Raw genomic sequence first — 109,889 nt, 5'->3', positions numbered from 1 at the left:
CCCGTCAAGAGTGATATAGAGTGAGCCTTCTGGGTAATCGAATTTCTGCTCGCCAGTGACAGTCTGATCAAGCTGCTGCGCTGGGTTATCACCAAATTTAAATTCGGTGATAGTGGCACCATCGGCACTGCGCGCTGGCATCACATCGAAGGTCGCGGTGGTTGGCGTCTCTCCGGAGTTCGGCTCCGTAATGGTCCAACTGCCGTTTTGCATCAGCTGGACATCGTCAGTGACCACAACGTTTAATGAGGTTGTTGATGTTCGGTCATTGTCGGAATCAATCGCGAAAATCGGCAATGAAAAAATCAGTTCATTGTTAATTTGCCCATCGGGATGATCCAGAGCTTCGCTCAACTCAAATGTATAAGAGCCTTTGGTATTGGTATTGGTATCGAAGATAAACGTGAAAACCGTAACTTCACTACCCGTTGAATCAGTATAGACACCCAAATAAGTCCCCGAATCTGCCGGCTCTTCTCTAAGTTCAATCGAATATCCCTGTGACGTTAAATTTGCCGAAGCATTAAACGCATCGATATCAACGACAAACTCAGTGATAGTGTCACTACCTTCGCTAAAGGTAACCTGCCCCTGCGATTCGACGGCACTGGTTGATGGTATCGACCCATCAGTCAAAGCTGACTCGCTTACTTGAGCCTGAGGAACAGATTCGATAGCAGGATTATCACCGTCAGCGATTGTGACTTGAGCGGATACGGGAAGCTGAATTGGGTTGCCCCCTGTATCACTACCAATAATTTCGAATGAGATGGATACCTGATCATCAGCTATAGACACCAAGCCCCCCGCAATACTCGGCACATGATCGATGGGTTGGTATATCGTAGTTGTCAGCTGAAGATTAACGTCTTTGCCAATGTTGGTCGCATCAATATCGATGTTCACGACCTCAAGGCCACCGAGCTCACCAATAATGGCGTTTGAAGCTGAATCATATCTGAAAGAGACGGCCTGACCTCCAGAGGTGATATCACTGTTGAGTTCTGCCAATAGCGCTGAAAGCGAGGTCGCCGTCGGCACAAAAGTGCTAGAGTCTAACGGCAAATCGCCGGCAAAAATCGTCGCGGAAGACGTTATAGACTGAGGGTAGGTACTAAGAGATATTGAACCTTCGACCAAGGTTTCTGAAAGATTATTTCCCCCGGCTGCAAATACCAGTGGCCTGGCTTGCTCCTCATCGACAACGTCCGCTTCTCCTGAAATCCCATTTGTTTCGAAAAACGTACTCGCGAGTACCTCAGCACCATTGTATTCGATCGTAACAAAACCAGCGTTAGCAGAACCTGCACCGCCACCTGCTGCCGTCGCTTCCAATATTTCAGTCGGATCGGCGCCAGCTAAAAAGGCTTCTTGTATGGCATCAATATCGAGACCAGAAATGGAAGCGTCTTCCAACTGCTCGACGTCAATTGAGACATCTCCATCAATATCCGCGGTTACCCAACCGCCAGAATTGTCAAAGCAAGCAACACAATTATCAGTCAAGTAGGCGGAATCTAGAATTATAGAGGCATTGTTGGCAGCTAATACGATGTCGTTAACTGAAATGGTATCGCCGACCTTTGCCTTTCTGGCATTCCCATCGGCGTTAACAATCACAACGTCACCGTTAACTTCTTTTACAACAGCAGCTTGGCGCAAAACCTCAATATCCATACTTTCTCCCCCGACCTTCTAGCCGATGCGACTCGATCGATGTTTATTGTTTGTTTTATAAACTTACTCACCAAAGTAACAAATTTCGACATTTTTGCGACTCATTTAACCTGATATGAGAACTATCAAACGGCTGATTTGAGTATAGCCAGTGACAAATTTCTTGTAACTTCTCTAACTTATTGAGTTATTGATAAAAATCATCCACTGAACCATGCGTATCAAAAATGAGAATTTAGACTACAAAAACAAGCAGAATCCAAGACAATGGCTGACAAAAGCCAAATAGTCGTACATCTAGAGAAAATTAAAACCTATAGTACTTACATCGAGTTAGCGATTGAGCGCGATATGAAAAAACGCAATTTTATGGTTGAAAATAGATTCAAAGAGATTTGGAGTCATTTCCCGGTGCTATTGCCGGTCACATCAATATTTGTGGGCGTTTTCTTACTTGCGGCCATCTTCAATCACCACCAATTACGCAAACATGCGCTGAACGATGGAAGCGATTCGATCAATAAACTAGAACGTTATATAGATACCATGGCGGATGATTTGCAGACACTCGCTATCAAAGTTGGGGATGATTGCAGCGAACAAGACAAATTGGCGCTAAGGGCAAAAGTTTTTAACTCGAGAATGTTGAAAGAAATCGGCCTTTATAAAGATGGCATCGTTTACTGCACGAGCAATGAAGGCCCATCACAAATTCGGCTCTTTAACTCAACCTTGCAACGTATTGACGCCTCCCCCAAACACATCACCATTTCTCTTACCGAATCGAAAAGCAAACTAAAAACCTTTTTTATTTACTCATCTTCAGATAAGAAACGAGGCATCAACGCACTTCTTCATCCTCAGCAGTTTTTGGAACTCATTTCACCAGTATTTGAAGAACGTAAGTATGGATACCAAATTCATGTACTCAACGAAGTGATCCAAAGCAATCAAACACAGCCCGGCTTAAAACTCTACAGTTTTTCGTCCTCGCTATACCCTTTGTCTATCAGCGTCTATCTCACCAGCGAGTCATACCAAAATCACTATTTGTCGCATATGGGTGAGACCGTCTCGATCGCCTTAGTCTTATCATTGCTCTACTTAATGATCCGATACCAAACATTAGTAAAAAGCTCCGTTGAATACTCACTCGTTAATGCAATCCACCAAGAACAAATCGAACTCTACCTGCAACCTATCGTTGATATTCACTCCAGAAAAGTGGCGGGAAGTGAAGCTCTGGTGCGTTGGAACCATCCGGTACAAGGGCAGATTTCTCCGGAGCAATTTATCCCTCTCGCAGAAAAGTTAGGGATCATTGATCGCGTAACAGAATACGCGTTTAGAGAGGTCACTCGTTTTCTTAAACGCAATCCAGACTATTGTGAACATAACTACATCAGCATCAACATTAGTCGTTACCAAATCGTCAAACCTGAGTTCGTCGAATATCTGACAAACTACGCCAAGCGCCATCCAAAACTGGTCACAAGAATACTATTGGAACTCACAGAGAACGTTGACCTTACCTCAGAGCAACTTGATTTAGCACTTACCCATTTAACACAAATCCAATCACTCGGTTTTGAAATTGCCATTGATGATTTTGGCACTGGTTACTCTGGATTAAACCTCATTAGGCAAATGAAATTTGATGTGGTCAAAATCGACCAAGTGTTTATCAAAAGTTTGCATTCAGATTCCAATATTAAGCCGGTTTTGAAATCGATGATTCAACTCGCGACAGACTTGGGGATGAGAGTGATTGCGGAAGGCGTGGAAACCGAATATCAAATCGAACAACTCGATCAACTTGGCGTTAAATACATCCAAGGTTTTTACTACGCCAGACCGATTAAGCCTGAAGACTTTGCAGTATTCTACCAAATGAGCGACACCGCACACATACAAGCTCAGCCTGTTCCTAGGTGGAATGCGGATGGCTAACCCGAACAGCCTTACCTAATTTAACTTCCCAATATGGCTTCCTGCTCTGTGATAGATGGGTGATCTATCGCCCATTTTGGGGCGTAGACGGGTAGAATGATGTCGCACTTATCGGTTCCTTTTATGATTAGCTAACTATCATAAAAATAAGGACTATTACGTGAAACATTGCCATACTCTCATCGCGGCGAGTATATTGCTCGCGACAAGCACTTCGGCCTTTGCTGGGCCTAGCTTATCGGTTAGCACTACCACCACGAGCAGAGACTTTCCTTTGACTGCTTCAGAACCCCTCGTTCTGCCACTCACCAAACAACTCTACCAGCTAAAAATTTCAGATGTTGAAGGGGAATGCGAGGCGCCTACCGAACAAAAAGTGAAGTTTCGCCGCCCTTTACAGTTGAACTGCGGTAAAGAAACGCTGCTTGACCTCAACGTTCGCTTCGCTGGTGATTACTCCTTTTCTTACGATGAAGAAAACAAGACAATCGCCATCGCGAGGGAAGCCAAAAAAAGTAAGCAAACCGTATTTAAACGCCCGATTCCCAATGTGCAGTGTGAACAATTGTCAACCGAGCCTGCAACGTTGGATCTCGCCGAAACTTATCCAGATGGCACGAAGTTAAAAGAGGCATTCAGCGGAAAAGTTGTCACGGTTGAAGATGGGAAGGTCACACTTAGCCCAGCACAAACAAGCGGGGGGCTGGTTCTCCTTGAACCGATAGAAAGCCAACCTAACGCCTTTCCATTTAGTTACAGCAACGCCAATATCTACTTTGTAATGGTGGATCGATTTAATAATGCTGACTCATCCAACGACCAAAGCTATGGCCGACAGAAAGATGGCAAACAAGAGGTGGGCACATTCCACGGTGGTGACCTTAAAGGCGTAACGGCAAAACTAGACTACATAAAAAGCTTAGGGACCGATGTGATCTGGCTGTCGCCGATTGTTGAGCAAGTTCATGGGTTCGTGGGGGGCGGAGAAAAAGGCAGCTTCCCATTTTATGCCTACCACGGTTACTGGACGCGAGACTTCACCAAGATCGATGAAAACTTTGGCAACGATAATGATTTAGAAATCTTGGTCAACGAAGCTCACAAGCGAGGCATAAAAGTTTTCCTCGATGCCGTGATCAACCACTCTGGATATTCCACATTAGCGGATCTCCAGTTCGACAACATTGATGTTGTTAACCCGCAATCACTGCCAAGCAAATGGGCACAATGGTCTCCAAATAGCAGTGAGAACTGGCATAGTTACCACCAAGCGATCAACTATCAAAGCGACAATTGGGTAAACTGGTGGGGGCCGGATTGGGTTCGAACTGGTCTGCCTGGCTACTCGAAACCGGGCTCAAGTGACATCACCATGACATTAGCAGGCCTACCCGACTTTCTCACCGAAGCCGACCAGCCCGTGACGCCACCTCAGTGGTTACTCGATAATCCAGGAACACGAGTCACCAAAAGAGATAATTTTACCGTCTCTGATTACTTAATCAGTTGGCAATCTGACTGGGTCAAACGCTTTGGTATTGACGGTTTTCGCGTAGACACCGTCAAGCATGTTGAAGGTGATGTGTGGCGCAGACTCAAAGCGTCCGCCTCCCAGAGCCTTGAACAGTGGCGCAGAGAAAACGGTAAACAAGGCGAGCCTTTCTGGATGATGGGAGAAGTGTGGGGCCATTCGGCGTATCGTTCGCCTTATGTGGATGACGGCTTTGATGCACTGATCAACTTTGATATGCAGAAAAAACTGGATAAAGGTGCCGCATGTTTTAGCCAAATGCAGGATACCTATCAAAATTATGCTGATTCAATGCAAGAAACACCTGATTTTACTCCGGTGAGCTACATGTCATCACATGACACAGAGCTATTTTTCGACCGTTTCAAGTCGTTTGAAATGCAGCGCAACGCAGCCAACGCGCTCATGTTAAGTCCAGGCGCCGTTCAAGTGTACTACGGAGATGAAATCGCTCGTGAGCTTGGCCCATACGCCGATGATTTCCACCAAGGCACTCGCTCAGACATGCTGTGGAAACTAGACGCAGAGCGCGAAGCCCTTTTAGAACATTGGCAAACTCTCGGCCAGTTTAGACAACGACACCCAGCCATTGGTGCCGGTCAACACAAGCTCATCCCGAATGAGTCCGCCTATGTATTTTCTCGTACCCTTGGCAACGATAAAGTCGTAGTGGGTTACTTGGGAAAATAATCTAAATAGAAAAACGAGCTCAAATGAGCTCGTTTTTTAAGGTTCGTCGTTTGGCAAAATCAAACGGGTTCGATATTCCTGATCCGCTTTTGCTTCCGCGACCATTTGAAGCACGAACAAACTCGTGTTTCTTACCCCACATTTGACATCACACGGCTGTCGGTATTCGATTGGCAGAGTCTCATCTTTTGCGAGTATTTCATCTGAATAACTCTTTTCAGGTTGATGAAGATCTTCTTCGGCCGGATTGTTCAGCGAGTAGAGAAATAGCGGCGACGTTTGACTGTTCGCCCAGCTCAGCGAAGAGACCGACAACAAGAGCAACAGGCTCACTCTAATCAACATAATTCATCCCTTCTATGATTAACTGGCGCAGTATAACCATACACCGATAAAAAGCAAAAAAGCTCCCGAAGGAGCTTTTGTTCACTAAAAGGTTGGCTTACTTATTGTCTCTGCGAGCTTGGACCGAATCCGCCAATTGGCGCAACACTTTCTCAGTGTCTTCCCAGCCAATACATGCGTCAGTGATCGATTGACCGTAGTTAGGCGCAACACCGTCCACTAGGTCTTGTCGCCCTTCAACCAAGTGAGATTCAATCATCACGCCAAAGATCGCCTCTTCACCACCGGCAATTTGACCTGCGACATCATCACTCACAACCATTTGGCGTTGATACTGCTTGGAGCTGTTTGCGTGGCTAAAGTCGATCATCACTTTTTGAGGAAGGCCAGAAGCTTCAAGCTCTGCCTTGATCGAACCAACATGATCCGCACTGTAGTTAGGCTCTTTACCGCCACGAAGGATAATGTGGCAATCCGGGTTACCTGCGGTTTCTACAATCGCAGAGTGACCATACTTGGTAACAGATAAGAAATGGTGAGATGCACTTGCACTGCGAATTGCATCCGAGGCAATCTTAATATTACCGTCAGTACCATTTTTGAAACCCACTGGGCATGAAATACCCGAAGCCAGTTCACGGTGCACTTGTGATTCCGTTGTACGAGCACCGATTGCACCCCAACTGATTAGGTCTGCCACATACTGTGGTGTGATCATGTCTAGAAATTCACTTGCTGTCGGCAGCCCCATATCCGTCAAATCGAGAAGCAGCTTACGGCCCATACGCAGACCATCGTTGATCTTAAATGTATCGTTTAGGTAAGGGTCATTGATCAGCCCTTTCCAGCCAACTGTCGTACGTGGTTTTTCGAAATACACACGCATGACAACTTCAAGTCGGTCGCCCAATTCATCGCGTAGCACCTTTAAACGCTTGCCGTATTCAATCGCGGCTTCTGGATCGTGGATAGAACACGGACCAACGATAACAAGCAGGCGGTCATCCTCACCTTTTAAAATATTTGAAATCGCTTGGCGGGAGCGAAACGTGGTTGAAGAGGCGGTTTCTGTTGCTGGAAACTTCTCTAAAACAGCAACTGGTGGTAATAATTCTTTTACTTTGCTGATTCGTACATCATCTGTCTGGAACATTGCTACTACTTCCTATTTCTCTTGGCGTGAGCGCCAGCATCCAACGGGTTGATGCATAATTGCTCAACGTGTTTTTCCTGTTCCTTGTAACTTATCTATCAAAAACCAAGGTTGCAACCACTATTTTTATCAAAAGGCAATATTTCCGCTAACTTTACACTTTACGATTGGTGTAAAAATAAAATTACACCCCGTAATTTGCGGTAAAAATCCACGATTTAGCGGCAGATATTCGCTATGTGTGATGCAATATCCGATTGATATTGCTATGGTAATACCACTATAAAAACAACGCAGTATCATCATGACCGCGATTAATTTTTCGAATGTCAGCAAATGGTATGGGCAATTCCAAGCCCTAAAAAACATCCAACTCTCGGTATCCAAGGGAGAGATTCTGGTCATCTGTGGCCCTTCTGGATCGGGTAAGTCCACCCTGATACGAACAGTCAATGGACTAGAAAGCGTATCGGAAGGCGAGATCTCTGTTCTTGGTTCATCCATTGATCAAGTCCCACCTGGAAAAGTGGGTATGGTGTTCCAACACTTTAATCTCTTTCCTCATTTAACTGTGTTAGAAAACTTAACACTGGCCCCTGTTCGAACCCTCAAGCTCTCTAAGCTCGAAGCCCAACAACGAGCAATGCACTACTTGGAGCGGGTCAACATCGCTGAGCAAGCATCGAAGTACCCAATCCAACTATCCGGGGGGCAACAACAGCGTGTCGCTATCGCTCGTTCTTTGTGCATGCAACCAGAAATTTTACTGTTCGATGAACCAACATCAGCCCTAGACCCTGAAACGATTCAGGAAGTCCTTGATGTAATGATCGACCTTGCCAGCGACGGCATCACAATGATGTGTGTGACCCACGAGATGGGTTTCGCGAGAAAAGTCGCCCATCGAGTGATCTTTATGGACAAAGGTGAAGTACTAGAAAGCGCTCCTCCTGAACAGTTGTTTACCGCGCCGTCTCATCCACGAACAAAGCAGTTTCTCACCCAAATACTCAGTCATTAATCATGGTTAACATACTTAAACCCGTTTTTTCCGCCATTTTTCAGATATTGTTGCTCGCTGCGGGACTATGGTGGCTGTTGGATTCAGGTGCCAAGACGATGGGCTACCAATGGCAATGGGACCGAGTACCCGACTACATTGCCTTTTATGAAGAGGGAGAATGGTGGCCTGCTGAGCTTATTGAAGGCCTGTTTGTCACGATAAAAATATCGTTAATCAGCCTACTCTTTACCTTAGTGATTGGGTTAACCACCGCTTTGCTAAAGCTGTCCAACTCGGTTGTCGGGCGTGCGCTAGCGACTGGCTACATTGAACTGATCCGCAACACTCCGTTGCTGGTGCAGATCTATCTGCTCTATTTTGTTTTTGGTCCTGTGATTGGCTTAGACCGCTTTGCAACAGCGGTACTCGCTTTGTCCCTCTTTCAAGGTGCTTACACGGCCGAGATTTTCCGCGGTGGCTTGAATAGTATATCGAAAGGCCAATTTGAAGCGGCCAAGTCTTTAGGACTCAATCCGTTTCATACCTACTATGATGTTATCTTGCCTCAGTTGCTGCAAAGGACGCTGCCGCCTTTGACCAACGAAGTGGTATCGTTGGTCAAAAATTCCTCCATTGTATCTGTGATGGCGATTTTTGACCTCACTACAGAGGGGAGAAACATCGTTGCTGAAACTGCGATGCCATTTGAAATTTGGTTCACCGTCGCAGCAATTTATCTGCTGCTCACCCTGTCATTGTCCGCTTTGTCTGCTCTCCTTGAGCACAAATTGGGCGCTAGTTGGCGAACACAATAAGGAACAACCATGAAAACGTTAGGAAAGTTCGTATCGAAAAAGAGTTTCAAGCGTGCTATTACCGCATTGCTTGGATTGGCGATTGCACTGCCTTCTATGGCGAGTGACACGCCCAACATCGATAAAATCAATGAGCGCGGTACATTGCGCGTTGGTATGTCAACATTTGTCCCTTGGGCTATGCGCAACACTCAAGGTGAGTTGATTGGCTTTGAAATCGATGTTGCCAAGCGCCTTGCCGCAGACTCTGGCTGGAAAGTCGAGTTCGTACCTACTGCGTGGGATGGCATTATTCCCGCTCTATTGGCGCAGAAATTCGATGTCATCATCGGCGGGATGAGCGTCACGCCAGAGCGTTCTAAAAGCGTGTTGTTTTCGACGCCTTACTCGCACTCAGGGGTTCAAGTGGCAGCGAACACAGAGCTCGCAGCCGGGTTTACAGAGTTCAGTGACTTCGACTCTCGCCGCGTAAAAATAGCCGCCAGACGCGGGGCATTTACCGTTCAAGTGGCTCGTGAGACGTTCCCGAAAGCAAAAATCCTTCAATTTGATGACGACGCACAAGCATTCCAAGAAGTCCTCAATGGCAACGCACACGCGGTGATCGCCTCGAGTCCGAAACCAGAGCATGAAGCGGTCAAACATGCCGACAAACTGTTTATTCCTTTCTCAGAGCGTTTATCTAAAGGCAATGAAGCCTTTGCGGTTCGTTTAGGGGAAGAGGATAAAAAAGCCTTTTTCGATGAGTGGATCAACGCCAGAACTCAAGATGGTTGGTTAAGCGAGCGCTATGAGTACTGGTTCTCCACACTAGATTGGCAAAACCAAGTCGCAAACGGTCAATAAACATAACGAAGTGGTAGTAAAGTGAGTAATGTACAATCCGCATCTGCACCCGTTGTTGCAGCAAGCAAATTCAAGTTCAATAAGCTAGACGTCACTCTATTGTTTGGCTTGGCGCTTCTTGTCGGCTGGCTCTACTACCGCTCTTCAATTGGCGTTAACTACCATTGGCGATGGCAACAAGCCTTTGACCTCATTTTTACCGCGCGGTCCGATGGCTCACTGCCCTACTTTTTTCAAGGTTTGGTGGCGACACTGCGCCTAAGTATTTGGGGAGGTGTACTCGCCTTCACCCTAGGCACATTACTTGGCATTGGTAGGCAATCGCGGTTTACCCTCATCCGTCAGCCTATTAATATTTTCATCCAGTTAGTTCGCAACATTCCGCCATTAGTGTTTGTGTTTATTTTCTATTTCTTTATCTCAAACCAATTAATCCCTTTATTAGGTCTAGGAGACATACTCAGAAACCATTCCGGTGACATTACCTCACTGCAATCTCTGTTGTTTGGCCCCGCCGCGCTGTGGGAAAACTTACTTTCTGGCGTGCTTTGCATCGGTATTCTGTCTTCAGCTTACGTCGCAGAGATCGTCCGCTCAGGTTTAGCCAGCGTTGAAAAAGGTCAATGGGAGGCCGCAGACTCACTGGGTTTATCCACTTGGGTGAAGTATCGCTATGTGATTGCGCCGCAAGTTCTCGTCACGATCACGCCAGCATTGGCAGGACAGGCGATTTCGCTGATTAAAGACACGTCGATTGTGTCTCTGATTTCGATTCAGGAAATGACGTTTGTCGGCACCGAGATGGCGAACTCGTCTGGGTTAATTTTTGAAATTTGGTTGATTGTCGGCTTAACGTATTTGACGATTTGCTTAGCCCTTTCCATGCTCTTTAAAAAGCTAGAAAGTCATATTCTGCGCCATCAGCGCAAGTAAGCAGGGTAACGAAAGCCCATGTAACAAAGATAAGTAAGGCTACCAATCAACACACCACTGATATTGATCGCCAAGTCACTGTAAGAAAACTGTCGAAGTGGGAAATACATCTGTGAAAACTCATCGATCGTGACCGCAATAAGCAGCAACCCGACCCAAGGTGAGATTGGAACGCTTGAGTATTGATAGAAGCTTTTTGGGGTTGCCCAAGATGCAAAAAAACCCAGCGTTGTGGCTACGATAAGGTGCATTGCCCAGTCACCACCAACAAGTGTTTCCATACCAGCAACAATGTGACCGTAGATATCAAACGATTTGGCCAAGGATGCAGAACCACCGATAACGACTAACGCTACCCACAATAGCAATCTTTTCCCGAACAAATCTGACAACGACAACATAGATTTCAACTCAACTCCTATAAGGGCTGCAAAGATTAACCTATGTTGTACCGTGTGAACAGTCAGCTAGGTTAAATAATGGTCAAATAACAGTAAGACAAACAGTGCCATTAAATGGTAGATCGAGAATTTGAAAGTTTCGATAGCTGAACCTTCATTCGGGTTAAATTTTAGTTTCCAAGCGTAACCAATAAACCCTAGGCTAAGAAATACCGATCCTATCCAGTAAATCGTGCCGCTCATTCCTACCAAGGCAGGCATCAAACAGACCAACGCCAGAAGAATGGTATACAGCAAGATAGACGTTTTCGTGTACTCCACACCATGGGTGACTGGCAGCATTGGAATGTCGGCTTTTGCATAGTCCTCTTTGCGGTGTACGGCGAGCGCCCAGAAGTGAGGAGGAGTCCATATGAAAATGATCATCACCAGTAACCAAGCGTGAGCATGCAACTCTCCGGTGACGGCAGTCCAGCCCAATAGCGGAGGCATCGCACCGGCAATACCTGCGATGACGATATTTTGCGGCGTCGCTCTCTTTAGGTACATGGTATAGATCACCGCATAGCCAACCAAACTGGCGAACGTCAGCCAAGCGGTCAGTGGATTGACCAACGCATAAAGAATCACGAAGCCAATCAAGCCAATACTGGTCGCAAACATCATCACATGACTGGCTTTGATGTCACCAGACGGCAGCGGGCGCTTATAGGTCCGTGCCATGATTGAGTCGATTCGTCGGTCGATGAGATGGTTATAGGCGGCGGCTGACCCTGCCATCATTGCAATTCCGATCAGTCCAAATGAGGCTTGTTGAAGAGGCAATGCATCCGGCACCGCGAGGCACATGCCAACCAATGCTGTCAGAAGCATGAGTGCAACCACTTTGGGTTTAGTTAGAGTAAGATACACATGCCAGTTGGCGCGAGACGACGCTCGTGTGTAGTGAATCGTTTTACTCATCGTACACCTTCCTTATCTAACAATTCAGAGTGGGTCACTCGACTGGTCGAACAGTCAAACAACACATAATTGGCTCTTAGCACTGCAACCAGCAGTAGTGCCGCCCCCAAGTTGTGCCCAACAGCCACGACCAACGGCAGGCTAAACACCACGTTGCTAATGCCAAGAAGCAGTTGCAGCGTAAGCAATGCCACCAGCCAAACTGCAGTTCTAACCAATACTTTGCTTTTTGCTGAGAGCAGTTGAAACGCCAAGGCAATCACCACAAGCGTCGTCAGTATTGCGCCAAATCGATGGGTCACATGAATCGTCATCCTGGCTCCGTAATCAAGGGTGCCAAACTCGTAGCTTTCGTGTTGGGGTTGAATCAGCTCAAATGCGGTAGAGAAATCAAGATAGCTTGTCCAATCCCCCTGACAAATCGGCAAGCTCGTACACATCAAGGCGGCATAATTTGACGATGTCCACCCTCCCAAAGCGATTTGCAACACCACAACGACTAAGGCGAGTGCAGCCAATCCCTTCGCGCCTTTTGGAACAGATAAAGCCGCTGCAGAGGGCGTAGATTTATCTTTGAGTCGCCAATAGAGTATCGCCAGCAAACAAAATAACGAAAACCCGCCAAGTAGGTGTCCCATCACAACAATGGGCATCAACTTCATAGTCACTGTCCACATACCGAGCAATGCCTGAAATACCACAACCAACGAGAGCGTCAGTGGCAAGCCAATCCCTAAACTCTTTTCTCGAATACACCGAAACGAAATAAGGAAAATGATCAACCCAAGCGTGCCTGCAAAATAGCGGTGAATCATCTCAAGCCAAGCCTTGTTGGCTTCAATGGTCAGTGAAGGGTACAAAGTTTTGGCCAATGCGATCTCATGGTGCTCATTCGGCACCGTCAGGTGACCATAGCAACCGGGCCAATCCGGACAACCCAATCCAGCATCTGCAAGTCTTGTATAGGCGCCAAGCATAATCACGACAAAGGTTAACGCTAAACTAAGCCGCACTAAATTTATCAATTTCATCAACGTGCTCCCTGTCTTAAATCGTGTGAACTCTTACCCTACTCGCGATAGTTTGAGTAGCTTGCGTAAATCGGCCAACACATCCTTGCTTTGTTGGACCAAGTCACTTTCTGCTTTCACTTTTGGATAACGCATGACTAACTGCCCTAGAGGGTCAACAATCACGACCTCGAATCCTGAGACCAAGTGGTTCAAATTGCCGCTTACATTAACGACGCTAAACTGCTCGGCGACCTTTGGCATCACCTCATTGTCCGAGCGAACCAGTAATACCGGAGAAACCCGATCTTGATACTTGCCAAGCGCGGTATGACTTTGCCCCAATAGATAGAGTTGCTGCTGGCAAAATGCCTCACAGCGACTCGGCATCACATAGGCCAACTGCCACTGACTTCCAGCATAGGGGTTGTCGATGCCGAGAGTTTGGTAACTGACACTTGGCTCTATCAACACGCCTCGATTGGTCACCCCAGACTGATACCAATGATTGGTTAACACTGTCTTGGCCAAAATTGCAGGCAATGCGAACATCAGCACTAATGTGAGAAATATGATTCTTCCTCGCCACACTGGATTACTCATGCGCCACTCCTTTGTTTATCGCTCTAACGAACACCCAACCACTTAACCCAAGCAGTGCCGCTGCCATCGCAAACCACTGCACTGCATAGCCAATGTGCTTTGATGATGTCATTGGTACGGGCTGCCATGGTTGAGGATACGTCCAATCTTCAACTTGGGGCTGAAATACATAAGGCTCTAACGGCTGCTGCCACTCTTCGGCCAATCGCTCCAAGTTGAGATTTTGAATCCTGACCACTGGTCCTGACTCAGCAAGTAGCTGGTCACTCAAAGGGTTGTTCGAACGTTGATACAAGCGTCCTACCACCTCGATGGGTTGATTTAACCACTCAACCCTAGGCAACACTGAGCGGCGATCCGCTGCTGGTACAAACCCTCGTTCGAGTAACACCCCTTTCCCCTGCTCATTTATCATCAACTGCATCGCCAGATAGCCAACTTGTCCCTGATAGATTTGGTTATCCAGCAGCAGATACTTCCCGCTCACTGGCGTAAGACGAGCCTTGACCTTAATGCCAGTCAAATACCCCTTCGTCTGGGATTCCAACTCACTCATCGATATCGGCTGAGAAAATTCTCGGCTGCTAAGGTATTGCTCCATCGCCAGTTTCTCGTCTGCGCGCCCTAACTGCCACAAACCCAAGTTGATCAATAGCGAAAAGACAACCAAAGTTAATATCAAAGCTAACCAAAAAGTTGGTCTCTTTACTAAAAAGCCTAAGGACAGCCTCATGGTATTTCTTTTCAAATTGCTGCTTGTGGTGTTATTGCTGTTCATTATTTTCAACCTAGCTCGCGCAATGATCGAGATGGTCAAAGGACCACAACAAGACGACGAAGATACTCAGCAACCCGACAAACCAATGAGCTTCTACCTTGGGCGTCGTGTGTTTCTTTCTGCATTGGCCGTCGTCCTTATGGTTGCCGCATTGCTTAGCGGTTTTATCGACCCAAACGTGCGCCCCTACTAGCGTTCTAGAGCACGTAAACAAAGACAAACAGGCATAACCAAACCACATCAACAAAGTGCCAGTACCAGCTGCCCGCTTGGAACGCAAAGTGATCTTTCGGCGTAAAGTGGTCTTTCGCAATCCGAGCAAGTAAAACAATAAGGAAGGTGGTACCAAGCAACACGTGCATGCCATGGAAACCCGTCAGCAAGAAAAAGGTATTACCGTAGATCCCAGATTGAAGCGTGAGACCAAGATCTTGATAGGCATGAGCATATTCGACGCCTTGGTAATACAAAAAGAAGCACGCCAACACTATGGTGATCTCAAGCCACACAATCAGCGCCATCCGTTTATTTTGCTCCAAGCTGGTATGCGCAAGGTGCAGGGTAATCGATGAAGTCAGCAGAATTAGCGTATTAATAAGAGGGATCCCTTGCCAGCCCATGGCCTGCGTTTCGGTGCCTCCTGGCGTTGTCGTTAATGGCCAAAGCGCTTCAAACGTAGGCCAAAGCACTTCATGGGTCATCGCATTGTTACTGGCGCCACCTAACCACGGGACGGCTATCACGCGGGCATACAACAAAGCACCAAAAAATGCGCCAAAGAACATGATCTCAGAGAAAATAAACCAGCTCATGCCTTGTCGAAATGAGCGCGAAATCTGCTCTGAGTATTGACCGCTCATCGATTCGGTAATCACGTTGCTAAACCAGCCCGCAAACATGTACAGCAAGAAAAGAAATCCCGCCAACAAGATAAGTTTGCCAAACACGCTGCCATCGCCACCCTCGGCCATGTTTTGCACCGTTAGCCCCGCCCCGACCGCGATCAGAAATAGGGCAACTGCGCCGACAATGGGCCAACTACTCTGAGCGGGAACATAGTAAGGTTGATGTTTTGAACTCATTTGGCTGCTCCTTGCTTTGGTCTTGAGGGTATGGAGGACGTAGCGGTTAATGTCGCCACTTCTACCGAGGCGTCAACAGACTGAGTAATGTCATACAAGGTATAAGAGAGAGTAAGGGTGTGTATCGAGTCGGGAATATCAGGCTCGATATAAAAGATCAGTGGCATTTCGGCGCTATCTTGGCTCGCCAGTGGTTGCTGATTGAAACAAAAACACTCGATCTTATTGAAATAGGTTGCGCCCAATCCTGGGGACACGGAAGGTACCGCTTGGCCAACAATCTCTTTCGCGGCGAGATTTTTTGCCACAAACGCCGTTTGTATGACTTCACCAGGGTGGACATCCATATAGGCTTGCTTTGGCCCAAACTGCCACGGGATCCCTTGATTTAAATGAGCCATAAACTCCACGCGAACCACGCGAGAGGTATCCGCAACCATCCCTTGAGGCTGAAGAACAGATTCTGTGTTGGTTTTGCCGTTGATGCCAAGCGCATCACACATCACATCATAAAGAGGCACCAGCGCAAAGCCAAAACCAAACATCGCCATGGTTGCCACAAGCAGTTTTAGCGTCAGTTTCTGATTCGACTTCGCTTGGCTCATAACGCCCCCCCTAGTCCACTTTTGGTGGCGTATCAAAGGTATGATGAGGCGCTGGGCTCGGCACGGTCCACTCAAGTCCTTCCGCCCTTTCCCACACTTTGGACGACGCTTTTTCTCCGCCGCGAATGCATTTAATCACCAACCAAAGGAAGATCAACTGCGATAGGCCAAAAGCAAAACCGCCGATGGAGACGATCTGATTTACGTCAGCAAACTGAATCGCATAGTCTGGAATTCGGCGTGGCATGCCTGCCAAACCCAAGAAGTGCATAGGAAAAAACAGCACATTGACCGAAATAACCGAACACCAGAAATGCCACAAACTCAACTTATGGTCATACATGTGTCCGGTCCATTTTGGCAACCAGTAGTAAGCGGCCGCCATAATCGAGAATACAGCCCCAGAGACCAACACATAATGGAAATGGGCCACCACAAAATAGGTATCGTGGTATTGGAAGTCCGCAGGCACAATCGCCAACATAAGCCCAGAGAATCCACCGATGGTAAATAAAATAATGAACGCAATGGCAAACAGCATCGGGGTCTCAAACGTCATCGCCCCTCGCCACATTGTGGCCACCCAGTTGAACACTTTCACGCCTGTCGGCACCGCAATCAACATGGTGCAATACATAAAGAACAGCTCTGCAAACACCGGCATGCCCGTGGTAAACATATGGTGCGCCCAGACTAAGAAAGAGAGCAGCGCGATGCTGCAAGTCGCGTAGACCATAGAATGGTAGCCAAACAGTTTTTTGCCACTAAATGCAGGAATAATCGCGGAGATAATGCCAAATGATGGCAAGATCATGATGTACACCTCAGGGTGGCCAAAGAACCAGAAAATGTGCTGGAACATCACAGGATCGCCCCCACCAGCCGCATCAAAAAACGAAGTGCCGAAGTATTTGTCAGTCAACACCATGGTCACCGCCCCAGCGAGCACGGGCATCACCGCAATAAGCAAAAACGCGGTGATCAACCAAGTCCAAACGAACATTGGCATTTTGAACCAAGTCATCCCAGGGGCGCGCATATTGACGATGGTAACAATCACATTGATCGCCCCCATGATCGAGCTAATCCCCATGATATGCACCGAGAACACAAACAGGGCGGTGCTGTCTGGGCCATAAGTGGTGGACAGTGGCGCATAGAAAGTCCAACCAAAATCAGGGCCGCCGCCTTCGGTAAACAGAGAGGCAATCAGAATCAAAAACGCAAAGGGAAGAATCCAAAAACTGAGGTTGTTCATGCGAGGCAAAGCCATATCTGGCGCCCCAATCATCATTGGAATCATCCAGTTTGCCAAACCAGTAAACGCAGGCATAACGGCACCAAATACCATGATTAGGCCGTGAACGGTCGTCATCTGATTGAAGAACTGAGGATCCACCAATTGCAAGCCCGGCTGGAACAATTCGGCACGAATGATCATCGCCATCGCGCCTCCGGTCAAAAACATGATGAAGCTAAACCACAGGTAAAGCGTCCCGATGTCTTTGTGGTTTGTGGAATAGAGCCAGCGCGTTATCCCTTTCGCTGGCCCATGATGATCATGCTCTTCAACGACAATCGCACTGTTCGCTCGGCTGATCTCGGCATCGGCGGCTGGAGCAGATTTGATCTGTTCTGATAACTCAGGTTTGGGCGTTTTCATTGTGCCTCCTCAGATGCGCCAGATTGCGCCGCTTTGAATACGTTCACGTCAGCAGCTTGAACCACATCACCTGTGTCGTTACCCAAACCGTTTCTTTGGTAAGTAACAACCGCTGCGATTTCTTTATCTGTCAACTGATTGGCAAACGCCTGCATCGCCGTACCTGCGCGGCCATTGACAATCACATCAATGTGCTCGCTGATGTCTCCAGTAGCGACTGCACTGCCGGTAATCGCAGGAAACGCGCCCGGAATGCCTGCACCATTTGCTTGGTGGCAAACAGCACAACGGTCAACATAGACTTGCGTGCCAATATCGATCAGTTCTTGCTTTGAGAGCGTCGAAGTCAATGACGCCGCAGCCTCTTGCTTCGCTTGTTCGATTTGCGCTTTCTTATCTGCAAGCCATTGGTCGTACTGCGTTTCTTCCATAGCGTGCACCACGATTGGCATAAAGCCATGCGCTCGACCACAAAGCTCTGCGCACTGGCCTCGATAAATGCCGGGCTCATCAATTCGCGTCCATGCTTCATTAATAAAACCGGGAATGGTGTCTTTTTTGACTGCGAAATCAGGCACCCACCAAGAGTGGATAACATCGTCCGAGGTCATCAAAAAACGGACTTTGCGATTGATAGGGAGGACTAGAGGGTTATCGACTTCCAGAAGGTAATGGGCTCCCTTCGCTTCGAGTCCGTCAATGGACTTTTGACTGGTTGCCAACAGGCTAAAAAATTCGACGTCTTCATTAAAGTAGCTGTAATGCCACTTCCATTGTGAGCCAGTAATCTTCACCGTTAGGTCCGATTGCGAGGTATCTTCCATCGCAACGAGAGTCTTCGTAGCGGGGATAGCCATCAGGACCAAAATAATGATCGGAATCACTGTCCAAATCACTTCCACCTTGGTACTTTCATGGAAATTAGCCGCCACCGCCCCTTTAGATTTACGATGGTGATACATGGAATAGAACATAATGCCAAACACAACGACGGCAATCGCAACGCAGATGTAAAAAATCAGCATATGCAAATCGTAAACTTGGCCGCTAATGTCCGTCACACCTTGCGTCATGTTGAAGGTGTTTTCTTCAGCCAGGGTCGTTGCCACGAAGCTCATGTATGTAGCAAGGCCAATACAGACCGATTTGAACAATCGCCACACTGTAACCTGTATTCCTTTCAAAAGACCTCTCCTCTGCCTTAACCACCCGTTAGATGGCTGCTTTGAGGCTCCGTAGCAAAAAAGTCCAACTGAGCCTGCGGGCTTTGAAAATTCCGTTTAAACAGCAAAATTGACGTAATTTGTTATATTTATGTTAATAAAAGCTAGTTGGCGTTTTTCGATTGTGCAAGAAAGTGCTAATCCCTTTTAATAGGACTTCTGTGCAGTTTAGCGATTGCGCTATCACAAATGATAATCGTTATCACTCATAATCTCTCAAATGTCATACACTTGGGATAACGATTAAGAAAGGTAAAGAAACTATGATGGAACAAGTCACGCATTGGTTAGAAAAAGATCCTGATCCTCGTACCCGAGAAGAGCTTCAACACCTGATTGATGAAAAGCAGTTTGATGAGCTTGATGATCGCTTCAGCCAACGTTTAGAGTTCGGAACGGCAGGTCTACGCGGCAAAGTCGGGTGTGGGCCTAATCGGATGAACCGCTTAGTCATTCAAGAAACTGCAACCGGACTTGGTCATTACTTAATTGAACAAGTTGAGAATGCAAAAGAGCGCGGCGTGGTGATCGGTTACGACGGTCGCCCTGACTCAAAACAGTTTTCTCATGATACCGCTGCCGTTTTGACCTCGCTAGGTATCAAGGTTTACTTGACTCACGATGTTGCTGCTACCCCTATCGTAGCTTTCGGCGTTCGTCACTTCAACGCGGCAGCGGCCGTGGTGGTAACGGCCAGTCATAACCCACCTGAATACAACGGCTTTAAGGTTTACTGGGAGAATGGCGCGCAGATTATTCCGCCTCACGATTCTGGTATCGCAAAAGAGATTGATATTGCCGCGACAAAACCCGTGCCGCTGATGAGTCTTGACGATGCACAAGCGCATCAACTGCTCGTTTGGCTCAAAGAAGATTACTACCAAACCTATCGCCAGACCATGAACAGCAATGCACTGCTGTCTAACCACAATGCCCCTGAAGCGGTCGGCATCGCTTATACTGCGATGCATGGCGTCGGTGCTGAGATGGCAGAAACACTGCTCGCTGATGCAGGCTTCACCAAGGTTTACAGTGTAAAAGAGCAACGTGAACCGGACGGTTCTTTCCCAACGGTCAACTTCCCGAACCCGGAAGAAGCCGGTGCAATGGACATGGTTGTCGCACTGGCAAAAGCCAACGATGCCGATATTGCCTGCGCAAACGACCCTGATGCGGACCGCTTTGCTGTCTCGGTGAAAAAGCCAAATGGCGAGTATCAAATGCTGACAGGCGATCAAGTCGGTTCACTGTTCGGCCACTACTTGCTGTCTAAAACAGAGGCAAGCGGGCAACTGGTGGGCAACACGATTGTTTCATCAACACTTTTGCAAAAGATCGCTCACTCTTTTGGCGCCGAATACTATCAAACGCTCACTGGCTTCAAATGGCTGACCAATATCGCGATGCAAAAGCAAACACAAGACAAGCAGTTCTTGTTCGCCTATGAGGAAGCATTGGGCTATACCGTGGGTAACAAGGTCTGGGATAAAGATGGTCTTTCTGCTTTAGTGACGTTTGCTCAACTGACGGCGGAACTAAAAGCGCAAGGCAAAACGATTTGGGATCAGCTAGAGTCGATTTATCGTCAACATGGTATGGTCATCAATGCCCAGCACAGTACCGCTTTGGATCCGAAAGCGCCGCCAGTGGGTGACAAACTGCGCGCCAATCAACCGACTCAAATTGCCGGTCGACAGGTCGAAGTATTAGAAGATCTTAAAACACTAACCCGTACTCACTCAGACGGTACGGTTGAGAGCATCGATTTACCCGCCAGTGACGTGCTTATCTACCATCTCTCTGGCGGTGCGCGAGTGATTGTTCGACCATCAGGAACCGAGCCAAAACTCAAGTGTTACTACGAAGTGGTGGAAGAGTTCTCGAGTCAAGAGTCCTTTGAGCAAGCCTACGAAAAAGCAGAACTTGCCATGGACATGCTTATCGCCGAGCACCAACACACGCTCTAAATAAACCAAGCCTCCCATCTCGGGAGGCTTCTACTATTGGTGAAACATGACTCTCGCCAACAAACCGGGCGGCGTCGTAATGCCTGTGGTCATTGATACCACTTGCCCATTTTTGACGATTGCGATGGTGGGCGTTACCGATATTCCCCAACTGCGGAAAATGTCACTTTTTGGATCATTAAGATTATCAAATTGATATTCTCTATGTGCCATGTAGCGTTGAACACGCCCATCAGCACCTGAAGCTCCAGACACGGCCACAACCGGATAGTGCTCACTGAGCCAATCAATCGTCGGTGTGACAAATCGACAAGCGCCACACCATGTCGCCCAAAAGTAGACCACAACAGGCTGCTGATGACTTTGAGCAACCACATCAAAGTATTTTCCACTGATCAGCTCTCCGGTAATGTTCGGGGCATTATCTCTTGGCAAATCTTTGGTGCGATACCAATCAACAGAAACGGCAATCACGATAGCCAGCGCTCCATAGATAGCGAGGTCTTTACTCCAACCTAATAGGCGTTTTTTCATTACCGTACTCCTTTGCTTGCCATGTTCATCGCATCCATGACCACTTGCTCGGTCAAGATAACAGGCAGTGGAATACCATCGGGAGCATAAGGGCCATAAACGATATTAAATGGCACTCCGTAGCGACCATTGGCGCGCAAATAGTCCGTCACTGCACTGTCTGGATGAGTCCAATCGCCTTGAATGGTGACCACATTGTCCGCCAACAGCGTTGAGTAGACAGGATCTTGCAAGATGACACCAATTTTGTTGGCTTGGCAGGTAATACACCAATCTGCGGTAACGTTGACAAACACGGTTTTGCCCTGTGCAACTGACTGCTCAATCAGGCGATTAGAAAGCGGCTTCCAGTTTGGGTCTTGGGGTAATGGTGTAGCCCAATGCTCCGTCGTCACACTGGCAACCAGCAGCGAGCCCGCAAGTGAAAACAGCAAAATACCTCCGGAGAGCGCCATGGCTTTGTCTCCGTAAACGCGTTTGATGCGTGCGAGCAACACCACGATGGCGGTCACTCCTAATAAGATAATCCAGAATATGGGTAAATGGTTGGCAAGTAAGTAGAGTAACCAACAACTCGTCGCCAGTAGCATAAGCCCAAACAACGCTCTGACTTTATTCATCCAGCGGCCCGGCTTTGGCAGCGCTCGAGCGAAGTTTGGCCAGATTGCGACTAAGAGCCAAGGCATCGCCATACCCGCCGCCAACGCGGTAAATATCACCAATAGTTCCACGTTGCTGGCTGCTAAGGCGAAAGCCACTGCTGTCCCCAAAAAGGGAGCAGAACAAGGGGTTGCCAGTAAGGTTGCAAACGCACCTTGGCTAAAATGCCCCCAGTAATGACCGCTTCCTCTAGTCGCAAGCCAAGTGTTGGTATTGGCGGAAAGACGAATCTCAAATAAGCCCAACATATTGCTACCAAACAGCAAAGTCACCAATGCCATTAAGCCGATAAACCACGGACTCTGAAATTGGATGCCCCACCCAACCACACTGCCTGTCAGTTTCAACCCCACTAACATCGCAGCCAGTAGCCAAAATGAAACCAAGATCCCTGCAGAAGAAGCTAAGAATTGGCGCCTAACCTCGCGACGCTGCAAACCTTGTGTGGACAATACGCTACTCAACTTCATGCCAAGCACTGGTAACACGCAAGGCATGATGTTGAGTATCAAACCGCCTAAAAACGCAAAACCGAGCATCGTAGTAATCGAGGCACTTTGTTCAACCCGCCCGCTCCTTGCGATGACCGACTGCTCGGCTAAAAAATGCTCGTCTTTAATGGAGATATGTAACTCGCGACCGTCAAGATGTACCTCCCCCAACCAGCTTTTTACCGCAAAGGTTGCAACGGCCGTATTCTCCTCGACAACCAAACCAAGAGGTTTAAATCCGTACTCTTGAGATGACTCAGTCGCCCCATCTACGACCATCTCAGGCAGATACCAACCCAGCGATTTTGCAACTCGAACTTCCAATCGCTGCTGATCTTGGTCCCAAATGGCTTGAGTGCTTTGAATCAATGGAGAGGCTTTAGGTACCCTACTGATGGCTTGCGCGTACTGATACACCGCGTCTTCGGACAAAGTGAGCTGATTAGGGCGAAAGGAAAGCTCGAATGGATAGTCGGTCAATACACAAATGGTGGTGCAAGAAGAGAGCCGTAGAGTCGCCTTAAGGTTTACAGGCTGCGACCAGTCCTCAATCGTCAAGGTCATCGGAATCACGGTGTCACCTTGGTAACCCAAGGTATGGATGCCAAGTAGATCAAATTGCTGAGGGTAAGGCCAATGCCAGTCAACGTTGCCTAAGTTCTCTGAATCATGCCAATCAATACTGGGTGCTACGCCTCCTTCACCAGGGCTGCGCCAGTAGGTTTTCCAGCCATCACTCAGCTCGACTTCAAGAAATCCTTCAACCTGTTGTTTTGTCTCATCGACCTGTCCTGTGATCACAAACCGAGTACGCACTGGGGGATGCTCTGGGCTGCTCATCCAGCCAGTTTCGACGCTTGCCTGAACTGCGAAACTCAGTAAAGCGCTTAACATCGTCAATGCAAACAGCATTGGGTGGGCAAAGGTTGATTGAATTCGGTCTCTCATTACTTTTCTCAAGTTATTGCATGTGCTCGACACCACCCATAGCAAGGTTATTGGATAGCTTGATTCAGGGCACTGGTCATTTGTTGGCCCCATTATCATAGAGTTACACCGATAAGCGCTAGTGATGTCCTCAAGATCCACGCGCTTCGTTTGTAAGATTCTATTAACATTTCTTAAACCAAAAAATGCATACCATCCTGTTTATAAAGGTAAATCCCTTGCCAACCCGCGAAACCAAAGGCGCTTTTCTCCATAAGCCGCCATGGTGCCTGTTTTTCATAAGCGATTGAGATTAAATAATAACAATTCTCATTTGCATCTTATCTAATTCAACGATTAAATCCCCGTCGAAGTTAAGCGGTGAAAAACGTGCTCATCGTAACATCACGTTCTTTGCCGTTCGTTAATCTATAAGGAGATAGGGTGTGGCCTTCATACGCAACCATGTAACTGCCATTTTGCAATCTAAGCCCCAAACCACAAAACTTGCCACTTGTCTTGCTGCAGCCATAGTCAGCCCTTGGCTAAGCGCGAACACCGGACAACATGATCAGGCTTCCGATTCAGTCACCACACTCGATACCATCGTGGTGATCGGGGAGAAAACGGAGCGCAGCATTTATGAGACCGCCTCCAGCGTAAAAGTATTCGACGAGTCGACCATCGAATCGACACCGGGGGCCACTGAAGTCGCTGACCTGATCAAGCTCGCGCCGAACGTTGTCGATTCTGGCGTCGGAAACAGCATGCCTTCCGTACGTGGTATTGATGGCTCTGGACCATCTGTGGGTGGTTTAGCGAGCTTTGCTGGCACATCAACTCGATTGAATCTATCCATTGATGGTCGCTCGCTCACCTACTCTGAAATCGCCTTTGGCCCGCCATCGCTTTGGGATGTAGACCAAGTCGAGGTTCACCTTGGCCCACAAAGCTATATTCAAGGCCAGAATGCTTCTGCGGGTGCGATTGTGATCAAAACCATGGATCCTAGCCACGATTTTGAGGTCAAAGCGCGCGCGGGATACGGTCAGCATGACTACACGCAAACCTCAGCAATGATCAATGCGCCAATAATCAGCGACCAACTGGCATTTCGCCTCAGCGTTGATCATCAAAGTCGCAATAGCCACTTGGATCTAGAAAGCTACAACCCTGCCGGAGACAGTCGCGAGTTTCGCACCACGACCGCGCGAGCAAAACTGTTGTTAGAGCCAAGTGCCATCGCTGATTTTAAAACCATGCTGACTTTTGATTCTAGCGACACCCATGCCCCACAATCTGAAAATGAAATCGGCGCTTCTTTCCCGGCAAAACGTCCGGTGTATGAAACGGGATCACGCAATGTCATTTGGGATATCGACTGGCAGTTCGCCGATGCTTGGACGTTTGAAAACAGCGTCGTCTACAGTCAATCAAAAGCGGAGCGCATCACTGATCCTGAGGGGTGGCGTGCTGACTTCATCACCGAAGGCACAGAAATGCACATCGAGCCTTTACTGCGTTACCACGGCGCAGACAATCGACTCACCGCGCTGCTTGGAGCCCGCTACTATCGCTCGAAGCAAGATGACCTGTTTACCAACACTCGCGGTGAAAGCCCAATGGACGGCAAGTCCGAGACCAAATCTGCCTTTGCGGAAGCAACCTATGCGATTATTCCCGAAGTCGAAGTGACGCTCGCTGGTCGATTTGAGCGCGAGAACAAACAACGCGAAGTTGAGATGTTCAAGTTGGATTATGATGAGACCGAAACCGTATTCTTGCCAAAGTTTGATATCGCCTTTAGACCGGATTCCCGCCAAACCTATGGTTTCAACGTTGCTAAAGGCTACAACAGCGGCGGTGCGGGGGTCAGTTTCCACGCTGCGCGTCAAGGACCAATGAAACCTTACGCCTTTGAAACGGAAAGTGTCTGGAACTATGAGTTCTACACCCGCCACGGCTTAAACGATGGAAAAATCGAGCTGACATCTAACGTATTCTACAACGACTACGAAGACATGCAGATTCAACAGAACCTTGCTGACGGTTATGTCGCGGTACAAAATCTAGATTCTGCCCACACGTATGGTGCAGAGCTGGGTGCACGCTGGTTACCAAGCTACCAATTGGAGCTGTTTACCAACCTAGGTCTATTGAAGACTCGCTACAAGCAGGCCAAAGCCGCAGGTGGTGATAGTAAAGAGCTGCCTCGCGCTCCTGCACTGACCGCAAACATGGGCGCCTTATATGCGATTACCGACAATCTCGAAATCTCGGGCAACGCGCAGTACACGGGCAAATACTACTCCGACCTGAAGAACAGTGACGACCAAGAGATCAAACCGTATTGGACAGCCAATATGCAGCTCTCCTACTTGTTTGAAAATGGTCGAGCCAGCCTCTATGCCACGAACCTGTTTGATTCTGATAAACACACATTGGTTAGCCACCATACGGCAGTTGACCAGCCAATCAGACAAGCTCCTCGTACGATTGGCGCAAATCTTGAACTCTTCTTCTAACTTCAATGCGAAGCCCCAGTGGCTTCGCTTTTTGACATGGTAGTCGCAATGAAATTTCTCACCACAATTCTTATTCTTACACTAAGCTGGGCGATGCCTGCACTGGCGACATCGGTGACGATCGCACACGCGCTTGGCGAAACCACCTTAGAGAAAAACCCGCAACGAGTGGTTGTTCTTGGTGTTGGCGCTCTCGATATGTTGACGGCCTTTGGCATTGACCCTATCGCCACTTCTCAAGACTATCTTCCTGAGTACCTCGAGAAGTACACTCAAGCGCCTTACGCCTCAGCAGGGACAATTTTCGAACCTGACTTTGAAGGCATTTATACACTCAAACCTGACGTCATCTTCATTGGACCTCGAGCTGAAAAAGGCTATAAAGATTTATCAAAGATCGCGCCGACCATCGTCATTTCTCCCTCAGAAACGGGCAGTTACTGGGAAAGCACTCAGCAGCAATGGCGTAACCTAGCGGCTATTTTCGAAATTTCAGACCGTGTAGAAACGACGATTCAGCGTTTGGATAAGGAGTTCAAAGCCATTCACCAGTTCACCCAAACTCACCCATCGAGCGCGCTCACAGTGATGAGTGCAGGCGGTGTGGTGACGGCATTTTCCGAGGATTCTCGCTTTGGCTCATCGATATACATGGATTTTGGTTTCACTCAAGCAGCACCGGGACTGAAAACAAAACGACATGGAGACGCCATTTCGTTCGAGTTCATCAATAAGGTAAACCCAGAACATCTCATCATCCTTGACGCGGATAAACTACGAAACCAATTTTCTAGCCGCACGAAAGAGGAGTTCAGCAACCCTCTGATTGAAGCCACCCTGTCATACAAAAACGACAACATCCTATACGTTGATATGAACGCTTGGTATCTGGCAATGGGCGGCGTAGTCGCAACAGAGCGTATGCTTGCAGAAATCAAACAGCTAATTGATTCGCCACGAAAGGGATAAATCATGAGTGACCGCAAACCTATTGTCATCGGCATGGCGCTCGCAATGAGTTGGTTGACCCGCTCTGCGTGGCGAAGAGAAGAGAGTGAGGTCGAGCACTTATTCGATTTAGAACACTATGTCACGCTCGCGCAGCAAGCGGAACAAGCCAAACTCGATTTACTTTTCGCGCCCGATACCTTGTTTCTGGCTAAGGAAGCCCTCGCCCATGAAGCAGGATTTACGGGTTTAGACCCAACAACGCTGATCGCGGCCATGGCATCACATACCCATCGTATCGGTCTGGTTTCTACCGTATCCACCACTTTTACTCCACCCTACATTGCCGCGCGTCAGTTGCAATCATTGAACTGGTTAACCAAAGGTCGTGCAGGTTGGAATATTGTGACCGCGTTAGGCGGGAATGAAAACTTCGGCTTAGAGACCATGCCTTCTTCGCAGCAGCGCTACGCCAAAGCGCACGAGTTTGTTGAAGTGGTAAACCGACTGTGGCAAAGCTACCCGCACACAGCAATCAAAGCGGATAGAGCCAATGGACAGTTCGCTAACGTAGACGACATTGAAGAGATTCACCACCACGGCGAGTTCTTTGATGTCCTTGGACCATTGAATATTCCCACCCACCCATCTGGGCGAATGCCATTCTTCCAAGCGGGCGCTTCCGATGCGGGAAGAAACTTTGCAGCGCACGTTGCCGATGTGATGTTTGCGGCCACGCCCGATATTGAATCTGGCATTGCGCTCAAACAAGATCTTGCTTCGCGTTGCCAGCAAATTGGGCGTTCACCCTCAGCGCTCAAGGTACTTCCGGGAGTGGCTCTCTATTTGGCGAAGTCAGAGCAAGAAGCGCACGACTTGTTTACTGAGACACACCAAGCGATTGAGCCTGCCAAGCATTTCGCGCATTTGCACAAAGCGCTGGGAATCGATTTTTCCAACCACAACCTTGATGACGTTGTAGACGTTGACTCACTTGCTAAAGAGTTTGTTCCATATAGCCAAACCCATACAGACTTACTCCTTACCTATATCCAGCGCGAATCGCCTACGCTGCGCCAACTACTGGCAAGGCCCGAAGTTATCGGCTCTTCTCACTGGTTAATTATTGGTACAGTACAGCAAGCGTATGACGACATCGTCCACCGCTTGGAACAAGGTGCAGCAGACGGATTTATCGCGGTTCCTGGTGGGTCTAAAGAATCGATGCGACTCTTCTTTGAGTCACTGATTCCAATGCTGCAACAAAATGGCTGGTTTAAGTCTGAATACATCGGTGACACACTCGCCACGCATCTAACTGAGCAAGCGCTATAAACTAAAAACCCGATAAACTGAGTTTATCGGGTTTTGCTCTTACGTGACTTTGGTTGCAGTGTAAGCGACTGTAATGGTATCGACTTGCTTCTATTCGCTCTCTACTATGCAACAGCAATCTGCTTTTGAAGGAAAATCTTGTCGACTCCTGCGGTCGGAAAACCGGTGTAACGCCCCACTTCTTTAAAACCTAACTTGGTATAAAAGCCTGGCGCCTGAAACGTATAGGTATCTAAATAAAGATGAGTCACACCGTGTGCTTTCGCTTGCTCTTCTAGAGTTTCCATTAATTTACGTCCCATTCCCACAGAGCGGTGCTGATCATCGAGCCATAAAAACTCGACAAACAGAGTATTGGTGAAAATCTCACCCGTCAGGCCACCGAGAAAACGCCCTTCTTCATCTTCAGCGATGCACGCCAGCGATTGAATGTCCTCATCCGGAAAGTGCTTTAGATTAAACGCTTTTAAGCCTTCATAAATGCGTTCTTTGATATTTTTCGGTGGGTTGAACATGAAATGAACGTGCATAAGATTCTTTCCTTTAGATAGCAAAAAGGCCGGCAACTGCCGACCTTTTGTTAGGGATAACTGATCGTTAGCTCGCAAATGAGCTTAACATCCAAATGGCGAGAAGAACAAAGACTGCGCCCATAAATTTGTGTTGATAGGTACGAAACTTTGCGTTTTCTAACAGAGGTTTACCTAGGGTTCCTACTAACGCGACCAACAACAAGTTAAATGCGAGTCCAAGCACGTTAAGCAGCAGCCCTAACGCAAGCATCTGCTCCCCAGATGTCGCTGAGATATTGCTCGAAACGAACTGTGGCAGGAACATAACAAAGAACACCAAAGCCTTCGGGTTGAGCAAATTACTCACCAAGGCGCGTTGATAAAACGTGGTCGCCATTGTGCGTTCGCCATTTAGCTCTGGTGCGTCTGCGGCGCTTGCACGCAAACAGTCCCACCCCATCTTAAGTAGATACGCACCACCTAAAAGGTGAAGCGCCTTAAGGGCAATAGGACTCATCGCAATTAATGCTGATACCCCCAACGCCGCTAACAAGGTCAGAATGATGCCCGAGGTCGCATTGCCCAAACTGGCAAACACGCCCACCTTGCGTCCATAGCTCATACTTGAGCTCGCAATCAACAGCATATCGGGACCAGGAAGCAGTAAAAGTGCAACAACAGCCGTGAGATATACCGGCAGCACAGAAATATCGATCATTTTTTAGTATTACATTGACAGCAAAGCGCGGAATTTTATACCAACATTAACTTCCCATCCATAGTAAACATATAACTTATTTACCCATTTTCAGCACAATGAAATTCACTTAGTTATATTAATCTTAGTGAACAAAAAGCAATTTTGTACAAAAGTTCCAAATATCGATAGGCTAAACTGGCCGCATCACAATCAATAGGGATGATGAATGACAGCGCAAAAGGGAAAAGAGTCGGCTCATTTTCAGCTCGCCAGTGAACTGGGGGGCCTTGAATTGTTAGACGCCAAGTACACAAACCAAAACTTTTCTCGCCACAGCCACGAAGGCTATACCATCGGTGTCATTGAAAAAGGGGCGCAGCGCTTCTATCGCACTGGCGGCAATCATATCGCGCCACAAGACAGCATCATTTTGGTCAACGCTGATGAAGTGCACAACGGTCAAACTGCCACCGAGGGAGGCTGGGAATACAAAGCCATGTATCCTCTGCCAGAGCAGTTTGCTCAAATGACCGACGGGCTCAATCCAGCGTCGTCTGTCCCCTACTTTCCTGAGCCTGTCGTCTACGATCCTGAACTTGCTCAGCAGTTAAGACTTGTGTTCGATACCTTGGCACAATCTGACAATCGCCTACTTCGCGAAACCTTGGTCTACGGCACTTTGGTGAAACTGGCCTCGAAACACAGTAAAACTCGCGCGATTTGGGAGCCCACGACGCGAAGCCAACGTCAATTACTGCTGGTCAAAGAGTTTCTCGATGACTTTCCGCAAGCCGATGTTAGCCTTGAAGATCTCTCTAAACTGGCGGGGCTCAGCCCTTACTATCTCGCGCGCAGCTTTCAAAAAGAGTTCGGCTTGCCACCGCACGCCTATCAGATTCAATCTCGGCTGCGGGTAGCGAAACGACTACTGCGCCAAGGGGTACGTATCTCTGATGTCGCGCAAGAGTGTGGTTTTCATGATCAAAGCCATCTCCACCGACACTTTAAGCGCGCTCTAGGCGTTACCCCGAAGCAATACGTGAGCGGCAAATAAGCGCAATTTTGTACAATTTTATCCTCGCTGCTTGTGACGTAATGATGACTCACTCCAACAAGCAGAAGCGATAACCAATAATGATGAGTAGTATAAGTTTGACTTCCATTGATAAAACCAGCAACGGCAAGCTGTTTATGCAAGGCACACTCGCAATGGTTCCTTTGAGCATTGCCGTCATCCCTTGGGGCCTATTGGCGGGTTCGTTTGCCATTGAAGCGGGACTAACCATGTGGGAAAGCCAAGCGCTTTCAGCCATTTTGTTCGCAGGCTCAGCGCAACTTGTTGCCACAGGCATGCTTAAGGCAGGGGCATCCCTCGCGACCATGCTGTTGGCGACCTTCTTTATCACCTCTCGCCATCTACTTTACAGCGTATCCATGCGCTCAAAAGTGAGCCCGCTGCCGTTAAAATGGCGACTGGCATTAGGTTTTTTGCTTACCGATGAATTGTTTGCAATTTGTGGCCAACAGTCTGATAAGCAATTTAATCGATGGTATGCGCTAGGGGCAGGATTGAGTTTCTATCTGTGTTGGAACCTTGCCACGTTGGTCGGCATTGTGGCGGGCAGTTATATCCCCGCGATGAACGAGTTAGGGTTAGAGTTCGCCGTTGCTGCGACCTTCATCGCCATCGTCATCCCCAACGTTAAAAATGCCCCTATTCTGATTGCCGTGCTGGTTTCTTTGACGCTGTCCGTCTTATGTAGCTACTTAAACATCGAATCAGGACTCATGATCGCCAGCATTGGTGGCATGCTCGCAGGGTATGTCGCGGAAACACTTAAAGGAGGCAAGTAATGGTAATGCTCTCAATTTTGGCCATGACGCTACTGGTTTTTGTTAGCCGCTACCTGTTTTTGGAGCCGAAACTGCCTCTCAGACTAAACCCACAAGCGCAGCGTCTACTGAGTTACTCGAGCCCCGCCGTGCTGACCGCAATTTGGGCACCCATCGTATTTATGCCGGAAAACGAACTGTGGCTTTCACATAGCAACCCATACTTAATCGGTGCCGTGATTGCCGCCATCATTGCTTGGAAAACCGGTAACGTTCTGCTGACGACCATTGTTAGCATGGTGATTTTCTTAGCGTTAAAACTGCTCTAGCCAAAAAGAGCAGCGACAAGCAGCAGAGCGATGGCAATGATTAACGTCACCTTAACCAGCACGCCCAATTGAGACGTTCCGCCGCGTGGAGATTGGTTACAGCAGCCCATAAAAAACCTCTGATTGTTGTCTACAATCAGAGGTTAAACCCTTACCCTGGGTGAATGTAAAGCCGTATGTCCGATTGATTACTGCGCGACCCACTCAATCTCAATTAAGGTGGATTCGCGCGACTTCAAGCGGGCAAGAAAGACGTCTCCACTATGGACTTCTCCTACTCCTTTGGGCGTCCCTGTCATCACGACATCGCCATCACACAGCGTCGTGTAGGATTTAAGCTCATTGAGAATCACTCTCGGAGAATAGATCATTTGCGATACATCGCCTTTTTGTACTCGAACGCAGTTGATAAACAGCTCTATCTCAAGCGAGTCCATCTCCAGCCCGGCAACAGGAATAAAACGACTGAACACCGCAGAACCATCGAACGCCTTCGCGCGTTCCCACGGTAAGCCCTTACCCTTAAGCTGTCCTTGCAGCGCACGTTTGGTGAGATCAAGACCAAGGCCAACCGCTTGATACTTGCCATCTTTGATCAAAAAGCAGATCTCTGCTTCGTAGTGCAAACGCTCTTGGTGATAGGAGTTCAACACAGATGTTATGGAAGTGGAGGGCTTATTAAACACCACCATTTCGTCGGGAATGGCGTTGTCTAACTCATGGATATGCTCTAAATAGTTGCGCCCAATACAGAGTACTTTTGATGGACGAATCAATTCATCGCCAAGCTTTACCGAATACATAATGTCTTCCCTGAACGTTTACATAAGCGCATGATTTTAATTCAATCTCGGTGCAATGAAACGACTGATAGAGCAAAAACAGGATCTAATGCTCATTATTTACTCATTCGTCACTTAGCTCAAATCCTCACCAAAACCGACATCAACGTGGCCTCGGCTCACGCATTTTTTACCGCTAGAATTATCCTCACGATTTTAGATCTACTCGGTCACACATTTTAGGCTGAGAGCCTCATCCTTTCGCGATCGAGCTCCTCCTTCGCTTCTCATCCACCGCTTAGTTCAACGTGACAAAGCACACTGTGTCATACAAAAATCCCCCTACACAACGTGATTTTCATTTAAACCATCAATTATTTATCGAGCAAAATTAACTTTAATTATTCAACTCACAGCGTGCTGACTTTTGCTAACTCTATGATTTTCTGCGTCCAATAACCTACGTATGGAAACAAAAAATAATGAACACTCTTAAATTATCTCCGCTTGCCAAAGCGCTGATACCTATCTTGTCGGCCAGTGTGCTAATGGCCTGCAATGACAACAGCTCTGATACCAAACCCGTGACCGAAATTCGCGACAACAAAGTCGTCATCTCGCCAAGCGATATGCCAACAGAACCTACCGTTGCGGCTGATGAAATCATGGTCAGTTACATTGAAGAAACTACGAGCAACAGTGCGCGCTCTCTGTCACTTGGCGTAAACTGGCTGCTTACCTGCGGCGACGATGAGTACAGCGCAAAAGGCAGCGACAAATTTGGCCCATACTGGGTGCTGCCGAAATCCAGCACTCTTGGCGCGTGCACAATTGCCAAAGGGGAAGAAACACTGGCGAGCGTTACTTTAGATGCCACCAGAGGCAGCAGCTTAGGAGTAACAACGAAAGGTGAAGTGATCCAAGGATCGCGCACCGACACTTACCTTACCTCTATTGGTTTCGATCAATCAGGCACAGATGTAAAACTGAAAAAAGTCGAGTCGCCAACTGAGCTAGCCAATCCACCAAGTGGCCACTTTGCCATTCAGTTTTATGACCCACTTGGCGATTACAAAGAAGAAGGCGCAGATAAGTTAGGCTACGGCAAATTCAACCTTCACCTTTGGAACAACGCCGATTGTAATGCGGGCGATCCAGACGGATTTAACGATGGCTGGGACGATGTCACCATCACCCCAAATGAGGCCGATGAGTTTGGCCCAGTCTGGTACATTCCTGTCACAGAGGATGCGACGCAGTGTTTCAACGTCATCATACGCAATAGCAACAAAGACAAGGTGATCAACGCTGACTTAAAAGTCGATATTTCAGGTAAGGCCGACAACCCTAGCGCAACCTATATGCCTGGAAAAACGCGTGCTTACGCCAGCCGACTTGAAGCCTACACCACTGATGGTCCATCTAGCGAGTTTACCATCGACACCATTGGCGCCATTTTGCTTGATGACGAAACCTTGGTTTGGAAAGCAGCAAACAATGCCGACTTGGTTCAGTTGATGTTCTCAGAAGATGGTCAATATCAGGTAGGACAAGATGGCGTTGTAAGTGGCTCGTCACTGAAACTCAAAGCAACCAAACTGAGTGACGCACAAAAGTCGACGTTCCCACATTTAGCTGACTACCCAGCATTTGAACTGCCTAACGTGGCGTTGAACGAGCTGCTTAAATCAAGCCTTATTGCCATTGCTTCAAATGATGTTCAAGGTGAGAGTTTTGGTGAGCTTCGCGCCTCAACCGCGGTGCAATACGCCGGCGCGTTGGATGCTATTTTCGCCGAAGAAGCGACAGAGCTTGAGTATGGTCCAATCTATGGCGACAACGGCGTTACGTTCCGTCTTTGGGCGCCGACCGCTCAAGAAGTCAAACTCGTGGTGTATAACGCAGACAAATCGGTCGCGGGCACCCATGAACTGCAAGAAGATAGCGAGTCGGGCAGTTGGAGCGTAGAACTCGATAAAGAGACGGTGGATGGCAAATTCTACCGTTATGCGATGAAAGTGTTCCAGCCAAGAGGACAAAAAGCCGCAGAATATGAAGTGACTGACCCATACTCAGTCAGCTTGTCGATGAACTCCGTTTACAGCCAAGCGATCGACCTTGATGACGACGCGCTAAAACCAGCCGGATGGGACGCCCTATCGGCGCCTCACTCTCAGCTTGAAAGTGACGGCAGCTTATCCGATATGGTGATTTACGAATCTCATGTTCGTGATTTTTCAGCTCTTGATAACAGTACCGAGCCGAATCACCGCGGTAAATATCTGGCCTTCACTGAAAATGGCACCACGCCTGTGAACCACCTCAAAGAGCTCAGTGAAGCGGGCATGACACACCTTCATTTGATGCCAGTGTTTGATATTGCCACCATCAATGAAGACCCAGATAAAGTCGCCAACATTGATCAACCATTTAGTAAGCTGTGTGACCTCAATACCGCAGTGAAAAGTGACGCAGAGTTCAGCCAATACTGCTCAGGTGACCAAACCATCGCAGAGGTGTTCGAGACCATCTTACCCGACGACAGACTGCAAAACCCAGTTGTACAAAGGCTGAACGACTATGTGCGCTCCGTCGACAGTTACAACTGGGGCTACGATCCGTTCCACTACACCGTTCCAGAAGGTTCATACGCGACCGACGCTGAAGGAAGCCAACGCATTCTCGAATTCCGTCAGATGGTTCAATCGGTTAAGCAAGACATTGGTATGAATGTCGTGGTTGACGTGGTGTACAACCATACAAACGCATCAGGACTAAACGATAAATCGGTGCTTGATAAAGTGGTTCCGCTGTATTACCACCGCCTAAGCCCAGATACAGGCAATGTTGAAACATCAACCTGTTGTGAGAACACAGCGCCAGAGCACGCGATGTTCGCCAAGTTGATCGATGACTCAGTTAAAACCTGGGTAGAGGCGTACAAAATTGATGCATTCCGCTGGGATTTGATGGGCCACCACCCACTGGCGCAAATTCAAGGCACCTTGAGTGCCGCGCGTGAAGCAAACCCAGAAGTGTACTTCTATGGTGAGGGCTGGAACTTTGGCGAAGTGCAAAACAACAAACGTTTTGTTCAAGCCACACAGCCAAACCTTGGCGGCACAGGCATTGGATCATTTTCCGATCGTCTGCGTGATGCAGTACGCGGCGGTAGCCCATTTGACAGCGGTGACGCACTGCGTAAAACGCAAGGTTTTGCCACTGGTGCAGGCGTTCAGCCTAACGAAATGAACAAGCAGTCTGATGGTTCAGTGAGTGAAGCGGAAATGACGCGCGCACTTGAGCAAATCGATCTGACTCGTCTTGGCATGGCTGGCAACCTCAAACAGTTCAAGATGATTGACCACACTGGCACAACCATCTTGGGCAAAGATGTTGATTACAACGGTCAAGCGGCTGGGTATGCAGAACAACCTTGGGAAATCCAAAACTACGTGTCAAAGCATGACAACCAGACGTTTTGGGACATCAACATGTACAAGGCTCCGCAAGAAGCCGCCTCAGCGGAGCGTACCAAAATGCAAACCGTGGGCATTGCAACGGTTCTGCTAGGTCAAGCGATGCCATTTAACCACATGGGCGGTGAACTGCTGCGTTCTAAGTCAATGCAGCGCGACTCCTATGACTATGGTGATTGGTACAACGTCGTGGACTTCACGCGCCAAGCGCAAAACTGGGACAAAGGGCTACCAACAAAAGACAAAGATCTGAGTAACTACGAGCAGATCGAGCGTGCAACCTCGCACGTTCACTCTCAAGCAACGCCGTCAAACATCGATACCATGTTTGAAAACTACAAGGCAATGCTCAAACTCAGAACATCAACACCATTGATGACGCTTCCGAGCGCACAAGAGATCCTTAATCGCGTTGATTTCCGAAACACGGGTAAAGATCAAACACCGGGATTGATCGTCATGACCATCGACAATGGCTCAACGCAATCGACCGATCTTGATGAAAAACTCGATGCCGTGGTTGTGGTGATCAATACCAGCCCTGACAATCAAACGATTGGTGACTTCTTCGATCATCAAAGCAAGAAGATTGATCTGGCTGGCTTCGAGCTTGCTCAAGATGCAATTGGGATTGCAAACGGCGCGACCTTTGCTGATGGCCAGTTCAAGGTGCCTTCTTGGTCAGTTGCGGTATTCATTCAATCTCGTGGTGACGCGCGTGGATTGGGTTTACCCGTCAGCGAAAAATCCGATGATTTGCCTCCGTTTAAAGCGGTGCATGTGGCGGGCGCATTCAACGGCTGGAGCCATATCACAAAAGCGAGCTACGCTAATCAAGGGCTGTATACAGCGCGAGTCGGTTTATCTGAATCGAGTGAATACAAATTTACAGCAGGCAACTGGGATACGACTTGGGGCTGTGGTGCATCAGGGGCAGACAACTGCGTTGCCACCTTCACTGAACTCGGTATGTATGAGCTCTCGCTCGATGCGTCCGACCCTGAGAAGCCATTCGTCTTGGATGCTAAATTGATCGAAAGTTACGAAGGTAGAACTTGGTACATTCCTGGCAGCATCTCAGGTGGTTGGGGCCATGATGGCGCTCAGATGATGGTGTCAGGTGACAACAATACCGTCACGTTTGAAACGGGTGAATTACCAAGCGGTGAAACCGTCGAGTTTAAGTTTACTTGTGGAGGTTGGGGAGAATGTGAACATGGCGCTGCCGATGTTATCCCTGCAACAAACTCCCTGCCAATTGGCGGTGACGGCAATATTAGCTTCACGCCAAAAGAGACGGGCTCCTATCGAGTGAGCTTTAACATCTTGAGCAAAGAAATCACGATAGCGAAGATGTCGTGATATAGAAAATCACGCTTAAGATAAACCACTATACAGGGAGGCGCTATGCCTCCCTATTTGCCAAACCATTTACTCATAAAGCACTCAGTCTTTGATTATTTATGTTATGTAATTAGCAAAAATCAGGGAGTGAAGTTACAGCTTAGAAATCCATATAAAACCATCTTCCGCTGCACGCCCTCCACCACCTCTCACTCTCCTGAGAAAACTGTTCAAAATGCATTCAGTTGAGTATCAGCCAAGCACATTTTTATTGACTTTAATTTCGCTCAAACTATATTCACGTCAGATATTTAAACTCATGCTTTTATTAAATATAGCTATATAAATAGAGAACAATTAAGTGACAGTATTGGTAGGTTTTTTTGGAGCTTACGTGGCTTATAAAGTTGGTTTTTACATTTTACATGTATTTTTCGCTTTGAAAGAGATAGATGAGGAAGACCTTGACGATGAATACTTTGATTGAGGCTAGAGTGTTAATACAGCTTTGTCCACACAGTGCATCAATCATACTCTCCCACTCTATGATATAGTTATTTTCTATACAAAGTCTCTGGAATACTATTTCTATTGCTCTTTTGCTTTACCTAAAATAGGGAGAGTAAATGGGGAATAAAAATGAATAATGCTAATACGACCTTTTATCTAAAAGGGACTTTCAACGGTTGGGGGTTAGACACACCTTTCACCCAACTGTCAGCTGAACAATATTCAGCGTGCGTGGTCTTCTCGGCAGACCAACATCGCTTCAAAATTACCGATATGGATGGCTCTGAGCAGTGGACATTCTCTGGCCATGAGATAGACCCTACCACCGTCGAGTTAAACCAAATGACACCGCTTCTCACGACTCACGGCATTGGTAATGACTTGCTGTTTACGCCAAGCGCCACAGGTCGATTTACCCTTCTGCTTGACCTATCCGATGGCGCGCCAAGTCTGACCATTCAAACGGGTGGAGACAACCAGCAGACCCTATCTAAACGCGATCGCCTTTGCGCTCGACTAAACAGTGTGAGCGCACCGGCATCCGATATCCTCTGTGCAGAGGGCGCCCTTGAACCCTCCACTCTTTTCGATGCGCTTGCGATTGAAAACGATGACAGTTTTCCGTTCGTCTTCGGCGACAACGTCGATGGATACTACGAAGGGCGAACTCACCAATTTGTCTCTGCGGGTCGCTATCGTCACCATCAAGGTTGGTACTTAGGCGGTTTCGCCTCTTGGGTCGATGGCGAGCTCAATATCAAACCTTCCGCGCTCAAAGCACGCCTGCTTCCTTATGGAATAGAGCACCAGTTCTACAACGCTAAAGACTTACTCAGCCTTCACCAAGCGAAGCGAATGGCGTCGCTCACTGTCAGCACAAACGAAGCAAAAACGTTGAGCGTACTTCCAGAGCTCAATGTTGGCGTGAATGACGTCAGCGTGGAAATAGAGGGCGATGTGATCGTGTTGGCCATCAACGCCGAACTGTGCCCAGAAGGTAGCCCAAGATACATCGCCATCAGTGCCAATCAACCTGTAACTATCGAGGAAGTGTCATCAAAGCAGTTCCCAGAGCTAGAACAGCACTTATTCCTGTCTGGTTCACACTGCCAGATCATGATCAGCAGCGTTCAACCAAGCGTTGAACTCACGGCGTATCTCTGTTTTGAACACAGTAAAGCTAAAGCGATTGAACATTGCCGCCAAGCGGCCCAGCACAATGCGCTTCAACAGCATAAAACGAAAATCTACCAATTTCTTACCCACAACTATCTTTGGACAGACGACCTTGAATACAACCGCGCCGTGATGTGGGCTCGTTTGTCGAGTCGTGTCTTCGTCAGCCATGAGTTTGGCACAGGCATATGGGCAGGCTTGCCTTGGTTTAAAGATTGTTGGGGAAGAGATACCTTCATCGCGCTCTCTGGCACAAGCTTAGTCAATGGCGAGTTTGAGGAAGCGAAATCCATCATCGAAAACTTTGCCTCAATGCAACAGTTGGACACTCAATCCGTCAACTATGGACGCATTCCAAACCGAGTTACCAGCAAAACCAATATCATCTACAACACCACTGACGGCACACCTTGGATGATGCGAGAGATCCTTGAGTACATCAACTACAGTGGCGACAGAGCGTTTGCCAAGCGGATTTACCCTGTCATTCAACGTTTCATTTCTGGCGTTGAGACGCATTATCTTGATGCTGATGGTTTGATGAAACATCGTCATCCGGATACGTGGATGGACGCCAAGATCAACGGCCAAATTCCGTGGTCGCCACGAGGGCCAAAAGCCAACGACATCCAAGCCCTGTGGTTTGAAAGCCTCAACGTCGCAAAACAAGTCGCACTTCTCAACAACGACCAAACATTTGCCGAGCATGTCGATACGCTCGCCAAACATGCCAAACAAAGCTTTATCGATAAGTTTTGGGATAAGGAACACCTGCAATTAGCCGATCGTCTAGAAGACGATGATCATCCTGACTTCAGTGTCAGACCGAATCAGTTGATGGCGATGACTATTCCACAACAAGAGAGTCTTATCGCCCCTAGCATTGGCCAGCATATGGTGAGAAACTGCGTCGACAACCTGCTGTTCCCTTGGGGGATTTGTTCTCTCAACCAGCAACATCCCGATTTTCACCCTTACCATGACAATTGCAGCGAGTATCACAAAGACGCCGCCTACCACAATGGCACCATTTGGGGGTGGAATGCAGGGTTTACCGTCTCAGCGTTAAACCGTTACCACCAACAAGACTTTGCTTATCAATTGAGTAAAAACCTCGCGAGACAGATTTTACAGCAGGGTCATCGTGGCACCATGAGTGAAAACTTAGATGCCTTTCAGACTCATCCTCAGCAACTGGTTGAAACGGGCACCTATGCCCAAGCGTGGTCAGTGTCCGAGTTCGCCCGCAACGCTCAGCAAGACTATCTGGGCTTTAAGCCAAAACTCATCGCCAATAGGATCGAACTTGCGCCCAAAATCCCGTCGCAATGGCAGAGCTTTAAAGCAAGGCTGCCATTTGGAGAAAACAACGCACTCCAATTTGAATATCAGCGAGACGCACATGGATACCGCTTCCAATTAACCCCTGTGGTATTGAAAACGGATATTCACCTTGATTTCAAATTCCTCGTTGGTAACTGCGTGATTGCGGTAACAAGCGACTTGTCTTCGCCGCTGACACTGCACTTAGATCTCTCGGGCGATTGCACCTACATCTCTTCACACGCTAACGTGAAGCAGGTAGAAAATGAGTACCGCTGGGAACTGGAAAAGCTCGCGTTTGCGTCTCCGGATAGCTCAACGTGTTTTGCTTCGTTGAATGAGCGCGATTATCTCTTCAACAAACGAAAAACTGAGGGGCTACAGCAAGATAGAGACGCTATCTAAATACTAACGCTAGATAGCAAAAGAGCTCCAAACAAGGAGCTCTTTTTTATTATCAGTGTTTAGATGCTTACTTTGCGTTCACCGCTTTGACGAACACTTCCTGGGCACCTTTGATATTGAGCGCTTTCGCTTCATCAAGCAGGCTTAATGCCTTGGGAATATCACCCGATGCTACCGCAGTCTCAATCGCATTGTAGTAGTAGGTTTGCGTGTCTGGTTGCGCTTGAATCACTGGTTTTGTGACCGCCTTTTCCGTGGTCACGACAGCGGCACTCGCCGCGGCTGCACGGAATGGACGCAGCTTCAGGGTTTCCACCTCTAGCTCAATGTCCCCTCCCAATTGGTAGGTGTAGACAGGGTCAGTCACCATCGGCATAACTTCGCCAAATTCTTGCGCACGAACCTTCGCTGGGTGGTCAATTTTGACACTTTTACCCAAGGTGTCGGCTGGCGTATAAATAACAAAATAAGGCGTTTTCTCGGCATTAGCTCGGAACTTAGCGACATAGCGAGTGCGAGTAAACGCATTTGACGCTAACACTTGGAAATCATCTAAGGTCAACGTTTTTACGACCTTGAAATTGCTGTCGAGAAGTTGGACTTGAGGCGAGAATACCGAGTCATCAATCATTAAACTCGATACCGTTACCTGCACTTGTCCAGAGCGCTCACTAAAACGGAACGCTTCAAAATAACTGTTGCCTTCAGAAAATTGTCCGACTGGGGAAGAAGGGTTAATTTCGAATGAAAGCGATTCTTTGTCGCCCAGTTGAGCGAATGGGAACTTAGAGTAGTCACTGCAACAAACTTCAGCGTTGGTTGGCGCAGCCACTTGTTTATCAATCGGGGTATTCGACGCACAACCCGCTAGCAAAGCACCTAGCACAACGGCTAAAAAAGAGTGTTTATTGTTCATCATTATCTCTCACTAAAGGTTGTTTTATTAAAATGACAAAAGGCAGCCAATTGGCTGCCTTGCAGTTTATCTGGCTTAGAACCAGATTTCTGTGTGGATACCGACAATAACTTCTTTGCCATCAGTGCCACCTAGACCGATACCACCTGCACTTTCTTCTTCAGTGTTGTAGTAAGTCACGTAAGGCTTGATTTGTGGACGACCGAAGTAGTCTGCGTTAACCGTTACAGGAAGCGCTGCTTCTAGCATGTAGTACATGTTGTCGTCTTGACGACCCCATGCTGCGCCATCAGCAATTGTTTCTTTAGAGACACTACCTGTCATTTCAAAACGTAGGTTGTCGTTGATCTTGTAAGAAGGACGCGCTGCTACAAGGATACGAGTCAAATCTTCTTGATCAAACATTTCGTTAGTGATGAAGGCGGTAACTTCCGTACCTAGCTGCCAAGAGTCAGACAGGTTCGCAACACCGTAAGACGTGAAGAAGATGCTGTTTGAATCGTCAGTGAAGGTGTTGTCACCACTCCACGCACCGAAGTTCACACCGCGGTTTGCTGCTGCGCCTTGACCGTAAGCAATACCTGTTTGGCTCCAACCATCAAAGCCGTAGTAGTCGCGGTTATAGGTAATTGCTGCGCCAACGCCGTTGTCTGCTGCTGGATCCGTTTTGTTCGCACGAGTGATGTATTTCACATCAAAGTTGAAGCTACCGCCAAGCGCTTGAACGCCGTGGTAGTATGCGTTGTACGCTACGTTTGTTTCGCGGTCGCTGTTAGTCGCGTTATTGATGTCATCATTGGTGTCTGCAGCAATCACTGCGAAACCTGCTGTGTTACCGCCAAGCTTAGTTTGGAAGCCCGCACCTAGACCAGAAGATTGGTTCCAGAATTCCCCAGAAAGCAGACCCGCTGAACGGTTGAAGTATCTGTGACCACTCCAGATAGACGAATCGTCACCCAAGAAAGAGATGCCACCTAGCTCAACGTACGCTTCTTTAATCTCAAATTGCGCTTTGTCGTTCGCTTTTTGGCTACCCTCTGAAGAGTAAGCGAATGAGTTACCGTTACCGAACTCTGAACGAACAACGAAATCAGACCAAACACCGTTGTTGTGCTCTGTGTGTTTCTTGATTGTGAACTCGACTTGGTTTGTGCTTTGACCTGAAGTACCTGCACTGTGGTAATCTGGCTTACCGAACTCAGAATCGATCGTCTCGCCATCTTTCATGCGGAAGTTTGCTGACATGTAACCATGCACTTCCCAGCCATCAGAAATCACTTCTGTTGGGTTTGCTACTTCCACTTCCATTGCTGAGTCGCCTGATGTTACGTCTAACGCAACGTCTGTTTCAGCCATGACAAATCCCGATGTTAAGGCAGTCGCCACTGCAGCCGCTAACACGCTTACTTTTTTCATTATATAACTCCGTTTAGGGTTTCTTATTCTTATGCCTCGTATTTCGATACATCCTGAAAGGCAGCAACAGGTCGCGAAAAATAGAGGTAAGACAGAACTCAGCTTCAAGTGAAACCTTGTCCTCATTTGTTTCAACTGTGGCCAGATTACAGGGGGAGTAGAGAGTCGACTTCATCCGAAATAAATTAATTTTGGGGGGATGAGAAAGGAGGAGAAAACTAACCGCATGATATATTAGTGCACTAAATCACACTATCTAGGAGGAGGATACCGCGTAGGAGAAACTATTCTTAGAACAAAATGCCAACTTGCTCACTAATTGAATTAAATTCGCCACAAATTTGAAATAAAATTACATTTACAAATTTTATCCAAGGCGCTTGACCAATGTCTTACAACACGATTTACTTAAGTTTCGCTATATAGAACACAATATTTGTAAGTAATGATCATGCAGTGCTCTCATCCATATCCGTTAGGCGCAACACCCCATGAACACGGGTGTAATTTTTCTATTTACGCGCCCGATGCAGACTCGATTCAATTAGCTATCTTCGACCAATCCGGTGACTTTAAAACGTTTCAACTCGATGGCGAATACGCGGGAATAAAATTCACCTTTGTACCTGGCATTCTGCCTGGCGCTCAGTATGGCTATATTGTCGAGCACAATGGCGAGCCGCATTTAATTTCAGACCCGTACGCAAAAGCACTCGCAAAACCTTTGCATTACACGCTGCCTTTTAATTCAGAGAAGAGCTTTGAGTTAGCGCGCTGTGTGGTTGTCTCCGACGAATTTGATTGGCAAGGGGTTGAGCGACCAAACCGCCCTCGTGATGAGATGGTGCTGTTTGAAACGCACGTCAAAGGGCTGACTAAGCTCCACCCAGACTTGCCAATTGAGTGTCAAGGACGCTATCTGGGACTGGTTAGTGACGCCATGCTTGAGTTTTATAAAGAGCAAAACATTAACACGCTCCAACTGCTGCCAGTGGCTGCCTGCATGCATGAGCCTCACCTGTTAAAGATGGAAAAGGTTAACTATTGGGGCTACAACCCCTACTTGTTTATGGTACCTGATCCAAGATACGCCGACAAAGATGCCGTCAACGAGCTAAAAACTGCTATTCGCGAACTGCACCGCAACGGCATTGAGGTGATATTAGATGTTGTTTACAACCATACGGCGGAAGGCGGCAGTGATGGCCCGGTATTCAACCTAAAAGCGCTCGACAAACGTTACTACCTGAAACACGGTGAGCACTACGCTAACTACACAGGGTGTGGCAACACCGTCGATCTTTCTTATCAGCCAAGCTTGAATCTGGTGATGGATACGCTCCGATACTGGGTCAATGAATATCAGATCGATGGTTTCCGTTTCGATCTCGCGGCCACACTGGGCCGTCATGGAGAGCACTTTAGCCCAGACGCAGGTTTCTTCAAGGCTGTGGCTCAAGACCCGGTATTACAGCAAATTAAACTGATTGCGGAACCTTGGGATATTGGCCCCAACGGTTATCAAGTCGGCAACTTCCCATTTGGTTGGAACGAGTGTAACGATCGACTGCGCGATATCACCCGTAGCTTCTGGCGCGGCGATCAAGGGTTTCTCAAAGAGTTTGCGACACGCCTTATGGGCTCACGTGACTTGTACAGTGCTGCGAACTGGCCTTATAAACTGACGGTCAACTACATCACCTACCATGACGGTTTCTGCATGCAAGATCTTGTCTCTTACAAGCACAAACACAATGAAGCCAATGGGGAGCACAACCGTGATGGTCACGGCGATAATCGCTCTGACAACTATGGCGTAGAAGGCCCAACGGAAAACCTCACCATCGTTGAAAAGCGTGAAAAGCAAAAACGCAACTTCATGGCCAGTTTGCTGTTTGCGTTCGGTATTCCACATATTCTTACCGCGGATGTGCTTTCTCATACGCAACGAGGTAACAACAACGCATATTGCCAAGACAATGAACTCAGTTGGTTAGACTGGCAGATGGATGAGCGTAAAACGTGTTTCAAACAGTGGCTCGCAGAGATGATCCAAGCTCGCCAGCATTATATGGTGCCTTTTATTCGTGCGTTTAGCGGCGAAAACCGCAACGACAACCGAATATTCTGGCGCAGGCTCGATGGTTCGTTTATGGAGCATGAAGACTGGAACCGCCTCAGCTCGATGGCTCTGCACTTGGGTATCGGCGAAGAGGGATCAGAGCTGTTTTACTGCATCAACCAAACCAACGCACCCGCCAGATTTACCTTGCCAGAAAGAAAAAGCGCTGAATGGACCATGATCTGTAATACCGACTCACACGATCTTCATCAATCGATAGATCACAAACAGGTATTGGTCGCCCCCGCGTCCATAGCGATCTTCCACTCAAAATAGAGACACAAAATGAGCGATATGGTGATATATCGCTCAATTTTATAAAGCCATGCAGTCATAGACTGGATTAATATGCATTGATGTGCTTGCTAATACCGTTTAGTATACCGGGCATAATTACTATATATTCCGTATCAATCAGTTGGCACACATGGCGTTACCAAAAATACTTATTCGAACGCTGAGACCGTATATCATTCTTCTCGTTTTGGGGATGATTTATGCGGCTTATCATCAGCTCAATCAATCCGAAAAGAGTGCCTACCAGCAATCTTTTGGCAACTTAAAAACCGCATTTCATCTTATTTCCTCTCAAGTCGAAGCGGCCACAAGCAAACTCTATCTCCTCAATGATACCGATTCACTCCAGGACTTTGATTCAACCGCAAAACGCATCTTGGAGCATTCACCTGCTTACCTAGATATCATCACCGTCGATCATCAAACTGGGCAATATCGTTCGGTGTTACTTAATCCAACTCTGGCCGAGCAAAACACCACTATAGTGTGGAGTCCGCTGAATAAAGTTGACCCGAGATTTACCGTTTCTTCTGTTTACGAAAAGCAGCCAGAGCAATGGGTGTTTGCCGTCAAATATCAACAAAACAACCTCAATGAAATCTGGATTGAGTTTGACCTCAAGTACACCACACAAAGCCTGCGCGGCCTAAGAACACTTTCCGATGGGTATGTTTTTGTCGTTGATAGCTCAACGGGCAGACTTGTCTTTCACCCAGATCCGCGACGAATCGGCACCCCTTCTGTCAGCTACCATGCGGGCATCAGTGAAATGATCACTAACGGCTTGCGTTTTGGTCGGCATGAGTATTACTACAAAGGTCAATTTAAACTCTCTGTATTCGACAGTGATAACCCATTCCAATGGGTATTTATCTCTGGGACGGATAGGTCTGATGTTTTGTCCTCTTCGTATCAGTTTTCGCTAACGGCGATAGTGATTGCGTCCCTGCTGCTACTTGCCGTCGCATTTAACTATCTGACCTATCAACTTAACCAATCCCTTGCTGACCTTAACAACAAGCACGATCTACCAGATTTTAAGCACCATCTGCGCGCTATCTTGGATCGCTTCTGCCATCATAAGGGGATCCAACTCTGTTTTTATGACTCTGATTACGGTTACTTCAGCACTATCGATTACCATGGAAACAGTCACATCATTCTGAAAGACAAAGAGCTCGCCAATCGGTTTTCACCCAGCTCACTACACTATACCGCCAAGCGCTACGCCGATCCTTTGGCCAAAAAACTAAAGATCAATGGCCGACATTACACCATCCCCTTGTTCGATAAAGGCAGCTTAATTGCGGTGATTTACATGACGGCAACCTTCCCCACTTACCGCAGTATTTTGCGTATGATTCGTGACTACTCAGAAGTGGCGCTGTCCAATCTATTGCTGCACAAAAAGCTGCGCAGTAAAGATGTGATGACTCACCTAGATAACAAGCTAACGATCCGTGAAAAAATTGATTCAAACTTGGATAAAGAAGGCATCTACCTAGCGATTCTCGATATCGATCACTTCAAGCGTATCAACGACGTGCACGGGCACCAATGTGGTGACCATGTCATCCTCCATACGGCTGAGTTGATGAAGAAATGCTTCCCTAAACCCGGGGCAATGAGTTTGGCTCGCTATGGCGGCGAAGAGTTTTGTGTCTTGTTTTACGCGAACGATGAAAACGATGCCTATGAACAGTGTGAGCTGTTTAGGCAAGTGGTAGAACAAACCGAGTTAAGCTATGAAGAGATTAATGTTCGCTTCACCGTTAGCATCGGTATTACCTCAGCGCAAGATAGCCAACACACGACGATTGGCCGCGCCGACAAAGCCCTCTATCAAGCGAAAGGACTTGGCCGGAATCAGGTAGTGCTCAATACGTTTCGTGCATAGTAGAAAGGGGAAGTGGCTAAGCACTTCCCTTTTCTTTCCCAATCAACCTATTGACGCTCATACATTTTCCTTGAACAATGATTCCATGTTCAAGGAGCGCACTATGTCAGATAAACTATCCACCACCGCCCTCGCCAAGTTGCGTCAACAAGATGCGAAGGAACTCTTTACCGAGTTAAAAAACGCTGGCTATATCAACCGAGGTGACGAAGGTTGGGTGCTCACCGAGATTGGGGCTAAGTTTGGCGGTGAGTACATCACGCACGCCAAATTCGGAAAGTTTATTGTTTGGCCACAAAACCTCCTCATCGATCATGCTGCGACCAGTGGTAACACACTCTCTGCTACTCAAATAGGCCAGCGCTTTTCTCTGCCAGCGAAGAAAATCAATCAACTCCTGCAAGAGCTGGGCTGGCTTAGTCGCACTGAACAAGGTTGGCTGGTAACTCAATCAGGTCTTACTGTTGGTGGCTATCAACGGGAAGATAAAGAGACCGGTGCGCAATTTGTGGTTTGGCACGATACCATCATTCGAAATAAGCGCTTGAAGCAGTCGGTCGTCGAATTTTCCGGACAAGACGCCGAAACACACGCGACAGACAAATCCTTGTCCAGCTTTAGGCAAAAGTTTGAAGCCAAACATCGCACCCTAGATGGCCACTATGTGCGCTCTAAAGGTGAACTCATCATCGACAATTGGCTCTATATGAACGGCATCGTTCATGCCTATGATCGCCAATTGCCTATCGAACAAGACGTATTGAGTGACTTTTACTTGCCTGCAGGAAAAGTGTATCTCCAATATTGGGGAAGTGATTCTGGTGAAATCGATGCAGAGCAACGAGATAAAATAAAAGCTTTATACCAAGAGCATGGTTTTGCCCTTATCGAAGTGACTCCTGATGACATTGAGCACCTTGATGAGCGATTGCCAAGTAAATTACGAGAGTTTGGGATTAAAGCTTACTAACGCCACGTTGCTCATAGAATTAACCAAGCGATCAAGAGCATTCGTGATAACGGCACGTACGACAAAATCGCTGCGAAGTACTTTTCATTTGATATCTATGGAGAAGAGATAAGCAAATAGCCTTCGAGCCGCAAACAAAAAGCCCTCAATAATCTAATATTGAGGGCTTTTTATGTTAATGCCTTATTTTGAGTAACGCGCCATTGCCACCTGCTCTTTGGGCACTACAGTTTTACCAATCGGCGCCAGTGAAATGTAGGCGAGCTTCAAATGCTGAAGTGCGAATGGAATACCGATAATGGTAATAAAACACGCCACTGCCGACATGATATGACCAATCGCCAACCAAATACCTGCTAACAAGAACCAAATCACGTTGCCAATAACGCCTAAAGGGCTGGTACCTATGTCCATCTCTTTAGTCAGCTCATCACGGCCAATCACCTCTTGTCCGAACGGGAAGAAAGAGAAATTCCCCATCACGAAACACGCTCGTCCCCACGGAATACCAATAATACTGATGAAACACACCAAGCCGACTAGCCACCAAGCAAGTCCCATGATGACGCCACCACACAAAAACCAAATAATATTACCGAGTACTCTTAACACTTGTTTCTCCTTTGTAGAAAACCTTAGCCGTAGACCTTTTCAAAGTGTTCTACGGTTGGGAAGGGATCATAAAAATGATGTAAAAGTGCCTTCCATTCCTGATATTGCGCGGACTGTCTAAATCCTTGCTCGTGGTCTTCTATTGTTTGCCAATTCACCAACAAAATATAGCGGCTTGGGTGTTCAACACACCGTTGCAGTTGGTGAGAAATATAGCCCTTCATGGACGCTATGATCGTCTGCGCTTTGGCAAAGTTTTGCTCGAACTCAGACTCCAAATTCGGCTTCACATCTAATATTGCGACTTCCAGTATCATGTTTTTTCCTTAACCTAAGATGAACAGCGCCCGTTTTATTGAATTAACCCCTGCCATACCGCCGTTGCACCACTTACTGTACACAGAGCGAGTGCGCCCAAGCGTATCTTCTCTTTGGGTAAAGAGTGCGTGGTTAACTGCGCCAGTTTATAACCGACCCAAGAAGCAGGAATCAATGGAATTGAAATCCAAAGATGATGCCAAGTGAGAAACCCAGCGGGCATTTGAATGATCAGCGAGATGATGGAACTAAAGACAAAAAACGCCGACAGATTTCCCCGCAGTTGATTCGCCTCTTGGTGCTGTAAGAGCAGTGCCATTGGCGGGCCACCGATGGCTGAACTGGTTCCAAAGAAACCAGAGAAGAATCCTGCAATACCCATCCTTGCTGGTGTGGGCTCGATTCGAAATGGCAGTAAGCTGACTGCAACCGCAAACAGCACCAGTAAACCAAGCCATAGCGCCAGCAAGTCGGTAGAGACTAGAACAAGCAGCACCCCTCCCGCAACAGAGCCGGGAACTCGCCCTATCAAGGCCATTTTTAAGCCACCGATTTCTACGCTAGCGCGGTGTTTTAAAGCATTGAGAATCGAGATGAACAGCGCCACCAAGCAAATCGGCGCGGGAACGTAATCTGGGGACACCAAAATCAGCAAAGGCGCTGCGACAATCGCCAGCCCGAATCCGATCGCTGTTTGCACAAACGATCCTAAGAAGATCAAAAACGCGGCAATCAGAGCCTCTGACGTTATCCATTCAGCGTACATATTCATCATTTACTACAAGTCAGTGAGAGACTTCATAATAATCTAACGCGATGAAAATGCGACCGTTTTAAATGATTAAAATCTCACTGTTTTTCCGCTACGTTTTGCCATCGGTCAGTAAACGATGAATCGGGGTCATAAAGCTCAGCTTGCTTGGCCAAATTAAAGCGCCTTGAAGGATTGGGATCAGCGCCAACACCCGCTAGATACTGCCAATTTCCCCAGTTTGACGTCACATCATAGTCAATGAGTTGACTTTCAAAATAAGCCGCTCCACGTCGCCAATCCAAACCTAACTCATGAATCAAACAACTCGCCACCAATTGACGCCCGCGGTTGGACATAAAACCGGTCTCTTTGAGCTGATTCATGCACGCATTGACGATAGCAAAATCTGTCTCACCCTTAACCCAGCGTTGAAACGCCTTATCATCAAAAGGCTTAGGGATTTGTTTCGATGTCAGTCCAGAAAAATAGAACACCCTTTGCTGATGCTTGCGCCCGTACCAATAGAAGTACTCGCGCCATAACAGCTCAAATATAATCCAGTAGGTCGACTGATTGGCACCATTGCGTTGCTCATATTGGCGTAACAAAGCGACAATTTGTGCAGGAGAAATGCACCCGAGAGCGAGCCAAGGGGAAAAGTGAGTCGAGCTCGATTCTCCCTCTAAATGGTTGCGAGTCTCTTTGTAGCTACTGGCAAAAAGTTGGGAAAAGTACCAAGTCGCGTGTTGGATCGCAGCGCGCTCGCCGCCAACAAACCCCGTGGGAGTAGCAATCTCACCGAGACGATACAAAGCGTCTTGAGAAGGATAAAGGTGCTCAAAAATGGGCTCTACTTGTTTGCGAAACTGAGTAAAGGTTGCGGGAAGCTCATCAAGTGGAAACGGCAACTGATCTAAGTGAAAAAGCGTGGTGTTGTCAGACTGAATCACCTCTAGCGTCGGAAATTTCTGCTTGATGGCATTGATCATGACGGTCTCATCAAATCCCGCAACCTCGCTGACGTAAAGGTGGCTAACGCCTCGTTGCTCGATTATCTCTGCCACGGCTTCTGTTGTGCCTTGCTCAGCGATATTGAGTTCGACGCCCAACGCCGTAAGGCTCTCTGAAAGGTCCTCAACGGACTGGTGTATAAACCGCTCTCTGTGGGTTCCGAGGTTGTGCTCGCCGGAGAAAGCCGCGAGATACTCGGTGACATGTGGTAGGCAATACACGGCGACTAACTCGTCAACCTCGTTTAATGCGCGGTCGAATAATGAATTGTTTAAGCGTCTTAAATCGTTGGTAAACCAGTATAAGCCAACCGTTGTTTGCACAATAATGCCTCCTCTACGTTGCACGATTATTCGATACGTAGAACAGAGGCATTTAGTTTACCCAGTTATGCGGTTGCTAATCGCTGTACTGGTCTATCGTTAATTGGCAAGTGGATTAGAGCTGCGGCAAACGCTAGAACCACAGTTGACCACCAAATTGGATCGTACGAGCCGTAATAATCGTAAATACGTCCGCCTGCCCAAGCGCCTAAAAAGCTGCCGACTTGGTGAGTGAAAAACACCAAACCATACAGAGTTGACAGGTACTTGGCGCCGAAGATCTGACGAACTAAGCCTGATGTCAATGGCACCGTACCGAGCCAACAGAAACCAATCGCACCGCCAAAAATCGCCGCCGTGTGTTCAGTGACAGGTAAGGTAACAAAAGCACCAATCACAGCCGTACGCACCAAATACAACGCCGACATCACGTGGCGCTTACTGTACTTATCGCCCATCACGCCCCAAAAATAAGAGCCAAAGATGTTGAAAATTCCGACATACGCGAGTGCCATTGCCGCAGTTTGTGCCGACAAGTTCTTATCCGCTAAGTAGCTTGGTAAATGGGTGGCAATAAACATGACGTGGAAGCCACAAACAAAGAAGCCTGCATGGATTAGCCAATATCCTTTATGGCTAAATGCCTCTTTTAATGCCTGCTTAAGTGTTTGTTGTTGCTCCGCAGCTTGCGCTACAGCATTATCTGACGGCTTAGGCGCACGCATAAATAATGCAAAGGCAATCATGGTAGAACAAAGAATCGCAAAGCCCTGCAACGCGCCTTGCCAGCCAAACTCAGATAACATAGTTTGCGCGCCCGGGATCATCGCGAACATACCAAATGACCCAGCAGCAGTCGTCAAACCGAACGCTTTTGCCGCGTGCTCTGCCGGAACCACTTTCGCCACCGCACCCAACACAATCACATAGCTCGTGGCACTTAAACCAAGACCAACTAATACGCCCAGTGACAGGTAAAGCATGCTTGGCTCTACAGCGATAGATGTTAGATATAAGCCTAACCCGTATGCGATAGCGCCCATGATGATAATACGCTTGGCACCAAATCGGTCTGCTGCCATACCAACGAAGGGCTGAAACACACCGAACAAAAGATTTTGCAGGGCAATCGCAAAGCTAAAGAACTCACGGCCAGTTTGGAAGTGGTCCGAAATCGGCATCATAAAAATGCCAAAAGATTGTCTGATACCCAGACAGGTAATTAAGATGGCGATCCCTAGCCAAACAATGATTGGAAATCGAAAAATGCTCATCGCATAACCTTAGTGATGATGGTGGTGAGAATGGTCATGGCTTTCACCTGTTGTCTGGTGACAGCCGCTATTAATCGCTTGCTGAGCCAATAACGCCAATAGTTTGGGAGAGTTATGTACTGCAACAAGAGAAAGCACTAGCAGTAGAGTCATTCTCATTAGCTGAGCAAAAAGTGATTGAGAAAACATAGTTCTAAATCTCAGCATAGGTTTCAAAAGAGCGCGAAGTGTAGAGATCCCCGCGCAATGACTCAAATGACATTTAAACAAGGAGACTATGCATTTTGTGCATACAGTGACTTCTCCAGCTCAAATCCTTCATCGAGCCAACCTGTCACGCCACCAATCATTTTCTTTACGGGTCGACCTAATTTGGCCAAGCGAATGGCTGCTTTCTCTGTCCCGTTACAATGGGGCCCTGCGCAGTAGACGACAAACAAGGTCTCCTGAGGGACGTCAGCTAATCGCTTTTCATTGAGCCGCGGGTGAGGAATATTAATTGCGCCGTGAATGTGCCCCTCTTCATACAGCGCTTCACCTCGTACATCAACCAGCACAAAATCTTGCAAACCATTGGTTAGCGCGTGGTGAACATCCCAACAATCAGTTTCAAACTTCATTAGTGCTTCAAAATGTGCCAATGCCTCTTCACTGCTTGCCGCTGCGACGCGCGATACTGCACTTGCCATGTTCTTTCTCCCTGTTTGTTTGAACGCTTACCATTATGCGAACAAAACCTAGCCACAAAAATTGGCTTATAAGACAAGCTTCGTTAATATTAAGCCAAACCATTTGTGCACCAAGGATTGGAAAATGAATCGTGTTGCCATACTTGCCCACTCGCATGTCACCTTATTTGAGATGTCATGCGCCATTGAGTTATTTGCTTTGCCACGACCTGAGTTCGACGCTTGGTACCAGACTGATGTAATTAATCTCGAAGGGACAAGCATCAATACCACGGGCGGCATAGCCTTAACCGCTCAGCACTCAGAAGATTTAACCCGCTACGACACCCTGATTATTCCTGGTTGGCCGACTTGGGATTTCACCATTCCCACGATTATTGAACAGCAAGTGAGCCTGTTTGCTCAGCAAGGCAAACGTATTTTGACCCTCTGCTCCGGCGCATTTTTATTGGCGAAACTTGGACTTCTCGACGGGAAAAAAGCGACAACACATTGGATGTATGAGCAAAAGTTTCGTACTCAGTTTCCAAACGTCGACTATCAGCCAGATGTTTTGTATGTGTTTGACGGCAATCTCGGCTGCTCGGCGGGCAGTGCGGCTGCGTTAGATTTAGGGCTGGCTGTGATTCGCCACGACTTTGGCTACACAGTCGCGAACCAAGTGGCGAAAAGGTTGGTGGTTGCAGGGCATCGCTCTGGCGGCCAAGCTCAGTTTGTCGAAACGCCTTTGCTTGAAGTTCCCAACCAGTTTTCCCAGACCTTGGACTGGGCGAAAAGTAATTTAGATAAAGTGATTCAAATCGACACCCTAGCCAGTAAAGCTAATATGTCGCGCAGAACCTTTGATCGCAAGTTTCGCAGCAGCTTCAATATGTCACCAAAAGAGTGGTTAACCCAGCAGCGAATTGAAAGGGCGAAAGCATTGTTGGAACAAGAATCGACCTCGGTTGAGCGATTGGCTATTCTGGCAGGCTTCGACAATGCCACAACCATGCGCCACCACTTTCGCCGTTTGGTCGGTGTTTCTCCGCAGCAATATCGCTCACAATTCAATGCTGGCTAATATTGCACTTGATGCAAATCAACCGTATAGCGTTTATACCCGTTAGTACGATGTGAAAATGACATCCACTTGATAGCATGCTCGCACCCAGACCAAACGGATCGCACGCGAATGCATCAACACATGAGCCAAGTGCTGCTTGATATCGCCCTCAACCTTACTTCGAATCAAAATAGCGACGCACAATATCAGCATTTGATCGATGGCATCGATCAGGTTTTTCCTTGCGATGCGAGCGCATTGTTCATCTTTGATCAAGATGGTTTCTTAGTACCTGTCGCCGTAAAAGGACTCGCGAACAGTGTCCTTGGGCGTCGTTTCTTCCCTAAGGCGCACCCTCGTTTAGAAGCAATTATGCAAAGCAAACAGCCGGTGCGTTTTGATGCAAACTGCCCCCTACCCTACCCGATCCGTTTAGTGGCGTATTGCTGAGCGAAGAAGCCGAGCTTGATGTCCATGACTGTTTGGGTCGTAGTTTGCATGTTGATGGGCAACTGGTTGGCTTACTCACCTTAGATTCAATGACAGTCGGCGCCTTTGATGCCATTGAGTCAGTTACTATTGAAACCTTCGCTGCCCTTGCCGCGGCAACCCTGCGTAATATTGGCCAAATCAAAGCACTCAAAGCGCTGGTCTTCGCTCTTTGGTGGAAGAGTATCAACGAGATCTGATTGTTCATGCTTATGAAAAATCCGAGCAAACATGGTCAAAAACCGCGGAATTTTTGCAAATGGACCGCGGTAATTTGTACCGAATGGCGAAAAAACTCAAGGTGGTGGGCTAGGTCACTCTTTGTCGAAACTGTCGACCACGATGGCACCCATAGAGGCGGGCATGGTGATAACGATCACCCGTCTCAACGAAAGTAATGGATCGCTAAACAGCGGAAGTTTATCGATGCAAAGCAGTACCAAGGCAACCACCATCGCCGCCATCAAATAGGCAGAAACAATCCGGAACACAAATACAGCTTTGCGCTGTTTAATATCGCGTTGAAAAACACTCTCGTAGGTGAATAAAGTCAGAAAAACCGCTGAGAGTACGACCAACATAAAAATGTTCAGAGCAGGAAGTGTTTCCCCCAACTTCCATGCCTCCTCGGAAAAAGAGATAGGCACCGCGAGTGCAAACGCCCCCACGAATATTTGCCCTGCATCTTCGATATTAAAATTGAGCTTCATTTATTCCGCCTTGATCTCCGCTTCTTGCGCTGAGGGTTCCGTCTTCTTTGCCACAATCTTGGTTACGCCCTTTTGCAAGATTAGACTATTTGGGTAAGTGATGATGTTCCCGCTAGCATAGCGCAACATGACGTTCGCCCTTTAAAAACAGGCGTTCATTAAACCACAACACAGCCAAACATAGATACAAAGAGCGCCACTCATTTTGTTTCTCTGCGGCGTAATGGCTGTTCTTGTTGTCATTTTTACATCCCCTAAAAATCTGTCGATTTAACAAGCGGCTTTAACTCTGTTTGCTGTTTTTTTTCGCCACACTTCAAGGGAAAACCTAAATCACCCACCGAAGTCTTGTTGTCATTAATACAACACCACTTATGTCTTAATGACATCAAACTCGTAAAAATAGCAATATAAAACATTAACAATCAATAACTTAAATATTGGCACACTCCCTGCTCTAACAGCGCATATCAAGGCGAACCGCCAACATCTAACAATTGCAATTGGAGACGCGCAATGTTTTGTATTCAATGTGAACAGACTATTCAAACCCCAACCGTGAAAGGCTGTTCTTTCGCTCAGGGTATGTGTGGAAAAACATCAGAAGTTTCTGACCTACAAGACGTATTGGTTTACACCCTTCAAGGTGTCTCATACTGGTCTGAGCAAGCAAAAAAATTCGCAATCATCGACAACGAAGTCAATCAATGGGCACCGCGTGCATTCTTTTCTACGCTTACCAACGTGAACTTCGATCCAGCACGCATTCTTGAGCTCTCAGCGCAAGCTGCAACATTCAAAGCCCGCTTAAAAGAGCAAACCCTAGCGGCAGAAAAACTCACAGACACCGCACAAGAAAGCGCACCTGCTGTGGCTGATTTTGAGCTCCCAGCCAGCGCAGAAGAAATCTTAGCATTCGCACCCGAAGTGGCGGTGAACCGCGGCTACCAAACCATCAGTGAAGATGTGATTGGCCTTCGCCTGCTTTGCTTATATGGTCTAAAAGGCGCGGCAGCGTACATGGAACATGCGCGCGTATTAGAGCAAACCAGTGATGACATCTATGCGGAATACCACCAAATCATGGCATGGCTAGGTACTGACCCAGAAGACCTTAATGCGCTTCTTGAATGTTCCATGCAAATCGGCCTTATGAACTACAAAGTGATGGAGATGCTGGATCACGGTGAAACGAAAACCTTTGGTCATCCAGAGCCTACTGCCGTTAACGTTAAGCCAGTCAAAGGTAAAGCAATCCTAGTCTCGGGTCATGACCTACACGACCTAGAGAAAATCCTTCAACAAACCGAAGGCAAAGGCATCAACGTCTACACCAACGGTGAAATGCTTCCAGCGCACGGCTATCCTGAGCTTAAGAAATACTCTCACCTTGTGGGTAACTACGGCAGTGCGTGGCAAAACCAACAGAAGGAGTTCGCTAACTTCCCTGGTGCTATTGTCATGACATCAAACTGCCTGCTTAACCCGAACGTCGGTCAATACGCCGATCGCCTCTTTACGCGCAGCATTGTCGGCTGGCCGGGTGTGGCTCACATAGAAGGAGATGATTTTAGCCAAGTGATTGAGTGCGCTCTGGCACAAGATGGCTTCCAGCATGATGAAATCGAGCACATGATTACAGTCGGTTTTGGTCGCAATGCCTTAATGCAAGCAGCGCCTGCGGTGGTTGAAGAAGTAAAAGCGGGCAACATCAAGCACTTCTTCCTTGTCGGCGGTTGTGACGGTGGCAAGTCAGAGCGTAGTTACTACACCGACTTTACGGCTGCGGTGCCTGAAGACAGCGTAATCCTGACCCTTGCCTGTGGTAAGTTCCGTTTTAACAAGAATCAGTTTGGTGACATTAACGGTATTCCTCGTCTACTCGATGTGGGTCAATGTAATGATGCCTACTCTGCTATTCAGCTAGCACTGGCGCTTTCAAAAGAGTTCGACTGCGACATCAACGAACTACCGTTAACCTTGGTTCTATCTTGGTTTGAGCAAAAAGCGATTGTCATCTTGCTTACGCTGTTCGCCCTTGGCGTGAAAGGGATCTACACAGGCCCAACTGCGCCGGCATTCTTAACCGATAACTTATTGGCCATCATCCAAGAGAAGTTCGATATGCGCAGTATTGGCAATGTTGAAGACGATCTAAAAACCATCTTAGCGGCTTAATCATTTGCTAAACCCCAGCAGAAAGCGTTTCGCGAGCTGTTGGGGTTCACTTCTAAGAGAAATCAGATGTTTATTGAATGGCAAAATAATCAAGCTGCTACAATGCGTTGCAGTGACAAATGGCAAGAGACTGACGATGCTGTCAGCATAAAGCTCGTTGCAGCCGACGCGAGCCATCTTCATTTCAGCAACTTCAAACCCGGTCAGTTTGTGTCGCTTGGGTTTGAACTCAACGGAAAGATGGAATACAGAGCGTACTCGATTGCTTCTGCGCCCGGCGATGCTCACCTAAAACTGACCGTAAAAAGAGTCGACGGCGGTTTAGTCTCAAGCCACATTGTCGATCACTTTAACTGTGGGGATACAGTGGCGGTGCTTGCGCCAACGGGACCATTTAACAGTATTGATTGTCCTCCAAAACGAAAGGTCACGCTGATCAGCGCCGGCTGTGGTATTACCCCAGTCATGTCAATGGCTTCCACTTGGCTGCGAGATAAAGCCGACATTGATATCGTCTTTATCCATATGGCAAAAAGTGCCGCCCAGACGATCTACTTTGACCAACTTGAATCGATGGCCGCGGCTCATTCTCACTTCCACCTAAAGCTACTACTCAAAGACAATACAGGAACGCGACACCCACAAGGGAGATTAGACAAAGAATGGTTGAACACATTGTGCCCTGATCTTGCCGAGCGAACTGTCTACTTGTGTGGACCAACGCAGTTTATGCAAGACATGGAATCACACTGCCGCGCTCTAGGGGTCGAAGATGGGCATTTCCATCAAGAGAGTTTTACACCGATTGAATCCAAGCAAAACAAAGCATCGTCTGCCGCAGCACAGGTAGAGGTTCCCGCATTTGGTGTCACGACTGAGGTAGCTCAAGGCTCGACGTTAGCCGATGTATTGGAGGAAAACGGCGTCCCTATCATCATCACCTGTCGCAGTGGCATGTGTGGTTCTTGTAAATGCAAGGTAACCAAAGGGACGGTATCGCGCACCAGTACCGAAACCTTGTCAGAGGAAGATCTCGCCAACGGCTATACTCTTGCCTGCTCTAGCCAAATAGAAAGCGATGTCGAAGTTGAGCTGGTATAACCTGCCAAAAGCGAGACAGGCTCTCGCTTTCATTGCTCTTTACTGCGGCTTAGCCACGAGTTAGGCGCTTACGTCAGCGAATTTGTAGATAAAATCCCCCAGTTTGATGATCGTAACGCGGTGAAATCAGTAACAATGTAAAGACTGATAAATAAGGATGACCGCAATGAAAACGACATGGATTTTGCTGGCGACACCTCTAGCTTTAACATGGAGTCTGGCCGCTCAGTCTGCCAGTTGCCCCGAGCTACTCAATTCAAAGCAAAGACTGCTCAACTCGAATCAAACCATAGACCTCTGTGAGGAGTTCAAGGGCAAAACCTTGCTGGTCGTCAACACCGCGAGCCAATGCGGGTTTACCTCTCAATATGCTCAACTGGAACAGCTGCATCAGACTTATAAAGACAGCAACTTTGCGGTGATAGGGTTTCCATCAAATGATTTCAAACAAGACCGTGGCAGTGAAGAGAATACCGCCAAAGTGTGTTACCTCGATTATGGTGTGACATTTCCAATGATGGCGAGAAGTTCAATAAAAGGGGCATCGGCTAATCACGTGTTTACCAAGATAAGCGAGCAAGCGGGCGTTGAGCCTCGTTGGAACTTCTACAAATACTTGATCGATGCAAAAGGTGATGTCGTGGCAACATTCCCGAGCTCAACACTGCCAATGAGCCCAGCTCTCACTCAAACCATAGAGAAGCATCTTTAAACGGGCTCAGTTTGCTGAGCCCTTCCCGATTAGTGAATAGATTTGAACTGGAGCTCCACCAGCCTTTGGTAGAGCTCACAGCTTTGCATTAAATCATTGTGACGGCCAATATCGACAAGGCGTCCTTGAGCCAATACGGCAATTTGATCGGCGTGTTGGATGGTGGAGAGTCGGTGAGCAATAATAATGGTCGTACGCCCTTTCATTAACTGCTCAAGCGCTTGTTGAACATGGTGTTCACTTTCGCTATCAAGAGCACTGGTTGCCTCATCCAGAAGCAAAATCGCCGGATCCTTTAAGATTGCACGAGCGATGGCAATCCGCTGTTTTTGCCCTCCCGAAAGACGAACGCCTCGCTCGCCGAGAAAACTGGCGTAACCTTCCGGTAGCTTGGTAATAAAGTCATGAGCGTGAGCTTTTTTCGCCGCTTCGATCACCTGCTCGTCTGTCGCATCTGGGTTGCCGTAACGTATATTGTGCATCACATCGTGGCTAAACAAGGCAGGTTGTTGAGGCACCAACGCCATCTGTTGGCGAAGTGCACTCGGGTCAAAACAGCGCACATCCACACCGCCTAGCGTCACTTTCCCCTCGATCGGGTCATAAAACCGCTGCAACAACTCAAATAGGGTGGTTTTCCCTGCTCCTGACGGTCCAACCAAGGCCAACACTTTGCCCTCGTTGGCAACAAGGTTGAGTTGCTCAATCGCTGGGTGTTGCGGCCTTGATGGATAGTGAAACGTCACATTCTCAAAAGCCACTTGGCTCGATAAGCCTTCGATGTCGTGTACCTGACCGTTTGGCGGCGCGATATGGCTTTCAACGTGCAAGATTTCGATCAAGCGTTCTGTCGCTCCAGCGGCGCGTTGCAACTCGCCAAGGACTTCAGAAATCGTCGCCACCGACGAGGCAACCATAATGGCATAGAATACAAATGCACCCAGATCCCCCGCCGACATCGTTCCTTCAATCACGTCGTTACCACCAACCCAGAGCATTCCAGCAATCGCACTAAACACGATGACAATAACGCCCGATATCAATATCGCACGCTGCTTTACTCGACGTCGGCCAATATCGTAAGCACGCTCTACTTCTTTGGAAAACGCCCGCTGTTCTTGGTTTTCGTAACTGTAACTTTGCACCGTCTTAATGTGCTCTATGGCTTCACCGGCGTAACTGCCAACATCAGACATGGAATCTTGACTCTGGCGCGACAACGCCCGCACACGACGACCATAGAAAAGAATCGGGACTAACACGAAAGGAACGGATGCCAAAACAATCAAGGTCAACTTGACGTTGGTGGCAAACAACATGATCACCGCGCCAATACACATCAAAGCGCTGCGCATCGCCATTGAAAACGACGACCCAATGATACTCTGCAACAAGGTGGTATCCGTGGTTAAGCGCGACATAATGTCACCGCTGCCGTTGGTTTCAAAATAACTAGGATGAAGACCAATCACATGATTGAACACCGCCAAGCGAATGTCTGCGCTCACTCGCTCCCCAACCGATGAGACCAAGTAGAAGCGAAAAAAGGTGCCAATCGAGATGAGTATTGTGATGGTCAAGATAAACTGAATCGCCCCTGTTAGCTCCTGCGTTGACTGTTGGGCAAATCCTTGGTCAATCAAGATACGAACGCCATAGCCGACCGACAAGGTGAGTGACGCGGTAAAAATCAACGCCAAAAGCGCCGCCGCCACTTTGAGTTTGTAGGGTTTGATGAAGGTGACCAATTCGAGGAGAATCGCCAGATTTTTGGACTTCCCATCAACAGCAGCGGACTCTGCTGGCAAGGAAGAAGATGGGGTTTGGCTCTGCACAGGATTCAACCTCTTAGTTGTTCGGACATTGTTCTTTACTCAGCTTATCACTTGGCATCACATATCAACAAACCTTGCGAGTGACACCACACGATATCCGCTACAAGCGTATAGTTTACATCACCTCAGCTTGCCGTATCATAGCCAACTTAATTGAGAACGTTGAGAATAAGAATGCCTACTACATTCACTCCAGTTATCCCTGTCGGGGTTCGCTTCATGCTGTTGTCTGCAATGGGTTTTGCCCTGATGTCAGCCTGCGTGAAATACGTTAGCGTGCATGGCATTCCTCTGTTTGAAATTGTCGCAGCAAGGGCATTGGTTTCTCTCGTCATTAGCTACATCGATATTAAACGTAAGCGACTATCCGTTTGGGGCAACAATAAGCCTTTGCTGTTCTTGCGTGGCGCCGTGGGCACGCTGGCGTTGATGTGCGTTTATTACTCTGTGACCACGTTACCCTTAGCAGAAGCGACCATATTGCAGTATGTTCACCCTGTATTTACGGCGCTACTTGGGCTCTTATTCCTCAAAGAACGGATTCAGATCGCGACACTTATCTGCATTGCGCTCTGCTTGGCAGGATTAGGTTTAATGGTGCAACCCAGTATGGCTAATAACGCAACGCAAGAGTTACCGTTGTTCAGCGTGATGATGGCGTTGCTAGGTGCGCTGGGAAGCTCGATCGCCTATGTGGTGGTTCGAAAACTGAGCCAAACAGAAGACAGCTCTGTCATCATTTTCTACTTCCCTATGGTGGCGCTGCCCACCTCCATCGCACTAATGTGGAACGACTTTGTCATGCCAAGCCTGTTTATCACAATGATGCTGGTATTGGTTGGGGTCTTTACCCAAATTGGTCAATACGGTTTAACCAAAGCGATGCAGACTCAAGCCGCAGGACAAGCGTCTGCCTACTCCTATGTGCAAATCGTCTTTTCAACCTTGATCGGCGTAACGCTGTTTAACGAAATACCGTCGATTTGGACCTATATGGGAGGTGGATTGATTGTAACGGGCGCGCTGATCAATGTCTTTGGTAAACAGCTTCTCGCTGTGCGCCCGCGTTAATCAGAGCGAAACTAGAGTCTAGTCATCGTAGTCTGAGTTATGGCAGACTAACCTTGTATCAGCCACAACGATAAGTCGAAACTCATGGAAGAGCACGAAACGACCATCGCAAAGCTCAAAGACCGCATTGCTGAGCTTGAAGAAAACAACCGCCGTCTAGAAGAGAAGCTCAATGCTGCCTTAGATGGCACCGGATTGTGCCTTTGGGAGCAGCATGTTCCGACGGGGCAACTGCGCATCTTTAATATGGAATGGGGCAAGATGCTCGGTTACCAGCCACATGAGCTAGAAGCGACCGTTGAAGTATGGAAAAGCAAACTGCACCCAGACGACTACGATCTTGCCGTTGGCGCTTTCGAAGCCCATTTAAGGGGTGAGGCGGACGCTTATCAAGTTGTGCATCGCATGCTTCACAAAGACGGTACCCACAGTTGGGTATCGGATCGTGGCCGAATCGTGGAATATGATGACAACGGTTCCCCACTTCGGATCATGGGCACACACATCGACATCACCAACGAAAAGCGTTATGAAGAAGAATTGGCTCGGTTGGCTTGTGAAGATCCACTCACTGGGCTATTCAATCGCCAAGCGTTGACGTCGCATTTTGCCGACTACGCAAAACGATACCCACACCGCCCTTCTGCGCTGATTTTTATTGATTTGGATGATTTCAAAACCGTTAATGACAATTTAGGTCACAAAGCGGGCGATTTGGTTCTTATGCAAATCAGCGCTTGGTTAAAAGATTTTGCACCGAAAGACGCCTTCATTGCTCGTCTTGGTGGGGATGAGTTTGTCTTACTTTGCCATGAAGATTCTCCCCAGAGCATAGACCGCTTTACTGACGACTTGCTAAGCCAATCTCAACAACCAATTCAACTGGATAATGGCTCATCAAAAGTAGGGTTCAGTATTGGTATTTGTCATTTCACCCCACAATCTTACGACTTTGAAGCGCTCTATGTCGCCTCTGACCAAGCGATGTACAGCATCAAACAAAATGGCAAGAATGGCGTTGCACGAATACACCTGTGAACGCCATACAGGCAATCTAACGAAGGTTGTGGTTCACTCTAAATCGCTCAATCGCCTTTACCCATTTGGGAATGAAGGCGCACAACACATTCGCAAACACAATCAAGCCTAGACCAAGCAACTGAATCGACTCATAGCTTTCATCAAAAAACAGCCACTGCCAAAGCGCAGTAAACAATAAATTGGTGTAGATGAGCGGCGCGAGCTGAGAGTTGGACTCTGCCAATTTGTATGCTTTGGAACGAAACACTTGGGTGTTGATGATAAGAGCAGCTAAGGCAAGCAATACCCCGACCAACAGCATCAGACTGCTCGAATCACTCACTATCCACTCAGGCTGTCGCAGCGCACTCACTCCGACAAACGGCAGCAGCACGACCGAGGCAAAAAGGAAAGTCCAGAAGTTGATTTCAAATGGATTGCGATCGGTTTTGCTCGACCGATACAAAGCCAACTGCGATCCAGCATTAAAAGCCCCAGCGGCTAATCCGACCAACAATTCTATTCGCAGCGATAAGTTGGATACATCACCCGCCAGCAATAGCACACCGATAAACGTGATCACTAACCCCAAAATGCTAAGGGGGCGAACTCGAGTCGAAAAGATTAATTTTTCTAACAGTGGAATAAACATGGGGCCGGTGCTAAACAGGACCACGCTTTCTACCAAAGAAAGGTGCTTTAGTGAGTAGATAAAACAGATCTGACAAAGACCAATACAGACCGCGCGTAGCCAAAATGGCTTCATCAAGCGACGCTCCGGAATGCGAATTTTGGGCAACGCGACAAACACTAAAAGTAAACTCATTGGCAGAAAAAATCGCAAGAAACCAAGCAGACTTGGCTCTAACTGCTGACTAAGAAATTTGGAAAACAGCCCAGTTAATGACAAACTGAACGTTGATAACAACATAAATACTATTGGGTACAACTGATTAGACATAACTCCTCCCGATTGGCGCTCAGTGTATGTCTGATCAGAGGTAATAAAAATCGCGTAATAGTTACATTATCGGTAAGAAAAACTAACAGATGAAAAAGTACGCCCCACTCAAATCTCTTTACTCGTTTGTCGCTGTTGCTGAGTCTGGCAGCATGACCGAAGCCGCCCAAGCTCTTAGCGTAAGCCACTCTGCCGTGAGCCAAGCGATCAAATCCCTCGAGAGCCAACTTGGTCAGCCGCTGTTTCAACGGGTGGGCAGAAATGTGGTGCTAAACGCCAGTGGACGCAAATATTATAAGCAGGTAGCGCCAGCTCTTGAGCAAATCGTCAACGCGACTCAAGAGATGATCGCCGACAAACAAAGCCATCGCTTAACACTCAATATGGTCAACTCGCTCGCCATGCATTGGTGGATACCGCGAGTCGGTCGACTCAATGAGTTTGCGCCTCAGCTCGACATTCGTATTTCTACCTTAACGGGCAGCTTTGCCATGGAATATGAAGGGGTCGATGTAGCGATCATCCACGGTAAAACCGATGAATGGCAAGACTATTACTGTGAGAAGCTAGCAGAAGATGAGCTCGTTATGGTTGCGAGCCCTGAACTACTCGAAAAAGCCTCGACGCCGCAAGCGCTGCTCGCTCACTACCCTGCGATCATCGCCGCAAATGAACGACGCAAGCATGACTGGCAAGTCTGGTGCGAGCATCACCAACTGCCTATTCCGGATAGCACTTACAATCTTAGCTTCACTGCCTCGGTACAAGCCGTGCAAGCGACGATTCGGCGTCTTGGAGTGTTCGTCACCCATAGGCAGTTCATTCGCGATGATGTTGAGCATGGATCGCTTGTCGAGGTAGGGGAACCCGTACTCAACCCGCATCAAGATTTCTACTTTGCTTGCTCGCCAGACAAACTGAAAAATGAACACGTGCTCCTACTCAGACGTTGGTTGCGAGACGAGTTTTCCTTGTAGCGGGACACCTGGTCAGGGTTAACGCTCGCTTAACCCGAACAAATCCTGCCGAGTAGCCTGATAGCTCGCTAACGAACTGCCTTGACGCCAGTAAACATGAGCGCCATCGCCACCAATAACTGAACGACGAAGCAGACCACAAACAACCACTCAACCCCCACAGCGGATGCAATGTACCCCGAACTGGCTAATCCAATAGGCATCAACAGCTTAAACAGCGAGCCAGTTAACCCCGTTACGCGGCCAAGGTATTGCTCATCAAAAGCCTCTTGGCGGTAACTCCATATACAGATACTGCTGTACAAACCAATTGCTGAAATCCAAAAGAAAGAGATTGCCAAGCTCACCACATTCGGCAAAAAGAGCGGGATGACAAAACCTATTGCTTCTAGCGCTATCGACGCAATTAACAACCAGCCCAAGCCCAATCGCTGCCTGACTTTATCGGCGCTAAATGATCCGACTAGCCCGCCAATTCCAGACGCAGCAATCAAATAGCTTACTTCCACCGCATTCAATGCAAGTTCAGCTTTGGCATAGTAAATCGCTTGAATCCAAAACACAGCGCCCGTGGTATTGATCACCATCACGGCCAACGTAATGGTCCACATATTTTGCTCTGCTCTTAAGATTTTCCAGCCCTCTTTTAGCGCTGAAAACACTGGCTGGTGATGGACTGAAGATGACGCAGAGTAGTCCAATCTTTCTAATTGCCAATAGGCAAGCAGCAGCATCACCCCGACACCAATAAAGACATTATGGATCGCTGACATCAACATTAAAGCGCCAGATAGGACAGGCCCTACCGTCTCCATAAAGCTATTGAGTGAACTCATTCTCGCAATGGCCGTATTTTGTGTTTCTGGGGCCAACGCTCTTTTCATCATCGACATGCGTGCGTTGTGGTAACCGTAGTTAAACGCCATCATAAAAAACGCCGACGGGAACAGGATCCAAAGAGGATTGGCCATCCATTCCACCGCCAAGTAAGACGTCAACACCATCGCGGCTTGACCAAACAGCATCACTTGAGACCACTTCTTCTTGTTGACCCTATCCACCCAAACGCCAATAAATAGAGCCAACACCAGATTTGGCATAAACTCGACCGCGCGCATCCAACCCATCACTTCAGATGATTGAGTAAGCTCATACACTAAAAGCGGCATGGCGAGATTGTAGACCTGCGCACTAAACGCGACAAACAGCGTGCTGGTAAAGAGAATTTGAAATGAGCGATTGCGCCAAATAGACCCGCGCTGTGCTGCAGTTAACGTATCCATGTTTCGTTCCTTTTTTCTTCAACTGACTGCGCTATTATTCGCCGAGAAAAGATGAAGAAAAATAGAAATATCTAAACAGGATTTCACCTTTATGCGCTATTGGAAAGCTCTCGCTTTTTGTCAGGAACACCTGTCTCAAACAGATTGGCAACCCGTCTCGCTCGATCATTTTAGTCAAGCAATGGGATGCACTCGCCGCAACGCCCAGCTCCTTATTAAACGACTGATTAAAGAGGAGATCATTGAATGGAAACCTGGCATCGGCAGAGGTAACTTACCTGTTTCACGCCGACTAAGAACGCTTGAGGAGCGGCTAACTCGTCACGCATTACATTTGATTGACCAAGGTAAAGTGGAAGACGCGTTGACGCTGGTGAGCCTAGCGAAACGAAATCAGTTTCTGAGTGAGTACCTCGAACGCTATCAAACCGTCCAATCAGACCACCATGTGCTCAAGATTCCGTTTTATCGCGGAACACACGATCTGGACCCAATCGGAATAAACCGCCGCACCGAGCAGCACATCGCCGATCACCTTTATGCCACGCTACTTAAAGCCAGCGACACTGAAGGCAGCTATCAAGGCGATCTTGCTCATTCGTGGACATTGGACGGCAATTCCCTACGTATTACCCTGCGTAAAGGGCTCTGTTTTCATGATGGCAGTCCCTTGTTAGCACAAGACATCAAAGCCCACTATGATCGTTTGATGGCGTCAGACTCCATCTCGAAACAGATGTATCGCTTCATCGATCGTGTTTCGGTGACTGGTCCCTATTCACTGACATTTGTTAGCCTTTCTCTTCCTTCATTGTTGCCTAAGCTGCTTGCCAAAGGTGCCATGGGTATCTGTAAACAAGAGCAAGGACGCCTGATCGGAAGTGGACCGTTTATCCTCACGCAGCAAACAAAATGGCTTACAAGCCTCAAAGCCAACCCTCGCTACCATGGATATCGCCCTTGGATTGATGGGATCGAAATTTGGAACGTCGGTGACAAGGCCACAGATTTTGAGTTAAACAGCGACGTCGTTCATGGCAGCCACCTGAAAAAGAGCCGCCACGGTTTTACTCAGCGCCACCAATGGGAGCGAGGCTGTGTACATGCCATGCTCAACCCTTACCGGCACCCTTGGATGTTGCGCCGCCAACACCGTCAATGGTTGCAATCCATTCTTGTGAAGATGAGCCCGCCAAACGACGAGCAGTGCGAAGAAATTGCCCAAGCACGGGGCATGCTTTCACAGCCAAGCGAACAAACGGCACACCGCGAAGACAAGGTTCAGCATTGGAATGCCCCTCTACCAAGCAAGCCACTGATTATCATGACTTACCAACTCGCGACACACATCGCGGTGAGTAAACAAGTAGCAAAAACGTGCGAATCTTTTGGTCTCAGATGTGAATTAAAGATATTGGAATATCCAGAGTTTAACTGTGAAAAAACGCTCTCAGATGCGGATATTCTTATTACTGGTGAAGTATTCGGCGAAGACTTCGAGATGTCTTGGTTGGGTTGGATACTCTCAACGAACTCTAACGAGGCGTGTCTCAATCAGAAAGACAAGGCATGGCGTGATAAGCAGGTGGTGCAGATCATGTCCCGACCTACGCTACGCGGGCGACTGAGTGGCTTTGCCGCCTTAGAGAAAAAACTTATAACACGGGGCATTTATCAACCTCTCTATCATGTTAAGCAAGATCTCAACATCTCTGACACCGTTAGTGCTCCGGAGCTGTTAGCCAACGGCTGGATAGACTTTAACCAAGTCACTATGTGATTACAGTGTGGATAGAATCGGCTATTGGGAGCGCTGTTGGTAACGAGCCATTACTTCACCGTCGGGTTGGTATTGTGCTATCAACTTTTCTCTTACCCCAGCGCTTCTTAGCTTTTGGTAACTGTTTCTAAGGGCGCTGACGACGGCTGGCGATGTTTTATTGCCCGTCACCAACCAAAGCTCTTTGCATAACTGGCGCACTTTCATAACCTCAACAAAATCGTCGGGGTTGAGTCCATACTGCGCCATTCGGTATGGGTAACTCACAGTGACTAGCGGCGCAAAGTCGACTCTATTAGCCCTAAGTAAACGAAGCACATCTTTGCCCTGTCCAACTTGGATGGTGTTGGTTATGTTGAACTTATCCAAAAGCTCTTCAAAAGAGCTCTCAGCTTGGACGCCAAAGCGAAAATTGCCCAGCTCTTTTAGCGTCTTAGGTGCGACGTTGGGGCCATCTTTGTATCGATACAGCGCCACTTCGTAGGGCGACACCTCACCAATCCATTGATACTCATGCTCACGCTCCGGAGTGCGAGATATTGAGAAAAAGAGATTATTTTCATACATTTGTGTCATACGAATCGCCCGCTTCCAAGGCATAAAATGGACTTGTGCAATCTGCATTGGAACTGATTGAGAAGCGTCACGGACGAGGGCTTGTACAAAATTGGTCACGTACCCCTCAGGGCGGCCTTGCACCTTAACTTGTAGAGGAGGGAATTCTTGTGTGTAGAGGTTCAAATCAACAGGATCTGCAAACGCAGAAGGACTGAGTAAAATCGCACTTAACAACGTGCATATTTGAAAAAATAGAGAGCGAACCAAACCAAACATAAGCCAACATAATTTATAAGATTATTATCATTATGCTGGCACTATAGAGGAGCAAATTAAGTATGCCAATTATCAATAGGTCTAACCACTTCAGTGATTCTTGCTAGGTCGCTTTGACTAAAACGGCAATTCAATTTGCATCATTACATCGCCGTCATATTTATCATGCCAGCGGTAATCGAGCCGCATTCTTGGCTCCCCTGCACTCTTTTTGCCAAACCCGACACTAAGAAGCAGACCGTGGCTCAGTATCCACTCTTCGGTATCCATGGCGTGCAATCGATTTTCGAGCTCAGTCGGTACCCAAACACCGACACCCACGTAGTTTGAGGAAAGGGCGCGCGTGAGAATCGGATTGGTTTCACTTTTTAACACCCAATCGTCCCAATAAGTGTCATAGCCTTGATCATCATCGAAATCGACAACATCTAAAAAATCGTCAAATTTATTGGCTGTATACTCAATGCCTTCAAGGAGCGAAAAACACACGCCAGAGGTAGAGTGAAACATGACCGACTCCTCGAACTGTTTCGTCTCATACATCTCGCATGCCTGTGTAGAGGCAGTCAGCAAACTTACCAGACCAATCGCTCTTACCGCATTCATTCACACCTCAAATACATCGTATAACAGCCTTAATAATACCCAGATTCGGCCAACTTTTGCCACACTCTCTTAGTGGTCAATGACGAAATATCCTCTCCCGCCTTAATGCCGTCACGAATGTCCGTGCTTCGCACTTTTACCTTTTCGGGGCATGCCATTACTGTCCAGCGACTGAGTATTTTGTCAGCATTGTAGAACTTAGCAAAATTCAAAAGATTGTCAGGTCCCATAACAAAAGTTAGCTCGCAATTTTCGTACCTTTTTTCAAGTGCCTCTAAAACTGCAAAGGTAGTCACGCTTTTTCCCGGTAGGAATAACTGCTCTTCGATGTCGGAGCGTTCAACATTGTCTAGCGCTAAATCCTCAATAAACGCATCCACCAACTCACAGCGTATGGCGTAATCCAACATCTCTTTTCCCCAAGCATGGGCAATACTCGGCAGTAACAGCACTTTGTCGAAGTGGGTTAATGACTCGATAACACTTTTGTGACCTAAACTTGGTGGATTAAACGCACTGCCAAAAACTGCGATTTTGCTCATTTTTTCCCTTATTTTATGCTGAAAACTGTGATCACAGTTTTCTATTAGTTGTATTTAGGTATCATGTCAGTCTGTCATCTTACGAGATTACTTTATCAAAAAGTTCATCTCTTAAGATGACTTAGTATGATGACAAATTTTAACTTTATTGCTTGCAGGAAGGAAACAGAATGGAACAGTTGATTCGCGACGAGATGCGCGTACTGCCATCGATTGACCCTCAATTTGAAATTACGCGTCGTGTCGACTTTATCAAACGCAAATTGCAGGAAGCAGGATGCAAATCCCTTATCCTTGGTATCAGCGGTGGCGTTGACTCTACTACATGTGGTCGTCTGGCGCAGCTTGCGGTCAACCAACTCAATGAAGAAACCGACGGTGGCTACCAGTTCATCGCTGTTCGTCTCCCATACGGTGAACAAAAAGATGAAGACGAAGCACAGTTGGCGTTAGGCTTCATTCAGCCAACACATTCCGTGTCGGTAAACATCAAACAAGGCGTTGATGGCATTCACGCAGCAACCAACACCGCGCTTGAAGGTACAGGCCTAGTCCCTGAAGATGCTGCCAAAATCGACTTTGTAAAAGGGAACGTAAAAGCGCGCGCTCGCATGGTCGCGCAATACGAAATCGCCGGGTACGTCGGCGGATTGGTACTGGGCACGGACCACTCAGCAGAAAACATTACGGGTTTTTACACTAAGTTTGGTGACGGCGCGTGCGATTTGGCCCCGCTTTTTGGCTTAAGTAAGCGTCAAGTACGTGAAGTGGCAGCAGCACTGGGCGCGCCTGAGTTACTGGTTAAGAAAGTGCCAACCGCTGACCTTGAAGAGCTGGCCCCTCAAAAAGCGGATGAGGATGCGTTAAATCTTACTTACGATCAAATCGATGACTTCCTTGAAGGAAAGCCGGTTTCTGAAGAAGTGACGCAGCGCTTGGTTCATATCTACAAAGTGACTCAACACAAACGTCAGCCTATCCCGACAATTTACGACTAAACAACACGGGCAAACTTGCATGGTGAGTTTGCCCTGTCTCCCCCCACACACCAACGTCACGTTAAGCCGCCCACAAACTGACCATATGCTGACGTTTATCTCTAGCTACTTTTATTCGTTTTATCTAAAATACGCCGTATGAGCCGAGCTCAGTGTCAATTCGTCCCTGAAACTAAAATAACCTTGCTGCCATAACGCTTGGCTGCGTCATCTTGTTTTTGACAGTAATAAGTGTGTTGATTTATGGATCAAGATAAGTTCACGAATATCTATCGATTGCCAACGGCGATTCAAATTCGAATCGGCAAATGGCAACAAACATTCAACGGTACCTCAGACTTGGTCATGCACCAAGCTATCGACGTGCGCAACAAACAGTTTCGTAAACCCGACTACTTCCCAAGTGGCTGGTGCGTCAAACTGTTCGACAAAGATGATATTTCCATTACTCACCACGGTAAGTACATCCAAACTGCCATGCGCACAATGATCGATCGTAAGATCTCTTATAAACGCATCTATTTATCTAGACTGCCGCTAGAGGTTGCAGAACCTGGCTTAGTTGCTTTTAAGCAAGAGTGGATTGCCAAACACAATCGCGTGGCAAAGAAATACAATCAAATTAAGAAAAAACAGTTCATTCGTTTAGCACTGGAAGAGCAAGAAACCCTCTACCCTTCTTTGGAAAAGGGCGAGTTTGACCGAGCGCTCTGGAACAAACTGGTGATGTCTGAATTGGGCAATCCAAAGAAATTCGATAATCCTTACTTCGTCAAGAAGGCAAAAGTATAGTTAACCAGAGCAGCCAAGTGCTGCTCTTTTAGGGTCTGTTGACCCTTTGCGGTTGAATTTTGTTCGAGATAAAAGCGTTTTAATCGCGGCGAGAGGTTTGTAGCCTAGTCATTCTAAGCAAAACACCTCTCAACAAAGAGTAAAACGCTTTTAGCCCGCGGCGCGCAGCCGAACCCTTGGGGCAGAGTTTGTGGTTCCTTTCTAAAGCGTCATCGCTTACCAAGTAGAGCAACTACAATTCTGATCCTCTGCCTTGCACAAAGAACCCACAAACTGCTGCAAAAATCAGCTCAAAGGTCAACAGACCCTAGTATTTTGCCAATATCTCCTCATAAAGAGTCATTCCTGATTCGCCTTGCGTTGACTTCAACAAATCTAGCCCTCGTTGCAGTTTCTCAACCACATCGGTAGACGTCGATTTGTTAAACGCGAAGTAAACCTCTCCCTCTCGAACGATATAAACTGGCTGAAACATTTCAGGATCGACATTTACCTGTCGTGACCACCAGAATGCTGCTCTTTGCGAGTAAACCAAGAGATCGATGCGCTTTTTCATTAATTGCTCAGCTAAAACCGTCACGTAAGAAGCCTCTTGCATCGAGTCACGAGGAATTCCCATTGCCAACAGGCTTTGCTCACCAATATCGTCACGGATCACGCCAATTCGGTAACTGGCCATGTCCATTGGTTTTTCTATCTCTATGCCAGAATCTTTGCGCGCTAAAACAACCACCTTGATGTCAGCGATTGGGCCAGCCCACTGGAACAGGTTTTCTCTGTGTTCGGATCGCGTGGTCGAAAACAGTACCGAGTTTTCCTGAGTAAGCACTCGCCGATAGGAACGTGCCCAAGGCTGCAAAGTCAATTGATTCATCTCGATCGGCTCGCCAACGAGGCGGCTCGCCTCAAGTAAAATGTCGACGGCATAACCGGTTATGTTGTCATTAACGAGAAAGTTAGCAGGCGGGTAGGATTCCGTAAAAAACGATAAGTTTCTAAGATCGTCTTTTTCTTGGCTCCAAGCCGAAATCGGTATCCATAATAGCACCGCGAATAAGAGGTGACGGTAAGCTCGCAGATTGACCATAACCCATTCTCCTTTGACACGCCTGATATAAACGTAGCTCAGAAGAAGCAAGTACAAAAGAAAGTGTGATGAATATCTCTCAATTGAGTTATTGAATTGAAGAACTACTCAGCACGAAACCACCAGAGGGCAAAGTAGATTAAGTCGTTAACAGTCCATTTCTTGATAACGCTCGTTTGACGCTGCTGCACATTTTTCCAAACCGTCGTATTTCATCGAAATGAGGTGTGATGCCACGCGCCAAAGCCGATTCCCAATATGTCAGCTCAGAATCGACCATTTCTAGGAGTTTTTTCGGACACCCCTGACAGCTTCCCTTCAATCCACAAATAAAGGTTTCCGGCTCGTAGAGTGGAAGCGTTGACTTTACTTGTTCAATAATGGAACGCATCGCGGTAATTCGGTCAGGCTTTGGTGTGGTCGCGCTCATACTTCACGTTGTTTGGTGAGATTCAAAAACGCGCATTATAGGTATTGGCCAGCCAAAGCCAATACCTATTGTGAGTAGATTGTGCAGATTAGTAGTATTCGATTCCTTCGCCTTGCGTGACTAACGTACCCGCCTGCTTGTTGATCACCTTATCTAGCTCAAACAATGAACCAATCGCTGCTTCACCGCGACCTGATTCGACAAATTTACACACAGCATCGACTTTTGGCCCCATTGAACCTGCTGGGAACGTAAACTCAGACAAGCCTTTCGGCGTTGCGACCTTCATCTCCGCTTGGTCTTCTTTGCCGTAGTTTCGGTAAATAGAACCGTCGGTGAGGATGACAAACAGGTCCGCATTGATTTTTTCAGCAAGAAGTTCAGCGGTGAGATCTTTATCGATGACGCACTCTACACCAACACTATGCCCCTCTTCGATGGAGACAGGCACACCGCCACCACCACAGGCGATCACAACGTTGCCAGAGTTGAGCAGGGTTTCAATCTGTTCGACTTCAACAATATCTTGTGGCATTGGAGAAGGCACGACGCGTCGGTAGTATTCGCCGTCTGCTTTAAACTGTTTGTCGCTTGCTGCCATGATCTCCTGTGCTTTAGCTTCACTGTAGACAGGGCCAACAAACTTAGTCGGATTGGCAAATGCTGGGTCTTGCTTGCTCACTTGAGTTTGTGTCAGCAAGGTCGCAATACGTAAACTCGTATCACAGTTGCGCAGTTCTTGCTGAAGCATATACCCCACCATGCCACAAGTCTGAGAACCAAGAACGTCCATTGGATAAGGTGTTGTCTGTGGTGAATACTCTTGGTAAGCCGCGTTTTGCTCCATCAATAACCCCACTTGAGGGCCGTTACCATGCACAATAACAACTTGGTGTTCGCCAGCAATATCCGAGATGTTTTTCGCTGCTTTTTGAATATTCTCACGCTGGTTTTCTGCTGTTAATGCTTGACCACGAGCAAGCAGAGCATTGCCCCCTAACGCTAATACGATACGCATAAACCTACCCTCCAGAGTCGGCAAAAATGATTGGAAAATTAATAATTTTGTTCGGAGGAGAGATTAAATAATTACGACCAAATAAATCGTGATAATTATCGACAATATTTAGCATGAATAAACTAGGATATTAATCCAGACAATTAACCATTGAATATATTTTCTTTTTTAAATCTATTTACGACGATTTCCTTGTTAAATAGCCCTATCCAATGAATAGTTAGTTGACTGAAACAGCGTCGAGGGCGCAGTTTTTTATTCGGGTTCTTAAACTAAGTCACATTATGGTTTATCGTTAAGTTTGCTTAGCAATAATTATCCGACAGTTATTCAGTATGGGAGACAATATGGACACAGCAACAAGCCCAGATATCGTGCTCAAGTTCTGGTTTGAAGAACTCGAACCGAAAGATTGGTTTATGAGTAACGACGAGGTTGACCAGATGATTACTGATCGATTCGAACCTTTACTCAAAAGCGCTGCTCAATCAGAGCTTTACCCTTGGAGAGCGACAGCAGCAGGAAGGCTGGCAGAGATCCTCGTCCTCGATCAGTTTTCACGCAACGTCTACCGCAACACGCCTCAAGCGTTCTCTCAAGATCCACTTGCCTTAGCACTCGCGCAAGAAGCTATTGAATTAAAACTTGATGACGAACTATCGACGACTGAAAAGTCATTTTTGTACATGCCCTTTATGCACAGTGAATCAAAGATTATTCACCAAAAAGCTGTTGAACTGTTCAGCCAAGTTGGATTAGAGAATAATTATGACTTTGAAATAAAACACAAAGTGATCATCGACAAGTTCGGTCGTTACCCCCATAGGAATGCTATATTAGGCAGAGAAAGCACTGCCGAAGAAATAGAATTTTTAAACCAACCAAACTCCAGCTTTTAATATAATACGTCAGTTAAAAATAAGGACAGTCCATTGAAAATCGCAATTTTAGACGATTACCAAGACCAAGTAAGGCACCTCAGTCACTTCACAATGCTTAATGAGCACGATGTTACTGTGTTTACTGATACGCTCAATGATGTCGACGCACTAGTTAACAGGCTCGAAGCGTTTGATGCCATCATCCTGATTCGCGAACGCACCGTCATCACGGATGAACTTCTATCGCGTCTGCCCAATCTAAAGCTCATCAGTCAAACAGGTAAAATCAGTAACCACCTCAATCTAGATGATTGCACTCGCCATCGCGTTGCGGTCGCAGAGGGCGTTGGCTCCCCTATTGCGCCTTCTGAACTCGCGTGGGCATTGATCATGGCAACGGCTAGGCGCTTACCCAACTACATAGATAACTTTAAGCACGGACAGTGGCAACAATCTGGCGTAATTGGACTTGGCACCACGTTACACGGCAAAACGATGGGCATTTGGGGATTTGGCAAGATTGGCCAACGACTCGCCAAGTACGCCCACGCGTTTGAGGTGGACGTCGTAGTTTGGGGTAGCGAAGCATCAAGGGAAAAGGCGGTTAAAGCCGGCTATCGCGCCGCCGAGAGCAAGCAGGCGTTTTTTAGCCAATGCGATATCATTTCACTGAACCTAAGACTGAATGAGGCGACTCGACATATTGTCACTCAGCTTGATCTCGATACTATGCGGCCAGACTCTATGCTCGTCAACATCAGTCGAGCGGAGCTTATTGCCCCCAACGCGCTCTATCAAACCTTGGTCACGCACCCGACAAAGCTGGCGGCAATCGATGTGTTTGAACATGAACCTGCTAATGAGCACAGTGAGCCGCTGCTAACGCTGCCTAATGTGGTGGCAACGCCTCATCTCGGATATGTAGAGAAAAATAGCTACGAGCTTTACTTTCAATGGGCATTTGAAAACGTCGTGAAATTCTCGGCAGGCACCCCCGAAAATATCGCCAATCCGCAAGCCCTAAGTTAAAAACCAAGCTAATGAGGACACTGACAACTGAAAAGGGGCTAAGCGCCCCTTTGTTGTCAGTTAGCCGGTATGGATAGACATTTAAGCATTGGAGACTTTTTTGTGCCCATCTTGTAGATGAACAAAATCCACGAGATCATCGCCTGAAACTTGGTACGCTTGACCAAATCCTTTTACAAACAAGCCTTGCTCGGGCTTCATGTTGAACAGAACAAAATCTTGCAGTTGGCTTAAGCCATCAATAATTTCACCAAACCGTTGTTGCATCTGTTTGATCACTTGTTGCCACTGCTGTGAATCTCGTTCAACAACGCTAGCAACAGCATCAAATGTAAGGCGTTTACGAGCAAATAGTTGCTTTGAGCTCTCTTCATCCTCAATCATCATAATGGAAACGCTTGGGTTGACTTGTAAGTTGCGCGCATGACGGGCAATTTCCGAGATCAGCACAAAATATCCATCCTGATTCTGAACAAAAGGGGCATAGCTGACATTTGGTCGACCCTGTTCATCAACGGTCGCAAGCTGTAGCGTACGACGCTCTTGGCGAAACTCCTGAATTTCTGGCCCCAGTCGACCTTGCAGACGCTCTTGTTTTACTTGTTGATCCATTATTGACTCCTGACTTCTTTCTACTGAGAGAGGTGACTCTCACCTCAGCTGTTTTTAGGGGCTGTTGATCTTTCGAGCTGATTTTTGCAGCAGTTTGTGAGAAATTTATACAAGGCAGAGGCTTTGAAGTGTAGCTAGCCTACATGAAAAGCCGATAACGCAGTAGAAATGAACCACAAACGCTGCCCGAAGGGTTCGGCTAAAATCGTTTTATGCTTTGTTAAGGGGTATTTACTTAGAATGACTAGGCTACACACCCCTTGCCGCGCTTAAAACGATTTTATCTCGAACAAAATTTAACCGCGAAAGGTCAACAGACCCTAATAATAATATGACTATTTTTTTAGCGCTTGTTGCCACTGCTTAAACTGCTCAACTTGCTCAGTGATCAGTTCGCGTTTTTCATTGCGCCCTAGGTAAATTTTGAAAATATTGTTTCCTTGAGAGCAAAAGAACCCAAAGTAGTGACTTTCTCGCCCCATGAATGGCTTGCTGACTAGCGCGATATTTTTCACGTTGTCCAGTTTGAGATGGCCATGCAACTCACCTTCACGTCCCATCAAGTTGTAATAGCCGCGTGCAACCTTTCCTTTTGGAAATGGCGCTTTGACTTCAAAAATAGACCCGAAAGAGTGAACGATCGTTGTCACTGGTCCAAAACCGACCAGTTGCTCAAGTATGGTTTGCGCTTGTTCCCCAGGCGCCAACGCCACCATTTCGTCCGGTAGCGACTCTACGGCTTGGTATTCAGAGATGGCTAAACGCTCAGCAATCGCAGCTGGGAGCAGTGTTGGCTCTTGCTCAATCAGTTGAGCCACTTGTTGTTTGATTGTTTCCATAATATCCACTTATAACGATACTGCGGGTTGTAAAGCAGTCTGTTCTTGGTAAGTTTTCTGTAGTACTTGAATACTTGCTTGAGCGAGAGAGACCGCCCAAAAGCGGCCAGCAAGAGTCAATACCAAGTATTGTTCATCGACCGTAACAAGGCCACGCTGCTGCCAAACCTCAAAAAGCGGTAACAGCAGATCAAAACTTGATTGACCAATAAATGAAGGCAGAGCACCTCGGCGCACTACGCCATGATCAAACCCGGACTTCAGTGCTGAAAACAGCGGCTCTAATGCGTGCTGCTTGGTCATCATGGCAACGGTTGAATCACCGGACTTCATAGCACTCATATACGTTTCGAGTGTGCGGTGGTTCATCATCCCGTACCCGCCGATATTGCCTCCGGCACCACAGCCAATTGGCAGCACCTCTGCATACGTTTTCGCAAGACTGTTGTATTGGCTTCGCTCTCTGTTATCCCGAGCCCAATGATTCACGCTGAGTCGACGAAGGTGGTGTTGATCCATAAATTGGCTGCCCAACTCATACATACTCGCTTTTTCGGTCGTGGTCGCTGGAGCCGGAATCTTGCCTTTGTCGACCAAGTTGATCATCGGCGCGCCTCCTCCAACAACTAACTGATACAAATCAAGCCCATGAGCGCCAGTCGCCATAAAGTCGATAAGATCTTGCTCGAAGACTTCCGCCGTCTGATAGGGCAAGCCATACAGCAGATCGACAATGATCGGCGCTTGCTGCGTTGCACTTAAAGACGCGACGCGCTCCATGACATCTTCCCGGTCGTCTAGGCGTTTGGCACTTCGACGTACTTGCGTATTGAAGCTTTGAATACCAAAAGAAAAGCGGTTAAAACCACCTTCAAGGGCGCGCTCAAACATTTCATCGCTAAATCGATTGATACGCCCTTCTAGCGTAATTTCGCAGTCGGTCGATAACGGAAACGAACGCTGAATCGCTTTGCCTAAACGTTCAACCTGCTCAGTAGAAAGGTCAGTTGGCGTCCCGCCTCCAATATAGACAGCATGAAACAAGCCGGTCTGAGTCCATGGTTGAGCGGCTTTTTGGTCAATCTCGACCATCAGAGCCTCAAAATAGTCATCGACCAGTTTTCGACTGGCCGCATTTTGAAAAAAGTTGCAGAACGTACAACGTACTCGGCAAAAAGGAATGTGGATGTACAAGCAGCGCTTTTGATGCTTGGAACCGGGTTGTTGCAACAATCGATTTAGAGTGTGCGCTTTTTGCTCAGGAGGAATTGGCGCCGCCATACCACCGGCATGTGCCGATGTTTTTTGAGGGAACGCATAACGGAGAGGATCAGGAGAGTTCACCCCCGTGATTGATTCGTCAAATTTATCAATATCTAACATCTAATAACTCTCTCAACGCTTGTCGTCCCTAGCTTCGCGTCGATGTTGTAAAAAACTGCGTGCAATCTTAAATTGGCGATAATGATAATGCAATTGATAATTGATCTTATTTGCGTTGTAAGTAATAATCCTGTTCCATTTTATGAGAACAACATGATGTGAGGGCAAGGTGAATCTGAAGCGATACTCGATAGCAGGAGGCGTATCATTAGCAATACATGCGGCGTTCCTGTTTGTCGCCCATGAATCAAAATCGTTTGCGATGCCAACGGGATCAGATACACCCACTGTGTCTTTAAAATTTGCGCCTACGCCTAGCCCTAAAGTCGAACAAGCTGCGCCGTCTGAGCCTCAAGAAATGCCTCCTGTCGAAAAGGCTGTTGAGCCTCCGCCGCCTGTCGAACCTCCACCAGTAAAGAAAGCGGTAGAGAAGGCGCCGATCGAAAAGCCTAAAAAGGCGATTAAAAAAGAAAAACCTAAACCGGTCAAAAAGAAGCCTGAAGTTAAAAAAGCGCCGCCTAAAAAGCCGACGCCGGTGAAAAAAGACACACCGAAAAAAGAACAGCCGAAACCGGTTGTTGAAGAAAAGGTGGCGAAGAAGGTTGAAGAGAACAAGCCAGCAAGCAAAGAAGTCAAGAGTGACGCGGCTTCTCGACCTGGTGCAACAGAAAACCCCGTTTTGATAGAGCGCCCTTCATTTTTGACGAAACCACGCGCACCCAAATACCCGCGCATTGCTCAAAAGCGCGGCATTGAGGGGGTCGCTAAGTACGAGATTTGGCTCGATGAAAATGGCAACCAAGTAAAACAAGTTCTTATTTCTTCATCGGGCGCAACCATACTCGATAAAGCAGCACTCGATGCAATCAAGAAGTGGAAATTTTCTCCTCACACTGTGGGCGGAAAAACGGTGGCACATCGAGTAGAAATCCCAGTACGTTTTAAGTTGGATTAACCATGGAACAATTACACACAATACAACAACAACTTGGCTTGATGGCATGGCCACTGATTATTTGTTCAGCACTTACTGTGATGATCATTACCGAGCGCCTCTTTCAAGTCATCATCAGTTTGGGCGTAGGAAAACGAGCGATACGTTCCGAACTTAAAACGATTTCACCGACCAACGGACAGCAGATCGAACAGCTCGCAGAAAAACTCTCGCCAAGACGACCTCTGCTCTACAAAGGCGTGGCGATGCTTCTTGCTCACCACTCGTTTTCTAAGTCTCTTCGTGAAGATGCGGCTGGCATGTGGTTACAAGAGAAACGCCACCAGCTCAACTCTGGATTACGTCTGCTGACCTTGATCGGTGTGATCAGTCCACTCATCGGTCTGTTGGGCACGGTATTGGGCTTGATTGAGATGTTTAAAGGCGTGGCCGCATCCACTGGGAACATCACGCCAAATGATTTAGCTGATGGTTTGGGCTTGGCGATGCGTACCACTGCCGCGGGTTTGTTGATTGCTCTGCCTGCCATCGCTGGCGCTCAGCTACTTGGCCTTTGGGCAGACAAAGTGATGGCGAAACTCGAACATACGCTTAATTACGTCAACCTTTGGCTTGAAGGCATTAGCTTGCAACATGTCTCCCCTGAGCGCGCAATTCACAATATTGAGAGTGCGCCTAAACAGATCCAGCCATCTGAGGCCAAAGCATGATTAAGGTCAAACAGGATGAAAACCGCTTCGGTCTCACCCCAGATCTGACCCCGTTGCTCGACATCATTTTCATTGTGATGGTGTTTTTGATGCTGACGGCCGCAGTGAAATTAGATTCATTGGAAGTTGACTTACCCACGACCGACTCACAAGCCGTGTCTGAGGTGGATAGCAAATCTATTACGGTCAATTTACTGGCTGAAGAACCGTACTGGGCAATCGACAGCAAAGAGTACATCGATTGGGAGAACTTCAAACTCGCGCTGCTCGAGCAACACAAATCAGATAAAAAACCAATCGTAATCGGTGCAGAGAAAACCGCCGATGTTCAGCATTTGGTCAAGTTGCTCGCCTTCCTGCAAGAGAATGGCATTCAAGCCACACAGTTATTGACAGAACAACCTGAAAACTGAGTTCATTATGAAAAAAACCATCCTTAAAACCGTCGCGGCTCTGAGCCTTACCTTTTGTGCGACCTATACGAACGCCAGTGAACGCATTATCAGCGCCGGCAGTGCGGTGACTGAAATCATTTTTGCTTTAGAGCAGCAAGACAAGTTGGTCGCAGTTGATGTCACCAGCGCACTACCCAAGGATCTGGAGCTGCCGAAAATTGGCTACCATCGCCGCTTATCGGCTGAGGGTCTGCTAGCTCTCGGCGCTAATCGATTGATTGGTTCTGATGAAATGGGGCCAGACACAACCCTAGCACAACTAAAATCGGCGGGCGTAAAAGTCGATGTGGTCAACACGAAAGCGACACCAACGGGTTTATTGGAACGCATTGATGAGATCGCACTCATTACTGGTGCCGAGCAACAAGCAGAAAAATTGAAGCGTCAAGTTAACCAGCAGATTGAGACACTCGAGGCGAATCAACCTGAAGTGGGTAAAAAAGTTCTCTTCTTACTGATTCACGAAGGTCGTCCGGCAAATGTGGCAGGCAAGGATACGACGCCCAATGCGATTATTGAGCTCGCAGGCGGCATAAATCCAGCCGCAGAGCAGCTCACCTCATACAAACCAATGTCGACTGAAGCCATGGTTGAGATGCAACCTGACGTCATTTTAGTCAGCGGCCGTAGTTACGACAAAATGGGTGGCGCAGAGCAAATTCTAAGCAAGATGCCCCTCTTAGTGGCGACACCCGCAGGCAAAAACAAACGCATCATCAAAGTAGATGGGCACGCGCTTGTCGGTGGACTAGGGCTCAAAAGTCTCTCTGAGGCAGAACGCTTAAGCAAGCTACTCAACTAGAGTCAATCGGATATGTTGTTACGTCGTCTTCCTCTTTCCGCTAGTCTGCTTATTTTTGCGCTTGCGCTAGGTATCACTGCTGTTAGTTCCGTTTCCGTCGGCCCGATGTCGATCAGTTTTATGGACAGTATGCGTGGTTTACTCAACCATACCAACGAATTAGCCCCGCACATCAACTTAGTTATTCACGAAATTCGTTTCCCAAGAACGCTACTCTGTATGTTGGTCGGGGCTATCCTTGCGGTTTGCGGCACCGTAATGCAAGGGCTGTTTCGCAACCCACTCGCTGAGCCGGGAATCATTGGGGTTTCAGCGGGGGCGTCACTTGGTGCGGCGTTCGCTATCGTGATGTTCGCCGAACTTGCTTCTCAATACCCTCAGTTTATGACGTTGGCTGCGGTTCCGTTATTTGCATTTCTTGGCGGATCTATCACGACCCTGTGGGTGTACAAACTTGGGACGAGCAAAATGGGCACCTCGGTCACGATTATGTTACTGGCTGGGGTTGCGATCAGTGCGCTCTCTGGGGCGGGTATTGGCTACATGAACTTTATCGCTAGCGATCAGATGCTGCGCGATCTGAGCCTTTGGTCAATGGGCTCATTAGCGGGTGCAAATTGGAACAGTATTATCTTGTGTGCGGTGACACTCATCGCCCTGATGATCATATTCATGCGTAAGTCGATGGCACTTAATGCGTTGTTGCTCGGCGAAGCAGAAGCCAATCATTTGGGCATCCCTGTTCAGTCACTAAAGCGCCAACTGATTATCTTGACCGCCATTGGCGTCGGTGTAACGGTGAGTGTCTCAGGTATGATCGGCTTCATTGGCCTTGTCATTCCTCACCTTGGCCGCATGCTATCAGGTCCAGACCATCGCTCTTTACTGCCGATTTCGGCGTTGATGGGCGCTCTGCTGTTAACTCTCGCCGATATGTATTCGCGTGTGGCGGTTGCGCCTGCAGAACTCCCTGTCGGCATTGTCACTGCGATCATTGGTGCTCCCTTCTTTATGTTCCTGCTATTTAAACAAAAAGGAAGAATCCTTTGATGAAAAACGTCGTTTTGTCTGGCCGTAATATCTCGATGAAATTTGGCCAGCATTCCGTGCTTGACGATATTAATATTGATATTCATGCAGGAGAAGTGACTGCGCTCCTTGGCCCAAACGGCGCGGGGAAAAGCACACTGCTAAAGCTGCTATGCGGCGAGATTCCTTCTACAAACCACGTTGAGTACTTTGGTGAGCATAAGCAAGATTGGCAACCAAAACAGCTTGCACGTCATTTAGGTATGCTGCCTCAACATAGTACCTTGAGCTTCCCGTTCTTAGCTCACGAGGTTGTAGAGCTAGGTGCGATTCCACTGGATGTGCCCAATCAGGAATGTAAGACCCTTGCTCAAAAATACATGCAAATGACGGAAGTGGCACACCTCGCTGACCGACTCTACCCTTCGTTGTCGGGTGGGGAGAAACAGCGCTTACACCTTGCGCGTGTCTTGGTTCAATTGGACAAGTCAGAAAAACAGAAAATTCTCATGCTGGATGAGCCGACGTCTGCTCTGGATCTCGCTCACCAACACAACACCTTGAAGATCGCCCGTGACTTAGCCGATAAAGAGCAGACTGCGGTAGTCGTGGTATTGCATGATCTTAATCTTGCCGCTCAATACTCCGACCGTATCGTTCTGCTTCACAAGGGAAAACTAGTCACTGATGCGGCGCCATGGCAAGCGCTGACTCCAGAAAATATAGAAAAGGTCTACGGATACCGATCGATAGTTGCTAAACACCCATCGCTGAACTTCCCTGTGGTCTATCCCGCTCATTAACTCGCGGTCATCTAAAGTTGGTGGACGCCGTACCGCCCTTGTCTATACTCAAACAGGAGACAGAGCAAGGGAGTTGTTCAGTATGAAAAATGGTTGGCTGCAAAGCTGGGTTGTCATGTTACTTGGGTTTGCTTTCCAGGCACACGCTAACTTAGATGGCGAGCATCCTACACTCCAAGTGTGTGGTGACGCCATTGATTGGCCACCTTACACCTACATTGATGGTGACGTCGTAAAAGGAAGGGATATAGATGTACTCAACGATCTTCTTTCCGAACTGGGTTACGATTTCGATATCACCATGACGTCTTGGAGTCGCTGCCTCAAAGGAACAAAAGATGGCGACTATCAAATTGCTGTCAGCGCCTCCTACAGCGATGAGCGAGCACAAGACTATCTTTACACGACTTGGTATTACGACGTCACTCCGTACTATCTATACTCGAGTAAACGCTTCCCGAATGGCTTGGATATCACATCAGTGTATGACTTAGAGCCATACATCGTGTGTGGTATCCACGGTTACAACTACTCTGATTTTAAACTCGACAATGTGAATCAATTCTCGGTCAGTATTTTTGAGGCCGTTACCGAACTCCACAATCTCAACTGCGATGTGTTTATCTCATGGCTTGAGATTCTTGATGGCATGAATGACGTGTGGGGCATTAACTATGTTCAGGACGACATTATTGCAATGCCCGTCCCTGACATGGAGAAACATAAGTTCTACATGCTGATATCCAAACATTTTCCTGATGCGGTGGCACTTCAAGAAGCCCTCAGCCGAGCCATGGTCAGATATCAGTGAGTCTCAATCAAAGCAGTCGACGACGTAGTCCTGCTTTTTCAAGGATTCGCGTCGAGATCTCCTCCACCGAAAGTGAACTGGTGTTGATGTAGGGGATCGCTTCTCTGCGAAACAGCGCTTCGACACTCGCCAGCTCAGTTAAGCATTGCTCCGTACTCGCATAATCACTGCCCGCCAAACGGTTCTCCCGAATCTCAGTGAGGCGCTCTGGATTGATGGTTAAACCAAAAAGCTTATGGCGATGAATTTCGAACTCGGGTAGCAAGCGTAAGCGCTTTATGTCTTCCTCGATAAATGGATAGTTCACGACACGCAAGCCAAACTGCATCGCCATGTACAAACTGGTGGGTGTTTTACCACTGCGCGACACCCCAAGCAGAATGATATCGGCTTGCTCCAAGCCTTTGAGCGTGATTCCATCATCGTGCGCCAAGGTGTATTCAATGGCGGCAATTCGGTCAAAGTAGGTGTCCGAGTCTTTACCCACACTTCTTGAGCGCTGCAATTTGGGCTTAGGTTTGAGTTGAATGTCGTCTTGCACTTTTTGAACGATGCTTTCGAGTACGTCATAACAGTATGCGGGCGCATCCAACAGCGATTGACGGATCCCAGGGATTACAATAGAGAAAAACACCAACGGCTTCACACCATTGTGACGGTAGGAAATGTCGATCTCTTTAAGTAAGTCCGACAATTTGTCTTCACTTTCTACAAATGGAAAGGTTTTTTCATTCGCTCTAAACGGAAATTGTCCCAGAACAACATGCCCTAAGGTTTCACATGTTATGGCCGTTCCATCAGAAACATAGAATACATCACGACTTTGACTATCAATTTGCATGTTTTATTTAAACTTTAAAATTCTTTTGAGTAGGATGGTAACCATAATATCGATAATAAAACCCGGCTGACTATTATGTTCCCCACAGCTTTGAAAATTTGTTAAGAATTTTTTAAGCCAATACGTAATCGTTTGCCTCTTCCCTACAAGCTGCAATGTTTCTGGAGAAAGACATGCAAAAGAACACCCTCTGGTTCAATAGCCTATCCATGGATGATGTTGATAAGGTCGGCGGTAAGAACGCTTCACTTGGCGAGATGGTCTCTAATCTTGCCAATGCTGGTGTATCTGTACCAAACGGCTTTGCAACCACATCGTTCGCTTTCAATCAATTCCTTGATTATGAAGGCTTGGATGAGCGTATCCATCAATTACTTGATGAATTGGACGTTGATGATGTTGAAGCCCTGCGCAAGACAGGTGCCACCATTCGTCAATGGGTTTTAGAAGCCCCCTTCCCTGCGGATCTCGAACAAGACATCCGTGATAACTATCAAGAGCTGACCGACAACCACCCTGAGGTGTCTGTTGCCGTGCGCTCATCAGCGACCGCCGAAGACCTTCCAGACGCGTCGTTTGCTGGTCAACAGGAAACCTTCCTCAACGTAAAAGGCATCGATGCTGTTTTGGAAGCAACCAAACACGTCTATACGTCGTTGTTCAACGACCGTGCAATCTCATATCGAGTACACCAAGGGTTTGACCACCGTGGCATCGCACTGTCTGCGGGCATTCAGCGTATGGTTCGTTCAGATAAAGCGTCATCGGGCGTCATGTTCACACTCGATACAGAGTCTGGCTTCGACCAAGTGGTGTTCATCACCTCTTCTTGGGGCTTAGGTGAAATGGTGGTTCAGGGTGCGGTTAACCCTGATGAATTCTACGTTCACAAACCAATGCTAGAAGCAGGTCAGCACCCAATTGTTAAAAAGACTTTCGGCTCTAAGCAGATCAAAATGATCTACTCAAATAGCCAAGAGATCGGAAAACAAGTGGAGATCATCGACACCTCGGTAGAAGAGCGCAACGCCTTCTCTCTAAACGATGACGAGATCAAAGAGCTAGCAAAACAAGCGATGATCATCGAGAAGCATTACCAGCGTCCGATGGATATTGAGTGGGCAAAAGATGGCATTGACGGTAACCTCTACATCGTACAGGCACGCCCAGAGACAGTCTGCTCTCAAAGCGAGCAAAACGTGATTGAGCGTTACGAGCTCAGCAACAAAGCAGATGTATTGGTCGAAGGCCGTGCAATCGGTCAACGCATTGGTAAAGGTCCAGTGCGTTTGGTGGATTCTTTGGACCAAATGTCACTGGTTCAAGATGGCGACGTGCTAGTCACAGATATGACTGATCCTGACTGGGAGCCGGTCATGAAAAAAGCGTCTGCGATTGTTACTAACCGTGGCGGGCGTACTTGCCACGCTGCAATCATCGCACGTGAGCTTGGCATTCCTGCAATCGTAGGTTGTGGTGACGCCACCAGCAAGCTAACCGACGGTGAAACCGTGACCGTTTCATGTTCTGAAGGTGAAACAGGCTATGTTTACCAAGGCGAGCTGGATTTCGAAATCAAACGTTCTGCAGTCGATGAGCTTCCACTGCTACCAACCAAAGTGATGATGAACGTGGGTAATCCAGACCGTGCATTCGACTTCGCTCAAATTCCAAATGAGGGTGTCGGTCTTGCGCGTCTTGAATTCATCATCAACAAGATGATTGGTATTCACCCGAAAGCTTTGCTTAACTTCGATGCGCAAAGTGATGAGCTAAAAGCTGAAATCACTGAACGTATTCGTGGTTACAAAGATCCAATCGATTTCTACGTGAGCAAACTAACCGAAGGCATTGCGACCATCGCGTCTGCGTTCTGGCCAAAACGCGTTATCGTACGTATGTCTGATTTTAAATCCAACGAGTACAGCAACTTGGTGGGTGGTAAAGGTTACGAACCACATGAAGAGAACCCAATGCTGGGCTTCCGTGGTGCCTCTCGCTACATTTCACCTGTGTTTGAAGACTGTTTCGAACTAGAAACTCAGGCAATCAAACGCGTACGAAATGAAATGGGGCTGAAGAACGTTGAAGTGATGATCCCATTCGTGCGCACACCAAGCGAAGCGGCATCGGTTATCGACCTTCTGGCAAAATTCGATCTGCGCCGTGGCGATCAAGGTCTTAAAGTCATCATGATGTGTGAGCTGCCGTCTAACGCGGTGCTTGCTGATGAGTTCTTGAAGTACTTTGATGGTTTCTCAATCGGTTCGAATGACATGACGCAGCTGACGCTGGGTCTTGATCGCGACTCTGGTGACGTTGCCCATCTCTTTGATGAGCGCAACCCAGCCGTAAAAGCGATGCTTAAAATGGCGATTGATGCTGCGACAAAAGCAGGAAAGTACGTGGGTATCTGTGGTCAAGGACCATCGGACCATGAAGACCTTGCCGAGTGGTTAATGGCGCAAGGAATCAGCTCGGTATCTCTCAATCCAGATACAGTGATCGACACGTGGCTCAAACTGGGTAAAGTCAGCCAGTAGTGACCACTAGAAAAGTAGAAAGGCGGCTAAGATAGCCGCCTTTTTTCTGTCTCTCAATTAACCCGCTTGGTCAGAATCGCTCACGTTGGCAAGCGATCTTTCTTGCTCTTTGAGCATGGCATTTAGCTCATCACGACGCTGTTTAAAGGCCGCCATTTCTTTCTTGGGTACAGAGCTCGCCATCGGAATGTTTGCCTTCATCGCGTTAACTGCTCGCCCGCGATCGAGCAATTCATAGTGTATATGCGGTCCTGTCACTCGTCCTGTCGAGCCTGACAAACCGATGCGTTGACCTCGAGACACTTTCTGCCCTTTACGAACAAGAATTTTGCTCAAATGCAAATAACGTGTTTTGTATCGGCTGCCATGTTGAATCACAACATAGTTACCCGCGTAGGGGTGCTTGCGAGTCATGATGACCACCCCATCCCCCGTCGACACAATTGGTGTTCCGGTTGGCGTTGCCCAGTCGGTACCATTGTGCGGCGAGACACGTCCAGTAACCGGATGTTTACGATGCGGATTGAAATGCGAGCTCAAACGGTATCGGCCATTGACAGGCTTACGCTGAAACGCGCGCTGCAAACTTTCTCCGTTTTTGTCGTAATACTGTCCATCAGTGTGGAGATAAGCCGTCAGTTCTCTGCCTCGATTCACGATCTTCACCGCTTGAAGCTCACGATTGCCAGTAAAGACACCATCGACAAACTGTCTTGATTGAACCACTTCGAACTTGTCACCCGCACGCAGATCTCTCGAGAAGTTAATTTTCTCTTTTAGCAGGCTTACCACCTGATTGATCTCATTGCTACTCAACCCCAGCGAGTAGGCAGACTGGGAAAAACTGCCTCTAATGTCACCAACTAGGGCGAATGAGCCCCACTGTCCTGGAATTTTGACATCTTCAAAACTGTAACTGCCGTCGTCAAGGCGAGTATAAACGGCGCTCTCTACTAGGCTAAACTCTAGTTCCATTTTCTCGAGGATGGAATCATGCTCTCCTTTCCAAAAACGCAACACGTTGCCAGGCTTTAAAGTATCTAACGCGAGATAGTTCAAGTCGGTCGCCATCACATTCATCAACTGGCTGTAGCCAAAACCGAGTTGGTCAAAAATAGTGCTTAAGTTGTCGCCCGGCTGAACGGTGTATTCATAGTCAGGAAGATCGACAATGTCTTGCTCGGTTTGAAGAATATCGGAAACAATTTGCGACTCTGGAATGGAAAGGTCAATTGTACGAGTGAGTGAGTTGCTGTCATTGAATGAAGATGCAACGACAATAGCCAAAATTGGCAGACTGAGAAGTGACCACTTCTTTCTTTTCGAAAGCTCACTTAGGCGAGTATTAATTATTTTCGCACTCACAACTGTACCCTTTGCTACTCAATGAAAGCGCTAAGAGTACGAATTTATCCGTGCCTTGTCACCCATCGAATGTCAAAGTTAGATCAATAAGAGGTGCTCGAAAGCACCTCTTTACGTTGTTTCACTGTTTAGGCTACTGATAAGTGGTAATTAAGCCGTTATCCTCACCAAATCCATTGGGCTTATATTGGTCAGCATGGGGGTCGTTCACCCATTTCTCGTTATCAACGAGATAGCGAAATTCAAACTCGCTGCCCTTTGGAAGTCGAGTCTTAAATTTGTATGACTTCGACTTGACGACTTTTTTCATTTCAGCAGGTTGCCAGCCGAGAAAATCGGCAACAATCGATGCTGTCTTACCTACCTCTGAAGCGGGCAACTCAAAGGTCACTTCCACTTCATCCTTGGTTTTAAAATAGCGCTTATTGATCATCTTTCACTCCCTTAACAACAAACAATAAAATAAAGGCTATTTCAAACAATAAGCAACCTTGGTCATATTTACAACTTGATTTAATCCGCTGGCTGAAATTTACCTTTATTTGATAAGGCAAAAACTCGATGGTTTGGCGCTGTTGGCACTTGAGCCATCGACTGATCAACGCCGTGAGATAAGTACTCAAAACGTATGTTTTCTTGCTCAAGTGTGATGGATTGAAGCACCACTCGATCCCCCAACAGTTCACTATCTTTTAGGACCATACGCTTTAGCGCTCTATCGTAGTAGAAGTACGCGGCATACGTGAACAATCCGCTTCCCTGATTCGAAACCGTCAAGACTGACACATAATCGGTTGCAGAAAGTTGAGTTAACCATTGGATGTTGATTGAAACTAAGCCACGCTCCGCCCCTGCATCGTAATTTCCCGAAGCAACCTGATTGGCCTCATCGTGCTGGTTGATAAAACTAAACGCATGGGTATTTGGCACCTCAACCGTCCATGGATTTGGCGTAGACAAGTCAAAAATGGCTTTAAGGATCGGATCCGCCGTTTGCTGCTGGCTTGGAAACTTAGCCAAAATCTCTTCATCGCTCAAACTGAAGCGATAGATGCCCGCAACAGCCACAATGATAAGCATAACGATAGGTATCAATAAGATAAGTGGAATGGGGAGGCGTCGCTTTTTCATTTTGCTCTCTTTCAGCTCTTAAAGGTGAGTCATGTTACATTACGCGCCCTTCACATTTGACTGATTCTCACTAACTAACCTAAAAATAGTGACATGAGTAGTAGAAACTGGCGGGGATTGGAGAACTCATGAAGAGCGACAAAGTGATTCGAACCGCAGAATGTAGCTGTGGACAAGTTTTTCTCACCTGTAATGGCGACCCAGAAAGAACATCCATCTGTCACTGCTTCGAATGCCAAAAGAGAACAGGAAGCGTATTCGGTGTTCAAGCTCGCTTTAAGAAGGGGCAATTGAAATACAGTGGAGAAATGGCGAGCTATGTGCGTATCGCCGATTCGGGCAATCAGGTTCACTACTACTTCTGTCCGAAGTGCAGTACCACCATGTTGCTCACGTTGTCCTCATGTCCGGATGATTGGATAGTGCCTGTCGGTGTTTTTCATCAGCAGGATTTACCTTTACCCAGTTTTTCAGTTTATGAGGAACGACAACATCAGTGGGTAAAATTTGATTGCCAGATGGAACACGTCCAATAGCGTTTGGTTTTAAACGATATGTTGTGCAAGATCAATGGATACTGCTGTTGCTGACTGCCGCGTAGATCTATAATCAGCGCCTAGTTTCAAGAGGCAGAACTGTGATATCTAAGTTACCAAAATGGGTAGAATATGGAGCATTTCTACTTGCACTACTCGCTGGTGTTGTCAATGCAATAGGATTACTCGGATTCCAACACCAAGCCGTCTCCCATATTTCTGGAACGGTAACACTACTCGGTACCAGTATCGAGGCGTTTGACAGCCAAACGTTTCACCTGTTTATGGTCCTGTTTAGCTTTCTACTTGGCGCGACGCTTAGCGGACTTTTCATAGAGTCGACCGCACTCAAACTCGGACGTCGCTATGGCGTCGCACTCTGCATAGAAAGCGCGCTACTACTCATCGCCTACTGGGTGCTAAAAGAAGGTCACATTAGCGGCCAATACTTTGCCTCTGCCGCATGTGGATTACAAAATGCAATGATTACCACCTTCAGTGGTGCTGTGGTCCGTACCACACACATGACAGGAATCATTACCGACCTTGGCATTATGATCGGTGCACGTTTACGTGGTGAGTATTTTGACTATCGCAAAGCTAAGCTGTTCTTGTTTATCTTTTCGGGCTTCCTGTCCGGTGGCATTGTAGGAGCCAAACTCTTTTCCGTATACGCGATATCGGCGCTACTGGCCCCGATCGCTTTCGCGCTACTTCTCGCATTTAGCTACTGGGGTTACTTGTGGATAAAACGCACACAAGAAGATCGAAGTCACAAATAACATCAAAAACCAAACTTATTAACAATAACATTACAAAAATCCACTATCATGCTCCATAGCAAAACTATCAGTTGAATATTTAACGATTATTAATGAATAGTATTGCAAGGAAAATAAAAAGGCGCTAACCTTGCGCCCAATTGACCGAATATGGATGTTTAGTGAATATATATGCCAGATTGACTGGCTATACTATTGACTAGTAGTAACTCGAGAAATGTAATGTCAGATAATACTCAAACCATTAATCAGCCTAAACCTAAAGGCAACTTTTGGATGTTTTTCATCCCTTCAATCATTGGCTTATTCCTGTTCATGGCGCCTATTAGCTACCAAGGGGATATCACTATCCCCGTCGCAGTATTGGCAAAGAGCATTCAAGCCCTATTTGGAGACTACCTTGTTGGGATGATCACAAGCATCATCGTCTTCATGGCAACGGCATCCTTGCTATGCCGCATCAAAAATCCATCATTCATCGCTAATAACACATTTTTAAACGGCTTATTTAACCCATCTCCACTTTGGCTAGCGGTTCGAGTGGTTGGTGGCCTAGCAGTTGCGATGACTTACTTCCAATTTGGGCCTAAAGCCATTTGGGAAGAAAACACTGGTGGCTTGGTGTTAGAGGGTCTCCTTCCAACGTTATTTTCAGTCTTTATCTTCGCAGGCCTATTGCTTCCTCTATTGCTCAACTTCGGTCTGTTGGAGCTGTTTGGTACGCTCCTAAGTAAGGTAATGCGACCACTTTTCAACTTGCCAGGACGTAGCGCAATTGACTGTATGGCGTCTTGGTTGGGCGATGGTTCAGTGGGTATTCTACTTACCAGTAAGCAGTATGAAGGCAAGTTTTACACGCAGCGTGAAGCCGCTGTTGTGGGTACGACTTTCTCTGCCGTATCAATTACGTTTAGCTTGGTTGTGATCGCTCAGGTAGAACTGGAACACCTATTCTTACCGTTTTACGGCGCTATTTGTTTGGCGGGTTTTGTTGCAGCTGTAATTATCCCAAGACTACCGCCACTGAGCCGCAAGAAAGATACATTTATTGATGGCACGAAACCCCACGCTGAAGCAGATGCGATTCCTGAAGGTCACTCGACATTTTCTTGGGGCATGGAGCTCGCGCTGAAAAAATCTAGCCAAGTAACATCCGTGAAAAGTGTTTTCGGCGAAGGTGTGCGTAATGCCGTTGATATGGTGTTTGGCGTGCTTCCAGTCGTGATGGGCTTGGGTACTATTGCACTTGTCATTGCGGAATACACATCAGTATTCGCTTTCTTAGGCCAACCATTCGTTCCGTTCTTAGAGCTGTTACAAATCCCGGAAGCCGCAGCTGCATCTGAAACGATTGTAGTCGGTTTTGCGGATATGTTTATCCCTGCCATTTTGGCAGCCTCTATCGACAACGAGATGACACGCTTCGTGATTGCGGCAATGTCTGTGACCCAGTTAATTTACATGTCTGAAGTGGGTGCACTGCTCCTAGGCAGTAAGATCCCAGTGAACATTTTTGAACTGTTTGCGATCTTTATTCTCCGCACGCTGATTACTCTCCCAGTTATCGCGGGCGTCGCCCACCTCATTTTCTAACATGAGCGAATCACCTTCGATCAGCCCCTCCTTGTGAGGGGCTCTTTGTAGCATAATCAAAACAGATTTCATTCTGTCTAGGTAACATTGGATTTGTACTACAAACTAGAAAAAGCGATGCGACCACTATTAACTCGACTTATACTTAATGATATAACGGTTAATTAAGGATAATCTCACCCGGAGGGACTATGGCTAAGCTGTTTGGCTTATTTTTTCTCATTGCTAGCTTTCAAGTTATGGGCTCTCAACTTGTTATTCGTATTCCAGAGAAAAGCCCCGTCACTGTTACCCATAAGCAAATTGAATCTAATTTTGAGCCAGTTACGTTCGAGACTAAACTCCCTTGGTTCGAAGGTAGTAGGTCATTTACGGGCTTCAAGGTCACCTCGCTATTAAACTACTTACGCATCACGGATGCGTTTTCTTTGTCGTTTATCGCACTGAATGACTATGCTGCCTCATCTCGAGTTGAAGACATTCTGCAATATGAACCCATCATTGCCTATGAGATGAACGGCAAGAAAATGAAAGTAAGGAATAAAGGCCCTTACTGGCTGCTCTTCAACCTATCTCGCCATCCAGAAATTGATAACGCCTCTTTCCATTCGCAGATGGTGTGGCAAATCGATGAAATCATGATACATAGACGAACTCATGATCAATAACCCGAGCAGCACGCACATATCTCCCCTACTTTCTCGAGCCAAGTTTTTGTTGCTTGTGCTATCCGTTGTTTTGATTGTTGCAAATCTCTATCTACTCACCGCAACTCGGCATTTGGCAGATTCGTATTCTGCAAGACAAAATCAAGCAACTTGGTTTTTGTTTCAGCTTACCAAAGAGTTTTCTGAACTGAGTGCAATCACGCCATTTTCACCACAAAGCACAGAGTATCAAAACCAGACCTTATTGAAATATGAGTTGACTTGGAGTCGCTTCGATCTGCTCCTCAACAGCAAAGAAGCCGATAGCTTTATTCGCCTGCCAGGAGCGAAAAGTTTCTTTGAAACGCTATTTACTAATTTTAAACAGCTTGAGCCAGATCTGGAGCTGATTGATCACTCATACTACGCAGACAAGGTTGGTCAACGTATTTCAAATTTGTACATGTCGATGATCCAATACATCAACACAAACTTCCGGATTCAAAGTCCACTTTATCAGGAACAAATGAAGCAAGCGGAAATGCTGCACCATGCTCAAGTCGCACTCCTGATATTACTGATTATCTCCGCCACTCTCGCAGGTTACATTATCCATTTAGAGGCTAAGCATCATCGCGCGCTTTCTCTTACAGATTCGTTAACAAAAATAAGAAATAGGCTCGCGCTGTTTAATGACCTCAACAAACATTTATTAGAACAAAAACGATTTACCATTTACCTGTTAGACCTCAATGGATTCAAACAAGTCAACGATAAACACGGTCATCAAGTGGGAGACAAAGTACTAAAAGAAGTAGCGGAACGTTTGCGACAGCTCAGATTACCTTGCTATCGAATTGGAGGGGATGAGTTCGCTTTACTCGACTTCGGAGGTTCGAAGAGTGATGTTATCCTTGCCCGGATAAACAGCTGTTTTGGGCAGAAAATATCCATTGATAACGATAACGAAGCGTTGTTAACAACAAGTATAGGCACTGCGACCTATCCACAAGACGCGATACAGATCAACCAATTGATCTCTATCGCAGACAGCGAGATGTATCGGATGAAATTTGAGGAAAAGCAAGCATTGTAAGATCTATATGATTAGCCAAACCAACGCTTATTTACTTAACCGTTTAGACCAACTTAGACATGCCTTTTCCAAAAGCTTGTAACTTTTTCTGAATGCGTCTATGTCCTTACCGATGGGATCTTCTATCTCGCCGACACCAATCCATTGGCCTAACAGCAAAGCCTTAGCTCGAGCGCCACGACCTATTTGAGCCACTTGTTCCAAATGCTCATGTGTCATCACCAATATCAGGTCGCAGTCGTCAATAAGCTCACTTGTCAGCTGTTTTGCCTTATGATTTGAGAGGTCCAATCCGTTCTCTTTCGCGACTATTCGAGAGTTGTTAACAGCAGGATGAGCGGACAAATCATGGTGATCCACAAGAACGCCAGCTGAATCAATAGCGATGCTGGGTAACAGACGACGGAGCAATACCTGAGCTAAAGGAGAACGGCAGATATTCCCCGAACAGACAACAAGCACTCGTTTAAACATCAGGAGACACCTTTACTTTGTTGGTGTGTTTGGAAGAGTCTGTCACTTTCACTGGCAAACTGCCAACCGCGGGCAACACTGCCGTTGCATTGGCGAGGAAAAGAACGAGAATAAAAGTCGCTGCATTTGCCATTGGCTGTAAGTTGAAATCGACACTTATATGAATCAACATACCGATAATTGCCATCATACAACCGAGGGCCACTCCCTTCATCGTTTTACTATGCCTGCTCCGGATGGTATTGAAAGTTCGCCACAACGAATACAGCACAATTGAACCCAAAAGCAAAGTGGCGGGAATCCCCGCTTCTACCATAAATTGAACATAATCATTATGGGCATGATCGTAAAAGCCAATATCTGCTCTAGAGTACATTGGAAAAATCGTATAAAAGCTAGCCATGCCTGTTCCAGTAAACGGAAAGTCTCGGATAATATCCAATGACCATATAACGACCTGATCACGCGACTCAGCATCGAGTGAAGTTTCTACTAATCGTTGCTTCACTTTCTCTAAACCAAACAAAGCACCAACGACGATTGTATCGATAGCAATCACGCTCCCTACCAGAGCAACAAGAGCTTTGGGTTTATGCTTATAGAACAGCAAAGCAATCATTCCGCCAATTGTTGTGGCAGCAAAAAAGGCAGTATTTCCCATTCGAGAACGTGTCATCACCAAAGCGATAACCATTATAACAAGGCACAAACGAAGCAGCATTTTATCGCTAAGTAAGCCTTCAATAAGACGCTTAACAAAGACAAACTTTGAACCGGATTCAGTAGTATGAAGCTGTGAGATGATCAGCCCTAATCCTAGGCAGAGAGACATCATCAAATAGTTTGCTAGATGATTCTTATAGACAAACGAGCCTGTGGCGATTCCATTTTGGCGATAACCAAAGACTGGGCTTTCAACCACGTCAAGCAAAACCATCATTGCAGCATAAAACGCTTGTACGGTTCCGCTAATCACTATAGCAACAACAACTGTTTTTAACCTTCGACTCGAGTTAACCAAGAAAATGGCATTGAACACCAACAATGTGTAGGTAAGGCCTTTAAACAAAGAGACGAGTGACATTCTCGAATCTAACGAAATGAAGCCTGTCGGAGCCTCAACCAATTGGTATATCTCAGAACTTTTGGGCGAAACTAAACTAAGAATTGACCAATCTAAAGGAACAGTTTGAAGGAAGACCCAGAATTGAAAAGCGACTAAGCCAAACACTAGAAGCCCGTAGTGTTTGACATGCTCAAATGGCAAATTTCCTTTGTAGGAGACTATTAATAGTAAGGATTGTAGTGCGACCCACATTTCAGCAATAGCCCATGCCCAGTCGCGATTACTGCCTAAGGGGATAGGTAGCCAAACAATCAATGCGATAAGAGAATAAAAAGTAAACTTCTCGAGTTTATTCATTTAAAGGGGATCCGGAAACGTACTAATGGTGGAAAAGCAGTAGAAAAATAGTGAGACAAAAATTAAAGCCCAGCGGGCGCTGGGCTTTAAGGAATACTAGTTAGGAGAGACTACACCCTCACCACCGCCTCCATTACTACCAACAGCAGGCGCTGAGGGAGGAGCAATAGTTGTGATGGTCTCAGCTGCATTCGTAGCAGCGGTCTCAATACCTGCAGCTGTTGCCTCTGCGATCTGAGTCGGGTCAATACCAGATAGAAGTGCCGCAGTAGTAATGATCTCGTTACTAATACCAGCGTCACGAGCAAACTGAGCTATTTCTTCTGCACGCTCTGGAGCGACAGCAAAAGCGGCTTCAATCGCAACTTGAGGATCCACATTTTCGCTGTTTAGCAACAACGCTAAAATATTGAGCACAAAATCTGGGTTTTCTTGATAAACAGACTGCATAACTTCGCTGCTTGGTGTCTCGCCTAGTTGAGCTTCAATTGTCTTCAATGGTTGAGCTGTTTCAGCTAATACACCTGATGACCATAGCAAGGCAGTTAAGCTGAAAATAGTAATAGGAGTTTTCATGAGTCTTCCTTGGGTTATCTTAACTCTGTAAGACCAAACCGATTATTTGGCACCACTTGACATATGATACTTGGTTTACGCACTACATTTGTTCTCATTAATTGGAATGTAGCGAAAATAAACGCTCTGTTTTAAAGGCAAGCATCAAACTTTAACTTGTTAAACGCCAACATGTTACAAATTCTCTGCTTGCCAGGTGAATAAAATATCATCTTGTTCAACTCAGTCCGATATCTCCAGCTTTTCGCAAGCGTGAGCAGTTGAGTCGTAGCCTCGATTCGCTGTGCATCTTCTACTGACAACCAGTTGGAATATACATAGTCCACATTTAACGATAACGTTGTATATGAATGAGGGCCAAATGCGTTCGACTTCAGCATTCGCGACTCAGATTCTAGTTCGTCGCCGTATGACATAGCGATTTTGGCCAGCTCTACATGCGTGTTCGACCAAGTGGGACGAAGATACGAGCTTGAAACGAACAGTTCATTAGCCAACGAGGTGCTCTCTAAATCATTATTTGCGTAACCTTGCCATCGCAATAAGTGAGCAAAAGCGTTTAGAGAATGGGCAGTAGTAATAAGCACGTTTGATTCTGGTAGCTTCAAAGTAAGCTCTACGTGTCCCAGACTCTCAGCTGAGCTACCTTGAAGGGTATTCACTCTTTTTTCTGCCGCGCCCACATAGAGAGCATTAAATAAGTACCTAACACTCGATGTAAGCAAAACAAACGAAAGCAAAATAAATAATAAAGAGTAAAGCTTACGCATCATCTTTTAGACAATTTTTCTTTGATAAGTAGCCAAGCAAACTTGGAGTTGGTCACTAAGTATCGTTTCCACATTCTACGCGGCTCTTGGATTACCCTGTAAAGCCACTCAAGCCCCGCATTTTGCATCCACGTCGGTGCACGATTAACTTTGCCGGCAACCACATCAAATGTTCCACCGACTCCCATCACAAAGTTAACACCAAGTTTATCTTGCCACTTATTGATAAAGTTTTCTTTCTTGGGTGAAGTAATCGCAACGAATAATAGCTTAGCGCCAGACTCTCGAATTTTATTAACGACAGCTTCCTCATCGTCCCAGAAATAGCCATGGTGTACCCCGGCTATTTTTAGGTTTGGGTACATTTCTTTCATACGCCTTGCCGTTTCTTCAACAACTTCTTGTTTGGCGCCCAAATAAAAAACCGGAAACTGCTGAGACTCAGCCATTGTGTTGAGATTGTGAAACAAGTCGACCCCGGCGACACGCTCAGGTATTTTGTGCCCTAAAAACCTTGCCCCCCAGACAACACCCATTCCGTCAATATTGATGATGTCACACTCTTTAATACTACAAGCAAGAGTATCGTCACTGCGCATATTGACTAATTTGGCGACATTGACGACGACATGCTGGGTAAACAGGTTTTGCCTTACTCTACCTTCAATTTGCGCTACGGTATCTTGCATAGTCGCAGAATCCATTGGGCTATCTAAAAAATTAATTCGTTCCATGTTCTTCACTTGTTGCATTCAAATAATAGGAAAGTGCGTAATACATCCATGCCTGTGTCCAGCGCATATAGTTTATTTTATTGGTATGTGATTTGCTTTTTTGATAAACGAACCGAGCCTCTTCTGGCAAATAGAGTGTATCAAAAGCACGTTCAATAACTTTTTTAACCAAATTCAAATCACTAGCACCGTCGCCTAACTTCAGAAGAGTAATTATTGCTTGCGAAACCGAGTGGGGATCAAGAGGATAAGGGTTGTTGTTGTAATACTTAGCGGTGCCATCACTATCAATGAGGTTTTCACGATAATACTTTAAGCCCTTATCAATTGATTGATCAAACTCATCGGTAGACAGAGCCTGACGAATAATATGTAGGGCCTCAAGATTGTACCCAGTATGAAAACCATCGATAAACTGATGGTGATGCCTTGAGCCATATACCCATGAGCCATCTTCGGACTGCTCGGATACTGACTGCTTTGCTACACGAATAGCAAGGTCACGATACTCTTGGTTGCAGGTTTCCTGCGAAACTACAGCTACCCACGCCGCAGCCCAAAGGCTAGCATTGTGAACAAAAGTGGTTTCTCCAGGGATATAAGCAAAAAATGTTCGATCATCTACTTCGGTATAAAGTGTTTTAACAATAAAGTTCGCAGCATCTAACGCTTGATCTAGAAACCGTTTGGCCTGCTCAGGCTGAGACGACTGAATCTCTTTAGATAGCTTGTAGAGCGCTTGCGCGACATAAATCGTGGTGATGACGTTTGGCTTACCTTTGGGTACGTAGAATGCGCGCGCCTTCCAATCAAAATGATAGCCCCAACAAGCATGTTGCCACTCAGATTTATCACATTGTTGAGTTAACAACCAATTGCCCAAGTCTACCGCATCAAGGAGGAAAGACGCTTCCCCTGTACGTTGATAGTCTTCAATCATTCCCAAAATAAACAAACCAATTCCTTTCGGATTGCGCTTTTGAGGGACACCGAGTACAGGCCTGAAATTAATATGAGATCGTTTGAATACCTGTATCCAAGCAAGACCAAACGTTGTGTCTTTTAAAAAAGGGAAGACATCAAATAGCCTACTATTTAACCCGTCAAAGGGATCATAGCCTGCATATCGAAGAAACTTTGCCGCTTGATGGGTACGGCTCGAAACAGTTTCGACTTGTTTATAAAGTACCATTACTTACTCATTAGTTCTAAATAGATAGCTTCTAGCTCTGGGAAAATAGCTTCCTTACTGAAATTGTTGATGAACTTCGTTTTCGCGGCTGCCGCCAACTTCCCGTTTAACTCTCTATCAGAAATTAACAGTTCCAAATAAGAAGCTAACTGTTCAACCTCCCCAGCTTCAACTAATAAGCCTTCCTCACCATGCTGAATGGCATCAGGAATGCCGCCAGCGGTTGAAGCTACAACAGGAATATTTGCCGACATCGCTTCCAGCACTCCCATAGGAAACCCTTCATTGTAACTTGGCAAACAATAGACATCGGCTTTACTTAACCATAGTTTTTTTTGCTCACCAGCAACCCAACCTAGAAAATCGACATTGTGTGAAATACCAAGCCTTTCAACCTGTTGTTTGAAAGTGTCTATAGCACCATCTCCACCAAGGGTTAAGCGGGCATTAGGATGATTTTTCACCACAATAGCAAAGGCATCAATCAGGTCTTTGACACCTTTTCTTTCACCGAGTCGACCTAAAAATAATATTCGGCCTTTTTCAACATCATTTCGGTTGAGATCTAAAGTTTCAACTGCGTTATACACAACTCGAACTTTAGTAGAATCACTTACTATTGTTGTCATCCATGAATACCATTGTGTTGATAACACAATGACAGCATCAGCTAAATCAAAAGTTGAGCGTATATGGTTTTGCTTTTCAGGTGAACATTCATTAGTGTAAAATTCTTGAAATTCAGCGCCGTGAAGATGGAGTATCGCTTTAGTATTAAACAATTTAACTAAGCGTATTATGAATGCTTTACGTTTATAGCTTCCACGTGAAGCCATATGAATATGAACAACACCAACATCATAGAACATATGTAGCCATATCAACTGTAATAAACATTTAAAGTAAGTTAGGTAAAGCCCAGCTATCCTGCTGCGTCTATGGGACTCTAAAACTATAACGTCGCTCTTTTGAAAAAAACCGCCGCTTTGATACCCATTAAGAACGGTGGATATTCCGCCTTGACCGGAAATACTAGTAGCAACGGTGATGTTTATGAATTTTCTAGTCATTTCTTACCTTTACATTACATATAGCTTGCCTCACCTTTCCATTTCTAGTTCTAGGAATGGAATCGACAATTTTAACGCTTATAGACATTCCATTGCCTAATTTCTCGATTGCATTATTTATCAACCTAGCTTTTTGTTTTTCCGTAAAGTCTTCTATGTTTACTATTGCTAGTATGGTTACTTTGTTTAGTTCATTTTGTACAAATTGAGTTGCTAGAAGGCCAGTAACCCCCTTTGGAATATGATTCAATATGTGGATTTTTTGACCATTCTCTGCAACTAAGTAGTCACCAACTCTGCCTTCGATTTCATCAATTACTGGGTAAACACGACCACAAGGGCACGAATTCTGTTCAGAAAGTATTACATGGTCTCCTGTTTTGTAACGAATAAGTGGATAAAGAGAGTTATTAAAATTTGTCCCTACAATTTCAGCACGCTTTCTTCCATCCTCTAACTTGCCTGCAGGTAACAGTTCTACATACGAATAGTCTGTAAGGATATGATAGTTACCTTCCTCGCAGCTCGCTATTGCAGCAACTCGTTCAAACAGCCCATACCAGTCAAACACTGTACATTTAAATCGCTCTTCGATTAATGCTTTGTCCTCTTTTGAAAGGGATTCCGAAGAAGTCAACACTGACTTTACTTTACCTGGATAATAAGTCTTGTTTTCTTTTAAATACCTTGCAAGAGTGAGAACTGAAGAGGGGTAAGCTTGGATAACATCAACTCCATACTCTACCATTGCATCAATATACATAGGTAGAGCTTGTCGAGTCATATGATATGAAGATAACAATATCATATCTTCGAAATATGAATAACGCCAAAAAGGAGCCTTGCTTTGCTTTATTGGCACAATCATGTCCCCTCGCAACCAGGCCCGCCTATCACCTTTTTCGAAACCTGCCCAGCGTCGTTGCCTATTTGCAAAGGCTCTTTCAAACTCTACAGACTCTTTTGTTTGTTTAATCGTTAAAGGAGTACCTGTAGTCCCACTTGTTTCCCCATTTATTTCAAAGCCTCTATAACGTGTATTTCTAAGACTGTCATATCCATTTTTAACCACTGACTTATCGATAGTTGGAAATTGTGACAGTTCAGCCCCGTACGCCTTATAAAATGAAGTGTTATTGACTGCATTTAATAATGTGGACTTTAATCTACCCTCGGAATAATTCTCCAAAATAGCATTATTTCTCTCATGCGACTTTAGCTCTTCTTCTAAGTACCTAGCTCTCTTGCTGTCGCGTAGAAGCTTCTTGACCAGTGAAAAAACAGATACATAGATATTCTGCAGGATAACTGGCAAATTTACATAAATTTTATTTGTGTACATTTTCAGTTCTATAAATCTCAGTCATAGTTTTAAATTTAACCCCGTAATCATGTGACTTTCTTATAATTTTCTGTAAAGGCGAAAACAATGAGTAGTCCTTAGGGTGGCCTATTAATACTGTTGCATAATTATTTCTATTTATTGAAATGCTAAAAAAATTTTTTACTTGTAGGCCACTTGACAAACAAACATCAAAGTTTGAATTTGCTGAGGCTTTACCTGAAATCGGAGGTTCATTTGAAGTCAGATCTCTTCCCCCAGACAGCATCTTATGTTTTCTATTTTTCAAATTTGAATAAAGTCTAGCGATGCTTAACTTTGAAAATATAGAACTAGATGAAGTCACTAAAGGATATTCAACTAATCCGTTTGATAACTGGAATGGTTTAGCACTAGACACATTAGAATAATCAAACGCAGACAATTTGGTATTAGTTACGTATCCAGGACACAGTGATGAATCATAAACTATACCTGCATCCTTGAGGGCTCTGTATGTCGATTCACCAAAACCTAGATTATAGCCCCCGGCCCTAAAGCCAATACATTCATAGTTGGATGAGTAAACTTTCAGTAGTTCTTCCAAATAAGCTTTGCCTTGGATTAACAAATCTAACTTAGAAGGTTGACCGTTACACTCGTTTCTTTCTGGCAGTGATGAAAAGCGCCAATAATCGAAATTAAGCCTCCAAGAGTTGTCACGATAGACGGCTCCAAACCATTGTGGATGGAGATGTAATTGCAAATCATGCCCCTCTCTTAACATCCTAGCGAGTTGGGCAGATATGGCGTTCGCTTCCTCTTGGTATCGCTGGTTGTTTAGATAACAATTAGCTCTATCAATGATTGCTTTGACTTCAAGCTGTTCGATAAAAAAAGTTGCTTTAACATCAAACTGATAAAGCAAGTCCAATATTTTATTAGTAGGATCAACAAGGTGCTGAAACACACACCCCTTACCACTGCCAAATAATTCGTAATCAAAGGTTAAACAGTAACTTAACGACATTGTCTGTTAACTCCCTTTGAGAACAACACCCTAACTTTAGAAACTAAGTTTTCAGAAGAAATAGAATAACTGACAAAGTCATGAGCATGAGTAATTAGCATCACCTCCGGGCAATATTTATCAATAAAGTCCTTTGATTGGACAAGAGGGATATCACCGTGATGATAATAAGTATCAATGCCATGGGTGCCACTAAAAGTTTTGACTTTACCAGTAAGCTTGTCGCAACTATATAAATAGTCCTTCTTAGGTTCAAAGATATCTTCTACCATGTGCAGCAAAGAACAATTACGAACACCTAATCCGATTGATTTAGCATTTTGCAACTGGCTGAACTTATAATAGGGACTACCCGCATCATAAGGATATTCGCAGTGTTCATGACCTTCAGATATCTGTTTCGCATTTTTTCCCCATACTGCAACTGCCTTAATGGGGTGAATACTAACCTCGACATCTTTAGATTGACTAAAAACCTGTGCGAGAACGCCAGTGGAGCAAATAACTGTATTCGGATCAAATATGCGACCACTATCTAGCCAATGTTTAGATAACCCTGGAGGATAAAATGGCATCACAATATGTCCATTTTCTCCCACAGTTTGTCTAAGCAGTTCGATCAGATCTGCAGGGCTGAAGTTTGCATTCAAGGAGCCAAAGCCACAATGCACAATCAAAGAATCTCCCTTTTTAATACAAAGTTCGTTAACCAAAATATTGCGCATATCAACCAAAGTCGTTTTGACATTACCTCTTTTCCCTCTTTTTAGTCTGTACTTATATTTTCGTAAGAGTTGAAACAATGAGGAAGACTTAAAATATGCTATCATTTATAAAGATTCCTTCTATTTATACCTAATTTATTCGTAAAGTAAGGAGGTTAGCTAACGCGAGTTTTAGGGGAGCCCACCAATAAAAACTGAACTCTATTTACCAACTTGTGGTATAGGATACGTTCATCGTATCAACATACAATCCCTCACTCCGAAAGCCTTTCTACCAAACCAAAACCATCAACAATTTAAAAAACGTATTTAAAATACTTAAATCGGTACTTTAACAAAATAACCCCCCCCCCCAAAGAAGAAGCTAAGATACAAGTAAAAACTACTAAAAAGACGCTTGAGATAGAAAGAAATGAACCTAGAAAGTCCAGTAACATAATATGAAAAAAATAAATAGACGATGAGACTACAGATAAACTTGGCCAATCGCATGGAGCTTTCATCTTCAGCAACTGCAAAAAAATCAAAGGACAGAGGGGAAGGAGAAAAAATAGCAAGTCCCTGTTTACTTGCTGTTTACCAAATGAAAACCAAAAACTTTCCATAATTAAGCCAATTAACAAAGCATAAATATAAGGTTTCAAGTTTATATTACCTACCTTTTCAACCCATCGTTCTTTATTTATAAGAAAGCCAAGACAAAAAAATGGAAAAATAAAAAACAAAAAATTCCTCGACAACAATAAAGAATATTTTTCAATCAGGTAATGGTACTCTTCGAGACCGGATAATTTATAAACAAACCCATACTGAATAGACAAGCCAACAGAAAATAGTAAAACGATCATACACAACATCACTATGGTATTAACCCTTCTGAGTATAACTAGCAATGCTGCTGCAAACATCATGGCAGGTAGATACCATAGGTGATAATATCCAATAAATATTAACCCCATAAAACCTAACATTGAATATTCATTTTCCAACCATAAGTGCGAATAAACTACCTGCCAAAACACGTATAAAATGAACACTCTCTTAAACCAGCCAGTGTTGTTATCAATGGTGTAAAAAAAATAATACCCAGATACAAGAACAAACAATGGCACTGCAATCCTAAATATAGAATTTATACTCATATCATAAGCTATACCACTGATTTCAATAGGATTAATACCATGAATCGCTACGACCATACAGGCTAACACAACTTTAAAAAGGTCAATTATTAAATTTCTTCTCATCAAAACTTCCGTCTTTCTTCGTCATAAAAATGACTCATGAAAAAAAGGCTCAATACTAGGGCTACTATCCCATCTGGGTACGTGAATCCATATGTTGTAATACATGTTAACCAAACAGAGAATATAAATGCTAGAACCCCTAATTGAACCGCTTTAGCAGGCCTGTATAAATTGTCATCCAATACGCTTCGATACATTCGATGTAAAACTAAGAGCTTCATTAACACCCATAGACAGCCCACGAGGCCAAAGCTAACAAGTAACGTGATTAAACCACTATCGTTAGTTTGAAGGAGCAATGCCCTTTCTATTTGAGCTTCACTCAAACCGGACTCATCAATCACAAAATTAAACAACTGAGCCGCGTAACTAGAATGGACAAATCCAGGACCAAAGATAGGGTTATCAAAAAATGCTTCAAGCCTTTGAGGGTTTTCAGAAAATCTATACACAAAATTACCCTCATGACTACCTACTTCTGAGAAAATACTACCAATTCGATAAATTATAAAATCACCTCCCTGGTAAAGGATAATCGGCGTTAATATAATAGAAGTGACCACAACATAGTTAATTAGTTTTCTCTGACTATCTCTATTAGAATAGATATATATCATTAACACCCCTAATAAAGAAGCAATCCAATACGTCCTTGTATAAGAAAGTAAAATGGAAATAGCTGAAGTTGTCAACAAAACCAAAAATATACTACGATATTTTGGCAACGAATCTGATATAAATAGAGCTAGTGTCACAAGCATTGTCAATAGTGCATAGAAATATGCAGGAATATAAACTCTAGTCACTCCCCCTTCTAAGGTGGTAATCAAAGTATTACCAGTCAACTCAAAGCCAGAAATCTGTAGAATGAGGAATAAAAACTGGACTATAACTATACCGGACAAGAAAGCTAACAATATTACAACGTTCTCTCTTGTCCTAAAAAACTGGAGAAAATAAAAATAGGTTAATAAATATAGATACGCTCTTCCAACCTTAATAGTAGATATGAGGGGAACGCCAAATTTAATAGTCGTTAGAAAAAACTGAAGGCAAGTCAATAAAACGAATGCTAACACAATGATAGAAAAAATTTTCTCGCATTTGGATCTTGGATAGTAGATGCCATTCTGAATGACATTCAAGACATAAACTATTATGAGAAAGAGAAAAAGTAGGTCATTGAATTTAAGAACACCAGGAATTCTAATAAATGTTTCAGGATTAACTAATCCTACAAACTGGACGCTAGACAGAATAAAGATGTATGCGAGTAGCCTTGGATACCTAACTAATACAAAACAAAAAACAAATAGAAATGGAATGATTAGCGCGAAAATGTTTACTGTAACCGAAAAGTATACTACGTAGGTTACTAATATTGGTGATAACGCTAAAATAAGTTTATGATTATACCTACTGTTTATCATCGCTAGAAACCATCTTGTAAAAGCGTTGCGATACTGCCGGCCAATTATAGTAACTAGCCACGGCATTAATTCCAGCCTTCGACGCCACCGTATAAGTTTGAGGTTCTTCCAGATACTCCTTGACCGTATTTACTATGGCGTCAGGATCTCCCAATTGTACAACCTTGCCTGCACCGGTTTGACATAATATATCAGGCATACCATCAACATTAGAGGCAATACAAGGCACTCCAACAGACATAGCTTCCAATAAAACTAAACCAAATGCTTCATAAGAAGAATGGATCATAAAGAAATCTGCCTCTCGATAAAGCTGTACTAGTTTTTCTTTATCATATATGCGACCAAGGTAAGTTACGTTAGGTATGTTTACCCCTGGGTTTACTCTTGGTCCAACAATAGATAATTTCGTTTTTATTCCTGCATGGTTTAGCGATTTAATGCTCGCGACAATTTCATTACCACCTTTCGCGATAAATTGCTTGCCAACAAACAAAACTTTGATTGTTTTATTAAGATCCAACTCTTTCGTTTTTGCTTCAAAATTTAATATGAGATTATTCCCATAACCTATATTATGTAACTTAGTTTTGCTGACCCCATAAAACTGATTCAAAGATTCTTTAATATAGAGACTAGGGACAGCTATTCCATGCGCTCTTTGATATAGCGCTGTTTCAAGTTCATACCAATCAAAAACTAAACGATCATTTGGAGGGATAAGAGGACGTATTGCTTGTCTTTGTTTTCTGGCAGCGAGTTCCATTGTATAGTCTGTCAAAATGTAAAAACAAACATCTGCCTTAAAATACGCTAAAGCATTAAAAGTACCAGAAACCTGAATAATACTCGCATAGTTTTCCAATTTCTTTTTTTTGAGAACATCTGCACACCATTTGCTTTTTAACTTGAAAGCCCAAGGTGTTTTTTGCAATAAGTTATATTTCCTCTCAGCTTTAACAACCCATTTCTTATAGTTTGGTGAAAATGTAGTAATAATAGAAAAAAAATAAAGCCGCCAAATTTTAGGTATTTTATGCTCCTCTATAACAACATCCAGAGGTATAAATTCACTAAATAGCTTATTAGTCACCCCAGAAAAATCCACACTAAATAACAGTATTTTCTTACTCACCGATTAACTCCTCAATTAAGTTTCTCAGCTTTTTATAGTCATAACTATGATCAAAACGCTGTACGAACTTCTTGTTATTTAGAGCCCAATAATCACGGTTAGAAAGCACTGTGTTGACTTTTTCTACCCATAATTCTGAATTGTAGATATCTTTTACTATGAGCTCATCACTAACTACTGTTTCAGGTAGTCCTCCACGGTTGGAAACAATAACAGGCACACCAAAAGATGCGGCCTCAACTGATACTTTTCCAAATGCCTCTTGCCAGATTGATGGTACTAAAAGTATTTTTGTCGTAGTATAAAGCTCCTCAATATCATCAAAAAATGGATGATAAAGCACATTTTCCACTTGTTTCTTATTAAAATTTCGACCAACTACTCTGAATTGTACATTAGGCATTTTTCTAGCTATATCCAAGAAGATAGAAATTCCTTTTACCTCTCCACTACCTACCATTGTTATGTATTTGCCAGCATTATTTTTAGTCGAGTATTTATTTTTCACTTCTGTAAAAGGATAGATAGTAGTAGTAGTATTAGAACATATATTTTTTATTTCCCTTTTTATATACGCGGAATTAACGACCACATGATTGCAATGGTTAAGCGCCTTAAGATTCCTACTTTTATGGAATAGGAAAAAAGGTACATCTAGCAATTTCCTTACTCCTCTAAGAAACTTTCCTTTAAAAGTATTCTTTTTTCCGTAATCAACTCTTCTGTTTAGACTAAACTCTTCGTGTACATAATAAACTGAATCTTTGTTTTTATCGATACAGGCGTTAATAGCACCGATG

Annotated in this window: 101 protein-coding genes and 3 pseudogenes; 46 read left to right on the top strand and 58 right to left on the bottom strand. The window is 46.2% G+C overall.

The window, feature by feature from the left end; translation table 11 throughout:
* The coding region (locus OH458_RS18715; RefSeq protein ID WP_269979433.1) for a retention module-containing protein at positions 1-1,677 on the bottom strand (1,677 nt) is incomplete at its 3' end.
* Positions 1,678-2,028: 351 nt separating this feature from the next.
* Between OH458_RS18715 and OH458_RS18710 the strand changes: the two genes are divergently transcribed.
* Both OH458_RS18710 and OH458_RS18705 read left to right on the top strand, forming a co-directional pair.
* Positions 2,029-3,627 carry an EAL domain-containing protein gene (locus OH458_RS18710; protein ID WP_269979432.1) on the top strand — a complete coding sequence of 533 codons (1,599 nt, stop codon included), beginning with the start codon at positions 2,029-2,031 and terminating at the stop codon, positions 3,625-3,627.
* A gap of 160 nt (positions 3,628-3,787) precedes the next feature.
* Positions 3,788-5,848, top strand: a complete 2,061-nt coding sequence (locus tag OH458_RS18705; protein WP_269979431.1) for an alpha-amylase — start codon at positions 3,788-3,790, stop codon at positions 5,846-5,848.
* A 36-nt stretch (positions 5,849-5,884) separates the two neighbouring features.
* On the opposite strand, the gene OH458_RS18700 is transcribed toward OH458_RS18705, so the two are convergent.
* Both OH458_RS18700 and aroG read right to left on the bottom strand, forming a co-directional pair.
* The gene (locus tag OH458_RS18700) at positions 5,885-6,193 is read right to left on the bottom strand and encodes a hypothetical protein (protein ID WP_269979430.1); all 309 of its coding nucleotides are present in this window, start codon (positions 6,191-6,193) and stop codon (positions 5,885-5,887) included.
* A 97-nt stretch (positions 6,194-6,290) separates the two neighbouring features.
* Positions 6,291-7,346, bottom strand: a complete 1,056-nt coding sequence (gene aroG / locus OH458_RS18695) for a 3-deoxy-7-phosphoheptulonate synthase AroG (protein ID WP_005470060.1) — start codon at positions 7,344-7,346, stop codon at positions 6,291-6,293.
* Positions 7,347-7,650: 304 nt separating this feature from the next.
* Between aroG and OH458_RS18690 the strand changes: the two genes are divergently transcribed.
* Genes OH458_RS18690 through OH458_RS18675 form a run of 4 tightly spaced genes read left to right on the top strand, consistent with a single transcriptional unit; the run spans position 7,651 to position 10,943 of the window.
* Positions 7,651-8,367 (top strand): amino acid ABC transporter ATP-binding protein, encoded by a 717-nt coding sequence (locus OH458_RS18690; protein WP_269979429.1) that lies wholly within the window; start codon positions 7,651-7,653, stop codon positions 8,365-8,367.
* A 2-nt stretch (positions 8,368-8,369) separates the two neighbouring features.
* Positions 8,370-9,164 carry an amino acid ABC transporter permease gene (locus OH458_RS18685; protein ID WP_411572113.1) on the top strand — a complete coding sequence of 265 codons (795 nt, stop codon included), beginning with the start codon at positions 8,370-8,372 and terminating at the stop codon, positions 9,162-9,164.
* A 9-nt stretch (positions 9,165-9,173) separates the two neighbouring features.
* Positions 9,174-10,010, top strand: coding sequence for a transporter substrate-binding domain-containing protein (locus OH458_RS18680; protein WP_038188439.1), 837 nt, complete (start codon positions 9,174-9,176; stop codon positions 10,008-10,010).
* Between the two features lie 21 nt (positions 10,011-10,031).
* Positions 10,032-10,943, top strand: coding sequence for an amino acid ABC transporter permease (locus OH458_RS18675; RefSeq protein ID WP_269979428.1), 912 nt, complete (start codon positions 10,032-10,034; stop codon positions 10,941-10,943).
* On the opposite strand, the gene OH458_RS18670 is transcribed toward OH458_RS18675, so the two are convergent.
* The 5 genes from OH458_RS18670 to OH458_RS18650 form a co-directional block, all read right to left on the bottom strand.
* Positions 10,931-11,344 (bottom strand): VanZ family protein, encoded by a 414-nt coding sequence (locus OH458_RS18670; RefSeq protein WP_269979438.1) that lies wholly within the window; start codon positions 11,342-11,344, stop codon positions 10,931-10,933. The two genes, OH458_RS18675 and OH458_RS18670, sit on opposite strands and share 13 nt — an antisense overlap.
* Before the next feature lie 66 nt (positions 11,345-11,410).
* Positions 11,411-12,307 (bottom strand): heme o synthase, encoded by an 897-nt coding sequence (cyoE, locus tag OH458_RS18665; RefSeq protein WP_269979427.1) that lies wholly within the window; start codon positions 12,305-12,307, stop codon positions 11,411-11,413.
* Positions 12,304-13,338 carry a COX15/CtaA family protein gene (locus OH458_RS18660; RefSeq protein ID WP_269979426.1) on the bottom strand — a complete coding sequence of 345 codons (1,035 nt, stop codon included), beginning with the start codon at positions 13,336-13,338 and terminating at the stop codon, positions 12,304-12,306. Before OH458_RS18660 ends, cyoE begins: the two co-directional genes overlap by 4 nt.
* Positions 13,339-13,371: 33 nt before the next feature.
* Entirely contained in the window at positions 13,372-13,920 is a 549-nt protein-coding gene (locus OH458_RS18655; protein ID WP_269979425.1) for a hypothetical protein, read from the bottom strand.
* Positions 13,913-14,653, bottom strand: a complete 741-nt coding sequence (locus OH458_RS18650; protein ID WP_269979424.1) for an SURF1 family protein — start codon at positions 14,651-14,653, stop codon at positions 13,913-13,915. The genes OH458_RS18655 and OH458_RS18650 overlap by 8 nt, the downstream gene beginning before the upstream one ends.
* On the opposite strand from OH458_RS18650, the gene OH458_RS18645 reads away from it, so the two are divergent.
* The gene (locus OH458_RS18645; protein ID WP_038135052.1) at positions 14,652-14,891 is read left to right on the top strand and encodes a DUF2909 domain-containing protein; all 240 of its coding nucleotides are present in this window, start codon (positions 14,652-14,654) and stop codon (positions 14,889-14,891) included. The two genes, OH458_RS18650 and OH458_RS18645, sit on opposite strands and share 2 nt — an antisense overlap.
* 4 nt (positions 14,892-14,895) lie before the next feature.
* Here OH458_RS18645 and OH458_RS18640 read toward each other — a convergent pair whose 3' ends face one another.
* The 4 genes from OH458_RS18640 to coxB are packed head-to-tail and all read right to left on the bottom strand — an operon-like array spanning position 14,896 to position 19,166.
* Positions 14,896-15,780, bottom strand: coding sequence for a cytochrome c oxidase subunit 3 (locus tag OH458_RS18640; RefSeq protein ID WP_005469963.1), 885 nt, complete (start codon positions 15,778-15,780; stop codon positions 14,896-14,898).
* Positions 15,777-16,385 (bottom strand): cytochrome c oxidase assembly protein, encoded by a 609-nt coding sequence (locus OH458_RS18635; RefSeq protein ID WP_269979423.1) that lies wholly within the window; start codon positions 16,383-16,385, stop codon positions 15,777-15,779. Before OH458_RS18635 ends, OH458_RS18640 begins: the two co-directional genes overlap by 4 nt.
* Positions 16,386-16,395: 10 nt before the next feature.
* Positions 16,396-18,048, bottom strand: a complete 1,653-nt coding sequence (gene ctaD, locus OH458_RS18630; protein WP_269979422.1) for a cytochrome c oxidase subunit I — start codon at positions 18,046-18,048, stop codon at positions 16,396-16,398.
* Positions 18,045-19,166, bottom strand: a complete 1,122-nt coding sequence (gene coxB / locus OH458_RS18625) for a cytochrome c oxidase subunit II (RefSeq protein ID WP_443088530.1) — start codon at positions 19,164-19,166, stop codon at positions 18,045-18,047. Before coxB ends, ctaD begins: the two co-directional genes overlap by 4 nt.
* 368 nt (positions 19,167-19,534) lie before the next feature.
* On the opposite strand from coxB, the gene OH458_RS18620 reads away from it, so the two are divergent.
* Complete coding sequence (locus OH458_RS18620; RefSeq protein ID WP_269979420.1) at positions 19,535-21,238, top strand: phospho-sugar mutase; 1,704 nt, start codon at positions 19,535-19,537, stop codon at positions 21,236-21,238.
* Positions 21,239-21,271: 33 nt separating this feature from the next.
* Here the strand turns inward: OH458_RS18620 and OH458_RS18615 are convergent, their stop codons facing one another.
* Both OH458_RS18615 and OH458_RS18610 read right to left on the bottom strand, forming a co-directional pair.
* Positions 21,272-21,772 carry a protein disulfide oxidoreductase gene (locus OH458_RS18615; RefSeq protein WP_269979419.1) on the bottom strand — a complete coding sequence of 167 codons (501 nt, stop codon included), beginning with the start codon at positions 21,770-21,772 and terminating at the stop codon, positions 21,272-21,274.
* Positions 21,772-23,871 (bottom strand): cytochrome c biogenesis protein CcdA, encoded by a 2,100-nt coding sequence (locus OH458_RS18610; RefSeq protein ID WP_443088529.1) that lies wholly within the window; start codon positions 23,869-23,871, stop codon positions 21,772-21,774. The genes OH458_RS18615 and OH458_RS18610 overlap by 1 nt, the downstream gene beginning before the upstream one ends.
* 425 nt (positions 23,872-24,296) lie before the next feature.
* Here OH458_RS18610 and OH458_RS18605 point away from each other — a divergent pair, with 425 nt between their 5' ends.
* Genes OH458_RS18605 through OH458_RS18595 form a run of 3 tightly spaced genes read left to right on the top strand, consistent with a single transcriptional unit; the run spans position 24,297 to position 28,658 of the window.
* Positions 24,297-26,375: a TonB-dependent receptor gene (locus OH458_RS18605; RefSeq protein WP_269979418.1), complete on the top strand. Its 2,079-nt coding sequence runs from the start codon at positions 24,297-24,299 to the stop codon at positions 26,373-26,375.
* Between the two features lie 48 nt (positions 26,376-26,423).
* The gene (locus OH458_RS18600; RefSeq protein WP_269979417.1) at positions 26,424-27,344 is read left to right on the top strand and encodes a siderophore ABC transporter substrate-binding protein; all 921 of its coding nucleotides are present in this window, start codon (positions 26,424-26,426) and stop codon (positions 27,342-27,344) included.
* Positions 27,345-27,347: 3 nt separating this feature from the next.
* A complete protein-coding gene (locus OH458_RS18595; protein ID WP_269979416.1) occupies positions 27,348-28,658 on the top strand; it encodes an NtaA/DmoA family FMN-dependent monooxygenase in 1,311 nt (436 codons plus the stop codon).
* Between the two features lie 104 nt (positions 28,659-28,762).
* On the opposite strand, the gene OH458_RS18590 is transcribed toward OH458_RS18595, so the two are convergent.
* Both OH458_RS18590 and OH458_RS18585 read right to left on the bottom strand, forming a co-directional pair.
* Positions 28,763-29,188, bottom strand: a complete 426-nt coding sequence (locus OH458_RS18590) for a GNAT family N-acetyltransferase (protein ID WP_269979415.1) — start codon at positions 29,186-29,188, stop codon at positions 28,763-28,765.
* Between the two features lie 67 nt (positions 29,189-29,255).
* Complete coding sequence (locus OH458_RS18585; RefSeq protein ID WP_269979414.1) at positions 29,256-29,888, bottom strand: LysE family translocator; 633 nt, start codon at positions 29,886-29,888, stop codon at positions 29,256-29,258.
* 208 nt (positions 29,889-30,096) lie between these two features.
* Between OH458_RS18585 and OH458_RS18580 the strand changes: the two genes are divergently transcribed.
* From OH458_RS18580 to OH458_RS18570, 3 genes are all read left to right on the top strand, one after another.
* The gene (locus OH458_RS18580) at positions 30,097-30,924 is read left to right on the top strand and encodes an AraC family transcriptional regulator (protein ID WP_269979413.1); all 828 of its coding nucleotides are present in this window, start codon (positions 30,097-30,099) and stop codon (positions 30,922-30,924) included.
* Positions 30,925-31,007: 83 nt separating this feature from the next.
* On the top strand, positions 31,008-31,724 hold the full coding sequence (locus OH458_RS18575; protein WP_269979436.1) for an AzlC family ABC transporter permease: 717 nt from the start codon (positions 31,008-31,010) through the stop codon (positions 31,722-31,724).
* A complete protein-coding gene (locus OH458_RS18570; protein WP_005469949.1) occupies positions 31,724-32,032 on the top strand; it encodes an AzlD domain-containing protein in 309 nt (102 codons plus the stop codon). The genes OH458_RS18575 and OH458_RS18570 overlap by 1 nt, the downstream gene beginning before the upstream one ends.
* 188 nt (positions 32,033-32,220) lie before the next feature.
* Here OH458_RS18570 and OH458_RS18565 read toward each other — a convergent pair whose 3' ends face one another.
* The gene (locus OH458_RS18565) at positions 32,221-32,835 is read right to left on the bottom strand and encodes a fumarylacetoacetate hydrolase family protein (RefSeq protein WP_269979412.1); all 615 of its coding nucleotides are present in this window, start codon (positions 32,833-32,835) and stop codon (positions 32,221-32,223) included.
* 461 nt (positions 32,836-33,296) lie between these two features.
* On the opposite strand from OH458_RS18565, the gene pulA reads away from it, so the two are divergent.
* Entirely contained in the window at positions 33,297-37,655 is a 4,359-nt protein-coding gene (gene pulA, locus OH458_RS18560) for a pullulanase-type alpha-1,6-glucosidase (protein ID WP_269979411.1), read from the top strand.
* Between the two features lie 621 nt (positions 37,656-38,276).
* On the top strand, positions 38,277-41,051 hold the full coding sequence (locus OH458_RS18555) for an amylo-alpha-1,6-glucosidase (protein WP_269979410.1): 2,775 nt from the start codon (positions 38,277-38,279) through the stop codon (positions 41,049-41,051).
* A 67-nt stretch (positions 41,052-41,118) separates the two neighbouring features.
* On the opposite strand, the gene OH458_RS18550 is transcribed toward OH458_RS18555, so the two are convergent.
* Positions 41,119-41,967: a MalM family protein gene (locus OH458_RS18550; protein WP_269979435.1), complete on the bottom strand. Its 849-nt coding sequence runs from the start codon at positions 41,965-41,967 to the stop codon at positions 41,119-41,121.
* A gap of 75 nt (positions 41,968-42,042) precedes the next feature.
* On the bottom strand, positions 42,043-43,383 hold the full coding sequence (locus tag OH458_RS18545; protein WP_269979409.1) for a carbohydrate porin: 1,341 nt from the start codon (positions 43,381-43,383) through the stop codon (positions 42,043-42,045).
* Between the two features lie 451 nt (positions 43,384-43,834).
* On the opposite strand from OH458_RS18545, the gene glgX reads away from it, so the two are divergent.
* From glgX to OH458_RS18525, 4 genes and pseudogenes are all read left to right on the top strand, one after another.
* The gene (glgX, locus tag OH458_RS18540) at positions 43,835-45,781 is read left to right on the top strand and encodes a glycogen debranching protein GlgX (RefSeq protein WP_269979408.1); all 1,947 of its coding nucleotides are present in this window, start codon (positions 43,835-43,837) and stop codon (positions 45,779-45,781) included.
* A gap of 151 nt (positions 45,782-45,932) precedes the next feature.
* On the top strand, positions 45,933-47,699 hold the full coding sequence (locus tag OH458_RS18535; protein WP_269979407.1) for a sensor domain-containing diguanylate cyclase: 1,767 nt from the start codon (positions 45,933-45,935) through the stop codon (positions 47,697-47,699).
* A gap of 103 nt (positions 47,700-47,802) precedes the next feature.
* On the top strand, positions 47,803-48,669 hold the full coding sequence (locus tag OH458_RS18530) for a glycerol kinase (protein ID WP_269979406.1): 867 nt from the start codon (positions 47,803-47,805) through the stop codon (positions 48,667-48,669).
* A gap of 18 nt (positions 48,670-48,687) precedes the next feature.
* A pseudogene (locus OH458_RS18525) lies at positions 48,688-48,789 on the top strand (ABC transporter substrate-binding protein); the annotation flags it as partial.
* 63 nt (positions 48,790-48,852) lie between these two features.
* Here OH458_RS18525 and OH458_RS18520 read toward each other — a convergent pair.
* The 7 genes from OH458_RS18520 to OH458_RS18490 form a co-directional block, all read right to left on the bottom strand.
* The gene (locus OH458_RS18520; protein ID WP_269979405.1) at positions 48,853-49,281 is read right to left on the bottom strand and encodes a YccF domain-containing protein; all 429 of its coding nucleotides are present in this window, start codon (positions 49,279-49,281) and stop codon (positions 48,853-48,855) included.
* A gap of 23 nt (positions 49,282-49,304) precedes the next feature.
* Positions 49,305-49,598 carry an antibiotic biosynthesis monooxygenase family protein gene (locus OH458_RS18515; protein WP_269979404.1) on the bottom strand — a complete coding sequence of 98 codons (294 nt, stop codon included), beginning with the start codon at positions 49,596-49,598 and terminating at the stop codon, positions 49,305-49,307.
* Between the two features lie 35 nt (positions 49,599-49,633).
* Entirely contained in the window at positions 49,634-50,365 is a 732-nt protein-coding gene (locus OH458_RS18510; protein ID WP_039624771.1) for a sulfite exporter TauE/SafE family protein, read from the bottom strand.
* A gap of 83 nt (positions 50,366-50,448) precedes the next feature.
* A complete protein-coding gene (locus OH458_RS18505; RefSeq protein ID WP_269979403.1) occupies positions 50,449-51,687 on the bottom strand; it encodes a DASH family cryptochrome in 1,239 nt (412 codons plus the stop codon).
* A gap of 65 nt (positions 51,688-51,752) precedes the next feature.
* Complete coding sequence (locus OH458_RS18500; protein ID WP_269979402.1) at positions 51,753-52,961, bottom strand: MFS transporter; 1,209 nt, start codon at positions 52,959-52,961, stop codon at positions 51,753-51,755.
* Positions 52,962-52,970: 9 nt separating this feature from the next.
* Complete coding sequence (locus OH458_RS18495) at positions 52,971-53,150, bottom strand: hypothetical protein (RefSeq protein WP_269979401.1); 180 nt, start codon at positions 53,148-53,150, stop codon at positions 52,971-52,973.
* Positions 53,151-53,236: 86 nt separating this feature from the next.
* Positions 53,237-53,650: a rhodanese-like domain-containing protein gene (locus tag OH458_RS18490; protein WP_269979400.1), complete on the bottom strand. Its 414-nt coding sequence runs from the start codon at positions 53,648-53,650 to the stop codon at positions 53,237-53,239.
* 124 nt (positions 53,651-53,774) lie between these two features.
* On the opposite strand from OH458_RS18490, the gene OH458_RS18485 reads away from it, so the two are divergent.
* On the top strand, positions 53,775-54,713 hold the full coding sequence (locus OH458_RS18485; RefSeq protein ID WP_269979399.1) for a helix-turn-helix domain-containing protein: 939 nt from the start codon (positions 53,775-53,777) through the stop codon (positions 54,711-54,713).
* 111 nt (positions 54,714-54,824) lie between these two features.
* A pseudogene (locus OH458_RS18480) lies at positions 54,825-55,342 on the top strand (GAF domain-containing protein); the annotation flags it as partial.
* A gap of 156 nt (positions 55,343-55,498) precedes the next feature.
* Here the strand turns inward: OH458_RS18480 and OH458_RS18475 are convergent.
* Together OH458_RS18475 and OH458_RS18470 are read right to left on the bottom strand one after the other, a co-directional pair.
* Positions 55,499-55,894, bottom strand: a complete 396-nt coding sequence (locus tag OH458_RS18475; RefSeq protein WP_269979398.1) for a DUF2391 family protein — start codon at positions 55,892-55,894, stop codon at positions 55,499-55,501.
* Positions 55,895-56,029, bottom strand: a pseudogene (locus OH458_RS18470) (mechanosensitive ion channel family protein); the annotation flags it as partial.
* 381 nt (positions 56,030-56,410) lie between these two features.
* Here OH458_RS18470 and hcp point away from each other — a divergent pair.
* The 3 genes from hcp (at position 56,411) to OH458_RS18455 (ending at position 59,885) form a co-directional block, all read left to right on the top strand.
* Entirely contained in the window at positions 56,411-58,072 is a 1,662-nt protein-coding gene (hcp, locus tag OH458_RS18465) for a hydroxylamine reductase (RefSeq protein WP_269979397.1), read from the top strand.
* Positions 58,073-58,138: 66 nt separating this feature from the next.
* Positions 58,139-59,173 carry a hybrid-cluster NAD(P)-dependent oxidoreductase gene (locus OH458_RS18460; protein WP_269979396.1) on the top strand — a complete coding sequence of 345 codons (1,035 nt, stop codon included), beginning with the start codon at positions 58,139-58,141 and terminating at the stop codon, positions 59,171-59,173.
* 166 nt (positions 59,174-59,339) lie between these two features.
* Complete coding sequence (locus tag OH458_RS18455; RefSeq protein WP_039477509.1) at positions 59,340-59,885, top strand: glutathione peroxidase; 546 nt, start codon at positions 59,340-59,342, stop codon at positions 59,883-59,885.
* 29 nt (positions 59,886-59,914) lie between these two features.
* On the opposite strand, the gene OH458_RS18450 is transcribed toward OH458_RS18455, so the two are convergent.
* The gene (locus OH458_RS18450) at positions 59,915-61,693 is read right to left on the bottom strand and encodes an ABC transporter ATP-binding protein/permease (protein WP_269979434.1); all 1,779 of its coding nucleotides are present in this window, start codon (positions 61,691-61,693) and stop codon (positions 59,915-59,917) included.
* 201 nt (positions 61,694-61,894) lie between these two features.
* Here OH458_RS18450 and OH458_RS18445 point away from each other — a divergent pair, with 201 nt between their 5' ends.
* Together OH458_RS18445 and OH458_RS18440 are read left to right on the top strand one after the other, a co-directional pair.
* Positions 61,895-62,791 (top strand): DMT family transporter, encoded by an 897-nt coding sequence (locus OH458_RS18445; RefSeq protein WP_269979395.1) that lies wholly within the window; start codon positions 61,895-61,897, stop codon positions 62,789-62,791.
* An 84-nt stretch (positions 62,792-62,875) separates the two neighbouring features.
* Positions 62,876-63,829, top strand: coding sequence for a GGDEF domain-containing protein (locus OH458_RS18440; protein WP_269979394.1), 954 nt, complete (start codon positions 62,876-62,878; stop codon positions 63,827-63,829).
* A gap of 16 nt (positions 63,830-63,845) precedes the next feature.
* Here the strand turns inward: OH458_RS18440 and OH458_RS18435 are convergent, their stop codons facing one another.
* The gene (locus tag OH458_RS18435) at positions 63,846-64,772 is read right to left on the bottom strand and encodes a DMT family transporter (RefSeq protein ID WP_269979393.1); all 927 of its coding nucleotides are present in this window, start codon (positions 64,770-64,772) and stop codon (positions 63,846-63,848) included.
* A gap of 89 nt (positions 64,773-64,861) precedes the next feature.
* On the opposite strand from OH458_RS18435, the gene OH458_RS18430 reads away from it, so the two are divergent.
* On the top strand, positions 64,862-65,749 hold the full coding sequence (locus OH458_RS18430) for a LysR substrate-binding domain-containing protein (protein ID WP_038188345.1): 888 nt from the start codon (positions 64,862-64,864) through the stop codon (positions 65,747-65,749).
* A 68-nt stretch (positions 65,750-65,817) separates the two neighbouring features.
* On the opposite strand, the gene OH458_RS18425 is transcribed toward OH458_RS18430, so the two are convergent.
* Positions 65,818-67,032: an MFS transporter gene (locus OH458_RS18425; protein WP_269979392.1), complete on the bottom strand. Its 1,215-nt coding sequence runs from the start codon at positions 67,030-67,032 to the stop codon at positions 65,818-65,820.
* A gap of 91 nt (positions 67,033-67,123) precedes the next feature.
* Between OH458_RS18425 and OH458_RS18420 the strand changes: the two genes are divergently transcribed.
* A complete protein-coding gene (locus OH458_RS18420; protein WP_269979391.1) occupies positions 67,124-68,812 on the top strand; it encodes an ABC transporter substrate-binding protein in 1,689 nt (562 codons plus the stop codon).
* A gap of 21 nt (positions 68,813-68,833) precedes the next feature.
* On the opposite strand, the gene OH458_RS18415 is transcribed toward OH458_RS18420, so the two are convergent.
* The 3 genes from OH458_RS18415 to OH458_RS18405 all read right to left on the bottom strand — a co-directional run bounded on the left by OH458_RS18415 (position 68,834) and on the right by OH458_RS18405 (position 70,794).
* Positions 68,834-69,646 carry a substrate-binding periplasmic protein gene (locus tag OH458_RS18415; RefSeq protein WP_269979390.1) on the bottom strand — a complete coding sequence of 271 codons (813 nt, stop codon included), beginning with the start codon at positions 69,644-69,646 and terminating at the stop codon, positions 68,834-68,836.
* A gap of 117 nt (positions 69,647-69,763) precedes the next feature.
* Complete coding sequence (locus OH458_RS18410) at positions 69,764-70,252, bottom strand: hypothetical protein (protein ID WP_269979389.1); 489 nt, start codon at positions 70,250-70,252, stop codon at positions 69,764-69,766.
* A 29-nt stretch (positions 70,253-70,281) separates the two neighbouring features.
* The gene (locus tag OH458_RS18405) at positions 70,282-70,794 is read right to left on the bottom strand and encodes a nicotinate-nicotinamide nucleotide adenylyltransferase (RefSeq protein WP_269979388.1); all 513 of its coding nucleotides are present in this window, start codon (positions 70,792-70,794) and stop codon (positions 70,282-70,284) included.
* A 170-nt stretch (positions 70,795-70,964) separates the two neighbouring features.
* Here OH458_RS18405 and nadE point away from each other — a divergent pair, with 170 nt between their 5' ends.
* Together nadE and OH458_RS18395 are read left to right on the top strand one after the other, a co-directional pair.
* Complete coding sequence (nadE, locus tag OH458_RS18400) at positions 70,965-71,792, top strand: ammonia-dependent NAD(+) synthetase (RefSeq protein WP_269979387.1); 828 nt, start codon at positions 70,965-70,967, stop codon at positions 71,790-71,792.
* Between the two features lie 243 nt (positions 71,793-72,035).
* Positions 72,036-72,584: an MSHA operon transcriptional regulator gene (locus OH458_RS18395; protein ID WP_038135152.1), complete on the top strand. Its 549-nt coding sequence runs from the start codon at positions 72,036-72,038 to the stop codon at positions 72,582-72,584.
* 307 nt (positions 72,585-72,891) lie between these two features.
* On the opposite strand, the gene OH458_RS18390 is transcribed toward OH458_RS18395, so the two are convergent.
* From OH458_RS18390 to OH458_RS18380, 3 genes are all read right to left on the bottom strand, one after another.
* A complete protein-coding gene (locus tag OH458_RS18390) occupies positions 72,892-73,671 on the bottom strand; it encodes a substrate-binding periplasmic protein (RefSeq protein WP_269979386.1) in 780 nt (259 codons plus the stop codon).
* A 139-nt stretch (positions 73,672-73,810) separates the two neighbouring features.
* Positions 73,811-74,101 (bottom strand): hypothetical protein, encoded by a 291-nt coding sequence (locus OH458_RS18385; RefSeq protein WP_269979385.1) that lies wholly within the window; start codon positions 74,099-74,101, stop codon positions 73,811-73,813.
* Positions 74,102-74,189: 88 nt separating this feature from the next.
* Positions 74,190-75,119, bottom strand: coding sequence for a carbamate kinase (locus OH458_RS18380; protein WP_039481285.1), 930 nt, complete (start codon positions 75,117-75,119; stop codon positions 74,190-74,192).
* Positions 75,120-75,466: 347 nt separating this feature from the next.
* Here OH458_RS18380 and OH458_RS18375 point away from each other — a divergent pair, with 347 nt between their 5' ends.
* Positions 75,467-76,018 carry a DUF924 family protein gene (locus tag OH458_RS18375; RefSeq protein ID WP_269979384.1) on the top strand — a complete coding sequence of 184 codons (552 nt, stop codon included), beginning with the start codon at positions 75,467-75,469 and terminating at the stop codon, positions 76,016-76,018.
* Positions 76,019-76,051: 33 nt separating this feature from the next.
* Positions 76,052-77,029, top strand: coding sequence for a D-2-hydroxyacid dehydrogenase family protein (locus OH458_RS18370; RefSeq protein ID WP_269979383.1), 978 nt, complete (start codon positions 76,052-76,054; stop codon positions 77,027-77,029).
* 81 nt (positions 77,030-77,110) lie between these two features.
* Here the strand turns inward: OH458_RS18370 and hutZ are convergent, their stop codons facing one another.
* The 3 genes from hutZ to hutW form a co-directional block, all read right to left on the bottom strand.
* Entirely contained in the window at positions 77,111-77,641 is a 531-nt protein-coding gene (gene hutZ / locus OH458_RS18365) for a heme utilization protein HutZ (protein ID WP_039481295.1), read from the bottom strand.
* A gap of 335 nt (positions 77,642-77,976) precedes the next feature.
* Entirely contained in the window at positions 77,977-78,480 is a 504-nt protein-coding gene (gene hutX / locus OH458_RS18360; protein WP_269979382.1) for a heme utilization cystosolic carrier protein HutX, read from the bottom strand.
* Positions 78,481-78,489: 9 nt separating this feature from the next.
* The gene (hutW, locus tag OH458_RS18355; RefSeq protein WP_269979381.1) at positions 78,490-79,863 is read right to left on the bottom strand and encodes a heme anaerobic degradation radical SAM methyltransferase ChuW/HutW; all 1,374 of its coding nucleotides are present in this window, start codon (positions 79,861-79,863) and stop codon (positions 78,490-78,492) included.
* A gap of 169 nt (positions 79,864-80,032) precedes the next feature.
* Here hutW and OH458_RS18350 point away from each other — a divergent pair, with 169 nt between their 5' ends.
* From OH458_RS18350 to OH458_RS18320, 7 genes are all read left to right on the top strand, one after another.
* Positions 80,033-80,818: an energy transducer TonB gene (locus tag OH458_RS18350; RefSeq protein WP_269979380.1), complete on the top strand. Its 786-nt coding sequence runs from the start codon at positions 80,033-80,035 to the stop codon at positions 80,816-80,818.
* A gap of 2 nt (positions 80,819-80,820) precedes the next feature.
* Positions 80,821-81,528 (top strand): MotA/TolQ/ExbB proton channel family protein, encoded by a 708-nt coding sequence (locus tag OH458_RS18345; protein ID WP_005469941.1) that lies wholly within the window; start codon positions 80,821-80,823, stop codon positions 81,526-81,528.
* Positions 81,525-81,941, top strand: coding sequence for an ExbD/TolR family protein (locus tag OH458_RS18340; RefSeq protein WP_005470062.1), 417 nt, complete (start codon positions 81,525-81,527; stop codon positions 81,939-81,941). The genes OH458_RS18345 and OH458_RS18340 overlap by 4 nt, the downstream gene beginning before the upstream one ends.
* Positions 81,942-81,948: 7 nt before the next feature.
* Positions 81,949-82,785 (top strand): heme/hemin ABC transporter substrate-binding protein, encoded by an 837-nt coding sequence (locus OH458_RS18335; RefSeq protein WP_269979379.1) that lies wholly within the window; start codon positions 81,949-81,951, stop codon positions 82,783-82,785.
* Positions 82,786-82,797: 12 nt separating this feature from the next.
* The gene (locus OH458_RS18330; protein WP_269979378.1) at positions 82,798-83,835 is read left to right on the top strand and encodes a FecCD family ABC transporter permease; all 1,038 of its coding nucleotides are present in this window, start codon (positions 82,798-82,800) and stop codon (positions 83,833-83,835) included.
* Positions 83,835-84,617 carry a heme ABC transporter ATP-binding protein gene (locus OH458_RS18325; RefSeq protein WP_269979377.1) on the top strand — a complete coding sequence of 261 codons (783 nt, stop codon included), beginning with the start codon at positions 83,835-83,837 and terminating at the stop codon, positions 84,615-84,617. Before OH458_RS18330 ends, OH458_RS18325 begins: the two co-directional genes overlap by 1 nt.
* A gap of 82 nt (positions 84,618-84,699) precedes the next feature.
* The gene (locus OH458_RS18320) at positions 84,700-85,428 is read left to right on the top strand and encodes a substrate-binding periplasmic protein (RefSeq protein ID WP_269979376.1); all 729 of its coding nucleotides are present in this window, start codon (positions 84,700-84,702) and stop codon (positions 85,426-85,428) included.
* Positions 85,429-85,435: 7 nt separating this feature from the next.
* Here OH458_RS18320 and ppsR read toward each other — a convergent pair whose 3' ends face one another.
* On the bottom strand, positions 85,436-86,269 hold the full coding sequence (gene ppsR / locus OH458_RS18315; protein WP_269979375.1) for a posphoenolpyruvate synthetase regulatory kinase/phosphorylase PpsR: 834 nt from the start codon (positions 86,267-86,269) through the stop codon (positions 85,436-85,438).
* Positions 86,270-86,442: 173 nt separating this feature from the next.
* Between ppsR and ppsA the strand changes: the two genes are divergently transcribed.
* Positions 86,443-88,812 (top strand): phosphoenolpyruvate synthase, encoded by a 2,370-nt coding sequence (gene ppsA, locus OH458_RS18310; RefSeq protein ID WP_269979374.1) that lies wholly within the window; start codon positions 86,443-86,445, stop codon positions 88,810-88,812.
* A gap of 57 nt (positions 88,813-88,869) precedes the next feature.
* Here ppsA and OH458_RS18305 read toward each other — a convergent pair whose 3' ends face one another.
* The 3 genes from OH458_RS18305 to OH458_RS18295 form a co-directional block, all read right to left on the bottom strand.
* Complete coding sequence (locus tag OH458_RS18305) at positions 88,870-90,177, bottom strand: peptidoglycan DD-metalloendopeptidase family protein (RefSeq protein ID WP_269979373.1); 1,308 nt, start codon at positions 90,175-90,177, stop codon at positions 88,870-88,872.
* A gap of 133 nt (positions 90,178-90,310) precedes the next feature.
* Positions 90,311-90,610: an isoamylase early set domain-containing protein gene (locus tag OH458_RS18300; protein ID WP_005470189.1), complete on the bottom strand. Its 300-nt coding sequence runs from the start codon at positions 90,608-90,610 to the stop codon at positions 90,311-90,313.
* Positions 90,611-90,690: 80 nt separating this feature from the next.
* On the bottom strand, positions 90,691-91,308 hold the full coding sequence (locus tag OH458_RS18295) for a hypothetical protein (protein WP_269979372.1): 618 nt from the start codon (positions 91,306-91,308) through the stop codon (positions 90,691-90,693).
* Between the two features lie 128 nt (positions 91,309-91,436).
* On the opposite strand from OH458_RS18295, the gene OH458_RS18290 reads away from it, so the two are divergent.
* The 5 genes from OH458_RS18290 (at position 91,437) to OH458_RS18270 (ending at position 95,962) form a co-directional block, all read left to right on the top strand.
* Positions 91,437-91,844 carry a GFA family protein gene (locus OH458_RS18290; RefSeq protein WP_269979371.1) on the top strand — a complete coding sequence of 136 codons (408 nt, stop codon included), beginning with the start codon at positions 91,437-91,439 and terminating at the stop codon, positions 91,842-91,844.
* Between the two features lie 101 nt (positions 91,845-91,945).
* Complete coding sequence (locus OH458_RS18285) at positions 91,946-92,626, top strand: YoaK family protein (protein WP_269979370.1); 681 nt, start codon at positions 91,946-91,948, stop codon at positions 92,624-92,626.
* A gap of 222 nt (positions 92,627-92,848) precedes the next feature.
* Positions 92,849-94,219 carry a YjiH family protein gene (locus OH458_RS18280; RefSeq protein ID WP_269979369.1) on the top strand — a complete coding sequence of 457 codons (1,371 nt, stop codon included), beginning with the start codon at positions 92,849-92,851 and terminating at the stop codon, positions 94,217-94,219.
* 191 nt (positions 94,220-94,410) lie between these two features.
* The gene (locus OH458_RS18275; RefSeq protein WP_269979368.1) at positions 94,411-94,887 is read left to right on the top strand and encodes a molybdopterin-dependent oxidoreductase; all 477 of its coding nucleotides are present in this window, start codon (positions 94,411-94,413) and stop codon (positions 94,885-94,887) included.
* Entirely contained in the window at positions 94,877-95,962 is a 1,086-nt protein-coding gene (locus tag OH458_RS18270) for a GGDEF domain-containing protein (protein ID WP_269979367.1), read from the top strand. The genes OH458_RS18275 and OH458_RS18270 overlap by 11 nt, the downstream gene beginning before the upstream one ends.
* 27 nt (positions 95,963-95,989) lie before the next feature.
* Here the strand turns inward: OH458_RS18270 and OH458_RS18265 are convergent, their stop codons facing one another.
* The 14 genes from OH458_RS18265 to OH458_RS18200 form a co-directional block, all read right to left on the bottom strand.
* Entirely contained in the window at positions 95,990-96,436 is a 447-nt protein-coding gene (locus tag OH458_RS18265) for a low molecular weight protein-tyrosine-phosphatase (RefSeq protein WP_269979366.1), read from the bottom strand.
* A complete protein-coding gene (locus OH458_RS18260) occupies positions 96,429-97,859 on the bottom strand; it encodes an O-antigen ligase family protein (protein WP_269979365.1) in 1,431 nt (476 codons plus the stop codon). Before OH458_RS18260 ends, OH458_RS18265 begins: the two co-directional genes overlap by 8 nt.
* A 96-nt stretch (positions 97,860-97,955) precedes the next feature.
* Complete coding sequence (locus OH458_RS18255; RefSeq protein WP_005470081.1) at positions 97,956-98,435, bottom strand: hypothetical protein; 480 nt, start codon at positions 98,433-98,435, stop codon at positions 97,956-97,958.
* 131 nt (positions 98,436-98,566) lie between these two features.
* Entirely contained in the window at positions 98,567-99,097 is a 531-nt protein-coding gene (locus OH458_RS18250) for a hypothetical protein (protein WP_269979364.1), read from the bottom strand.
* 107 nt (positions 99,098-99,204) lie between these two features.
* Positions 99,205-99,939 (bottom strand): WecB/TagA/CpsF family glycosyltransferase, encoded by a 735-nt coding sequence (locus OH458_RS18245; protein ID WP_269979363.1) that lies wholly within the window; start codon positions 99,937-99,939, stop codon positions 99,205-99,207.
* On the bottom strand, positions 99,926-101,131 hold the full coding sequence (locus OH458_RS18240; RefSeq protein WP_269979362.1) for an aspartate-semialdehyde dehydrogenase: 1,206 nt from the start codon (positions 101,129-101,131) through the stop codon (positions 99,926-99,928). Before OH458_RS18240 ends, OH458_RS18245 begins: the two co-directional genes overlap by 14 nt.
* Positions 101,131-102,201, bottom strand: coding sequence for a glycosyltransferase family 4 protein (locus OH458_RS18235; protein ID WP_269979361.1), 1,071 nt, complete (start codon positions 102,199-102,201; stop codon positions 101,131-101,133). Before OH458_RS18235 ends, OH458_RS18240 begins: the two co-directional genes overlap by 1 nt.
* The gene (locus OH458_RS18230) at positions 102,194-103,543 is read right to left on the bottom strand and encodes a phenylacetate--CoA ligase family protein (protein ID WP_269979360.1); all 1,350 of its coding nucleotides are present in this window, start codon (positions 103,541-103,543) and stop codon (positions 102,194-102,196) included. The genes OH458_RS18235 and OH458_RS18230 overlap by 8 nt, the downstream gene beginning before the upstream one ends.
* The gene (locus OH458_RS18225) at positions 103,530-104,552 is read right to left on the bottom strand and encodes a hypothetical protein (RefSeq protein ID WP_269979359.1); all 1,023 of its coding nucleotides are present in this window, start codon (positions 104,550-104,552) and stop codon (positions 103,530-103,532) included. Before OH458_RS18225 ends, OH458_RS18230 begins: the two co-directional genes overlap by 14 nt.
* Complete coding sequence (locus OH458_RS18220) at positions 104,543-105,382, bottom strand: AAC(3) family N-acetyltransferase (RefSeq protein ID WP_269979358.1); 840 nt, start codon at positions 105,380-105,382, stop codon at positions 104,543-104,545. Before OH458_RS18220 ends, OH458_RS18225 begins: the two co-directional genes overlap by 10 nt.
* A 191-nt stretch (positions 105,383-105,573) precedes the next feature.
* Complete coding sequence (locus OH458_RS18215) at positions 105,574-106,524, bottom strand: acyltransferase family protein (RefSeq protein ID WP_269979357.1); 951 nt, start codon at positions 106,522-106,524, stop codon at positions 105,574-105,576.
* Positions 106,524-107,369: an O-antigen ligase family protein gene (locus OH458_RS18210; protein ID WP_269979356.1), complete on the bottom strand. Its 846-nt coding sequence runs from the start codon at positions 107,367-107,369 to the stop codon at positions 106,524-106,526. The genes OH458_RS18215 and OH458_RS18210 overlap by 1 nt, the downstream gene beginning before the upstream one ends.
* Before the next feature lie 571 nt (positions 107,370-107,940).
* The gene (locus OH458_RS18205) at positions 107,941-109,089 is read right to left on the bottom strand and encodes a glycosyltransferase family 4 protein (protein ID WP_269979355.1); all 1,149 of its coding nucleotides are present in this window, start codon (positions 109,087-109,089) and stop codon (positions 107,941-107,943) included.
* Positions 109,082-109,889, bottom strand: an 808-nt coding sequence (locus OH458_RS18200) for a glycosyltransferase family 4 protein (RefSeq protein WP_269979354.1), incomplete at its 5' end; no start/stop codon positions are given. The genes OH458_RS18200 and OH458_RS18205, both read right to left, overlap by 8 nt.

The organism is Vibrio sp. MarTm2 (assembly GCF_027587055.1).
Lineage (GTDB): Bacteria > Pseudomonadota > Gammaproteobacteria > Enterobacterales > Vibrionaceae > Vibrio > Vibrio sinaloensis_D.
This window is presented reverse-complemented; position numbering and strand designations above follow the sequence as displayed.

Coding starts and splice junctions, on each gene's coding strand:
- pulA (WP_269979411.1), top strand. CDS start 33,297: ATGAACACTCTTAAATTATCTCCGCTTGCCAAAGCGCTGATACCTATC.
- OH458_RS18325 (WP_269979377.1), top strand. CDS start 83,835: ATGAAAAACGTCGTTTTGTCTGGCCGTAATATCTCGATGAAATTTGGC.
- OH458_RS18615 (WP_269979419.1), bottom strand. CDS start 21,772: ATGAAAAAACGCCTATTAGGTTGGAGTAAAGACCTCGCTATCTATGGA.
- hutZ (WP_039481295.1), bottom strand. CDS start 77,641: ATGGATCAACAAGTAAAACAAGAGCGTCTGCAAGGTCGACTGGGGCCA.
- OH458_RS18640 (WP_005469963.1), bottom strand. CDS start 15,780: ATGAGTTCAAAACATCAACCTTACTATGTTCCCGCTCAGAGTAGTTGG.
- OH458_RS18445 (WP_269979395.1), top strand. CDS start 61,895: ATGCCTACTACATTCACTCCAGTTATCCCTGTCGGGGTTCGCTTCATG.
- OH458_RS18215 (WP_269979357.1), bottom strand. CDS start 106,524: ATGAGAAGAAATTTAATAATTGACCTTTTTAAAGTTGTGTTAGCCTGT.
- OH458_RS18700 (WP_269979430.1), bottom strand. CDS start 6,193: ATGTTGATTAGAGTGAGCCTGTTGCTCTTGTTGTCGGTCTCTTCGCTG.
- OH458_RS18295 (WP_269979372.1), bottom strand. CDS start 91,308: ATGAAAAAGCGACGCCTCCCCATTCCACTTATCTTATTGATACCTATC.
- cyoE (WP_269979427.1), bottom strand. CDS start 12,307: ATGAGTAAAACGATTCACTACACACGAGCGTCGTCTCGCGCCAACTGG.
- OH458_RS18335 (WP_269979379.1), top strand. CDS start 81,949: ATGAAAAAAACCATCCTTAAAACCGTCGCGGCTCTGAGCCTTACCTTT.
- OH458_RS18620 (WP_269979420.1), top strand. CDS start 19,535: ATGATGGAACAAGTCACGCATTGGTTAGAAAAAGATCCTGATCCTCGT.
- OH458_RS18580 (WP_269979413.1), top strand. CDS start 30,097: ATGACAGCGCAAAAGGGAAAAGAGTCGGCTCATTTTCAGCTCGCCAGT.
- OH458_RS18475 (WP_269979398.1), bottom strand. CDS start 55,894: ATGAAGCTCAATTTTAATATCGAAGATGCAGGGCAAATATTCGTGGGG.
- ppsA (WP_269979374.1), top strand. CDS start 86,443: ATGCAAAAGAACACCCTCTGGTTCAATAGCCTATCCATGGATGATGTT.
- OH458_RS18660 (WP_269979426.1), bottom strand. CDS start 13,338: ATGAAATTGATAAATTTAGTGCGGCTTAGTTTAGCGTTAACCTTTGTC.
- nadE (WP_269979387.1), top strand. CDS start 70,965: ATGGAACAGTTGATTCGCGACGAGATGCGCGTACTGCCATCGATTGAC.
- OH458_RS18225 (WP_269979359.1), bottom strand. CDS start 104,552: ATGTCGTTAAGTTACTGTTTAACCTTTGATTACGAATTATTTGGCAGT.
- OH458_RS18490 (WP_269979400.1), bottom strand. CDS start 53,650: ATGGCAAGTGCAGTATCGCGCGTCGCAGCGGCAAGCAGTGAAGAGGCA.
- OH458_RS18635 (WP_269979423.1), bottom strand. CDS start 16,385: ATGAGCCAAGCGAAGTCGAATCAGAAACTGACGCTAAAACTGCTTGTG.
- OH458_RS18255 (WP_005470081.1), bottom strand. CDS start 98,435: ATGAAAACTCCTATTACTATTTTCAGCTTAACTGCCTTGCTATGGTCA.
- OH458_RS18565 (WP_269979412.1), bottom strand. CDS start 32,835: ATGTATTCGGTAAAGCTTGGCGATGAATTGATTCGTCCATCAAAAGTA.
- coxB (WP_443088530.1), bottom strand. CDS start 19,166: ATGAGCTTCGTGGCAACGACCCTGGCTGAAGAAAACACCTTCAACATG.
- OH458_RS18265 (WP_269979366.1), bottom strand. CDS start 96,436: ATGTTTAAACGAGTGCTTGTTGTCTGTTCGGGGAATATCTGCCGTTCT.
- OH458_RS18395 (WP_038135152.1), top strand. CDS start 72,036: ATGGATCAAGATAAGTTCACGAATATCTATCGATTGCCAACGGCGATT.
- OH458_RS18270 (WP_269979367.1), top strand. CDS start 94,877: ATGATCAATAACCCGAGCAGCACGCACATATCTCCCCTACTTTCTCGA.
- OH458_RS18650 (WP_269979424.1), bottom strand. CDS start 14,653: ATGAGGCTGTCCTTAGGCTTTTTAGTAAAGAGACCAACTTTTTGGTTA.
- OH458_RS18240 (WP_269979362.1), bottom strand. CDS start 101,131: ATGGTACTTTATAAACAAGTCGAAACTGTTTCGAGCCGTACCCATCAA.
- hutW (WP_269979381.1), bottom strand. CDS start 79,863: ATGTTAGATATTGATAAATTTGACGAATCAATCACGGGGGTGAACTCT.
- OH458_RS18670 (WP_269979438.1), bottom strand. CDS start 11,344: ATGTTGTCGTTGTCAGATTTGTTCGGGAAAAGATTGCTATTGTGGGTA.
- OH458_RS18500 (WP_269979402.1), bottom strand. CDS start 52,961: ATGAGCATTTTTCGATTTCCAATCATTGTTTGGCTAGGGATCGCCATC.
- OH458_RS18535 (WP_269979407.1), top strand. CDS start 45,933: ATGGCGTTACCAAAAATACTTATTCGAACGCTGAGACCGTATATCATT.
- OH458_RS18415 (WP_269979390.1), bottom strand. CDS start 69,646: ATGTTTGGTTTGGTTCGCTCTCTATTTTTTCAAATATGCACGTTGTTA.
- OH458_RS18245 (WP_269979363.1), bottom strand. CDS start 99,939: ATGGAACGAATTAATTTTTTAGATAGCCCAATGGATTCTGCGACTATG.
- OH458_RS18345 (WP_005469941.1), top strand. CDS start 80,821: ATGGAACAATTACACACAATACAACAACAACTTGGCTTGATGGCATGG.
- glgX (WP_269979408.1), top strand. CDS start 43,835: ATGCAGTGCTCTCATCCATATCCGTTAGGCGCAACACCCCATGAACAC.
- OH458_RS18375 (WP_269979384.1), top strand. CDS start 75,467: ATGGACACAGCAACAAGCCCAGATATCGTGCTCAAGTTCTGGTTTGAA.
- OH458_RS18420 (WP_269979391.1), top strand. CDS start 67,124: ATGCGCTATTGGAAAGCTCTCGCTTTTTGTCAGGAACACCTGTCTCAA.
- OH458_RS18320 (WP_269979376.1), top strand. CDS start 84,700: ATGAAAAATGGTTGGCTGCAAAGCTGGGTTGTCATGTTACTTGGGTTT.
- OH458_RS18600 (WP_269979417.1), top strand. CDS start 26,424: ATGAAATTTCTCACCACAATTCTTATTCTTACACTAAGCTGGGCGATG.
- OH458_RS18530 (WP_269979406.1), top strand. CDS start 47,803: ATGTCAGATAAACTATCCACCACCGCCCTCGCCAAGTTGCGTCAACAA.
- OH458_RS18555 (WP_269979410.1), top strand. CDS start 38,277: ATGAATAATGCTAATACGACCTTTTATCTAAAAGGGACTTTCAACGGT.
- OH458_RS18410 (WP_269979389.1), bottom strand. CDS start 70,252: ATGAATGCGGTAAGAGCGATTGGTCTGGTAAGTTTGCTGACTGCCTCT.
- OH458_RS18405 (WP_269979388.1), bottom strand. CDS start 70,794: ATGAGCAAAATCGCAGTTTTTGGCAGTGCGTTTAATCCACCAAGTTTA.
- OH458_RS18455 (WP_039477509.1), top strand. CDS start 59,340: ATGAAAACGACATGGATTTTGCTGGCGACACCTCTAGCTTTAACATGG.
- OH458_RS18425 (WP_269979392.1), bottom strand. CDS start 67,032: ATGGATACGTTAACTGCAGCACAGCGCGGGTCTATTTGGCGCAATCGC.
- OH458_RS18430 (WP_038188345.1), top strand. CDS start 64,862: ATGAAAAAGTACGCCCCACTCAAATCTCTTTACTCGTTTGTCGCTGTT.
- OH458_RS18595 (WP_269979416.1), top strand. CDS start 27,348: ATGAGTGACCGCAAACCTATTGTCATCGGCATGGCGCTCGCAATGAGT.
- OH458_RS18275 (WP_269979368.1), top strand. CDS start 94,411: ATGGCTAAGCTGTTTGGCTTATTTTTTCTCATTGCTAGCTTTCAAGTT.
- OH458_RS18570 (WP_005469949.1), top strand. CDS start 31,724: ATGGTAATGCTCTCAATTTTGGCCATGACGCTACTGGTTTTTGTTAGC.
- OH458_RS18380 (WP_039481285.1), bottom strand. CDS start 75,119: ATGCGTATCGTATTAGCGTTAGGGGGCAATGCTCTGCTTGCTCGTGGT.
- OH458_RS18610 (WP_443088529.1), bottom strand. CDS start 23,871: ATGAGAGACCGAATTCAATCAACCTTTGCCCACCCAATGCTGTTTGCA.
- hutX (WP_269979382.1), bottom strand. CDS start 78,480: ATGGAAACAATCAAACAACAAGTGGCTCAACTGATTGAGCAAGAGCCA.
- OH458_RS18290 (WP_269979371.1), top strand. CDS start 91,437: ATGAAGAGCGACAAAGTGATTCGAACCGCAGAATGTAGCTGTGGACAA.
- OH458_RS18235 (WP_269979361.1), bottom strand. CDS start 102,201: ATGACTAGAAAATTCATAAACATCACCGTTGCTACTAGTATTTCCGGT.
- hcp (WP_269979397.1), top strand. CDS start 56,411: ATGTTTTGTATTCAATGTGAACAGACTATTCAAACCCCAACCGTGAAA.
- OH458_RS18710 (WP_269979432.1), top strand. CDS start 2,029: ATGAAAAAACGCAATTTTATGGTTGAAAATAGATTCAAAGAGATTTGG.
- OH458_RS18230 (WP_269979360.1), bottom strand. CDS start 103,543: ATGTACACAAATAAAATTTATGTAAATTTGCCAGTTATCCTGCAGAAT.
- OH458_RS18390 (WP_269979386.1), bottom strand. CDS start 73,671: ATGGTCAATCTGCGAGCTTACCGTCACCTCTTATTCGCGGTGCTATTA.
- aroG (WP_005470060.1), bottom strand. CDS start 7,346: ATGTTCCAGACAGATGATGTACGAATCAGCAAAGTAAAAGAATTATTA.
- OH458_RS18495 (WP_269979401.1), bottom strand. CDS start 53,150: ATGTTTTCTCAATCACTTTTTGCTCAGCTAATGAGAATGACTCTACTG.
- OH458_RS18460 (WP_269979396.1), top strand. CDS start 58,139: ATGTTTATTGAATGGCAAAATAATCAAGCTGCTACAATGCGTTGCAGT.
- OH458_RS18590 (WP_269979415.1), bottom strand. CDS start 29,188: ATGCACGTTCATTTCATGTTCAACCCACCGAAAAATATCAAAGAACGC.
- OH458_RS18330 (WP_269979378.1), top strand. CDS start 82,798: ATGTTGTTACGTCGTCTTCCTCTTTCCGCTAGTCTGCTTATTTTTGCG.
- OH458_RS18545 (WP_269979409.1), bottom strand. CDS start 43,383: ATGAAAAAAGTAAGCGTGTTAGCGGCTGCAGTGGCGACTGCCTTAACA.
- OH458_RS18550 (WP_269979435.1), bottom strand. CDS start 41,967: ATGAACAATAAACACTCTTTTTTAGCCGTTGTGCTAGGTGCTTTGCTA.
- OH458_RS18680 (WP_038188439.1), top strand. CDS start 9,174: ATGAAAACGTTAGGAAAGTTCGTATCGAAAAAGAGTTTCAAGCGTGCT.
- OH458_RS18655 (WP_269979425.1), bottom strand. CDS start 13,920: ATGAGTAATCCAGTGTGGCGAGGAAGAATCATATTTCTCACATTAGTG.
- OH458_RS18440 (WP_269979394.1), top strand. CDS start 62,876: ATGGAAGAGCACGAAACGACCATCGCAAAGCTCAAAGACCGCATTGCT.
- OH458_RS18585 (WP_269979414.1), bottom strand. CDS start 29,888: ATGATCGATATTTCTGTGCTGCCGGTATATCTCACGGCTGTTGTTGCA.
- OH458_RS18685 (WP_411572113.1), top strand. CDS start 8,370: ATGGTTAACATACTTAAACCCGTTTTTTCCGCCATTTTTCAGATATTG.
- OH458_RS18645 (WP_038135052.1), top strand. CDS start 14,652: ATGGTATTTCTTTTCAAATTGCTGCTTGTGGTGTTATTGCTGTTCATT.
- OH458_RS18485 (WP_269979399.1), top strand. CDS start 53,775: ATGAATCGTGTTGCCATACTTGCCCACTCGCATGTCACCTTATTTGAG.
- OH458_RS18220 (WP_269979358.1), bottom strand. CDS start 105,382: ATGATAGCATATTTTAAGTCTTCCTCATTGTTTCAACTCTTACGAAAA.
- ppsR (WP_269979375.1), bottom strand. CDS start 86,269: ATGCAAATTGATAGTCAAAGTCGTGATGTATTCTATGTTTCTGATGGA.
- OH458_RS18300 (WP_005470189.1), bottom strand. CDS start 90,610: ATGATCAATAAGCGCTATTTTAAAACCAAGGATGAAGTGGAAGTGACC.
- OH458_RS18690 (WP_269979429.1), top strand. CDS start 7,651: ATGACCGCGATTAATTTTTCGAATGTCAGCAAATGGTATGGGCAATTC.
- OH458_RS18260 (WP_269979365.1), bottom strand. CDS start 97,859: ATGAATAAACTCGAGAAGTTTACTTTTTATTCTCTTATCGCATTGATT.
- OH458_RS18280 (WP_269979369.1), top strand. CDS start 92,849: ATGTCAGATAATACTCAAACCATTAATCAGCCTAAACCTAAAGGCAAC.
- OH458_RS18575 (WP_269979436.1), top strand. CDS start 31,008: ATGAGTAGTATAAGTTTGACTTCCATTGATAAAACCAGCAACGGCAAG.
- OH458_RS18385 (WP_269979385.1), bottom strand. CDS start 74,101: ATGAGCGCGACCACACCAAAGCCTGACCGAATTACCGCGATGCGTTCC.
- OH458_RS18435 (WP_269979393.1), bottom strand. CDS start 64,772: ATGTCTAATCAGTTGTACCCAATAGTATTTATGTTGTTATCAACGTTC.
- ctaD (WP_269979422.1), bottom strand. CDS start 18,048: ATGAAAACGCCCAAACCTGAGTTATCAGAACAGATCAAATCTGCTCCA.
- OH458_RS18510 (WP_039624771.1), bottom strand. CDS start 50,365: ATGTACGCTGAATGGATAACGTCAGAGGCTCTGATTGCCGCGTTTTTG.
- OH458_RS18340 (WP_005470062.1), top strand. CDS start 81,525: ATGATTAAGGTCAAACAGGATGAAAACCGCTTCGGTCTCACCCCAGAT.
- OH458_RS18515 (WP_269979404.1), bottom strand. CDS start 49,598: ATGATACTGGAAGTCGCAATATTAGATGTGAAGCCGAATTTGGAGTCT.